This window comes from Streptomyces sp. NPDC058001 (assembly GCF_042886315.1).
Classification (GTDB): domain Bacteria; phylum Actinomycetota; class Actinomycetes; order Streptomycetales; family Streptomycetaceae; genus Streptomyces.
This window is the reverse complement of record NZ_JBHVQT010000012.1, coordinates 57,672-151,007: the sequence shown is the minus strand read 5'-3', so window position 1 is coordinate 151,007 and position 93,336 is coordinate 57,672. Positions and strand designations below refer to the sequence as shown.

Here is a 93,336-nt window from a genome sequence, read left to right as displayed (position 1 = left end):
CCCCGCCCGCAAGGGTTTGCAGGCCGCCCGCAGGACACACCCACCCCGGCAGGGACAGCCGCCCGCAGGGCACATCTCCACTCCGCCGCAACGGCAAACAACCACCACGGCCGCAACCCAGCGGTCCCCAACCACCCCCGCCCGCAAGGGTTTGCAGGCCGCCCGCAGGACACACCCACCCCGGCAGGGACAGCCGCCCGCAGGGCACATCTCCACTCCGCCGCAACGGCGAGCAACCACCGCGGCGCAACCCGGCGGTGCCGAACCGCCTCCGCCCGGAGGAGCTTTCTCGCCGAGCCCCCGGAGGGTTTCGCGTCAGCCCAGGTCGTGCATCCAGCCGTGGGGATCCGGGGCCACCCCGGACTGAAGCTGGAGCAGCGCGGAGCGCAGCGTCATGGTCACGGCACCCGGCTCCCCGGTGCCCTGCACCCACTCCCCCGCCCGAGACTTCACCGTACCGACCGGCGTGATCACGGCCGCGGTCCCGCAGGCGAAGACCTCGGTGAGCGCGCCGCTCTCGGTGTCCCGCCGCCAGTCCTCCGTGGAGATCCGGCCCTCCTCGGCCGTGTACCCGAGGTCACGGGCGATCGTGAGGAGCGAGTCCCGGGTGATCCCGGGCAGCAGCGACCCGGTCAGTTCGGGCGTGACGATCCGGTCCCCGTACACGAAGTACAGGTTCATGCCGCCCATCTCCTCGACCCACCGGTGCTCCACGGCGTCGAGCCACACCACCTGGTCGCATCCCTCCGCCGCGGCCTCCTTCTGCGCGACGAGCGACGCCGCGTAGTTCCCGCCGGTCTTCGCCGCGCCCGTACCGCCCTTGACCGCGCGCACGTAGTCGTCGGACAGCCACACCGAGACGGGCCGGACACCGCCGGGGAAGTACGCGCCGGCGGGCGAGGCGATGACGAGGAACAGATACTCGTTGGCCGGCTTCACACCTAGGCCGACCTCGGTCGCGAACATGAACGGGCGCAGATACAAGGACTGTTCACCGTGCGCCGGCACCCACGCCTTGTCCTGGCGCACCAGCGCGTCGCACGCCTCGACGAAGGTCTCCACGGGCAGTTCCGGCATGGCCAGGCGCCGCGCGGACGCCTGGAAGCGCTCCGCGTTCGCCCGCGGCCGGAAGCTGGCGACGGAACCGTCGGGGCGGCGGTACGCCTTGAGGCCCTCGAAGATCGTCTGCGCGTAGTGGAGGGTCATGTTCGCCGGGTCGATGGAGAGCGGCGCGTACGGAACGAGCTGGGCTTCGTGCCAGCCGAGCCCCTCGGTCCACTTGATCGTCACCATGTGGTCGGTGAAGTGGCGCCCGAACCCCGGGTTACGCAGGATCGCCTCGCGCTCCTGCGCGGACAGCGGATGGGCCGAGGGCTTCAGCTCGATCGTGGGCGTCGTCATGAGTGGTTGTCCTTAAACCGTAGGTGGTGAGGGCCGCGCTCACGCGCGTCCCGGCTCCGTCCCGAACCGTCCGGTAGTAGGACGTCCGAGCTTCCCTCCGGACCGCGGCCCACGTCCGATTATCGCCCGTGGGTCACCGTGTCCGGAACAGCGGGGAGTGCGGTCCGGGGGTGCCCACCGGAATCGGCGGGGCGCCCCCTCGGGGTCGATGGTGGCATCCGGGGACCGCATACGAGAAGCCGCCGGGGCCCTGGGGGATCCGGCGGCTTCTGGGGTCCGGGAGCGTCACCCCGGGGTTTCCGGGGCGGGCCCGGGACGTCTGTCGCCGGATCAGCCGGCTACGCGTGCGGCGAGCGCGTCACCGATCACGTCGGTGCTGCGCAGGGTGCCGTCGCGCTCGGCGAGGTCGGCCGACACGGCGTCCTCGATACGGACGGCCTCGGACTCGTGGCCGAGGTGCCGCAGCATGAGCGCGACCGAGAGGATCGTGGCGGTCGGGTCGGCCTTGCCCTGGCCCGCGATGTCGGGCGCGGACCCGTGGACCGGCTCGAACATCGACGGGAACGCGCCCGTCGGGTTGATGTTGCCGGACGCGGCCAGGCCGATGCCACCGGTCACGGCGGCGGCGAGGTCGGTCAGGATGTCGCCGAAGAGGTTGTCGGTGACGATGACGTCGAAGCGCTCGGGCTGGGTGACGAAGAAGATCGTCGCGGCGTCGACGTGCAGATAGTCCGTGGTGACGCCGGGGTACTCGGCGGCGACCTTGTCGAAGGTGTTCTTCCAGAGGTGACCGGCGTAGACGAGCACGTTGTTCTTGTGGACCAGCGTCAGCTTCTTGCGGGGCCGGGCCTCGGCGCGCGCGAAGGCGTCCCGGACGACGCGCTCGACGCCGTACGCGGTGTTGACGCTGACCTCGGTGGCGATCTCGGCGGGCGTTCCGGTGCGCAGCGAGCCGCCGTTGCCGGTGTAGGGGCCCTCGGTGCCCTCGCGGACGACGACGAAGTCGATCTCGGGGCGGCCGGCGAGCGGGGTCGCGGTGTTCGGGAACAGCTTCGACGGGCGCAGGTTGATGAAGTGGTCGAAGGCGAACCGCAGTTTGAGGAGCAGGCCGCGCTCCAGGACGCCGGACGGCACGGACGGGTCACCGATCGCGCCGAGCAGGATGGCGTCGTGCCGCTTGAGCGACTCCAGCTCCGCCTCCGGGAGGGTCTCCCCCGTGCGGTGCCAGCGCTGTGCGCCGAGGTCGTACTCCTTGGTCTCCAGCTTCACATCCTGCGGGAGTACGGCGCTGAGGACCTTGAGCCCCTGGGCGACGACCTCCTGGCCGATACCGTCACCGGGAACCACTGCGAGATTGATGCTGCGAGACATGCCCGGCACCCTACTCCGCGTCCCATGGGATGACATACGGAGTCCACCATGCGGACCAGCCGGGCGCGTCGGCCATTCCGTTGTTCTCCGTTCACCCGAACGTATGGCTCCCGTTCGAAGTTACTGGGAATTTCTAGGGTCATGGACACTCCCGACCTCGGCATCCCGAAGCCGCTCGCCGACCGCATGAGCATGGCGGAGCAGCACGAGTATCTGCGGGCCAAGCTGGCGCGTCCCCGTACCCGGACCTCCCGGCGGACCGCGCTCACCGGTGGTCTGGTGGCGGCGGGCGTGGTGGCCGGCAACGGGCTGCTGATCGGCTCGGGCACGGCGAGCGCCGGGCAGAGCGCCACCGCGCCGGCGCCGGGGACATCGCCGGCGACCAGGGCGGTGGACGGCTCGATGGTCGCGCCGTTCGGCCGCCATCTCGCGTTCGGGGCCGACCCGAGGACGCAGATGCGGGTGTCGTGGCAGGTGCCGTTCGCGGTGAAGCGCCCGTTCCTGCGGGTGGGCCTCAAGCCGTGGGAGCTGAGCCGCAAGGTGGACGCCGAGGTACGGGCGCTGCACACACCGTCCCTGACGAAGAAGCTCCCGGCGGTCGAGCAGCTCTATCTGCATGTGGCGCTGGACGGTCTGCGGCCGGGGACGACGTACTACTACGGCGTCGGGCACGACGGCTTCGACCCGGCGTCGGCGGAGCGGCTCGGCACGCTCGGGTCGTTCCGTACGGCTCCGGCGGCCCCGGAGACCTTTGTGTTCACGGCCTTCGGCGACCAGGGCGTCAGCTATGACGCGCTCGCCGGTGACCAGGTGATCCTGGGCCAGAACCCGGCGTTCCATCTGCACGCGGGCGACATCTGCTACGCGGACACCACCGGGCACGGCAAGGAGTCGGACACCTATGACGCGCGGGTGTGGGACCAGTTCCTCGCGCAGACGGAGTCGGTCGCGAAGTCGGTGCCGTGGATGGTGACGACCGGCAATCACGACATGGAGGCGTGGTACTCACCGAACGGCTACGGCGGCCAGTCGGCCCGCTGGTCCCTGCCCGAGAACGGCCCGGACCCGGCGAACGCCCCGGGGATCTACTCGTTCGTGTACGGCAATGTCGGCGTGGTGGCGCTCGACGCGAACGACGTGTCGTACGAGATCCCCGCGAACAAGGGCTACACGAACGGGCGACAGACGGACTGGCTGGACCGGCGGCTCGGGAAGCTGCGGGCGTCGGCGGCGGTGGACTTCGTCGTGGTGTTCTTCCACCACTGCGTGTACTCGACATCGACGCACGCGTCGGACGGCGGGATGCGCGACGCGTGGCTGCCGCTGTTCACGAAGCACCAGGTCGACCTGGTGATCAACGGCCACAACCATGTGTACGAGCGCACGGACGCCGTCAAGAACGGTGCGGTCGGCAGGCCCGTGCCGATCGGCGGGTCGACGGATCCGACGCGCGACGGCATCGTCTACGTCACGGCGGGCGGCGCCGGCAAGGACCTGTACGGCTTCGGGCCCGGCGTGAAGGACAGCTACGAGGGGAACGTCCACGACCACGACCACATCGTGAGCTTCCACTGGACGAAGGCACGGCAGCCGGACCCGGACGTGGTCGAGTGGTCGCGGGTGCGGTACACCGGCTTCTCGTTCCTCGCGGTGGAGGCGGTGGCAGGGCCGGGAGCGAGGCTCAAGGTCTCCGCGCTCGCCCAGAACGGCGAGCGCGTCGACCACTTCGAGATCAGGCGCGGGTCGTGACGCGCCCGCTGTGACGCAGGTCGGCGGCTGCGCGGCTCAGTGGCCGGTCGCGCCGCCGTTGTCCCGGCGGTCGAGGGCACGCTGGAGCGCCGCGGCGGCGGCCTTGCGCTCGGACTCACTCGAACGGGAGTGGTGACGGACTCGGCGGACGGTCGTCTCGGCCATGATGATCGACTCCTTGGCATCCGGGAGTGCGGTGAGGGGGTGTGCGAGACGCCGGAAGGGCGGGGGAACACGGGCCGCAGGGGTCACCTGCCTAGGGCTCCGGCTCGCCACCGCATTCGCTTGATCAAGCGATACGTTCGGCTCCTACAAAGCTAAGCGAGGAGAGCGCATCTGTCTCTACAGTTAGTCGGACTTCCTACTATCTGAGACGGACTTCGCGTCGTCCCAGCTCAGGACGGGTGCCCGAATCAGCTCGGCGGTATCGGCCGGAGGCCGGGGGCGGCGTCGGCCGGGGGCCGGGAAGATGGGTCCGGGACCGATGGAAGCCACCGACCTTCAGGAGTGGGCAGATGCCGCACGAACGAGCGGGACAGCCGGCCCGGCCCGGCGATCTCATCGATGTCGCCCGGCTGGTGACCGCGTACTACGCGCTACGCCCCGACCCGGGCGAGCCCGGCCAGCGCGTCGCGTTCGGGACGTCCGGACACCGCGGGTCGTCTCTCGCCACCGCGTTCAACGAGGACCACATCGCCGCGACCAGTCAGGCGATCTGCGAGTACCGGGCGGGACACGGCACCACCGGGCCGCTCTTCCTCGGCGCCGACACGCACGCGCTGTCGGAGCCCGCCCGGGTGACGGCCGTGGAGGTGTTCGCGGCCAACGACGTGACCGTGCTCATCGACTCCGCCGACGGCTACACCCCCACCCCGGCCGTCTCGCACGCCGTCGTCACGCACAACCGCGGGCGCTCCTCGGGCCTCGCCGACGGTGTGGTGGTCACGCCGTCCCACAATCCGCCCGCAGACGGCGGTTTCAAGTACAACCCGCCCAGCGGCGGCCCGGCCGGCTCGGAGGCGACCGGGTGGATCCAGGACCGGGCCAACGAGATCATCGCGAACGCCCTCAAGGACGTACGGAGGCTCCCCTACACCCGCGCCCTGGCCGCGCCGACCACCGGACGGTACGACTTCCTCGACGGCTATGTGACGGACCTCCCGGCCGTGCTCGACCTGGACGCGGTGCGCGCCGCCGGGGTGCGGATCGGCGCGGATCCGCTGGGCGGCGCGTCGGTCGCGTACTGGGGCCGCATCGCCGAGCAGCACCGGCTCGATCTGACGGTGGTCAATCCACTGGCCGACCCCACCTGGCGGTTCATGACGCTGGACTGGGACGGCAAGATCCGGATGGACTGCTCGTCGCCGTACGCCATGGCCTCACTGATCGACCGGCGCGACGAGTACCAGATCGCCACCGGCAACGACGCCGACGCCGACCGGCACGGCATCGTCACGCCGGACGCCGGGCTGATGAATCCCAACCACTATCTCGCCGCCGCCATCGCGTATCTCTACGCCCACCGCGAGCGCTGGCCGGCCGGGGCGGGGGTGGGCAAGACGCTGGTGTCGTCCGGGATGATCGACCGCGTCACCGCCGACCTGGGCCGTGAGCTGGTCGAAGTGCCCGTGGGCTTCAAGTGGTTCGTGGACGGGCTCGCCGACGGGACGCTCGGGTTCGGCGGCGAGGAGTCGGCCGGTGCGTCCTTCCTGCGGCGTGACGGATCGGTGTGGACCACCGACAAGGACGGCATCATCATGGCGCTGCTCGCCTCCGAGATCCTGGCGGTCACCGGGAAGACGCCGTCCGAGCATTACGCGGCGCTCACCGCCCGTTTCGGGGCGCCCGCCTATGCCCGTATCGACGCGCCCGCGACGCCGGCGGAGAAGTCGGTCCTGGCGCGGCTCTCGCCCGAGCAGATCACCGCCGCCACCCTCGCGGGTGAGCCGGTCACCTCGGTACTCACCGAGGCACCCGGCAACGGCGCGTCCATCGGCGGCATCAAGGTGACCACCGAGAACGCCTGGTTCGCGGCCCGCCCCTCGGGCACCGAGGACGTCTACAAGATCTACGCCGAGTCCTTCCTGGGCACCGACCATCTCGGCCGCGTCCAGGAAGAGGCGAAGGGGGTCGTCGCCACGGCGCTCGACGGCTAGGCATACCGGCGCATTCATGCCTGTACATGTCATGAACAGACATGACATGTACAGGCATGGCAGCTATTTGCGTGACATATATGTAATTGTGTGATTACTCCGCGTGGCGAGGGAAGCCATGAACACCGGTACACCGATTCGCGTGACCATTCACCGACCGGTCTGACGCCGACCTTCGCGCATCCCAGACCGGGCGAAGGGAGTAACGCAGATGATTACTGTGCGACGCCTGGCCGCTGCCGCCGTGCTGGCGGCCCTGGCCTGCATATCCGAGCCCTCCACGTCCACGGCGGCCCCGGCCACCGATGACGCGCCCTTCCTGCGGGCGATTCATCAGGGGAACATGGCCGAGATCGCCGCGGGGCTGAACGCGGGCAAGTCCGCCACGGCGGCTTGCGTGAGGAAAGTCGGCGCCACGCTGGTCACCGACCACCGGAAGCTGGACGCCGATGTCGTGGCGCTGGCGCGCAAACTCCACGTCACCCTGCCGGCTTCGGTCTCCCCGGCACAGGAGAAGGCGACGACCCGCGTCCAGGCCAAGGCGGGCAAGCGCGGGTACAACACCGCCTGGCTGGCCAACGAGGCCACCGGACACATCGAGACCCTGGCGCTGATCGACCGCGAGCTGAAGTCGGGCGGCAACAGCCAGGTCAAGGCAGCCGCCCAGGCGGCCCGCCCCGTGGTGGCGCATCACCTGGAACTGATCCGCGCCTGCCAGGGCAGGCGCTCTTGATCCTCGCGGGAACCAGCCGCTGACCCGGCGCCGGTATCGGCCGCGCCGACCGGCTGGGCAGGCACCGTCGGCGGCGGTCGCGGATGAACCCGGCCCGACCGCCGCCGACCACCCCGCCCCCTTCACAGAACCCCCTCGCCCAAAGCCCCCTCGCGCAAAGCCCCCTCGCAGACGCCCCTCACAAACCCCCCTCACAGACCCCCGGTTCGTTGCCCGTGAGGTCAGCGGGGTGCGCGGTGAGCGGGACGGCACCCGCACCCCGTACTCATGAGTAATTTGAGTACGCGCACCGATTTCACGCCGTCCGCGCGACGGCAGAGTCGTCCCCATGAACGGCCTCTACGCTCTCAAGCCCTGGTACGCGGACCGGTTGTCCGGTGCGCGGGCCGCGCTCGCCCGTCACGGTGTGTCGCCCGACACGCTGACCGTGGCGGGCGTGGGGTGCGCCGTGGGCGCCGCCGCGGCCCTCGCGTGGCTGCCCGCGCCGCTCGCCGCGCTGCCCGTGTGCGTGCTGCTCGCGGCACGGCTCGCCTTCGCCAATCTGGACGGCGCCCTGGCCCGGGACACCGGACGCACCACGCGCCGCGGCTCCGTCCTCAACGAACTCGGCGACCGCGCCGCCGACTTGGTGGTCCTCGCGGGCTTCCTGCCGCTGGCCCCGCTGTGGCTGGTGCTGCTGGCCGCGCTCGGCGCGACGCTGCCCTCGTGGGTCTCGCTCGCGGGCGCGGCGGCGGGCGCGCCGCGCCGTAACGGCGGCCCGGTCGGCAAGACGGAACGCTGCCTGCTGGTCGTGGTCGCGGCGGTGTCCGGCTGGGCGGTACCGGTGCTGTGGATCGTCGCGGTGGGGTCCCTGCTCACGGCGGTCGTACGGCTGCGGTGGCTGTGGCGGGTACTGGGCGACGACCCGGAGGCGGCGGCCCGGAGCGCCGGGGTGGCCCAGGAGGTCGACGTGGTGCACGCGCGCGTGGCCGACGGGGACGTCACCGACGGCGCCGTCCACGCGCGCGTGCGGGGCACCGGGCCGGAAGGGCGGGGCGGCCGATGAATGGGGGCGGCGGGTTCCTGGTGGGTGAGGTCGCGGCGGGCCGGGCGGTGACCGTGGTCGCCGGGGTGCTCGGCGCGGGCGGCATCGCGGTCGCCGCGCTGCCGTCCGGGGTACGGATGCGGGCCGAACTGCGCCGCCGCTGGCGGACCTGGGCACTGGCCGCGCCGCTGTTCCTCGGCGCCCTCTTCCTGGGCCACGCGGGCGCGTTCGCGCTGGCGGCCGGGCTCGGCGCGGTCGCGGCCGGCGAGTACGCGCGCATGGTGGCACTCCCCCGGCCCGAGCGTGCCGTCCTGTACGGCGCCGCGGTGGCCGTACCGGCTGTCGCGTGGGCGGCGCCCGGTGCGCTCGGACTCCCCTTCCTGGGCGCCCTGTTCCTGCTCGGCGCGCTGGCCGCGCTGATGTCGGGCGACGCCGAACAGGGCCTCACGCGCGCGTCCCGCACGGTATTCGGACTCGTCTGGATCCCGGTGTCCCTGAGCGGTCTCGTGCTGCTCGGCGACACGGCGCTCGCCATGGGGATCGCGGTGGCGTTCGGCGACGTGGGCGCCTGGTGCGGCGGTACCGCCCTCGGCCGTAAGGGACCGCTGGCGAGGCCGCTGTCGCCGCTGTCACCGAACAAGACCTGGGCGGGCGTCCTGGGCGCGGCCCTCGCGACGGCCGGCGCGCTCGCCGCCGTCGGATCGTTCACGCCTTTGCTGGGGGCGACGGTCCTCGTCGGCTGTGTGGTGGGCGACCTCCTGGAGTCCATGGTCAAGCGCGAGGCGGGCGTCAAGGACGCCGGTACCTGGCTCCCCGGCTTCGGCGGCCTCCTGGACCGCGTCGACTCCCTGCTGATCGCACTCCTGCTGACGATGGTGGTGACGCTGTGAGAACCGTGCGAGCGACATCGGGCGCTGGACAGCGGAGGCGACGGTCGGGGCGTGCGCACCCCGCGCGTGGGTCACGTTCGGCCCGGCGGACGCCCCACGCCCGTGCCACCCGTACACCCTTCGCGCGGAGTGTCGTCCCGGTGATGTACCCGTGTGTGGCCTCCAGGCCCGGGACGCATCGGGTGATGCGGGCCGCGTACCGCGAGCAGCGGGACGCCCGGCGGGCCGTCCGCGCGGAGGAACGGGACGCGCGGATCGCGCGGCGGCAGGGGGCGGCCGGGAACGGCCCGGGACGGCGTGGCGGTGGGCCCTGGCTGCGGCGGGCGCTGTGGTGGTGCCTGCTCACCCTCACCGGAGGGGTCTCACGGCGCGGGCAACTGCCGCCCGGCGGCTGCGTGGTGGTCGCCAACCACTCCTCGCACGCCGACACGGCCGCCCTCCTCGCGGCGCTCGACGCCCGGCACGCCCCGACCATCGGGGCCGCCGCCGACTACTGGTTCGCCTCGCCCTGGCGGCGCCGGATCTGCCGGCGCCTGGCGGCCGGCTTCCCGGTACGCCGCAGCGGCGGCGGTACGGAGGACCTGCTCGCCCGTGCCGCGGAGCTGCGGGCCGGACGGGCGGTGGTCCTCTTCCCTGAGGGCACCCGCGCGCGGGACGGCGAACTGGGCACCTTCCACCGGGGCGCCCACCTGCTCGCGGCACACGCGCGCGTGCCGATCGTCCCGGTCGGTATCGCGGGCACCGATCGACTGCTGCCGAAGCACGGCCGGCTGCGCCCCTCGCTGGTGCGCGTCCGCATCGGTGCGGCGCTGCCCTGCACGGCAACCCCCGAGGAGGCGCGCGCCGCCGTGGCCGCGCTCCACGCGCGGACCGTCGCCGAACCCCTGCGTGACTCGGCCGTACGCAAGCGGGTGGCGGCCGTGATCGCGTCACGCTGGGGTCTGCCGCTGGCCTTCGCATGGGCGTGCGCGGAGGCGCTGAGCTGGCCGCTCATGCCGGAACTCCTGCTGGCCGTCGCGTGCGTGGCGGTGCCGAGGCAGGCGCTGCGACTATCCCTGACGGCCCTCGCGGGCAGCCTCGCCGGCGGCCTCCTCGCGCTGCACCTGGCCGCGTCGGGCGTCGACCTGCCCGCACCGCTCACCACGGACCGTATGCGCGCGGAGGTACGCCAGGAACTCGCCGTCGAGTCCGCGTCGGCCGTCCGCCACCAACCGTGGAACGGGATCCCCTTCAAGGTGTACGCGAAGGAGGCGGGCCGCGCCGAAGTGCCCGCGTCGGACTGGCTGGCGCGGTCGGCGGCGTCCCGCGGGTCCCGCACTCTGACGGTCGGCCTCGCGTTCGGCGCGTTCGGCTTCCTGCTGCACCGGCTCCGCCGCCACTACGGGCGCTATCTGCTGCTGTTGGCCACCGGGTTCACGGCGGGCCTGTCACTGATCGTCGCGGGCTGGGCCTGACCGGGCCGACAGGGACACCGCGCGCAGGTAGGTCCCTGCGGACCGCTCGATCCGCAGCCCATGGGTTCCGTGCGGCTCCAACGCCCTTAGCACCTCGTCCTGTTCATGTCCGAAGAGGTCGACACCCAGCCACTCCACCGGGACCGCCGCCGGGTCGAGCGGGTCGTCGACGGTCCGGGCCAACCGCACCTGGTCGAGACCGCCCCGGCTCGGCTCTTCGCCGTGCGCGCCGCCCCACGCCGTGATCTCGATGCCCTGGAGATCGGCCCACAGGCCCCACGGCGCCCGGCACACCCACATCTCGCGCACATCGGCGACCGTGGACACCGCCCAGCGGGCCTCGCGCTCCGCCATGCCGAAGCGGAGGGCGCCCGCGCCGAACGGGAGCAAGAGCCCTGTGCCGGGCAGCAGTTCGAAGCCGGAAGCCGTCACCCGACAAGGCTGGGCCGAGATCAAGCGGCTCGGGCTGCCGGATCGGCACTCTCGCCGATGTCAGTGGCGCCCGGCACACTCGATGACATGACTCGGACCGCGCACTGGACCCCGACCCACGGCGAGCCGTACCGCCCGGTGCCGTACCGCCCGGAGCGTACGCCGGAGGCCGAATCCCTGGCGCGCGCCGCCGAGTTGCGTACGCGGATGGGGCTGCGCAGGACGGTGCGGCAGTTCGCGCCCGACCCGGTGCCGCTGGACGTGGTGCGGGACGCCATCGCCTGCGCGGCGACAGCACCGTCCGGCGCGCATCAGCAGCCCTGGACGTTCGTGCTGGTCCAGGACCCGGAGATCCGGCGCGCGATCCGCGAGGCCGCCGAGCACGAGGAGCGCGTCTCCTACGACGGGCGGCTCGGCGACGAGTGGCTGGAGGCGCTGCGTCCGCTCGGCACGGACGAGATCAAGCCGCATCTCACGGACGCGCCCGCGCTGATCGTCGTCTTCCAGCAGCGGTACTGGCTGGGCGAGGACGGCACGAAGCACAAGCATTACTACGTGGACGAGTCGGTCGGCATAGCCGTCGGCATGCTGCTCACGGCCCTGCATCTGTCGGGCCTCGCGGCGCTGGTGCACACCCCGAGCCCGATGCGTTTCCTGCGGGAGGTGCTGGGCCGCCCGGAGAACGAGAAGGCATTCGCCGTCGTCCCGGTCGGCCACCCGGCGGCCGACTGCCAGGTCCCCGACCTCGTACGCAAGTCCCTGGACCAGGTACTCGTGGAGATCTGAACCAGGGTCATGGAAAGCCATGTCCATGGCCAGGGTCATGGAAACCGCCCCCGCGCTCGGCTGGGGGGCCGAGGGCGGGGGCGGTGTCTGAGGGAGGGCGTCAAGCCCATGTGGGGTTCGGGCGTCAGCCCATGTGCGGGTACGGGTAGTCGGTCGGCGGCACCAGGGTCTCCTTGATGGCCCGGGTCAGCGTCCACCGCATGAGGTTCTGCGGGGCGCCCGCCTTGTCGTTGGTGCCGGAGGCCCGGCCGCCGCCGAAGGGCTGCTGACCGACGACGGCACCGGTCGACTTGTCGTTGATGTAGAAGTTCCCGGCCGCGTAGCGGAGCTTGGCCATGGTGTGCGCGGTGGCGGCCCGCTCACCGGAGATGACGGCGCCGGTGAGCGCGTAGTCCGACACGGACTCCATCTGGTCCAGCATCTCGTCGTACCGCTCGTCCTCGTAGACGTACACCGCGAGGAACGGACCGAAGTACTCCGTGGTGAAGACCTCGTTGGCGGGGTCGGAGCACTCGACCACGGTCGGGCGGACGAAGTAGCCGACCGAGTCGTCGTAGCTGCCGCCGGCGACGATCGTGCAGGTGTCGTCGGCCTCGGCCCGGTCGATGGCGGCCTTGTTCTTGGCGAAGGCACGCTCGTCGATGACGGCGCCGATGAAGTGCGACAGGTCGGTGACATTGCCCATGGTGAGCCCGTCGACCTCGGCCGCGAACTCCTCCTTGAAGCCGGAGTTCCAGATCGAGGCGGGGACGTACGCGCGCGAGGTGGCCGAGCACTTCTGGCCCTGGTACTCGAACGCGCCGCGCGTGAGGGCGGTCTTGAGGACCGCGCGATCGGCGCTCGGATGCGCGACGACGAAGTCCTTGCCGCCGGTCTCGCCGACCATCCGGGGGTAGGTCCGGTACTTCTCGATGTTCTCGCCGACCGTCTTCCACAGGTACTGGAAGGTCTTCGTCGAGCCGGTGAAGTGGATGCCCGCGAGGTCACGGTGGGCGAGGGCGACCTCGGAGACCGCGATGCCGTCGCCGGTCACCAGGTTGATGACGCCCTTGGGCAGGCCCGCCTCCTCCAGGAGCCGCATCAGCAGCACGGCGGCGTGGGTCTGCGTCGGGGACGGCTTCCACACCACGACATTGCCCATCAGGGCGGGCGCGGTCGGCAGGTTGCCCGCGATGGCGGTGAAGTTGAAGGGCGTGATCGCGTAGACGAAGCCTTCGAGCGGGCGGTGGTCGAGGCGGTTCCAGACGCCCGGCGAGTTGGCCGGGGGCTGCTCGGCCAGCAGGTCGCGGGCGTACTTGACGTTGAAGCGCCAGAAGTCGACCAGTTCGCAGGGGCAGTCGATCTCGGCCTGCTGGGCGGTCTTGGACTGGCCGAGCATGGTCGAGGCGGCCAGCGTCTCGCGCCAGGGTCCTGCGAGCAGGTCGGCGGCGCGCAGGATGATCGCGGCGCGGTCGTCGAAGGACATCGCGCGCCACGCGGGGGCGGCGGCGAGCGCGGCGTCGATCGCGTCCTGGGCGTCCTGCCCGGTCGCGTTGCGGTAGGTGCCGAGGACCGACCGGTGGTCGTGCGGCTGGACGACCTGGAAGGCGTCACCGCCACCCATCCGCCGCTCGCCGCCGATGGTCATCGGCAGGTCGACGGGGTTCTCCGCCAGTTCCTTGAGCTTGGTCTCCAGACGGGCACGCTCCGGGGAGCCGGGGGCGTAGCCGTGCACCGGCTCGTTGACCGGCGCGGGGACCTGGGTCACAGCGTCCATTGGTTCCGTGTCTCCTTAGAGGGTTCGGGAGGGGTCGGGGAGCGCTCAGCCCTTGGTGATGAGGGAGCGGGCGAAGAAGAGGAGGTTGGCCGGCTTCTCCGCGAGACGGCGCATGAAGTAGCCGTACCAGTCGGTCCCGTACGCGGTGTAGACGCGCATCCGGTGGCCTTGGGCGGCGAGCCGCAGGTGCTCCTCGCCGCGGATCCCGTACAGCATCTGGAACTCGTACTCGTCCAGTTTGCGCCCCGCGCGGTGGGCGAGTTCCTGGGCGATGGAGATGAGGCGCGGGTCGTGGGACCCGATCATCGGGTACCCGTCCCCCCGCATGAGGATGCGCAGCACCCGCACATACGCCTTGTCGATCTCGGCCTTGTCCTGGTAGGCGACGGACGCGGGCTCCTTGTAGGCGCCCTTCACGATCCGGACCCGGCTGCCCGCGTCGGCGAGGCGGCGGGCGTCGGCCTCGGTGCGGAACAGATATGCCTGGATGACGCAGCCGGTCTGCGGGAAGTCGCGCCGCAGCTCCTCGTGGATGGCGAACATCGAGTCGAGCGTGGTGTGGTCCTCGGCGTCCAGAGTGACCGTGGTGCCGATCGCGGCGGCGGCCTCCACGACGGGGCGGACATTGGCGAGCGCGCGTTCGTGGCCGCCGATGGAAGCCAGAGGTGCGAGCCCGGAGGGCTCTCGGTTGAGGGCGGTGGTGGGAGACGGGAGGGACTGCCCGAACAGCGACAGCTTCACGGACATCTCGGCGCGGGTGCCGAGGTCGAGGGCGCCCAGGTGCTCGATCAGCTCCAGGTAGGCGTCCCGGGCGGCGGTCGCCTGCTCCGGTGCGGTGATGTCCTCGCCGACCACGTCGAGGGTGACCTCAAGACCGCGGGCGGCGGCTTCCTGGACGATCGGGACGACCTGCTCGACCGTCTCACCGGCGATGAAGCGGTCGACGACCTGCTTGGTGCCCGGTGCCGCCGACACAAAACGGCGCATCCGGTCGCTGCGCGACGCGGCGAGGATCACGGGACCCAGCACGGGGCACCTCCACGGAGAGTACGGACACACCGTCGGCCCGAGGCGTTCAGCACATCCGTGAACGGTTCGGGTACGGCAAGGAGAACCACCGTGAAACCTAAGGATCGCTCCGATCCTCGGCCATCGACAGCTGTCACGCATCCGTGGCCCCGATCTCAGACAGATGTCTGAAGAAGACGCGCGAGTGGCGGAGAATGGACCCTGTGAAGGGCGACTACCAGGAACTGGTCGACGAGATCTCCGCGCTGCTCGGCGCCCCCGCGACGCTGGAGAACCGCGACTTCGGGCTGATCGCGTTCGGGGCGCACGACAGCGACGACGACTCCGCGATGGACCCGGTCAGGACCCGTTCGATCCTGACGCGCCGGTCGACGGCGGCGGTGCGGTCCTGGTTCGAGGGGTTCGGCATCGCCCGCGCCACGGGCCCGGTGCGGATCCCTCGGACGCCGGAGGCGGGGGTGTACCGGGGCAGGATCTGCCTTCCGGTACGCCATCGGGGTGTCGTACTCGGCTATGTGTGGCTGCTGGACGACGAGCCGGGGCGGACGGACGAGCAGCTGACGGCCGCGATGGAGGTGACCGCGCGGATCGGGGCGCTGCTCGCGGACGAGGCGCAGGCCGGCGCGGATCTGACGCGGGAGTTCCGGGCGGTGCTCACGGCGGAGCGGGGCTGGCAGCAGGACATGGCGCTCGCCGCGCTGCGTACGGCGCTCGGTCCGCGCGGGGACGGTCTGCACGTGGTGGTGTGCGTGGCGCCGTGGCCGTCGGCCGACCCGGACGACGCCCCGTCCGCCCGTACGCTGCCGGGCGCGGCGGCCCTGTGCACGATGCCGTGGGGCGCGGCCGGGCAGAGCCTCGCGGTGCTGGTGCGGCTGCGCTCGGCGGACGTGCGGGCTCCGGCGTTGACGGTGGCGTCGCGGCTGCGTGAGTCGGCGCGGGCGAAGGGCGGCGCCGCGGCGGCGGGGGGCGCGGCGGCGGGCCTAGCGGCGGCGGGCGTCGCGGCCGGGATCGCGTCGCCCCGGCGGGAGCTGGGCGAGCTGGGCACGGCGTGGCAGGAGGCGTCGGCGGCGGCGCGCGCGGCGCTCGCGGAGCCCCGGTTCGCGCCGGTCGCCCAGTGGTCGGCGATCGGCCCGTACCGGCTGCTCGCGACACTGCCGCAGGATGCGGCCCAGGACACGGCGGTACGGGAGTTGCTGACCCCCGCGCACCGGGAGCTGGCGCGGACGGCCGAGGTGTTCCTCGACTGCGCGGGCCAGGCCGGCCGCACGGCCGCCGAGCTGGGCATCCACCGCCAGACCCTCTACTACCGGCTGTCCCGGGTGGAGCAGCTCACGGGCCTGGACCTGGACGACGGCGAGGACCGGCTGCTGCTGCACATGTCGCTGAAGGCGGCGCGCCTGTAGGGGGCGGTACGGGGGCGGGGGCTTCCCATGGTTCGGCGTGTGCACCGGCACCGGGCGGCCGACGCTTCGTTAGGGACGGTGGCGGTCCCGCCGCGCGGTACGAAGGGGAGGTACGCAATGTCAGGGAACGAGGTGCCGTTCGCCGACTCGCCCGAGCTGTCCGCGTCCTACGAGGTGTGCGCGGCGGAGATCAGGGAGTTCCTGCCGCCGATGTGGCGAGCGACCGAGGTGCTGCCCACCGCGATCCGTCCCCATGTCCTGGCCGTGAACAGCTTCACCGTACGCAGCGACCGGATCGCCGACGAGGGCGGAACGCCGCAGGTCCGCGAGGAGCAGTTCGCCCGATGGCGTGAGGACACGCTGGCGGAGCTGCGTACCGGGCGCAGCCAGCATCCGCTGCGGCGGGCGTTCCTGGACACGGTGCGTCGATGGGAGATCGACCCTGCGCTGATCGAAGAATTCCTCGACACGATGGGGGCCGATTGCGCGGCGCCTCCCGCCTTCGAGACGTTCGCGGAGCAGCGGCGCTATCTGCGGGGCATCGCGGGGACCACCATCGAGATGGCTGTGTCGGTGCTCGACATGAGCGGACCGGAGGCGAAGGCGACGGCCTCGGTCCTGGGCGAGGTGTGCCAGTTGGTGGACATCTTCGAGGATCTGCCGACCGACCTCGCGGCCGGTCGCTGCTATCTGCCACGCGCCGACCTGCGGCAGTTGGATCTTGAGGTGGCCGATCTCCGGCGCGGTGAACGGCTCGACGCACTGGACGAGTTGGTGGACATCCAGCTCGGGCGGTGGCGTGACCTGCTGGAGCAGGCGATGCCGGTGGCCGGGATGGTGAACCCCGAGTGCCGGACCTTCCTCCACACGATGCTGCTGGGCGCCTGGATGCAGTACGACGAGGCCACGCTCCGGAAGTCCCGGGTCTTCGCCGACGGCATGGAACCGCTGACGTCGACCGGTGCCGCCCGGCGCCGCCCCGCCTGGCCGGTGGCGGGTGGGGTACCGGGCCATGTCGGGGTCATCATGGACGGCAACCGGCGGTGGGCCGCACGGCGGACCCTGCCGGTCTCGCGGGGCCATCAGGCGGGCGGGCTGGCCGCGATGCGCCTGGTCAACGCCTCGCTGCGGCTGGGGGTCCGACACCTGAGCATCTACGCGTTCTCCACGGAGAACTGGGACCGGTCCCAGGAAGAACTGGCCGCGCTGTTCGAGACCATGGCCGACGGGATCGCCCGGGGCACCGAGTGGCTGCACGAACTGGGCGTGCGGGTGCGCTGGTGTGGTCGGCGCGACCGGGTCGATCCGTCGCTGGCCTCGGTTCTGACGCTGGTGGAGAGCCTGACCTCGCACAACGACGTGCTGTCGCTGACCCTGTGTGTCGACTACGGCGGGCGGGACGAACTCACCGACGCGGCCCGCGCGTTGGCCGCCGAGGTGGCCGCGGGGACGATCCAGCCGGAGGAGATCGGCCCCGCGGACCTGGCCCGGCACCTGTACACGCCCGGCCTTCCCGACATCGATCTGCTGATCCGCACCTCCGGTGAGCAGCGCATCAGCAATTTCCTGCCCTGGCATCTCGCCTATGCCGAGCTGGTCTTCGACCCGACTCCCTGGCCGGACTTCGGCCTGGCACAGTTTCGGGAGGCGATCACCGCGTATGCCGGGCGTCGGCGGACCTTCGGGGGCGGCCTACCCGGTCCTGCCCGACCGGTGGAGCCGGCACCGACTCCTTGAGCCGGAGCCGACTCCATGGGCCGGGGCCGACTCCGTGAGCCGGGGACAATACTGCGAGCCGAGGCGACTCCGTGAGCCGGGGCCGGCTTCGGCCTTACGGCTTCGGCGGTGTGTACACGCCCTCCGCGGTGACGTACGCGAGCACCGTGTCGGCGGCGAACGCGGACGCGCCGAGCGTGGCGGTGTACACCGCCAGCGCCTCGGGCGTGGGGTGCAGCGGCACCTTGTCGATCCGGACCTTCAGCGGCTGGCCCACCGCGACACTGCCGGTGGTCAGCAGGCCCTCGGACAGCGCGCAGCGGAACACCGAGCGGTGTCCGAGGTCGACACCGTTGAGCACGCACTGCCCCGACGCCAAACCGTCCTTGAGGACACTCTGCAAGTTGACGACCTGGGCGTTTCCCCGGGGCGTACGGACCGTGATCCCGCCGTCGAGTACACCGTCGCCCTCGGCCTTCGCCGGGTTCGTCAGCGAGGGGTCGCCCTTGCCCGACCGCACGGGGAACCGCACCGCCGCACCGGCGGCGTCCTTGACCAGCTCGGCCGGAGCCACCGCCTCGACCACGGCTTCCCACCGGTCCAGCTCCGCCTGTACCCGCGAGGTCCACCGGACCTCGACCCAGGCATCGGAAATCGTGCCCCACTTCCCGTCCGCGGCAGCGGACGCCGTCCCCGTGAACTGGGCCAGCAAAGGCGCGGTCAACGCCGCGCCCAGAACCGTTCGGCGATTCGAATTCATGGGATGCCCACCATCCTTCCTGGGGGCCGCCGGCGCGCGACCCGAGGGGAATCATCGGGCCGCCGGGATTCCCCGTACGCGGAACCGGCCCCGGTGACACTCGGAAGGAGGATGACCGCGTCAACAGGTGTACTTCGGGAGATGCCACATCGCCGTGTCACCGCATCGCCGCATCAACCGTCACGGGGTCCGGGTGACGGCGACGGCAGCCTTGAGGTCGGCCCAGAATTCCGGGCGGACGCTGATCCGGTGGCCGAGGCGGTAGACGGTCGTACGGGTGTGCCCGCGGACACGCAGATGTACTTCGGCGGGGCCCGGATGGGCCAGGAGGATGTCCTTGAGCTGCCCGATCGACCGAGGGGTGACCTGTGCTTCCCGCATGTCGAGACGGACCGGCGCACCTTCGCGCGCACCGCTCACATCGGGGACCTGCATTTCCATGGCGAGGAGCCGTGGCACGTCCTCACGCTTGTCGAGCCGCCCCTTCACGAACACCACGGCGTCCTCGACGAGTTGCGTCGACACCAGCTGATGCGTCGCCGGGAAGAACATGCACTCGATCGAACCCGCCAGATCCTCCACCGTCGCGATCGCCCACGCATTGCCCTGCTTGGTCATCTTCCGCTGAAGCCCCGAAATGATCCCCCCGATCGTCACCACCGAACCATCCGAGTAATCACCCCCGGTCAACTGCCCGATCCCCGCGTCCGCCTTGTCCGACAGCACATACTCCAGACCGAACAGCGGATGGTCCGACACATACAGACCGAGCATCTCCCGCTCCTGCGCGAGCAGATACGTCTTCTCCCACTCGTCGTCCGAGAACTCGACATCAAGCCCGAACCCCGGCTCACTGTCGGCAACATCCAAGCCGGAAAAAAGGCCGGCGGATCAAGCAACAGAAAGGGTGAGCCAATAACCAATGGTTGTCGAAAAGGGATCGGGTGATAGCGTCCCCGGATGAACCTGGAGTCCGTGCGCGCGTTTGTCGCCGTGGCCGAGGAGGGGCAGTTCCGGCATGCGGCCGGGCGCCTCGGAGTGAGCCAGCAGGCGGTGTCGAAGCGGATCGCGGCGCTCGAATCCGCCCTGGGCGTCCCGCTGTTCACGCGTCTGCCCACGGGCGCGGCCCTGACGGCGGACGGCCGGACCTTCCTGCCGCACGCCCGCGCCGTACTGGTCGCGGTCCGGCAGGCCGTCGAGTCCGTACAGAGCGAGACACGACCGCTCCGGGTGCACGTCCTGGGCAACGGTCTGGCACCGGCGGCCCTGATGAAGGACTTCCACCGGGAGAATCCGGGCGTGCCGTTGGAAATCATGATGCTGGCCGGGGTGGACGCGGCGGTACGGGCGTTGCTCGACGGGGAGATCGACGCGGGGTACGTGTATCTGCGGGAGCCGGTACGGGACATCGACCCGCGCCTGGACGGAACCCTCGCCTATCTGGAGAACTTCGAAATCATCACGGGCGACCGGCACCCACTGGCCGACGCGAAATCCGTCACGCTCACCGAACTGTCGGCCTATACGGCATGGGTACCGGGAATTGTCGAGGGAAGTGAATGGGGCGATTTCTACCGCGAGTTGGCGGAGGACTTCGGGCTCGCCATCGATTCGACGGGCCCCGATTTCGGTATGGAATCCCTGCTGGACTCGATCAGCGCATCGCGTTCACTGGTGACGTTCTACGGTGACCTGACCAGCGTCGCCTGGCTCGGGCAGCACCGGTCCCTGAAACGCGTCCCGCTCACCGCCCCGACACCCGCGTACCCCTGGTCCCTGATCTGGCACGCGAACAACCACCACCCGGGCCTGCGCGAACTGATCAGGCACACCCACGAGCACGCCCCACCCCCGCCCGGAACGACCCTGTGGCTACCACGCCCGGCGCGCCCCAAAGCCCCGTAACCCTGCAACCCTGCAACCCTGCAACCCGTAACAACCGACGGACCTACCCCTTTTCCCGTGCCGTCGGGCGCGGCGCCGGCGGATGCTGGGCCGCCGCATCGGCCACCCTCCGCAACCCCTCCGTCAGGCGTCCGGGCGAGGTCGCCGATGCCGGGTCGAAGAGCCATTGGACCACGAGGCCGTTGAGGATCGTCTGATAGAAGCGGCCCTCCGTGTCGATGGTCTCGGCGTCGAGTTCGGATTCGGGGCGGCCGTTGAACACCGGGAGAAGCCCTTTGCGGCCCTCGCTCTGCGCGCCGACGACCACCTCCCGCACCCCCGGCATCCGATCACTGAGCAGGACGAACTCCAGGTTCAGCGCCCAGATGCCCCGGGACTCCGGGAACGTCCCGAGCACCTGCTCCCACACCTCCTGGAACCGCTCGAAGGACCCCGCAGGCGCCACGCTCGCACCATCGACCAGGAACTGCTGACTGAAGGCGTCCCCGACGTCCTCGATCAGGGCGAGGAACGCCTGGGCCACCAGCGCGTCCTTCGAGCCGTAGTGGTAGCCGATGGAGGCCAGATTCGTGCCGGACTCCTTGACGATGTCTCGCGCCGTCGTCCGCATGAATCCCTTCTCCAGCAGGCAGCGCTTCGCGCCCTCCAGCAGATCCTCACGATGTCCCATGCGGGAACCCTACAGAACAATCCATACAGACGTCTCAGACGAACGTCTCACACGCTCGTCCTACACATCCGTCCTATACGATCGTCCTAGACAAGTGTTTAAGACGTCTGTACGGTCCTATGCCATGACCCCATCCCGTACTCCGGAACCACACCCCTCCGGCACCGGCAACTCCCGTGCCGGGCGCAGGGAATGGACCGCTCTGGTGGTCCTGATGCTGCCGCTGATGCTCGTCTCCATGGACGTCTCGGTCCTGTACTTCGCGGTCCCGGCGATCAGCGCGGACCTGGCGCCCAGCGGCACCCAACAGCTCTGGATCTTCGACATCTACGCGTTCGTCCTGGCAGGGCTCCTGATGACCATGGGCTCCCTCGGCGACCGCATCGGCCGCCGCAGACTCCTGCTGATCGGCGCGGTCGCGTTCGGCGCCGCCTCCGTCTGCGCCGCGTACGCCAACAGCGCCGAGATGCTGATCGCGGCCCGCGCGGTCCTCGGCATCGGCGGCGCGACGCTGATGCCCTCGACCATGGCGCTGGTCCGGAACATGTTCTGGGACGCGGGTCAGCGCGCGAAGGCCATCGGCATCTGGTCCGCGGTGATGACGGGCGGTGTCGCGCTCGGCTCGGTGCTGAGCGGTGTCCTCGTCGAACACTTCTGGTGGGGCTCGGTCTTCCTGGTCAACCTGCCCGCGATGGTCCTGCTGCTCGTCCTGACACCGCTGCTGATCCCGGAGTTCAAGAACCCGGAGCCGGGCCGCTTCGATCTGCTGAGCGTGCCGTTGTCGATGGCCGCCGTGCTGCCCGTCGTCTACGGCCTCAAGGAGATCTCCTCGGAGGGCTTCCGTGTCCCCTACCTGGTGTCCCTCGTCGTCGGACTCGGCTTCGCCGCCCTGTTCCTGCACCGCCAGCGGACCATCGCGTCCCCGCTGATCCCGATGGCCCTGTTCCGCGGCCGTGGCTTCGGCCCCGCCGTCTCACTCAACCTGATCGCGGCGTTCGCGATGCTGGGCTCGGCGTATTTCACCACCCAGTACCTCCAGTCGGTGCTGGGCAAGAGCGCGATGGAGGCGGCGCTCTGGGCGCTGCTCCCGTCGGTCCTGATCGGCCCCGCCGCTCCCGTGGCAACGGTTCTGGTGCAGCGGGGCGTAGCTCGTTCGCGGGTCGTCGCGGGCGGTTTCGTCCTCGCGGCCGGGGGCTACGGCCTGCTCACGGCGGCCGGTACGGAGTCGATGTGGCTGGTACTCGCCGGTGCCGGGGTCCTGGCGGCCGGGATCATCACCGTGATGTCCCAGATGACGGACCTGGCCCTGGGCGCCGCTCCCCCGCACCGGGCGGGCGCGGCGGCCTCCCTCCTGGAGACCGGCCAGGAGTTCGGAGGCGCCCTGGGGATGGCGGTACTCGGCTCCATCGGCACGGCGGTCTACCGCCACGAGGTCACCGACAAGGCACCCCCGGGCCTCCCCGCCGAGGCACACGAAACCCTGGCGGGAGCCCTGGCAGTCGCCCGCCACCTCCCCGCCCATACAGCGGAGACCCTGACAACAACGGCCCGCACGGCGTTCACGGACGGCATGAACACAGCATCACTGGCAGCAGCCCTGATACTCCTACTGACAGCAGCTCTGGCCCACAGAACAAAACAAACACCGAACGGGCTGGAGCTATCCAACCCGCCGGTGTCTGAGGACGGGCCCGAAATATCCAGCCCGTCCGGCGTTTGAGGACGAGCCCGAAGGGCGATACCGGGGCTCCGGGGCGCAGCCCCGCGTCGGCGCCCCAAGTTCGCTCAGGTCAGATCCACCGCGCGAGCAGACGTCGCCCCAATTTCCTCGGCCACTTCAGAAAGCACGGCTTGCGGCACCGTGTCATCCACCGTGAGAACCGCCAAAGCCTCGCCGCCGGCAACCGCACGGGACACCTGCATCCCCGCGATGTTGATCCCCGCCTCACCGAGGACCCGGCCGACCGCGCCGACGACACCGGGACGGTCCCCGTACCGCAGGACGACCATGTGGTCGGCGAGCGCGAGGTCGATGTCGTGGTCGCCGATCGCGACGATCTTCTGGTGGTGCTTGGGACCGGCCAGCGTGCCGGAGACGGCGATCTCCTCGCCGCCCGAGAGGGTGCCGCGGACGGTGACGACGTTGCGGTGGTCGGGCGACTCGCTGGACGTGGTCAGCCGGACCTCGACGCCCCGCTCCTGCGCGAACAGCGGAGCGTTGACGTACGACACGGTCTCGTCCACGACGTCCTCGAACACGCCCTTGAGCGCGCTCAGTTCGAGCACCTTGACGTCGTGCTGGGTGATCTCGCCGTACACCTCGACGTCGAGGCGGACCGCGACCTCACCCGCGAGGGCGGTGAAGATCCGGCCGAGGCGCTCGGCGAGGGGCAGTCCGGGCTTGACGTCCTGGGCAATGACCCCGCCCTGGACATTGACCGCGTCCGGGACCAGCTCACCGGCGAGCGCGAGCCGTACGGAACGGGCGACCGCGACGCCCGCCTTCTCCTGCGCCTCGTCGGTGGAGGCGCCGAGGTGCGGGGTACACACGACCTGGTCGAACTGGAACAGCGGGGAGTCCGTGCAGGGCTCCTTCGCGTACACGTCGAGACCGGCGCCGGCGACGCGGCCCTCCTTGAGCGCCGAGTACAGCGCCTCCTCATCCACGATGCCACCGCGCGCGGCGTTCACGATCCGCACCGACGGCTTGACCTTGTGCAGCGCCTCGTCACCGATGAGGCCGAGGGTCTCGGGGGTCTTCGGGAGGTGCACGGTGATGAAGTCGGAGACTTCGAGCAGCTCGTCCAGGGAGAGGACCTTCACGCCCATCTGCGCGGCTCGCGCGGGCTGTACATACGGGTCGTAGGCGACGACCTTCATGCCGAACGCGGACATCCGCTGGGCGACCAGGGCGCCGATTCGGCCGAGGCCGACGACACCGAGGGTCTTCTCGGCCAGCTCGACACCGGTGTACTTGGAGCGCTTCCACTCGGAGTTCTTCAGCGCGGAGTTCGCCTGGGGGATGTTGCGCGCGGTGGCGAGGAGCAGACCGCAGGCCAGCTCGGCGGCGGTGACGATGTTCGAGGTGGGGGCGTTGACGACCATCACGCCGGCCTTGGTGGCGGAGGAGACGTCGACATTGTCGAGTCCGACACCCGCGCGGGCGACGACCTTCAGCTTCCGGGCGGCGGCGATCGCCTCGGCGTCGACCTTCGTGGCCGAACGGATCAGGATCGCGTCGACGTCGACGATGGCGGGCAGCAGCTCGGCCCGGTCGGCGCCGTTGCAGTGGCGGATCTCGAAGTCCGGGCCCAGGGCGTCGACGGTCGCGGGCGACAGCTCTTCAGCGATGAGTACGACGGGTTTACCGGCAGCAGTGCTCACGTGAGTCCTCACAAGTCCCATTGCGGACGGCCGTCCCGACGGCCGCATGCGGTGGAGGGGTGCTAGCCGCGTGGAAGACGCACGACACTGTGGGCCTGACGCGTATGTGCTCAGCAGTCTAGTAGCGGATCGGGCCACGTTCTCCGCCTGCGCGGAAGGATCACCCGTCCGTGGCTGGACAGGGTGGCCAAGACGGCCACCTGCCGTTCAAGACGTGAGGGCCGCCCCCGGTGGGAGCGGCCCTCAGTCATGTCATTCCTGGTCGTCGACCCAGCTCATCAGCTTGCGGAGCTTCTTGCCCGTGGTCTCCAGGAGGTGGTCCTCGTCGGCCTTCTTGTACTCGTTGTACTTCGGCAGACCCGCCTCGTACTCCTTCATCCAGTTGTTGGCGAAGGTGCCGTCCTGGATCTCTCCGAGGACCTTCTTCATCTCGGCCTTGGTGGTGTCCGTGATGATGCGGGGGCCGGTGACGTAGTCGCCCCACTCGGCGGTCTCGGAGATCGACCAGCGCATCTTCTCCAGGCCGCCCTCGTACATGAGGTCCACGATCAGCTTCAGCTCGTGGAGGCACTCGAAGTACGCGATCTCGGGCTGGTAGCCCGCCTCGACCAGGGTCTCGAAACCGGCCTTGACCAGCGCGGACGCACCACCGCAGAGAACGGCCTGCTCACCGAACAGGTCGGTCTCGGTCTCCTCGGTGAAGGTCGTCTTGATGACGCCGGCGCGGGTGCCGCCGATGCCCTTCGCGTACGAGAGGGCCAGCGCGAAGGCGTTGCCGGACGCGTCCTGCTCGACGGCCACGATGCACGGGACGCCGCGGCCTTCCTCGTACTGGCGGCGCACGAGGTGGCCTGGACCCTTCGGCGCGACCATGCACACGTCGACGTTGGCCGGGGGCTTGATGAAGCCGAAGCGGATGTTGAAGCCGTGGCCGAAGAACAGCGCGTCGCCGTCCTTCAGGTTGTCCTTGATGGACTCCTCGTAGACCTTCCCCTGGATGGGGTCCGGGACGAGGATCATGATGACGTCGGCCTCGGCGGCGGCCTCGGCCGGGGTCACCACGCGCAGGCCCTGCTCCTCGGCCTTGGCCTTGGACTTGGAGCCCTCGTGCAGACCGACCCGGACGTCGACGCCGGAGTCACGCAGCGACAGCGCGTGGGCGTGGCCCTGGCTTCCGTAGCCGATGACCGCGACCTTGCGGCCCTGGATGATGGACAGGTCGGCGTCGTCGTCGTAGAACAGCTCGGCCACTTGGATCTCTCCTAGGTTTGTTGCGTTTCCCGCCGTGTTGCTGATGCGTCCCACCGTACGGCGGACGGGGAAAGGGACGTTACGGAGTCTCGTAATGCGGGCGCGCGGGATGACGGTGCGCGCCCCCTGGTTCCCCCGCGCGCGGCAGCCCGCGCGCGGGGAGGGCGATCAGGCGCTGCGGTCGAGTGCCCGCAGGCTGCGGTCCGTGATGGAGCGGGCGCCGCGGCCGATGGCGATGGTGCCGGACTGCACCAGTTCCTTGATGCCGAAGGGTTCCAGCATCTTGAACATCGCCTCCAGCTTGTCGCTGGATCCGGTGGCCTCGATCGTGACGGCCTCGGGCGAGACGTCGACGGTCTTGGCGCGGAACAGCTGGACGATCTCGACGATCTGGGAGCGCGTCTCGTTGTCGGCGCGGACCTTCACCAGAACGAGTTCACGCTGAACGGCGGAACCCTGCTCCAGTTCGACGATCTTCAGGACGTTGACGAGCTTGTTGAGCTGCTTCGTGACCTGTTCGAGCGGCAGGTCCTCGACATTCACGACGATGGTGATGCGCGAGATGTCGGGGTGCTCGGTGACGCCGACCGCGAGCGAGTCGATGTTGAACCCGCGGCGGGAGAACAGTGCGGCGATCCGGGCGAGGATACCGGGCGTGTTCTCGACCAGGACGGAGAGCGTGTGCTTGGAAGACATGTCTCGGTGGCTCTCTTTCGCGCTCAGTCGTCTTCGTTGTCGCCGAAGTCGGGGCGGACGTCCCGGGCGGCCAGGATGGTGTCGTTGGAGGTGCCGGCGGCGACCATCGGCCAGACCATGGCGTCCTCGTGGACGATGAAGTCGACGACGACGGGCCGGTCGTTGATGGCGTTGGCCTCGGCGATGACCTTGTCCAGGTCGTCCGGTGACTCGCAGCGCAGCGCGACGCAGCCCATGGCCTCGGCGAGCTTCACGAAGTCGGGGACGCGGGTTCCGGCGCTCGGCTGCTTGCCGGGGCCCTCGGCGGAGCCGATGGCGGCACCCGTCTCGGTGACGCCCTGGTGCAGCACGGTGTTGGAGTAGCGCTGGTTGTAGAACAGGGTCTGCCACTGGCGGACCATTCCGAGGGCGCCGTTGTTGATGATGGCGACCTTGATCGGGATGTTGTTCAGCGCGCAGGTGGCCAGTTCCTGGTTGGTCATCTGGAAGCAGCCGTCGCCGTCGACCGCCCAGACCGTGCGGTCGGGCATGCCCGCCTTCGCGCCCATCGCGGCCGGCACGGCGTAGCCCATGGTTCCGGCGCCGCCCGAGTTGAGCCAGGTCGCGGGCTGCTCGTACTGGATGAAGTGCGCGGCCCACATCTGGTGCTGGCCGACGCCCGCGGCGAAGATCGTGCCCTCGGGTGCCAGTTGGCCGATGCGCTCGATGACGTTCTGCGGGGACAGGCTGCCGTCGGCGGGCTGGTCGTAGCCGAGCGGGTAGGTGTCGCGCCAGCGGTTGAGGTCCTTCCACCAGGCGGTGTAGTCGCCCCGGTGGCCCTCGCTGTGCTCGCGCTGCACGGCCTGGACGAGGTCGGCGATGACCTCGCGCGCGTCGCCGACGATCGGGACGTCGGCGGTGCGGTTCTTGCCGATCTCGGCGGGGTCGATGTCGGCGTGGACGATCTTCGCGTACGGCGCGAAGCTGTCCAGGTTGCCGGTGACGCGGTCGTCGAAGCGGGCGCCGAGGGCGACGATCAGGTCGGCCTTCTGCAGCGCGGTGACGGCGGTGACCGCACCGTGCATGCCGGGCATTCCCACGTGCAGCGGGTGGCTGTCGGGGAAGGAGCCGAGCGCCATCAGGGTGGTGGTGACGGGCGCTCCGGTGAGTTCGGCGAGGACCCTCAGCTCGGCGGTGGCGCGGGCCTTCATGACGCCGCCGCCGACGTACAGGACGGGCCGTTCGGCCTGGGTGATCAGCCGGGCGGCCTCGCGGATCTGCTTGGCGTGCGGCTTGGTCACCGGGCGGTAGCCGGGCAGGTTCTGGGTGGGCGGCCAGCTGAAGGTGGTGCGCGCCTGGAGGGCGTCCTTGGCGATGTCGACGAGGACGGGTCCCGGGCGGCCCGTGGAGGCGATGTGGAACGCCTCGGCGATGGTCCGCGGGATGTCCTCGGCCTTGGTCACCAGGAAGTTGTGCTTGGTGATCGGCATGGTGATGCCGACGATGTCGGCCTCCTGGAAGGCGTCCGTGCCGATCGCCTTGGAGGCCACCTGGCCGGTGATCGCGACGAGCGGCACGGAGTCCATGTGCGCGTCGGCGATCGGTGTGACGAGGTTGGTGGCGCCGGGGCCCGAGGTCGCCATGCAGACGCCGACCTTGCCGGTGGCCTGCGCGTAGCCGGTGGCGGCGTGGCCGGCGCCCTGCTCGTGGCGGACCAGGACATGGCGGACGCGCTGGGAGTCCATCATCGGGTCGTACGCGGGCAGGATCGCACCGCCGGGGATGCCGAATACCGTGTCGGCCCCGACTTCCTCAAGGGAGCGGATGAGGGACTGCGCGCCCGTGACGTGCTCGACGGGGGCGGACTGTCCTCCGGTACGGGGCCGCGGCTGCGGGTGGTGGGCCCCGGATGCCTGCTCGGTCATCGGCATTCTCTTCTCGATGCTGAGGGTTTTTGCGAGGGTTGTGCGGGTAACTGCGGGTGTTTGTGCAACAAAAAACCCCTCGTGCCGTGAGGCAAGCGAGGGGAGCGCGTCGGTGCGGTTGCCGGGGTTTCGAGTGACCCGGCGTCAGCCGACGCGCTGTCCAAGTACGAGAATTCGGGTGCGCATGGATCTGACCCTCCCCCCGGCACGCGATGCCTGTCAAGTGGGTGGGACGGGAGTCTCATTATGTGAACGCAGTGGCAGGCTTCCGGTGTAGGCCGCCGGACCCCCTCCGACCAGCACGGACTCGACGGGGCCATGGGGTACGGGGAAGTGTCCCGAGGTCAGCGCGCGGCGCAGCCGGTACTCGTCGAGCGGTCCGGAGAAGGCCATGCCCTGGCCGTGGGTGCATCCCATCGCGCGCAGGGCGACGACCTGCTCGGGCAGGTCCACGCCGTCGGCGACGGAGTGCAGTCCGAGATCGGTGGCGATCCGCAGCAGCCCACTGGTGATCTTGTGCAGCCGGGCGGACTCCACGACGCCCTCGACCAGGCCGCGGTCCAGTTTCAGTACGTCGACGGGGAGCAGCCGCAGCGCGGTGATCGCCGCGTGGCCGCCGCCGAAGCCGTCGAGGCCGATCCGTACGCCGAGTCTGCGCAGGGCCGTGAGACGGCGCTCCAGCTCGTCCAGGGACCCTCCGTGGACGGTGTCGGTCAGCTCGATCGTCAGGGCGCCCGAGGGGAGGCCGTGGCGGGTGAGGAGCGCCTCGACGGAGCCGAGGGGCAGGGACCGGTCCAGGAGGCGCTGGGCGGTGATCCGGACGACGACGGGCGCGGAGTGGCCGGAGCGGGTGCGGTCGGCGGCCTGGGCGACGGCCTCCTCGATCATCCAGCGGCCCAGTTCGGCCGTGCGGTCGCTGTCGGCGGACACGCGCAGGAACTCGGCGGGCGTGAAGAGGATGCCCTGGCCCGAACGCCAGCGGGGCTGGGCGGCGACCGACGTGATCCGGCCACTGGCCAGGGAGACGACGGGCTGGTGCAGCAGGGCGAACTCGCCGTCGCGCATCGCGGTGCGCACGCGTCCCGCCAGCTCCGCCCTGCGCACCACGTCGGCCTGCATCTGGGGCGCGTACAACTCGACGCGGCCCTTGCCCGCCGCCTTGGCGCGGTACATCGCGAGGTCGGCGTTGCGCAGCAGTTCGCCCGCGCCGACGCCGTGGTCGGCGAAGGCGACGCCGATGGAGGCGGCGACCCGGACATCGTTGCCCTCGATGAGGTACGGCTGCGAGAGGGTGAGGCGGAGTCGGTCGGCGAGGTCCATGATGTGCTGCTCGCGCGCGGTGCGGTCGCGGGTGCCGTCGCCGACGATGAGCGCGGCGAACTCGTCGCCGCCGAGCCTGGCCGCCGTGTCGCCCTGCCGTACGGCGTCCTGGAGGCGACGGGCGGCCTGGATGAGCAGTTCGTCGCCCGCCTGGTGGCCGATCGAGTCGTTGACGGCCTTGAAGCCGTCGAGGTCGATGAACAGGACGGCGGTGCCCCGGTCGCCCGCTCTGCGCCCACCGAGCGCCTGGCCGACCCGGCGCGTGAACAGGGCGCGGTTGGGCAGGTCGGTGAGGGGGTCGTGTTCGGCGTTGTGCTGCAACTGGGCCTGAAGGCGGACGCGTTCGGTGACGTCGCGGCTGTTGAGGATGAGGCCGCCGTGGTGCCGGTTGACCGTCGACTCGACATTCAGCCACTGGCCGTCGCCCGAGCGGAAGCGGCACTCGATGCGCATCGTCGGCTCCTCGACCTGGCTGGCGGCGCGGAATCTGCGCACTTCGTGGAGCACCCGTTTGAGGTCCTCGGGGTGGATCAGCGCGGCGAGTTCGGAGCCGACGAGGTCGTCCGCGTCCCGGCCGTAGACACCGGCGGCGGCGGGGCTGACGTAGCGCAGGACGCCGCTCGGGGCGGCGATCATGATGACATCGCTGGAGCCCTGGACCAGGGAGCGGAAGTGGTTCTCCTTCTGGGCCAGTTCCTGGGTGAGCGTGACGTTGTCGATCAGCATGATGCCCTGGCGCACCACAAGAGCGAGCACGACGGTGCACGCGGTGAACAGGACGACACGGTCGACGCTGCGGCCGTTGAGGACGTTGTAGATGATCCCCAGGGTGCAGACGGCGGCGGCGAGGTACGGGGTCAGCGCGGCGAGGGAACCGGCGATGGGCCGGGACACATAGCGGTTCTGCGCGTGCGGGTGCGGGGAGCCGGGGAGTCTGCCGTGGGCGACGGAGGTGTCGGTGGATGGAGTGGCGGAGGTGTCGGCGGAATCCGCTGCCGGTGCCGGGGGCGGCTGGGGGTGAGGAGGACGGCCGGGTGCCCGACGGGGTGTCTGGTGGTGCCCCGGGCCGGTGGTGTCGCGGGGCGTGGGGCTCCCGGGACGGAGCGCCCAGCGGGTCTGTCCCGGGATGTGTGCCCCGCGCGCGTGCTGGTCGTCCTGGCGGCCCCGGGCGCTCGCCCAGGGCGCGTACGCGAGGAGCAGCGATCCGGCGAACCAGCCCGCGTCGAGGAGCTGTCCCGAACGGTAACTGGTGTGCAGCAGCGGCGAGGTGAACAGGGCGTCGCACATGACGGTGAGTGCGAGGGCGCCGATCGCCGTGTTGACGGCGGAGCGGTTCATGGAGGTGCGTCTGAAGTGGAGCGCCAGCACCATGCTCACCAGGGCGATGTCGAGCAGTGGATACGCGAGCGACAGCGCGGCATGGGCGACGCTCTGGCCCTGGAAGCGGGCCGTGTGCGCGAGGGCGAGGCTCCAGGAGAGCGTCACCAGGGAGCCGCCGATCAGCCAGGCGTCGAGCGCGAGGCAGATCCAGCCGGCCTTGGTCACGGGCCGTTTGGCGAGGACGAGTAGGCCGACGACGGCGGGCGGCGCGAAGCAGAGGAAGAACAGGTCGGCCGGGCTCGGGCTGGGCACCGGGCGCTGGAGCACCACCTCGTACCACCCCCAGACGCCGTTGCCCAGGGCCGCCATCGCGGAGGAGAGGGCGAACAGCAGCCACGCGGGCCGGAAGCGGCTGCGCCGGGTGCGGGCATAGAGCAGACAGGAGACGGCGGCGGTCGCGGCGGCGGCGCTCAGGCCGAAGTCGCCCATGATGAGCGCGACCCGGCTGGAGCCCCAGCCGAGGGTGGCGCCCGTCGCGTATCCGGCGCACACCAGGGCGACCAGGACCTGCGAGAGCAGGCCCGTCCCGGCGTCGGCCGAGGGCCGACGGGTGAGGACGGCCCCGGGGGCACTCACCGGTCCGCCCCGGTCCGTACGCCGCCGGGGTCCCGGCGTCCGCCCGGTCCCGTCTGGCGTGGGTGGGCGTGCCTCCCGCGGGTCCCGTGGGCCGCGTGCCTGCGTCTGGGCGCGGGGGTGCGGCAGGGTCGCCGTCGGCATACCTGCCGCGTCGCATCGTTCGTCCATAGGCCGTGCATCGCCCGTCGCCCCCCTCGCAGTCCGGTGTCTCGTCCCTGGCGCCGAACGACGCACGGCGCAGCCCCTGTTGGGGACGATACACCAGTATCGTCACTCAGGGACATAGTCCCTCTACTCTCCGTGACGACCAGCGGTGATGCCGACACACGGCGCATTCGGGGGAACACGCCGGGCGCCCGGTGGGTCAGGGGCCGCTCGTGGCGACCACGTTCTCCAGGGGTTCCCCGGCCGCATATCGCGTGAGCTGCGCGACGAGGAGGCGGTTGGCGCGCGGCGGGAACGCGGTGGACGCGCCGCCGACATGGGGGCTGATGAGTACTCCCGGAGCGTGCCACAACGGGTGCCCCTCGGGCAGGGGTTCCGGGTCGGTGACGTCCAGGGCGGCGGTGAGGCGTCCGGTCTCCAGTTCGGCGAGGAGCGCCTTGGTGTCGACGACGGCCCCGCGCGCGATGTTCACGAGCAGCGCCCCGTCCTTCATCCGGGTCAGGAAGTCGCCGTTCACCAGGCCGCGGGTGGCGTCGCTGAGCGGTGTCGCGATGACGACGACATCGGCGTCGGGCAACAGGGCAGGTAGATCTGTGAGGGGGTGCACGGGCCCACGCGCGCTGGTACGGGCGGAGCGCGCGACACGGCTCACACCCCCGACCTCGAAGGGCAGCAGCCGGTCCTCGATGGCGGCGCCGATGGACCCGTACCCCACGATCAGGACGGAGCGGTCGGCGAGCGCGGTGTGCGGTCCGAACTCCCAACTGCCGCGCTCCTGGGCCCGCACGAAGCCGGGTACGCCGCGCAGTGCGGCGAGGATCAGGGTCAGCGCCAGTTCGGCGGTACTGGTCTCGTGCACCCCGCGCGCGTTGCAGAGCCGTACGCCCGGCCGGAGGGTCGGCAGCGCGGGCAGTATGTCGTCGACGCCGGCGGTGAGGGTCTGAATGACGTCGAGAGCGGTCATCAGGGACAGCGGCCGAGTCCGCAGTTCGTAGGGCTTCATGTACGGGACCACGTAGACGGCGCAGTCCGCCGGATCGGCCGGGTACTCCTGCGTACCGTCGTCGCCACCGTTCCAGAACAGGTACCGCGGACCGTCGGGAAGGCCGTCGATCTCTTCCCGGGGAATGGGGAGCCACACGTCAGCAGTCATGGTCACGAGGCTATGCGAAGGCCCCGCGCACCCAGAGGTTGGTCGGGAGGGGAGCGCTCGGCGGTCGGCGGGGAGCGGCTGGGTGGGTGACCGGTTCGGGTGTCGGCGGATTGCTTCGGGACCGGGTGGCCGTGATCGGGAACCTGAGGGGCGGCAGCGGTGTAAGACAAGTAGAACCCGCTGCGTCGAAGGGACCTGATCGTGCAACGTCCAGCTGTGACGGCCGTACTGACCGCCGCCGCCCTCCTGTTCGCGGCCGGATGCTCGTCGGGAGGTGACGGACCGGGCGGCGGGGGAAGTTCCGCCCCGGGCACATCGAAGCCGGGGTCGGCCGACCCGACCGGCTCGGCTTCGGGCTCCGAGACCCCGCCCCCGGCGAAGGGCTCGGTGGACGTCGTGCGGACGGTCGCCGAGGGCCTCAACTCCCCCTGGGGACTGGCTCCGCTGCCAGGCGGCGACCTCCTGGTGTCCTCGCGCGACACCGGCACGATCACGCGGATCGCCGACAAGACCGGCAAGAAGACGGAGGTGGGCAAGGTGCCCGGCGTCGCGGCGGCCGGCGAGGGCGGCCTCCTGGGCCTGGCACTCTCCCCGTCCTTCGCGTCGGACCACATGGTCTACGCCTACTTCACGACGGAGTCGGACAACCGCATCGCCCGGATGCTGTACGACGAGAAGAAGCCGACCGGTCAGCAACTGGGCGCGCCGAACACCGTGTTGAGGGGCATCCCGAAGGGCTCCATCCACAACGGCGGCCGGATCGCCTTCGGCCCGGACAAGATGCTGTACGCGGGGACGGGTGAGACGGGTGACACCGGCCTGGCGCAGGACAAGGAGTCCCTCGGCGGCAAGATCCTGCGGATGACACCGGACGGCGCGCCGGCCCCGGGCAACCCCTTCGGCAAGACGTCGTACGTGTACTCGTACGGCCACCGGAATGTGGAGGGCATCGCCTGGGACGACGAAAAGCGGATGTGGGCCTCGGAGTTCGGCCAGGACACCTGGGACGAGCTGAACCAGATCGTGCCGGGCGACAACTACGGCTGGCCGAAGTTCGAGGGCACGGCGAACAAACCCGGGTACCACGACCCGGTCGCCGAATGGCACCCCGCCGAGGCATCACCGGCCGGGATCGCCTATGCCGAGGGTTCGATCTGGATGGCGGCACTCCGTGGCCAGCGTCTGTGGCGCATCCCGGTCCGCGGCGTCGACGGCAAACCGAAGCCGGAAGCCTTCCTCGACGCCAAGTACGGCCGCCTCCGCACGGTCGTGTCGGAGGGCGGCGACAAGATGTGGCTGACGACGAGCAACACGGACGGCCGTGGGACCCCGAAGCCGGGGGACGACCGGGTGTTGGAGATCCGGGTTTCCTAGGAAGTCGGGGGGTCTTCCTGGGGCGCCCCGGGGGTTGGGTTCGCGGACTCCGGGGCGGGGGTGTCGGGAGGCTGTTGGGCTCGGGGGCGGACTACCACCTTCCCTGAGGAAAGGTCTATCGGGCCGCGGCCCGGGTCGCCGTCGTTGAGGTCGACTCGGGTGAGTTCGAGGCGTTTGCGCTCCTCGTCCGTATGCCTGCGGCCCGGCGCGAAGAGCTGCTCGATCATGTTGAACACGGTGCCTCCCTGGGCCGGTTCTCTCCCCCAGCGTAAGCGTCCGGCGTCAGGAGTCGAGGAGTTCGGCGGAGCGTGATCAATTGGCCACGGTGTGCGACCGGTTCGGGAGGAAGAGGCCGAGACGATGGGCCAGGGCCGCCGCCTCGCCCCGGCCGGAGACCTTGAGCTTGCCCAGGATGTTCGAGACATGGACGCTCGCCGTCTTGGGCGAGATGAACAGTTCCTCCGCGATCTGGCGGTTGCTGCGCCCGGCCGCGACCAGCCGCAGTACGTCCCGCTCCCGGCTGGTGAGTCCCAGCGCCTCGGCCGGGTCGGCGGGGCCCTCCGGCCGGGCGCCGGTGAGGGAGAGGCGGGCGCGCTGGGCCAGCAGGGCGACCGCGTCGGCGAGGGGCCGGGCGCCCAGATGTTCGGCCACGGCACCCGCCTGACGCAGGAGTTCGGCCACCTGGTCACGGTCGACCTCACCACCCGTACCCGTACCACCCGTGCCACCCGTGGCGCCCGAGGTGAGGAGGGACTCGGCGAGGCGGTGGCGTACGCGGGCGAGGTCGTAGGGCCGCTCCAGCGGGCCGAAGGCGGTGACGACCTCCAGCCAGTCGTCGGGGGTGTCCCGGGTCTCGGCGCGCAGGAGTTCGGCGCGGACCCACCGCTCGTAGGCATGCCAGACCGGTACGGCGGTGGCGAGGGACTTGGCGGCGGTGCGGATGCGGTGCACGGCGTCGGCGCGGCCGGGTCCGGCGACGGGCAGCCCGCGGGCGTCGGCCTCGGCGGTGGCGGCGGCCCGAAGCAGTGGCCAGGCGTACCGCTGGGTGCCCGGCGGGAAGCCGGAGGCCATGGCGGCGTCCAGTTCGACGCGGCCGTCGAGGATGCGGCCCTCGGCGGCGGCGACCCCGACGGCGATCCGGGCGAGCGGGAAGGACTGCTGGGGCATCGAATCGTGCGTGCCGTACTGCTGGCGGGCCTCGGCGAGGTGGCGGGCGGCCTCGGCGGTCTCTCCCCGTTCCAGCGCGAGGCGCGCGAAGCTGGTGGCGGCCATCGCCCAGGGTTTGGCGCTCTGCCCGGCGCGCGCGGTCTGCTCCGCCGATGCGACGGACTCGTCCCAGCGGCCGAGGGTGTAGAGGGATTCGGCGCGATTGCCCCAGATCCATGCCTCGGTGTCCAGCAGGCGGAAGTGCCGGGAGAGTTCGACTCCTTCGTCCAGGAGGACGACGGCTTCGCGGGAGCGGCCGATCCCCTCCAGGACGGACGGCAAGTTCACATGCGTGCGGCTGACCCCGGTGGGCAGGCCGATTTCGGCGATGCGGTCCTTCACCGCGTACATCTCGGCGAGGCCCGTCTCGACGTCGCCCGCCTCGACCATGAGGCCGCCGAGGGTGAGCCGGGCGTGCATCTCGATGTCGCGGGCGCCGACCATCCGTGCGTACTCCACGGCCCGTTCGGCGGCGGCCAGGCTTTCGGGGCCCGGTTCGCGCAGCATCGACCAGGCCGCGACGGCGGCCAGGACCTCGGCGTGCACCTCCGACGGCGGGAGCCCACGGACGAGTTCCTGGGCGGTGGCCAGTTCCTGCCAGCCGTCGCCGCGCGCCAGGCCCTGCACCAGACGGGACCGATGCACCCAGAACCAGGCGGCGCGCAGCGGGTCGGGGTCCTCGTCGAGCAGCCGCAGCGCCCGCTTGATGATCTTCAGGGCGCGGTCGCGCTCGCCGCAGAGGCGGCCGGCGACGGCGGCTTCGGCGAGCAGGTCGAGATAGCGCAGCGGGGTGGTCTCGGGGTCGCAGCCGCAGGGCGGGAACTCCTCGGCGTAGTCCACGGGGCGCAGTGCGGCGCGGACTTCGGCGGGCGCGGCGTCCCACAGCTCCATCGCGCGCTCCAGGAGGCGCAGTTGTTCGGCGTAGGCATGCCGGCGGCGGGCCACCACGGAGGCGTCGAGTACGGCGGGGAGGGCCTTGGCCGCGTCATGCGCCCGGTACCAGTAGCTGGCGAGGCGGGTGGCGCGCTGGTCGGCCGCGACCTGGGACGGGTCGGCCTCCAGGGCCTCGGCATAGCGGCGGTTGAGCCGGGACCGCTCGCCGGGCAGCAGGTCGTCGCTGACGGCCTCGCGGACCAGGGAGTGCCGGAAGCGGTAACCGTCGCCCTCGGGGGTCGCGAGCAGGATGTTGGCGCCGACGGCGGAGCGCAGCGCCTCGATGAGGTCGTCCTCGGTGAGCCGGGCGACGGCGGCGAGCAGGGCGTACTCGACGGTGGAGCCGCCCTCGGCGGCGATGCGTACGACGCGCTGGGCGTGTTCGGGCAGCCGTTCCACCCGCACGAGGAGCAGGTCGCGCAGCGAGTCGGACAGGATCGGGCAGCAGCCTTCCTCGCTGGCGACGGCCAGTTCCTCGACGAAGAAGGCATTGCCGTCGGAGCGCTCGAAGATCTCGTCGACCAGGCTCGGCACGGGCTCGGTGGCGAGGATGCCCGCCATCTGGCGGCCCACCTCGTCCCGGCAGAAGCGGCTCAGCTCGATCCGGCGCACCGTGCGCAGCCGGTCCAGCTCGGCGAGGAGGGGGCGCAGGGGGTGGCGGCGGTGGATGTCGTCCGCCCGGTACGTCGCGACGACGACGAGTCGGCCGCTGCGCAGGGTCCGGAAGAGATACGAGAGGAGGTGGCGCGTGGAGGCGTCGGCCCAGTGCAGGTCTTCGAGCGCGACGACCACCGTGCGGTCGGCGGCGATGCGCTCCAGGAGGCGGGCGGTCAGCTCGAAGAGGCGGGCCATGTCCTCCTCGTCGTGGCGTCCGCGCGGGGCCTCGCCCAGTTCGGGCAGCAGCCGGGCGAGTTCCTCCTCCTGTCCGGCGGCGGCAGCGGCGACCTCGTCCGGCAGTTGGCGGCGCAGGGCGCGCAGTGCGGTCGAGAAGGGGGCGAACGGCAGTCCTTCGGCGCCGATCTCGACACAGCCGCCGATGGCGACGACGCCGCTCTCACGGCAGACGGTGGTCGCGAACTCCTCGATGAGACGGCTCTTACCGACCCCGGCCTCACCGCCGAGCAGCAACGCCTGAGGCTCGCCCGCGGCGGCGCGGGCGAGCGCGTCTTTCAGTACGCCGAGTTCGTCGGCTCGGCCGACGAACACCGGGCTCACGGACCTGGTCTCCACACCGCCGAGCATCGCACAGGGGTCTGACAGTCCGGCATCGGTTATCGGGCCGGCCACGTGCGACGAACGCACTACGACCGAGGTCCCGGCGGCCGAGGCGCCGATGTGCGGCACCCCGGCCGTTCCGTTGAGACCACTGAAGCCGCTGAGGCCGCTGGAGCCGTTGAGGCCGTTCAAACCGCTGAGGCCGTTCAAGCCCTTCGCCCCGCCGACCCCGCCCGCTCCACCCGTCCCGCTCACGGCGTCACGCCGCGCGCGTGAAGCGGTCGGTGTCCGAGGTCCCCGTACCGGACCCGGTCCCCGTACCCCACCCGGTGTCCGAACCCGTGCCGGTCCCCTTGCTCACCCGCCCCTCGGACGCGTCGCGTGCCGAGCGGCGGGCGGTGCGGCGGGCCTCACGGGCCTCGCGGACGAGGCGGCGGTAGGCGGCGTCACGGAGAAGCTGGGCGGAGCGCATCTCGTGCATCTCGTACTCGAACATTTCGATCCCCCTGATCGACGGTTCCGGCATCGCTCTGTGCGATGCCTCTACCTTCGTCTCCCAGGGGGTCGCGCCACATCGGGCGGCTGCCGCATCTTCCGCGCGCGGGGGGCCTTACCCGCGCGCGTGGGGGTGCCTCAAGGGACTTACCCGTGCCGTACGCGGGGCCTCAGTGCGGTGCGTACGGACCGCCGGCCTCAGGACCGCCTAAGGAGCGGACGGCAGCCCGAGCAGGATGTCGGAGTACTTGGCGACGGCGAGCAGCAGCCCGATGACGCCGAGGGCGACGCCCGCCCAGGCCACGGACTTGATCCAGGGCGCCTGCGCCGGGCCGGGGGTCCCGAAGGCGGGCCTGACCAGGACGGCCGCGCCGACGACGAGGGCGACCACCGCGAAGATGCCGCCGACGACGGCCGCGGCGGCCCAGGAGTCGCCGTACACCTGCTGGATCTGTGTGGCAACGCTCGCGCTCTGCGTGGTGTTGAGCTGGCCGACGAGCGACTCGCGCGCGGAGGCCACGGTGCCGAGCCAGCCGCCGCTCAGCGAGACGACGCCGAGCGCGGCGGAGACGACGGCCGCGGCGCCCTGACCGACACCGGAGCCGGTCTTGGGCGCGGCGTCAGCGGTCCCCACGGCGTCCTCGTGCCCGTCATCGTCGGAGTCGTCGAAGTCATCGGAGTCGTCGGCGGCGTCAGCGGCCTCGGACACATCGGCCGACTTCACGGCCTCCACCGTCTCGGAAGCCTTGCCGGCCCCGGTCCCGGCCCCTGCGTCCGCCGCCTCGCCGTCGCCCTTCGTCGTGGCGATCGGGTCGGCTGTCTCGTCTGTTGTGGTTGCCATGCCCCGCACCGTACGGACGGAGTCTGAGAACTTTCTGAGAGACCCCGGGGCTGACGAGACTCCCGGGACCGGGAGACCCCCGCCGGCCCGCGACCGTTCAGATGCGCGCCGCCCGCCACTCCGGCGCGAGCACGGACCATATCTCCATGTCATGCCGCGTCCCCCGGTAGGGATAGCTCTCGCGCAGGACGCCGTCGCGGGTCATGCCGAGCCGCTGGGCGACCCGGATGCTGGGGGTGTTCGCGGAGGACGCGACCCATTCGACGCGGTGCATCCCGCGCGTGTCGACGGCCCAGTCGATGAGGACGCGCGCGCCGCGCGTGACCAGGCCGCGCCCGGCCGCCGCGGGCTCCAGCCAGCAGCCGACCTCGCAGTTGCCGCTGTCCGCCTCGAAGATGCGGAAGAGCAGTCCGCCGACGAGTCTCCCGTCCAGCCACAGGCCGTGCAGGCTGCCGCTGTCGGCGGCGCGCTTGTCGGCGTACGCCTGGAGCAGACCGCGCGCGGATGCGACGTCCGCGACGTTCGCGCCGAAGGCGATGTGCCGGCCGACGAACTCGCGTCCCCGGTCGAGGTGGGCGAGGAACTCCGCGGCGTGCCACGGCTCCAGGGGCCGCAGTTCGGCGGCGTCGTCACCCAGGGATATCGCGTACATCCCGCTCCTTCACCAGCACGGTCCGCGCGTCCGGCGGAATGTCCACGCGCGCGTCGCCGTCGTCGGCGCGTCGCCCCGGAATGGTCGCACGGTGTCGGGACTCGGGCGGCTCGATGCTGATGCGCGGCAGAATCCGGTCGAGGCGGCGCGGGAGCCACCAGTTGGCGCCGCCGAGCAGGTGCATGAGGGCGGGCACCAGGAGCGTACGCAGGACAAAGGCGTCCAGGGCGACGGCGGTGGCGAGCGCGATGCCGAACATGGCGATGACGCGGTCCCCGCTGAGTACGAAGGCGAGGAAGACGGAGATCATGATGACCGCCGCGGAGTTGATCACGCGGCCGGTCTCGGCGAGGCCGACGCGGACCGCGCGGCGGTTGTCGCGGGTCTCCAGCCACTCCTCGTACATCCGGCTGACCAGGAAGACCTGGTAGTCCATGGAGAGGCCGAACAGGACCGAGACCATGATGACGGGCAGGAAGGGTTCGATGGGGCCTGCGCGGCCGAGACCGAGCAGATCGCTGCCCCAGCCCCACTGGAAGATCGCGACGACGACTCCGAAGGCGGAGGCGACGGCGGCGACGTTCATCACGGCCGCCTTCAGGGGGATCCCGATGGAGCGGAAGGCGAGCAGCAGCAGGACGCTGCCGAGGCCGATGACGACGCCGACGAAGAGGGGCAGTTTGCCGATGATGATCGCGGCGAAGTCGTCGTAACTCGCGGTGACCCCGCCGGTCTTCACATCGAGCGAGGTTCCGGTCTGCGCGCGCGGGAGGACGTCGGAGCGCAGCCGGTCCACGAGGTCACTGGTCCGCTCGGACTGGGGCGCGGAGCGCGGTACGACGGTGAGGTACGCGGTGTCTCCGGCGCCGTTGTAGGTGACCGGCGAGACGGCGGCGACGCCTTGCGTAGTGCGCAGGGTCGCGTCAAGGCCGTCCAGGGCGAGCCGGTCCTCTGCGCCACCCACTCGGGTGACGAGGGTGAGGGGGCCGTTGACGCCGGGGCCGAACCCGTCGGCGAGCAGGTCGTACGCCTGCCGTGTGGTGGACGCCTTCGGGTTGTTGCCCTGGTCGGATGTGCCGAGGTGGAGGGAGAAGGTGGGGAGCGCGAGGACGGCGAGTACGGCGACGGCGAGGGCGCCGAGGAGCCGGGGGTGGCGTTCGACGAAGGTGGACCAGCGGGCGGTGAGGCCGGAGGTCACCTCGGGTTCGGGGCCGTGGTCGGCGAGCCGGCGGCATTCGCGGCGGCTGAGGGCGCGGGGGCCGATCCAGGAGAGCAGGGCGGGCAGCAGGGTCACGGAGGCCGCGACGGTGAGAAGCACGGTGAGCGAGGCGGCGATGGCGACCCCGTTGAGGAAGCTCAGGCGCAGGATCAGCATGCCGAGCAGGGCGATGCATACGGTGGCGCCGGCGAAGACGACGGCCCGCCCGGTGGTGGCCACCGCGCGGATGGCGGCGTCCTCGACGGACAGGCCGCGTTTCAGCCCGCGCCGGTGTCGGGTGACGATGAACAGGGCGTAGTCGATACCGACACCGAGGCCGATGAGCAGGCCGAGCATGGGGGCGAAGTCGGCGACGGTCATGGCGTGGCCGAGCAGGACGATGGCCGCGTAGGCGGTGCCGACGCTGACCAGGGCGGTGGCTATGGGCAGCAGGGACGCGGCGAGCGAGCCGAAGGCGACGAAGAGGACGACGGCCGCGACGGCGACCCCGACGACCTCGGCGAGATGGCCGCCGCGTGGTTCGGTGAGGGCGATGGCGTTGCCGCCGAGTTCAACGCGCAGATCGTCACCGGCGGCGGTCCGCGCGGTGTCGACGACGGCCTGGGCGTCGTGCGCGGGGAGGTCGCCGGGCCCCCGGTCGAAGGTGACGACGGCGTAGGCGGTGTGTCCGTCCCGGCTGATCTGTCCGGCGCCCTGGCCGGTGTAGGGGCTGTTCACGGCGGCGACGGCGGGCAGTTCGGCGACCCGGTCGAGGGTGCGGCTCATGGTCTGCTCGACGTCGGCGGCGCGTACGGAGCCGCGTTCCGTGTGCCAGACGACGGTGGCACTGTCGCCGCCCAGGCCGGGGAAGCCGTCGCCCAGAAGCTGCGTCGCGTGGCCCGATTCGGTGCCGGGGACCTCGTAGTCGTTGGAGTACGCGGAGCCCGCGACGGCGGCGGCGGCCGAGGTGGTGCCGAGGGCGAGGAGCCAGAGGAGGACGGCGACGAGGCGGTGTCGGACGCACCACCGTGCGAGTGCTGCCACCGATGTGCTCCCTGGGCGGTGCGTGGATCTTCATCGGGAACAGTAGGTACCGACCGGTTCAGCCAATAAAGAAAGCCGATATGGCCGGTACAGCCGATACAGCCCGCGAGATCCGGATGACGTGTTTACATCCCTGATCATCCGGAACAGCCCGCGAAGAAAGCATGAACAGTGCACCGTCACTCTTGCAGTCTTTAGAGATCCTTTGCCTCTTTCGTGGTCATCCTCACAACGGGTCAGCCGGAGACGCTCGGGCGGCCGTCCTCGATATGGCCCATGAGCCTGCGGCGGAAGGCACCGTCGCCGTCGCCGTCCACGGTCACCTGGATGTCGTACCAGCCGTGTTCCCGGCCGGTCATCCAGGCGATGGTCCGCTCGTCGCCGGGCCGCACCCGGACGGTGCGGGTGCGGGGGCGTACGGCGCTGTCCTCGACGTACGCGAGGGGGACGACGGTGAAGACGAGGTCGCGGCGGCCGTGGTTCGCGAGCGTGACACGCAGGTCACGGTGGGCGACCTTCGAGGTCACGGCGGCGGCGGAGCCGATGCGGCCGGTGAACTCGCGCCGGAACCCGTTCGGCCCGGTCACCGTGAAGTCGTACGCGCCGTCGCGCACCGGCACGTCCCACCGGCCGGTGCCGCGGACGTCCTGGTGGAGCGGGACGGAGTGCTCACCCGCGTACGGGTAGAGCGCGAAGTGGGCGCTGGAGCGTCCCGTGTTCACCAGGCGCACGGAGACCGTGGAGCCGTCCACGCGCGCGTGGGCGTCGGGCTGGTACGGCAGCGGGCGGGCGGGGCGGGTGCCGGGCTCCTGCTCGGGGCGGGTCTGCCGGGCGGGCGGGCGCGGGCTCCAGCGGCCGGTGAAGGGCGGCACCGCGCCGGGCCGCTCGACCTCGGGCTGCCGCTGGGCGCGGCCGAAGTCGAAGGCGCCGGTGAGGTCGCCGGTGACCTGGCGGCGCCAGGCGCCGATGTTGGGTTCGTGGACGCCGGTCCACTTCTCCAGGAGGCGGATCACGGAGGTGTGGTCGAAGACCTCGGAGCAGACATGGCCGCCGACGGTCCACGGCGAGACGACGAGCATCGGGACGCGCACGCCGAGGCCGGTGGGCAGGTCCTGCCAGCGTTCCTCGGTGACCTCGGGTGCGGGGACGGGCGGCGGGACATGGTCGAAGAAGCCGTCGTTCTCGTCGTAGTTGATGAGGACGACGGTGTGCCGCCACACATCGGGCTGCGAGGCGAGCGCGTCGAGGATCTTGTACACGATGGTCGCGCTGTGGACCGGCGAGGACACGGACGGGTGCTCGGAGTCGATCGCGGACGGCACGAGGTAGGTGACGTCGGCGAGCTTCCCGGCGGCGACATCGCGCGCGAAGGAGTCGGCCAGCTCTCCGGTCGGCACCCGCCGCAGCCCGCGCTCGAACAGGGACCGCTCGGCCCGGGTCAGCGTACGGACCCCGTCCTCAAGCGTGGCGAGCAGCCGGGTGCGCTCCGCTTCGTCGCTGGTGTCCCGCACGCGCGCGTAGAAGGCTTCCATGTACGTGTACGGGGTCTTCGCGAGCACCTTGCGGGCGATGGCCTTGAAGGTGGTGAAGAACTCGATCTGGTTGTCGGTGAAGTTCTCCCACTCGGTGTACGTGCGCCAGCTGACGCCCGCCTTCTCCAGGCGCTCGGCGTAGGTGCTCCAGCCGTAGCCGGGGTGGCTGCCCTCGTCGTACGCGTCGTTGCCCACGGCACGGTCGCCGTTCGCCTCGTGGCCCGTCTTTCCGCTCCACAGGTGGTTGCGGTTGGGGCTGGTGGAGGTGTGGATCGAGGAGTGGTAGGCGTCGCAGACGGTGAAGGTGTCGGCGAGTTCGTAGTGCAGCGGCAGGTCTTCGCGCGTGTAGTACGCCATCGTCGCCGCGGTCTTGGCGGTGATCCAGCCGTCGTTCCAGCCGTCGTGCCAGGCGGTGCCGCCGCCGCGCCAGGAGTGGTCGAGGGCGCCGATGTACTGGAGGTCCTTGTGCTGGGCCTCGGCGGCCTGGCGCACCGGGAAGGGCAGCACGGTCCCGGTACCGCCCGGCTGTTCGAAGACAGACGTACCGCCGGGGAGCCGGACGGCGTTGCGGTCCGAGAAGCCGCGGACACCGCGCAGGGAGCCGAAGTAGTGGTCGAAGGACCGGTTCTCCTGCATGAGGATCACGACATGCCGTACGGCGTCGAGACCGCCGCGCGGCGGCTCCTGCGCGAGTGCCTGCTGGAGCGAGGGCGGCAGGAAGGACCCGACGGCCGCGGCACCGACGGCGCCTCCGCCGATGGCCATGAGCCTCCGGCGCGACACGTCTCCCCCGGATATGTGCTGTTCCCTCGCTGCGTACGGCGCGTCTGCCACGTCCGGCCTCCAGTCGTGTCCGTAAGGCTGCCTGTAAAAGCTGCCCGTGAAGCTGTCCCCAATGCCCAAAGGTCTCCTGACGGTCCATTGGGCGGTCAGGGCCGGACGCTAACGGCCGAAGGTGGCGGAGGGAAGTACGGCGACGAGCGCGGAACGGAACGACAGCGACTCCCTTACCGGTACTACGGCAACCGTCCCCGAACCGGAACACCGGCCGCGCCCCACCGGAACAGCCCCCGGCTCACAGCACCTGAAGTCCCGCCCACAGAGCCACCGTCGCCACCGCGAGGGTCGCCGGCACCGTCAGCAGCCCGAGCCGGGTGAACCGCCCCAGCTCCGCGTCCGTGCCGTGCTCATGGAGGATGCGGCGCCACAGCAGGGTCGCGAGGGAGCCGACGTACGTCAGGTTCGGGCCGATGTTGACGCCGATCAGCGCGGCGAGGACCGGTCCCGGACCCGCGGGCGCCACGGCGGGCAACAGGGCGAGTACCGCGGGCAGGTTGTTGATGAGATTGGCGAGGACGGCCGCGAGGCCGGCGATCGCGAGGAGTTCCACGAGCGAGGTTCCGCCCGGCAGGACCCGCTCGATACCGGCGCCGAGCCCGTTGTCCACGACCGCCTTGACGACCACGCCGAGCGCGAGGACGAAGAGGCAGAACAGCGGGTTCGCCGAGGTCACCACACCTTTGACCGTGGTACGGCGCTGCCCGAGCGCCCGTACCGCGAGGACGAGCGTCCCGGCGAGCGCCGCCCACACCGGTTCGGCTCCGGCGAAGGAGGTCACGCCGAACCCGGCGAGCGTCAGCGCGAGCACGACGAGCGTGAACACCGGGACTTCCGGCCGCTCCCGTGGCTCGGGCGGATGTGTGGGGGCAGCGAGATCGGCGGCGAAGAAGCGGCGGAAGACGGCGTACTCGACGGCGATGGCGGCCAGCCACGGCAGCGTCATCAGCGCCGCGAACCGCGTGAACGTCAGCCCGCTCGCCGTGAACGCGAGCAGGTTCGTCAGATTCGACACCGGCAGCAGGAGCGAGGCGGTGTTCGCCAGATGGGCGCTCGCGTAGACGTGCGGCCGGGGCCGGGCGCCGACCCGGGCGGCCGTCGCGAAGACCACCGGGGTGAGCAGGACGACCGTGGCGTCCAGGCTGAGGACGGCCGTGATCACGGCGGCCACCGCGAACACGCCGCCGAGCAGCCGCCCGGGGCGCGCCCCGCAGACCCGGGCCACCAGGTCGCCCGCCGCCGTGAACAGCCCCTCGTCGGCGCAGAGTTGCGCGAGGACCAGGACCACCGCGAGGAACGCGACGACTGGCAGCAGCGTATGGATCTGCGCCCAGGCGGCGGCCGGTGACACCGCGCCGAGCACGACGACGAGGGCCGCGGCGGGCACGGCCGCCGCGGCCTCCGGCCACTGCCGGGGGCGTACGACGGCGAACGCGAGCACCACGAGCAGCAGCGCGAGGGAGAGGATCTCTGCCGGGACAGTGTTCAGGACGGTCACTTCCGTACGACGGACAGGGGCGCGACGACGGACAGGCGCGCGCGGGGACGCCGCAGGCCGATGTCATACGAAGGACGGTGGCATGCGAAGGGCGGTGCACCCTGATCAGGTGCACCGCCCCCTTGCCGCCCAGGGTGTCAGCCCTCGACGCCGAGCTGCTTGAGGATCAGCTCCTTGACGCGTGCCGCGTCGGCCTGGCCACGGGTCGCCTTCATGACCGCGCCGACCAGCGCGCCGACCGCCTGGACCTTGCCGCCGCGGATCTTGTCGGCGATCCCGGGGTTCCCGGCGATGGCCTCGTCCACGGCGGTCGTCAGGGCGCCCTCGTCCGAGACGACCTTGAGGCCGCGCTTGTCGACGACCTCGTCGGGCGTGCCCTCACCGGCGAGTACGCCCTCGATCACCTGGCGGGCGAGCTTGTCGTTGAGGTCCCCCTCGGCCACCAGGGCGGCGACCCGGGCGACCTGCTCCGGTGTGATCGGCAGCTCGTCCATGGCGCGGCCCGACTCGTTGGCGTGCCGGGCCAGTTCGCCCATCCACCACTTGCGCGCCGACGCGGAGTCCGCGCCCACGTCGATGGTGGCGACGATCAGGTCGACCGCGCCCGCGTTGAGCATGGACTGCATGTCGTGCTCGGACACGCCCCAGTCCTCACGCAGCCGGTTACGGCGTACGCGCGGCAGCTCGGGCAGGGTGGCCCGCAGCTCCTCGACCCACTCGCGCGGCGGGGCCACCGGGACGAGGTCGGGCTCGGGGAAGTAGCGGTAGTCCTCCGCCTCCTCCTTGATCCGGCCGGAGGTGGTGGACCCGGTGTCCTCGTGGAAGTGCCGGGTCTCCTGCACGATGGTGCCGCCGCTGTTCAGGACGGCGGCGTGCCGCTGGATCTCGAAGCGGGCGGCGCGCTCGACGGACCGCAGCGAGTTGACGTTCTTGGTCTCGCTGCGGGTGCCGAACTTCTCCCGGCCGTACGGGCGCAGCGACAGGTTCACGTCGCAGCGCATCTGGCCCATCTCCATCCGGGCCTCGGAGACACCGAGCGCCCGGATGAGGGCGCGCAGTTCGGCGACGTACGCCTTGGCGACCTCGGGGGCGCGCTCACCCGCGCCGGTGATCGGCTTGGTGACGATCTCGATGAGGGGGATGCCCGCGCGGTTGTAGTCGAGAAGGGAGTACGTCGCGCCGTGGATACGGCCCGTGGCGCCGCCGACGTGCGTCGACTTGCCGGTGTCCTCCTCCATGTGGGCGCGCTCGATGTCCACGCGGAAGATCTCGCCGTCCTCCAGCTGGACGTCCAGATAGCCGTTGAAGGCGATCGGCTCGTCGTACTGGGAGGTCTGGAAGTTCTTCGGCATGTCCGGATAGAAGTAGTTCTTCCGGGCGAAGCGGCACCACTCGGCGATCTCGCAGTTGAGCGCGAGGCCGATCTTGACGGCGGATTCGACGCCGATCGCGTTGACGACCGGGAGGGAGCCGGGCATGCCGAGGCAGGTCGGGCAGGTCTGCGCGTTGGGCGGGGCGCCGAGTTCGGTCGAGCAGCCGCAGAACATCTTGGTCCTGGTGCCGAGTTCGACGTGGACCTCAAGGCCCATGACGGGGTCGTACGACGCCAGCGCGTCCTCGTACGGCACCAAGTCGATCGTGGTGGTCACGGTGAAAACTTCCCTCTCAGCCCAGCAGGACGTCGTCGTCGCCCAGGCGCCTCAGCTCGCGGTAGAGGATCGCGAGGCCGGTGACGATGGCGGCGGCGGACACCGCCGCGTCGAGCAGCCGGAGCGTGTCGTGCTCGGAGCGGGCCTTCTTGGCCTGCTTGGCGACACTGACGGCGCCGAACGCGGTCGTGGCGATGGACAGGTACGTGCCGGACTTGGACTTCTTGAAGCCCTTGGCCTTGGACAGTGCGCTCATAGCGACGGTGCCTCCTCAAGGAGCGGGTGACCCCAGCGTTCCACGAACGCCGCCTCGACGGCGGCACCGACCTTGTACAGGCGGTCGTCCTTCATCGCCGGGGCGACGATCTGGAGTCCGACCGGCAGGTTGTCCTCCGGCGCGAGGCCGCAGGGCAGGGACATGGCGGCGTTGCCCGCGAGGTTGGCCGGGATGGTGCACAGGTCCGCGAGGTACATCGCCATCGGGTCGTCGGCGCGCTCGCCGATCGGGAAGGCGGTGGTGGGTGTCGTCGGCGACACGATCACGTCGACCTGCTCGAAGGCCCGGTCGAAGTCCCGGGTGATCAAGGTTCGCACCTTCTGCGCGGAGCCGTAATAGGCGTCGTAGTACCCGGAGCTGAGGGCGTAGGTGCCGAGCATGACGCGGCGCTTGACCTCGTCGCCGAATCCGGCCTCGCGGGTGAGCGCGGTGACGTCCTCGGCGGAGCGCGTTCCGTCGTCGCCGACGCGCAGGCCGTACCGCATCGCGTCGAAGCGGGCGAGGTTGCTCGAACACTCGGACGGGGCGATGAGGTAGTACGCGGACAGGGCCAGGTCGAAGGACGGGCAGTCCAGCTCGACGATCTCGGCGCCCAGTTCCTTGAGGAGCGAGACGGACTCGTCGAACCGCTGCACGACGCCGGCCTGATAGCCCTCGCCCCGGAACTGCTTGACGACGCCCACCCGCATACCGTCCACGGAACCGTTGCGCGCGGCCTCCACGACCGGCGGTACCGGGGCGTCGATCGAGGTCGAGTCGAGGGGGTCGTGCCCGGCGATGACCTCGTGGAGCAGCGCGGCGTCGAGCACCGTGCGGGCGCAGGGGCCGCCCTGGTCAAGGGAGCTGGAGAAGGCGACCATGCCGTAGCGCGAGACGCCGCCGTACGTCGGCTTCACGCCGACCGTGCCGGTGACGGCGGCGGGCTGGCGGATGGAACCGCCGGTGTCGGTGCCGATGGCCAGCGGCGCCTGGTACGAGGCCAGCGCGGCGGACGAGCCACCGCCGGAGCCGCCCGGGACACGGGTCAGGTCCCAGGGGTTGCCGGTGGGTCCGTACGCGCTGTTCTCGGTGCTGGACCCCATGGCGAACTCGTCCATGTTGGTCTTGCCGAGCACCACGACGTCGGCGGCCTTGAGCCGCTTGGTGACGGTGGCGTCATAGGGCGGAATCCACCCTTCGAGGATCTTGGACCCTACGGTGGTGGGAATCCCCTCGGTCGTAAAAATATCCTTGAGCGCGAGAGGCACACCGGCGAGCGGACCAAGGGTCTCTCCTCGCTCACGCTTCGCGTCCACGGCACGGGCCTGGGCAAGGGCGCCCTCGCGGTCGACGTGCAGAAAGGCGTGCACCTTCTCGTCGACGGCCTCGATCCGCGCGAGGTGCGCCTCGGTGACCTGGACGGCGGTGAGTTCGCCTGCGGCGATCTTCGCGGCGATCTCGGCGGCGCCGAGCCGGATGATGCTGTTGCTGTCGGTCATGGCGTGATCAGTCCTCCCCCAGGATCTGCGGCACCTTGAAACGCTGCTGCTCCTGGGCCGGGGCGCCGGAGAGCGCCTGCTCGGGGGTGAGCGAGGGTCGGACCTCGTCCGCGCGCATGACATTCGTCAGCGGGAGCGGGTGGGAGGTCGGCGGTACGTCTTGGTCGGCGACCTCGGATACGCGGGCGACCGCGCCGATGATGTCGTCGAGCTGGCCGGCGAAGTGGTCTAGCTCTTCGTCCTTCAGCTCCAGACGCGCCAGCCGGGCGAGGTGGGCGACCTCCTCGCGCGTGATGCCAGGCATGCGGCGATCCTCAGGGTGAGTGTACGGATTTTGGCCCAATCCTATGGGCCACGAGGGACACGGTCGAAACGCGTTCCCTCCGGGGGCCGGCGAGAACTACGAACCGGGGCCTAGCGAGAACTACGAACACTCCCCACCCACCCGCCCTTGGGGGGGACCGCTGGCGCGGGGCTACCGGGAGCGGAGGGACGGTGACGGCGGGCGGCGAGAGGGTCCGCAGGTGGGGGTGGGTCCGTGGGCGGGGGTCGGGGCTGCGGGCGCGGCAGACACGAGCAGGTGGGGCCGATGGTCTCGGGTGCGGCGGGCGGGGGAGACATCGGCGGAAGAGCGACCGACGACGAAGGCTGAACGGGGACACCCGCAGGTGGACCGAGGCAGGACGGCTCCGACGCCGGGGACGCGGCACCGGAAGGTCTGCACGTGGGAGGCAGCGGGCCGTGGCGGGTGCGCGGCACGGCCGCCGAAGAGGGGGGCGCGCAAGGGGGAGCGGACCGATACGGGCAGACCGTGGCGGGGCAGCTGTCTACGCCGGGGGCGCGACACCGAGGGGCCCGCAGGCGGGAGCGAACGGTTACGGGTGGGTTGTGGGCGGGGCACGAGGTGACCTGCACGTGGGAGCGGACCGTCATCGGCAGGCGCTGCTGATGGTGAAGGCGGGGCATCCGGCGGTTGGCCGCCGACGGTGAGGACGGGGCACCGGAAGACCCGCACGTGGAGACGGACTGTCACGGGTGGCTGCGGGTGGGAGAACGAAACCCGCCACGGCGGGGCAGCCGCCGACGGCGAGGACGGGGCACGGGGAGGCCCGCACCGTGGAGACGGACCGTCACGGGTGGCTGCGGGTGGGTACACGATCCGGCCGCAGGCCGGGCTAGGGGTCCAGGTCGGACGCCGCCGCAGGCAGGGCCGCCGGTGAAGACCTCCGCCCCCCACCCCCCCGCGCCATCAACCACGCCGTAGCCTCCGGCACAGGCATCGCCGCCGCCACCAACCACCCCTGCACCGCATCACACCCGAGATCCCGCAACCGCTCCCACGTCTCGTCGTCCTCGACCCCCTCCGCCACGACGAGCAACCCCAGCGAATGCGCCAGATCGACGGTGCACCGCACGATCTCCGCGTCCTCGGTGTCCACCGCGAGCCGCGCCACGAACGACCGGTCGATCTTCAGCTCACTGACCGGCAGCCGCCGCAGATGCACGAGCGACGAATACCCCGTACCGAAGTCGTCGAGGGACATCTTCACGCCGTGCCCGGTCAGCGCGGCCAGCGTGTCGGCGGCCCGCTGCGGGTCCTCAAGGAGCACATGCTCCGTTATCTCCAACTGGAGCGCCCCCGGCGGGACCCCGTGCCGGGCCAGCCGCGCGGCGACGGACCCCGCGAACCCGGGCGTGTGCACATCGCGCGGCGACACATTGACGGCGACCGGCACGAACAGCCCCTGGGCCCGCCAGCGCGCGACCTGGCCGAGCGCGGACTCCAGTACGTACTCGGTGAGATGCGGCATCAGCCCGGACGACTCGGCGATGGCGATGAACTCGTCCGGCGGCACGCTCCCCCGCTCGGGGTGCACCCACCGCACCAGGGCCTCAAGTCCGGCCACCTGCCCGTCGAAACGGACCTTCGGCTGGTAGTGCAGTTGGACGTCCCCGGCGTCGAGCGCGCGCCGCAGATCGCCGAGCAGACCGAGCCGGTCGGGTGTGTTCGAGTCCCGCTTCGACTCGTAGACCTCCACCCCCGTACGGTCCCTTTTCGCCTGGTACATGGCGACGTCCGCGCGCCGCAGCAGCCCTTCCGCGTCGAGCGCGTGGTCGGGGAAGACGGAGACGCCGGCGCTGGCCTCCAGGACGAGGGTGAGCCCGTCGAGGTCGAGCGGGGAGCCGAGCGCGGCGACGACGGCGCGGGCGACGCGGGTCGCCGATGTGGTGGAGTCGGCGACGGGCAGCAGGACGGCGAACTCGTCGCCGCCGAGCCGCGCGGCCTCCGCTCCGCGCGGCAGGGCGACCCGGAGCCGGTCGGCGATCTGGAGCAGCAGCCGGTCACCGGCGAGGTGTCCGAGGGTGTCGTTCACGGAGCGGAAGCGGTCCAGGTCGATGAGCATCAGCGCGGACCGGGCGCCGATGCGTTCGGCGTCGTCGAGCGCGGCCCAGGTGCGTTCGAGGAGCCACTGCCGGTTGGGCAGTCCGGTGAGCGGGTCGCGGAGTTGTTCCTCGGCGCGGGCGCGAGCCATCCACAGGGTGTAGTCGAGGGCGATCAGCGGCACCGCGAACAGCGGCAGCAGGACCGGCATCGCCATGGCGACGACGCAGATCAGCGGGGCGATGGCGAGCAGCGCGACGGCGACGAGGCTCTGCCGGACGAGCGCGGTCCGCGCGGCGGTGGGCAGTCCGGCGCTGCGGGACGCCTGGACGTACCAGAGGAGCAGTCGGGTGACCGCGAGATAGGTGGCCGCGACGAGGACGACCTCGGGTACGGCGTACAGGTCCCAGGTGTCGGGGTGCCAGGGGGTCTCGACGGTGGGGACCTTGCCGCAGATCGCGAGGACGAGGGCGCCCGCCCCTGTGCCGAGGATGTCGACGGCACCGTGCAGGAGGCCCTGTCGCCAGCGGTGGCGGCGGGCGGCTCCGACGAGGACGACGACGGTGAGGCTGACCATGCCGGCGGGCATCCAGCCGTAGAGGAGCAGCACGGCGAGGGTGAGGGCGGAGCCGGAGCCCGTACCGCCCCACCAGCGGTTGCTGCCGAGTGCCACCAGGTGGCCGACGACGAGGCCGGCGAGGACGGCCAGGGACCAGCCCGCGCTGCCGGACGGGAACAGCGCGCGGTCCTCACCGACGGCGCGGTACGCGCCGGCGCCGAGGACGAACGCGGCCAGGGCGACGACGACCACGGCGAGCGTCGGCCAGATCCCGCGGGCACCATGCGGTATGCCGTCGTCCGGATGCCCCGGCCCGTAGGAGCCGGTCGGAGGCGCCGCGTAGGCCCCGGCGGCATACGCGCCCGACGGATACGCGCCGGACGGGTAGGCGCCGGACGGGTGGACGCCCGGACGGTGCGCGTCGGTGCGGCGGCCGTCCGGTCCCGAGCCGCCGCCGCGGCCGGGCGGGGCGGTGGGGTCCGGACGGGTGGCGGTCCGGCGTGCGGTGAGCCAGGCGACCGGTGTGCGTCGCCTGCGCAGCCGTGCGTCCGGGGCGGCGCTCTCGCTCGAATCCATTCCCGTCCCTCTCACAGCCGGCGGTGCCCGCGCGACGCGGTCCGACGGTCGGCCGACCGGCCGATCTCCGTCGGGCGCGTCTGGAAACCCGCCACGCGGCGAGGCACGGCAGGCGCACTTCTCAACAGTAGGCCGCGGAAGGCTTCCAGGGGCAGCGGTCGGCGACGGTTGCCCGAATGCGACCAGCCACCCGTATGCATCTGGTATGCGCCGATCGGGTGACGTTCAACCGCTACTCGTCCGTCACTTCTTCCCCGTCAGCGGCCTGTTCTCCGGTCGGAAGGGCCACGGCGGCGGCTGCTTCGGGCCCTTGTTCGAGGAGAACGGCGAAACCGTCCTCGTTCAGAACCGGCACCTTGAGCTGCATCGCCTTGTCGTACTTGGACCCCGGGTTGTCACCGACGACCACGAATGCCGTCTTCTTCGAGACCGATCCGGTCACTTTGGCGCCGCGGCTCTGGAGGGCTTCCTTGGCGCCGTCGCGGGTGTGGCGCTCCAGGGTGCCCGTGACGACGACGGTGAGCCCTTCGAGGGGGCGGGGGCCGCGGTCCTCACCCGCGCCCTCGTCCTCGGTCCGGACGCCTGCGGCCTTCCACTTGCGCAGGATCTCCTGGTGCCAGTCCTCGGTGAACCACTGCTTGAGGGATGCGGCGATGATGGGTCCGACGCCGTCGGTGGCGGCCAGTTCCTCCTCGCTGGCCTGCTCGATGCGGTCGATCGAGCCGAACTCGCGGGCGAGGGCCTCGGCGGCGACCGGGCCGACATGGCGGACGGAGAGGCCGGTGAGCACGCGCGCGAGGGGGCGCTGCCGGGCGGCGGCGATGCTCTCCAGCATCGCGACGGCGTTCTTCTTCGGCTCACCCTCCTGGTTGGCGAAGACCGTGACGACCTTCTCCTCACCGGTCTCCGGGTCGCGCTTGGGCAGGCCGCTGTCCATGTCGAGCACATACGCCTTGATGGGCAGCAGTTGCTCCATGGTCAGGTCGAACAGGTCGCCCTCGTCCTTCAACGGCGGCTCGGCGGGCTCCAGCGGCTTGGTGAGGGCGGCGGCCGACACATACCCGAAGTGGTCGATGTCGAGGCACTTGCGGCCCGCGAGATAGAACAGGCGCTCACGCAACTGGGCGGGGCAGGAGCGGGCGTTGGGGCACCGGAGGTCGATGTCGCCCTCCTTCATCGGCCGTAGCGCGGTGCCGCACTCGGGGCATTCGACGGGCATCACGAACTCCCGCTCGCTGCCGTCCCGCAGGTCGACCACCGGGCCGAGGATCTCGGGGATCACCTCACCGGCCTTGCGGATGACGACGGTGTCCCCGATGAGGACGCCTTTGGCCTTGACCACGTCCTGGTTGTGCAGGGTCGCGAACTCGACCTCGGACCCGGCGACGACGACGGGCTGCACCTGCGCGTACGGCGTGACGCGGCCGGTGCGGCCGACGCCGACGCGGATGTTCACGAGCTTGGTGTTGACCTCTTCCGGCGCGTACTTCCAGGCGATGGCCCAGCGCGGCGCGCGTGAGGTGGAGCCGAGGCGGCCCTGGAGGGGGATCTCGTCGAGTTTGACGACGACGCCGTCGATCTCGTGCTCCACGGAGTGGCGGTTGTCGCCGTAGTACGCGATGAACTCCCTTACTCCCTCGATGGAGTTCACGACCCTGTTGTGCCGGGCGGTCGGCAGGCCCCACTCGTGGAGCAGGTCGTACGCCTGCGAGAGGCGGTCGATGTCGAAGCCCTCGCGCGCGCCGATGCCGTGCACGACCATGTGCAGCGGCAGGGTCGCGGTGACCCTGGGGTCCTTCTGGCGCAGCGAACCCGACGCGGAGTTACGGGGGTTGGCGTAGGGCTTCTCGCCCGCTTCGACGCGGCGGGCGTTCAGCTCCTGGAACGCCTCCATCGGGAAGTAGACCTCGCCGCGGATCTCCACGAGGCGCGGGACGCGGTCGCCCTGGAGGCGGTGCGGGATCTCGGCGATGGTGCGGACGTTGGGTGTGATGTCCTCGCCGGTGCGGCCGTCGCCGCGAGTGGCGGCGCGGGTGAGACGGCCGTCCTCATAGGTGAGGTTGACCGCGAGGCCGTCGACCTTCAGTTCGCACAGGAAGTGGTAGTCCGTGGTGCCGACGTCCTTCGCGATGCGCTCGGCCCAGGTGGTCAGGCCCGCGTCGTCGAAGGCGTTGTCGAGGGAGAGCATCTTCTCGCGGTGCTCCACCGACGCCAGGTCGGTCTCATAGGCCCCGGAGACCTTCTGGGTCGGCGAGTCCGGCGTACGCAGCTGCGGATACTCCTCCTCTAGGGCCTCCAGGGTGCGCATGAGCTGGTCGAACTCGGCGTCGCTGACGACCGGTTGATCCCTCACGTAGTACCGGAAGCGGTGCTCTTCGATCTGTTCGGCGAGCTGCGCGTGCTTCTCCCGTGCCTGCGCGGGCACCGATGCGGGCTGTGCGTGCTGGTCGCCGGCCACTTCTTGTCCTCCCGTTACGTTACTCAGGGTTGTCCGCGAGGGATCTCGCCGCCCGGACGCAATGGGCGAGTGCCCGCCGCGCGTACTCCGGCGATGCCCCCGCGAGACCGCAGGCCGGAGTGAGCACGACGGTGTCGCCGAGCAGCCCCGGTCGCAGCCCCAACCTGCGCCACAGCGTCCTGACACCACTGACGCTACCTGCCGGGTCTGACAACGGGCCGTCCGTGCCGGGCACGACACCGGCGAACAGCTTGGTGCCGCTTTCCACGGCCTCCCCGATCGCGTCGTCGTCACGCTCGGTGAGCAGCGAGAAGTCGAAGGAGACCGCGGCGGCCCCGGCCCGGCGCAGCAGCGCGAACGGCACATCGGGGGCGCAGGAGTGGAAGACGACGGGTCCGTCGTGGGCGCCGCTGACGTCCCGCAGGATGCCTTCGACGATCTGCCGGTCGACGGCGCGGTGGGTGCGGTAGCCGCTCGCGCTCCGTACCTGTCCGCGCAGGACGGCGACGAGTGAGGGCTCGTCGAGCTGGAGCGCGACCTGGGCGCCCGGCACCCTGCGGTGTACCTCGGCGAGGTGTCCGCGCAGGCCCTCGGTGAGGGAGCCGGCGAGGTCGCGGCAGGCCCCGGGGTCGGACAGGACCGATTCGCCGTTGCGCAGTTCCAGGGCCGCGGCGAGGGTCCACGGTCCGACGGCCTGCACCTTGAGGGGTCCTGTCCAGCCCTGGGTGAACTCCTCCAGGGCGTCGAGGTCCTCGCCGAGCCAGGAGACGGCCCGCCGGGTGTCGCGGCCCGGCCGGTCGCCGAGCCGCCAGCCGCTGGGCTCCACGCGCGCGTACATCTCGACGAGCATCCCGGCGGTGCGTCCGATCATGTCGGCGCCGGGGCCGCGCGCGGGCAGTTCCGCGAGGTACGGGACGCCCTGTCCGGAGTCGAGGCTGCCGACGACGGTCCTGGCCGCCTCGCGCGCGTCGCCGCCGGGCATGGACCCGATGCCGGTGGCGGGTCCCCAGGGGAATGCCGCGGTCCCGGTCATCAGCGGCCCGGCCGTACGGTCAGATCGGTGACCTCCGCGTCGCGGGGCAGGTCGAGCGCGGTCAGGACGGTCGTGGCGACCGACTCCGGGTCCATCCAGCGGTCCGGGTCGTAGGACTTGCCCTCCTGCTGGTGGACCTTGGCCTGCATGGCGCTCGCGGTGCGCCCCGGGTAGACGGAGGTGACCCGGACGCCGTTGCCGTGCTCCTCGTCGCGCAGCGCGTCCGCGAGGGCCTTCAGACCGTGCTTGGAGGCGGCGTACGCGGACCAGTCGGCGTGCGCGCGCAGGCCCGCACCGGAGTTGACGAAGACCACATGGCCCTGGGCGACGCGGAGTTGGGGCAGGAAGTGCCGGGTCAGTTCGGCGGGCGCGAGGAGGTTGACGTTGAGCTGGTGGCGCCAGGTCTTGGGGGTGAGGTCGCCGACGGCACCGAGGTCGACGACGCCCGCGATGTGCAGGAGGGAGTCGACCCGGTCGGGCAGGGCCTGGTGCGAGAACGCCCAGGAGAGCCGGTCCGGGTCGGCCAGGTCACCGACGAGGGTGCGGGCCCCCGGCAGGGCGGCGGCCAGGTCCTTGGCGCGGCCCGCGTCGCGCGCGAGGAGCACGAGGTCGTCCCCGCGCGCGTGCAGACGGCGGGCGACGGCCGCGCCGATGCCGGAGCCGGCCCCGGAGATCACATGTGTTGCCATGGGCGCCATGCTCGCACCACCGGGACCGACACCGACAACCGGTGGCCCCCGGAGGTGCCCAGGCCGGGCCCCGTCAGGCGGTGCCGAAGGACTCCTCCAGGTACGCGAGTGCCCCGACCGGCTCATCGGCGAAGAACACCAGGTCGGTGAGCGGCAGCGGCAGGAACCCCTCGTCGTCCATCCGCCGGAACTGCTCCTTGAGCCCGTCGTAGAACCCGGCCGAGTTGAGCAGCACCACCGGCTTGGTGTGCTTGCCGTGCTTGCGCAGTTCCAGGATCTCGGTGGCCTCGTCCAGGGTGCCGGTCCCACCGACCATGATCACGACGCCGTCCGCCTTCTCCAGGAGCAGGGCCTTGCGCTCGGCGAGGTCCCGGGCGACGACTATCTCGTCCGCGCCCACGCGCGCGGAGTCCTGGAGGAAGTCCACGGAGACCCCGACGAGCCGGCCGCCCGCCTTCTGCACACCGTCCGCGAGGACCTTCATCAGGCCCACGTCGGAGCCGCCCCAGACCAGGGTGTGCCCGCCTTTGCCGAGGAGTTCGGCGAACTCGCGGGTGGGCCGTGTGTAGCGCTCGGGGAGGTCGGCGGCGGAGAGGAAGACGCAGATATTCATGCCGACCACCGTACGGGGGAAGAACCGGGCCCCGGCAGGCGCTGTTCCAGGTATGAGCGAAGGACACACGATCACCATCGAACAGGGCACGGATCTCGTACGCGTGGTGCACGACGGACAGGTCGTCGCCGAGAGCCGCCGCCCGCTGCTGCTGCGCGAGACGGGCTGTCCCGTCCGCTACTACCTCCCGCCGGATGACGTCCGCACGGACCTCCTGACGGCGTCGGAGACCCACACCTACTGCCCGTTCAAGGGAACCGCCTCCTACTGGTCCCTGCCGGACGCCCCCGACCTGGTGTGGGCGTATCCGGAGCCCAAGGACGGGGTGGCCGAGATCAAGGACCACCTGTGCTTCTACGAGCCGGAGGTGGTCAGGAGCTGACGGATCCCCCGAGAGGTCAGGCCATCGCCTTCGCGCGCGTGGTCGTCGCGATCGTCGCCGAGCCGACGACGCGGGTGCCGTCGTAGAGCACGATCGCCTGGCCGGGCGCCACGCCCCGTACCGGCTCGGTGAAGCGGACCTGGAGCGTGCCGTCGACCAGTTCGGCCGTCACCTCGGTCTCGCCGCCGTGCGCCCGCAACTGCGCGGTGTACGTACCGGACGCGGCCGGCGCCGTACCGCACCAGCGGGGGCGTACGGCGGTGAGGGCGCTGACGTCCAGGGACGCGGCGGGGCCGACCGTGACGGTGTTGTCGACGGGCGAGATGTCCAGGACGTAGCGCGCCTTGCCGTCGGGTGCCGGGGTGCCGATGCGCAGGCCCTTGCGCTGGCCGATGGTGTAGCCGTACGCCCCGTCGTGGGTGCCGAGCCTGGTGCCGGACTCGTCGACGATGTCGCCCTCGTGCGTGCCGAGGCGCCGGGCGAGGAAGCCCTGCGTGTCGCCGTCGGCGATGAAGCAGATGTCGTGGCTGTCGGGCTTCTTGGCGACGGCGAGGCCACGGCGTTCGGCCTCCGCGCGGATCTCGTCCTTGGTGGTGACGGTGTCACCGAGCGGGAACAGGGCGTGCGCGAGCTGGCGCTCGTCGAGGACGCCGAGGACATACGACTGGTCCTTGGCCATGTCCGACGCGCGGTGCAGTTCGCGCGCACCGTCCTCGTGGGTCACCACGCGCGCGTAGTGCCCGGTGCAGACCGCGTCGAAGCCGAGGGCGAGCGCCTTGTCGAGGAGCGCGGCGAACTTGATCTTCTCGTTGCACCGCAGACACGGGTTCGGGGTGCGCCCCGCCTCGTACTCCGCGACGAAGTCCTCCACGACGTCCTCGCGGAACCGCTCGGCGAGGTCCCACACATAGAATGGGATGCCGATGACGTCGGCGGCGCGGCGGGCGTCGCGGGAGTCCTCGATGGTGCAGCAGCCGCGGGCACCGGTGCGGAAGGACTGCGGATTCGCGGACAGGGCGAGATGGACTCCGGTCACATCGTGCCCGGCCTCGGCGGCGCGGGCGGCGGCGACGGCGGAGTCCACGCCGCCCGACATGGCGGCGAGGACACGGAGGGGACGCTGCGGGGTCTCAGTCATAACCCCTCCAGAGTACGGGTCGCCGGGAACCGATTTCCGCGAGTATCCGTTGAAGATCACATGCGGGAACAGCGGAGGGGCCGGCCGGCGAAGGACGCGAGCCCGAACATGGGGCGACGGACGCTGCTCATCGGCGGTGCGGTGGCCGCCGTGGGCGTCGGAGTCGCGGCGCGCGACGAGCTGGGGCGCCTGTGGTGGCGTACACCCGGCGTCGACAAGCCGCGCGTGGACGGTGCGGTGGACTTCCGCGGCGCGGCCTGGGTGGCGGCGTCGGGGGCGAACTGGCGGCGGGCGGACCGCCCGGACGACTACCGGATAGACCGGGTGATCATCCATGTCACGCAGGGCAGCTTCAGCAGCGCGGTGCGGGTGTTCCAGGACCCGGGGCACGGTGCGGCGGCGCACTATGTGGTCCGCAAGGACGGGCATGTGACGCAGATGATCCGCGAGTTGGACGTGGCGTTCCACGCGGGCAACCGCGCGTACAACGAGCGCAGTGTCGGCATCGAGCACGAGGGCTTCGTGGACCGCCCTTCGTCGTTCACGACGGCGATGTACCGGGCGTCGGCCCGGCTCACGGCGGGGATATGCAAGCGGTACGGGATTCCGGTGGACCGCGAGCACATCATCGGCCATGTGGAGGTCCCGGGCACGGACCACACGGACCCGGGGCCGCACTGGGACTGGGACCGGTATCTGCCGATGGTCCGTAAGGAACGGGAGGCTGCCGACAAGGTACCGGCCACCAAGGCCCCTCAGTCGACGGCTGCGCTCCGCTTGTAGACCTGGCGTGCGGGCCGCCCGTGGCTGGTCGCGCAGTTCCCCGCACCCCTGAAGGGGCGCTACCCCGCCGGCTGTGGCTGGGCGCGCCCGCGCGGCGGAGCCGCACATGTCACAGCCCCGCGCCCCTTACGGGGCACTACCCCGCCCGCTGTCGCCGGGCGCGCCCGCGCGGCGGAGCCGCACATGTCACAGCCCCGTGCTCCTGAAGGGGCGCTGCCCCGCTGGTACTTGCCGGTCAGGTGAGGCCCGCTGTTCGTGCCCGTTCCACCGCTGGGCCGATCGCCTTTGCGACGGCTTCGATGTCGGACCGGGTCGTGGTGTGGCCCAGGGAGAAGCGGAGGGTGCCTCGGGCCAGGTCGGGGTCGGTGCCGGTGGCGAGCAGGACGTGGCTGGGCTGGGCGACCCCGGCGGTGCAGGCGGAGCCGGTGGAGCACTCGATGCCCTGGGCGTCCAGCAGGAGCAGCAGGGAGTCGCCCTCGCAGCCGGGGAAGGCGAAGTGCGCGTTGGCGGGCAGCCGGTGGGCCGGGTCACCGCCGAGGACCGCGTCGGGCACGGCGGCCCGGACGGCCTCGACGAGTTCGTCGCGCAGCGCGCCGATCTCGCGGGCGAACCGCTCGCGCCGCTCGGCGGCGATCCGTCCGGCGACGGCGAAGGAGGCGATGGCGGGCACATCGAGGGTCCCGGAGCGCACATGCCGCTCCTGGCCGCCCCCGTGCAGGACGGGTACGGGGCTGTACTCGCGGCCGAGCAGCAGGGCGCCGATGCCGTAGGGGCCGCCGATCTTGTGTCCGGACACGGTCATCGCGGCGAGCCCGGAGGCTTCGAAGTCGACGGGGAGCTGACCGAACGCCTGGACGGCGTCGGCGTGCAGCGGAACGCCGAACTCGGCGGCGACCTCGGCGAGTTCACGGACCGGCATGACCGTGCCGATCTCGTTGTTCGCCCACATCACGGTGGCCAGCGCGACATCGTCGGGGTCGCGCGCGATGGCCTCGCGGAGGGTGTCGGCGTGGACGCGTCCGTGGGCGTCGACGGGCAGGTACTCGACGGTGGCGCCCTCGTGTTCGCCGAGCCAGTCGACGGCGTCGAGGACGGCGTGGTGCTCGACGGGGCTGGCGAGGACGCGCGTACGGGACGGGTCGGCGTCGCGGCGGGCCCAGTACAGGCCCTTCACGGCGAGGTTGTCGGCCTCGGTGCCGCCGGAGGTGAGGACGACCTCGCTGGGGCGGGCGCCGAGGGCCCCCGCGAGGGTCTCGCGGGCCTCCTCGACGGTGCGCCGGGCCCGGCGTCCCGCGGCGTGCAGTGAGGACGCGTTGCCGGTGACGGTCAGCTGGGCGGTCATCGCCTCGACCGCCTCCGGAAGCATCGGAGTGGTCGCGGCGTGGTCGAGGTAGGCCATGGTGGGCACGATTCTACGAGCCCGGTCCCGGGGGAATCTCCGGGGCGGTGTGTTCACGCCAGGACCCGCGTCGGGACCCACGTCAGGAGCCGCGTCAGGACCCGCGCCGAGCCCCACTCCGAGCCGCAGCCGAGCCCGCGCCTGAGCGCACCCCGGGGAGCCCTCTCGCTCAGCCCGCCAGGCTCCACGACACGGTGCCGTTGACCGATATCAGGACCACCAGGACGACCAGGTCGGCCACGCCGAGGCCGAGTCCGAGCAGGGCGCGTCCCCGGCGCGAGGTGCCGCGCCACAGGGCTACGGCCGCGAGCACGATCGCGACGGGCCCGAGGAAGATGTTGAGGACGAGCAGACCGAGCAGACCGAGGACGAACGACGCGACGGCCATCCCGTCGGCGTCCCGCCCTCGGCTCCGGCCAGGGGCTTCAACGGTGAGATGCATCATTCGACTCCGTTCAGGACGAGTACCGGTGGCGTCGGCGGCCGTACCGCTCGCGTACGGCGAAGACCGTCAGCCAGACGCCGATGACGGCGGCTCCGGCGAAGGTGACCGGAAGCGGTGCGTGGGCGACGGTGCCCAGGACGACGCCGAACAGCAAAAGGGCCGCGACGAGGAACAGCATGGGAGACCTCCCGTGGAGGGTGCCGGGACCGTGGACGGTGCGGGAACGCGGTGAACCATTTGCGTGCACAACTGTTCACTGACTGATGAGTCTACCGCTCCAGCGGCTTTCAAAACTGGGAGAACAGTTGTTAACTGCATGGCATGAGTCACACCCCCGGCATCCGGCAGGCGCAGAAGCGCAAGACCCGACAGGCACTGCTGGACGCGGCGTTGGACCTGCTGGCCGAGCAGAGCCTGAGCAGCCTGGGCCTGCGCGAGGTCACCCGCGCCGTGGGCATCACACCGACCGCGTTCTACCGGCACTTCCGCTCCACCGCCGATCTCGGAGTGGCCCTGGTCGAGGAGGCGTTGGGCAGTCTGCACACCACGATCACGGGTGCGCTGGCCACCACCGGGGACGGCGACAGCGAGGAACGCATCGCCCGTACCGTCGATCTGATCGCCCGTCATGTGCGGTCGTATCCCGCGCACGTCCGCTTCATCGCCCGGGAGCGGCACGGCGGGGTCCAGCAGGTGCGGGACGCGATCAGCGGCCAACTCGCCCTGTTCGCCCAGGAGGTGAGCGGGGAACTCGGGCGGCATCGCGAGTCCGTGGGCTGGAGTGACGAGGATCTGCTGATGCTGGCGGGGCTCTACGTCGACCACATGGTGATGACGGCGTCCGCGTTCCTGGACGCGGAACCCGGCACCGAGGAGAACGTCGCCCGTGTCGCCCGCCGCCAGATGCGCCTGGTCACCCTGGGCCGCCGCCACTGGCTGGACTGACCGGCGAACGGAACCGAAGCGACCGGAACCGAAGCGACCGGCCCTGCCGTCAGGACTCCCCCTACGGCTCCCCGTACACCGCCACCACCGCCCCCGCCGACCGCGCCACCTCCTCCCGTACCTCCGGCGGCGAAACCACCTCCACGTTCTCGGCGAACGCCAACAGGGACCGCGCCTCGGGCACCACCCCGTACGCGAGCCGGACGGTGACCCACTCCCCCGTGCCGTCGTCGCCGTCGGGGAGTTCGCGGACGGCGGCGCCGGTGATCCGCAGGAACAGGTCGAGCCGGCTGCGGTGGACGCGGACCGTGACGTCGATGTCGCGCGGCTGGTCCTCGACCCGGCGCTTCAGCACCTCCCAGACATCGGCGAGCGCGACCCCGGGCCGCCGCACCACGGGCGCGTCGGTGAGCGTCGCGGAGCGGATCCGGTCCGCGCGGAACAGCCGGGGCGCCCCGCCGAGGTCGGCGACCAGGTACCAGACCCCGGCCTTGGAGACGAGTCCGTACGGGTCGACGGTATGCGTCCTGGCCTCCCGGACGCCGCTGCTGCGGTAGCGCAGCCGCAGCCGTCGGTCGGCGAAGACGGCGTCCTGGAGGACGTCGAGATCGACGGCCCGCTGCGGTCCTGTCAGCCAGCGGGACTCGTCGACGAGGATGCGGCTGCCCGTCAACTCGGCGGCGGGGCGGTTCGGGCAGGGCGGCCATGACCTTGCGCAGCGCCGACGCGAGCGCCGCGTCGAGCCCGAGCGCCGCGTGGGCGCCCTGCGCGGCCAGTACGAACAGGGCGCGCGACTCGTCGGCGGTCAGCCCGGTGACATCGGTACGGAACCCGCGGAGCAGCTCGATGCCGCCGTGCCGCCCGCGCTCGGCGTAGACCGGGACGCCCGCGGTCGACAGGGCCTCGATGTCGCGGTAGATGGTGCGTACGGACACATCGAGCCGTTGCGCGAGGTCCCGGGCGGGGACCCGGCCCCGGGTCTGCAACAGCAGCAGGATCGACAACAGCCGGTCGGACTTCACGCCCCCAGTGTGACCTTCACGCCCTCAGTGCGACCTTCAGGCGCCCGGCCGGGCCGTAAGGCCCGCGGTGGGATCTCACGCCCCCAGGTTGACCCGGGCGAGTTGCCGGGACTGGGCGACGAGCCGGTCCGCGCTGTCCCAGACCTCGGCGTCCTCCTCCAGGAAGCCGCCCGCGAGATTGCGGGTGGTGACGGAGACGCGGAGCGGTCCGGGGGCGGGCCGGCAGCGGATGTGCGCGGTCAGTTCGACGGTCGGCACCCAGCCCTTGATGCCCAGTTCGAAGGCGGTCGGCGGCAGCGCGTCCACGGCCAGCAGCAGCGACAGCGGGTCGGCGTCCCGCCCGTCCGCGAGCCCGAACCAGGACCGCATCTCGCCCTTCCCGGACGGCGATCCGAGCGCCCAGCCGAGCGTCGCCGGGTCGAGCGCCAGCATCAGCCGCTCGGTGAGCGAGGAACCGCCGGGCACCGAGGCGGCGTCCGGCGCGTCCTGCGGCCCGAAGCACTGGTCGCGCGGCGGGATGGCGGGCGGTTCCGCCGAGGTGCGGACGTCGCCGGGGAGGGCGTCGAGGTCGCCGTAGGAGGCAAGGACGCGCAGCCGCTCGACCTCGCGGCCCTCGTCGTCGCGCTGGACGAGGGCCGCCTGACCGGTGGAGAGCGTACGGCCGGTGCGCACGACCTCGGTACGGATCTCGGCGGGGCCCGGCCGGGACGCCGTGAGGTAGTGCGCGGAGATGGTGAACGGATGGGGGTGCGGCAGCGCGTGCGCGAGGGCGCGGCCGATGACCGCGAGCAGATAGCCACCGTTGACGGCGTTGATGATCGTCCAGCCGGCGGACAGTTCGGCGTCGTAGACCCCGGGGAGTCGCGGGGTGACCACGGTGTCCCGGTCGAACTCGCTGTCGCCGATCGTCGCCTGTGCCGTCTGTGCCGCCTGTACGGATGCTTCTGCCATACCGGTACGCTACAACAGAACCGTACTAAGCGGTAGCTTTTACGTTTCGTCCGGCTCGACGGCCGATGAACGCCGGTTCCAGGCCCGGGGCGCCCGCCAGTGGTAGCGCATCGCGAGGAGCCGCAGCGCGAAGGCGATCACCACGGCCGCACCGCTGGTGACCGCGTTCAGGGCGTCCTGGCTGATGCACAGCACGACCAACGCGGCACCGACCATCGCGGGTACCGCGTAAAGATCGCGGTCCCAGCGCACCAGCGACGGCACCTCATTGGCGATGATGTCGCGCAGCACACCGCCGCCGACGGCCGTGACGAGTCCGAGCGCCGCCGAGTAGGTCAGGCCGAGCCCGTAGTCGTACGCCTTGATCGTGCCGGTGACGCAGAACAGGCCGAGGCCCGCCGCGTCGAAGATGTTCACGCCGGACTGGATGCGCTCGACCTGCGGATGCAGGAAGAAGACGAGGAGCGCGGCGAGCAGCGGGGTGAGGAAGTACCCGAGGTCGGTGAAGGCGGCGGGCGGCACGGCGCCGATGATCAGGTCCCGCAGTACACCGCCGCCGAGCGCGGTGACCTCGGCGAGTACGGCGATGCCGAAGACGTCGAAGTTCTTCCGGACGGCGAGCAGCGCACCGGAGATGGCGAAGACGAAGATCCCGACGAGGTCCAGGCCGTGCTGGACGGAGGGGGTGAAGAGTTCGTGCTGCACGACGCCATTTACGCATGGCGGTGCGACCGGCCCCTCGCCGGCCGTCAGGTCACCGGGCCAAGCCCCGCAGGGGGTACCCGCCACGACGGCGAAGCACCAAACGGCGAGGGTCCGGCGGAATCGGCGACGGCGTCAGCCACCGCACAGCCCCACCGGACCCGAACACCTGCACCCGGACCGTGCCTAGCCTCCGGAGGACCCCGTACCGGGCGCCGGGTCTGCCGCCGCCGGCGTCCCGGTGTTCTCCGGGTGGTGGCACGCCACCTTCTGCCCCGGCTTCAGTTCGATCAGCGGCGGCTCCTGCGTGGTGCAGACCTCCGTCGCCTTCCAGCACCGCGTGTGGAAGCGGCAGCCGGCCGGCGGCGAGATCGGCGAGGGCACATCGCCCTTGAGCAGGATCCGCTCGCTCTTCGCGTTACGCCGCTTCGGGTCCGGGATCGGCACGGCCGACATCAGCGCCTTGGTGTACGGGTGCATCGGCGCCGAGTAGAGCGACTTGCGGTCGGCCAGCTCCACGATCTTGCCGAGGTACATCACGGCGATCCGGTCCGAGACATGCCGGACGACGGACAGGTCGTGCGCGATGATCACGTACGTCAGGCCCAGCTCGCTCTGGAGGTCGTCCAGGAGGTTGACGACCTGCGCCTGGATGGAGACGTCCAGGGCCGACACCGGCTCGTCCGCGACGACCAGCTTCGGGTTGAGCGCGAGCGCGCGGGCGATGCCGATGCGCTGGCGCTGACCGCCGGAGAACTCGTGCGGGTAGCGGTTGTAGTGCTCGGGGTTGAGGCCGACGACCTCAAGGAGCCGCTGGACCTCCTTCTTCACGCCGCCGTCGGGCGTGACGCCCTGAAGCTTGAACGGCGCCCCGACGATCGTGCCGATCGTGTGCCGCGGGTTCAGCGACGAGTACGGGTCCTGGAAGATCATCTGCACATCGCGGCGCATCGGACGCATCGCGCCGACGCCGAGGTGCGTGATGTCCCGGCCCTCGAACTCGACGGTACCGGCGGTCGGTTCGAGCAGCCGCGTGATCAGCCGGCCCATGGTCGACTTGCCGCAGCCGGACTCGCCGACGACGCCCAGGGTCTCCCCGGACCGCACCTCGAAGTCGAGGCCGTCGACCGCCTTGACCGCCCCGACCTGGCGCTGGAGCAGGCCCTTGCGGATGGGGAAGTGCTTCCGGAGCCCGGTCACCTTGAGCAGGATCTCGCCCGGCGCCGTCTCACCGACAGGCCCCGCCGTGGCGGCCTTGGTCACCGCGGTGGCGTTGGCGCCGCCCTCGGCGGGCCGCGGCGCGGGGACGTCCGTACCTGTGTCGTCGCTCGTCACGGGTTTGTCCTCGCTCACAGCTTGGGCGCAATCTCTTCGGTCCAGATACGCTCCCGCTGCTCCCGGTCCATGTGGCAGGCGGCCCAGTGGCCGCTGCCGACCTGGGCCAACTCCGGGCGGACGGTGCGGGTGACGTTGTCCTTGGGCACATCGGCGTACGGGCAGCGGGGGTTGAAGGCGCAGCCGGACGGGATGTTGATCAGCGACGGCGGCGAGCCCTTGACCGGGATGAGACGCTCGGTCTCCTCACGGTCCAGACGCGGCATCGAACCGAGCAGACCCCAGGTGTAGGGGTGCCGGGGCTCGTAGAACACCTTCTCGGCGGGGCCGCGTTCGACGCATCGGCCGCCGTACATCACGAGGATGTCGTCGGCCAGTTCGGCGACGACGCCCAGGTCGTGCGTGATGACGATGACCGCGGAGCCGAACTCCTTCTGGAGGTCGCGGATCAGGTCGAGGATCTGCGCCTGGACGGTCACGTCGAGGGCGGTCGTCGGCTCGTCCGCGATGAGGAGTTCGGGGTTGTTGACGAGCGCCATCGCGATCATCGCGCGCTGGCGCATACCGCCGGAGAACTCATGCGGGTAGCTGTCGACGCGCTTGTCCGGCTGGGGGATGCCCACCCGGTCGAGCATCTCGACGGCACGCCGGCGCGCGGTCTTCTTGTCCACGTCGTTGTGGACGCGGTATGCCTCCACGATCTGCTTGCCGATCGTGTAGTACGGGTGCAGCGAGGACAGCGGGTCCTGGAAGATCATCGCCATGTCGCGGCCACGCAGCTTGCGTACGTGGTCGGGGTCGGCCGACAGGAGTTCCTTGCCGTCGAGCCAGATCTCTCCGGAGAGCTGCGCCTTGCGCTTGCCGTACTGCCCGGCGGTGTGCAGGCCCATGATGCCGAGCGAGGTGACGGACTTGCCGGAGCCGGACTCGCCGACGATGCCGAGGGTCTTGCCCTTCTCCAGCTGGAAGCTGACACCGTCGACGGACTTGACCAGGCCGTCGTCGGTGGGGAAGTGCACCCGCAGGTCGCGTACTTCGAGGAAGGCGGTGGGGGCGGGCGAGTCCGTCACGGGCTCGCCGACGGCCGCCCCGCTCTTGCTGAGGTCGGTCATGCGAGCCTCACTCGGGGGTCGATCACGGCGTACAGGATGTCCACGACGAGGTTCGCGACGATCACCGCCAGTGAGGTGATGAGGGTGACGCCGAGGATCACCGGCAGGTCGCGTTCGTCGATCGCCTTGAGCACGGCCTGTCCGAGGCCCGGCAGGCTGAACGCGGTCTCGGTGAGGATCGCGCCGCCGATCAGGGCGCCGAGGTCCATCCCGAGCATCGTGAGGATCGGTGTCATCGTCGAGCGCATCGCGTGCTTGCCGATGACGGTCGGCTCACTGAGGCCCTTGGCACGGGCGGTGCGGATGTAGTCCTCGCCCATGACTTCGAGCATGGTGGCCCGGGTGATACGGGCGTACATCGCGGCATACAGGAACGACAGGGTCACCCAGGGCAGCAACAGGCCCTGGAACCACGGGCCGAGGCCGTCCTCCAGGGGTGAGTACTGCCCGTTGATCCAGCCGAGGCCGTAGTCGAATATCGCCAGCGAGAGCAGCGCGGTGAAGTAGATGGGCAGCGAGACACCGGAGAGGGCGACCACCATCGCCGAACGGTCCCACAGGGTGCCGCGCTTGAGTGCGGAGAGCACACCCGCGGCGACACCGAACAGCAGCCACAGCACGGCGGCACCGATCGCGAGCGACAGGGTGACCGGCAGACGGTCGGTGATGACCGGCCAGATGGCCTGCTCGCTGCGGAAGGAGTAGCCGAAGCACGGCGCGGAGCAGTTCGTGACGTCGCCGCCCGAGGAGTACGTGCGGCCCGCGAAGATGCCCTTGAAGAACTCGAAGACCTGGACGTAGATCGGGTCGCCGAGCTGGAGCTTCTGCCGGACGGCCTCGACGGCCGCGGCGTCGGACTGCTTGCCCACGTACATCGTGGCCGGGTCTACACCCGCCCACTTGGGGATGAGGAAGAAGATGCAGAAGACCACCACGATGATGACCACCAGCATCACTGCGACGGCCATGAGCCGCCTGATGAGGTATGCGAGCACTGCTCTCGGCCCGGCGGGGCCCGCGGGCCACTGGAGGTCATCCAGTGGCCCGCGGTCACACCACCCCGGCCTTCACCTGCCTTTCGTACCGTTCGGCGGGTGCGCCGGTGGTGATTACTTCGAGACGCCCAGGCTGGTGAAGTCGTACTGACCGCTGTACGCGTCCGTGGTGTAGACGTTCGTCAGCCGGTTGGAGCGCCAGTTGATGAACTTCTCGAACACGAAGGGCAGGTAGTAAGCGCCCTCCATGACCTGGTGGTTCAGCTCCGTGGCGATCGCGACCTTCTTGGCGGGGTCCAGCTCCGTCGCGAACTTGTCGAAGTTCGAGTCGATCGCCTTGTCCTTGATCATCGCGAAGTTGTTGTTACCGCTGTCGAGGATGTACTTGCTGTCCCACAGCGGCTGGCCGTAGCCCTGGGCCGACGGGAAGTCGGGGCCCCAACCCATGATGATGATGCCGTAGTTCTTCTTCTTGACGACCGTCGGGTTACCGATGATGCCCGAGGTCTGCGAGCCGTCGTACTTGTCGATGTCGGCGGTGATGCCGATCTTCTTCAGCGACGCCTGGAGCGACTCGGCGGTGGCGACCTCGACCGGCTTGTTGTTGCGGACCGCGATGGTGGTCTTGAAGCCGTCAGGCTGACCGCACGCCTTCAGGGCGTCCTTGGCCTTGGCCTCGTCCGGGGCACCGTCGTTCTGCGTGAAGCCGTACGGGTCGTACTTCTGACCCTCGGAGCCGGGGACCGCCGGGGGCAGCATGTTGGTGCCGATGTCGCCACCGGCCAGCGGGCCACCGCGCGCCGTCTGGAGCGACTTGTGGTCGGCCCCGTAGAGGACGGCCTTACGGCACTCGATCTTGTCGAACGGCTTCACGATCTGCGGGAAGACCGCGTACCGGATGAAGCCGGAGACCGGGTTGTCGAGGTTGCCCTTGTGCTCCTTCAGGGCCTTGATACGGCCCTGCGGGGACAGACCGGTCTGGTTGATGTCCAGGTCGTAGTCACCGGCGAGCAGACGGTTGTCCATGTCGTCGGCGTTGCTGAACAGGTTGAGCGTGATCTTGTCCGGCAGGGCCTTGCGGACCGGGTCCGACTCCTGCTTCCACTCGGTGTTGCGGACCAGCACGAGGGCCTTGTTCGGCGTGTACGACTCGAACTTGTACGGGCCGGAGGAGAAGGGCCGCAGACCGTACTTGGACTTGGTGTCCTTGTCCTGGCGGATCGGGGACGCCGAGGTCAGCGCGAGCATGTCCTCGAAGTCACTGTTCGCCACCGGCAGCTTGAAGACGATGGTCTTCTCGTCCGGGGTCTCGATCGCCTTGAGACCGAGCTTGTCCTTGGCCTTGTCCTTGTACGGACCCGGGTACTCGCCCTTGGGGTCGAGGACGTCCTTCAGGTAGACCGGACCGCCGGAGAGCACGTCCTGCGCCCACACGCGCTCGATGCCGTACTTGACGTCCTGGGAGGTGATCGGCTTGCCGTCCTCCCACGTGACCCCGTCCCGCAGGGTGTACGTGTAGGTCTTGCCGTCGGCCGAGACCTTTGCCTTGCTGGTGGCGAGGTCCGGGGTCAGCTCGGTGCCCTTGCTGCCCGGCTCGGTCTGGCCGGTGACGAGCTGACGGCTGTAGTAGCGCATGAAGTTCCACGCGAAGCCGTAGTAGCCACGCGTGGTGTCCCACGAGTCGGCGTCCTGGGCGCCCGCGAACTTCAGCGTGCCGCCCTTCTTGGTCGAGGCGTTGGCGACCTTGTTGTTCGCCGCGTCGAAGCCGGCGGCCTTGCTGTCGCCGCCCTTCTTCTCGTTGCCGCTGTCACCGCCGCCGCACGCTGCCGTGGACAGCAGCGCCGCGACCACGGCAGCAGCTGCCACGGCCTGCTTGCGCCGTCCTCTGACGCTATGGGTAGTCACGATCTCGGATCCTCCGTGTGATGTGCGGCCCGCCGTCATGGCGGGCCGTGGGATACGGCAGTTCAGCGCGAGCCCTTCGGGTCGAGCGCGTCACGCACGCCGTCGCCGAAGAGGTTGAAGGAGAGCACGGTGATGAAGATGGCCACGCCGGGAATCACCATGTAGGTGGGGTCGGCGTCGTAGTAGCTCACCGCCGAGGAGAGCATGTCTCCCCAGGACGAGGTGGGCGGCTTGACGCCGACGCCCAGGAAGCTGAGCGCGGCCTCGGTGAGGATGTTCGTGGGGATCATCATCGTGGTGTAGACGATGATCGGCGCGACGAGGTTGGGCAGCAGTTCCTTGAACAGGATGTAGAACCGCCCGGCCCCGAGACTGCGGGCCGCCTCCACGTACTCGCGCTCACGTAGCGAGAGCGTCTGACCGCGTACGACACGGCCGACATAGGGCCAGCCGAAGAACCCGATCACCAGGATCATCACGAAGATACGGACGCCGGTGCCGGTGAGGCCCAGCATCTCGTTGGGCATGACGGACACCAGGGCGATGATGAACAGCAGCTGCGGGAAGGACAGCAGCAGGTCCATGATCCGGCTGATGGTCGCGTCGAGCCAGCCGCCGAAGTAGCCCGCGAGGATTCCGAGGACGGTGCCGATGACGATGGCGACGAGGGCCGACGCGAAGCCGACCAGGAGCGAGACCCGGGCGCCGTAGACGATGCGGGCGAACACATCGCGTCCGTTGACCGGTTCGACGCCGAAGAGATGGTCGCCGCTGATGCCGCCGAACGAACCGATGGGCGTGGAGAAGAGCGGGTCGATCAGGTCCTCGTGGTACTCGTCGGGCGACTGGCCGACGAGGCTCGTGATCAGGGGCGCGAACACCGCCACGAGCACGAGAAGGAGGACGACGGCGCCGCCGGCGAGGGCGAGCTTGTCCCGCTTCAGCCGGTCCCAGGCGATGCGGCCGAGGGAGCGGCCCTGCACCGACTTCCCCGCGACCGCGGCGACCTCCTCGGCCGGAGTCGGGGCCGCTTCCGCGGTCGGCTCGTGCAATGGTGCCGTCATCGTGGCAGGGACCCCTCTTCTTCAACCGGCGGTGGCCGGCCCGCACTTGCCGCTGTGGCGGCGGATCAGTCCGTCGTACACAGGGGCGAAACCCACCCCCTGGAGCGGGAGTCTTCATCGCGGCCGTGATCTGTTACCAGACTTGACGGTGAATGGATGCGTAACCGTGATGCTCTCTGGGGGGTTCCGTTATCCAGACGGCGGGTAACGGATAGCGGACGCGGGTCAGTTGGGGCGGAAGAGGTCACGCGCGTAGATCTACGTCGCTTTCACCATCAGATGTCACCAGAACGGACATTCGGGCCAGGCCCGTGTCCACCAGGTGACACACCCTCGATCACCGGCGCTTGGCCGGTTTTCGAGCCTCGCTGGATCCAGCCGGAGCCGGCCGGATCTAGAAGGAACCCTGCTGCGGCGGATATCCGTAGCCCGCGGTGGGGGCCGGGGGCATCGCGCCGCCGTGAGACTCACGGTCGTAGAAGGGCCGCGCGGTGGCCCGCAGCCACATCGCCACCGGGTCGTACTCGTCGGACAGGGCCACCGTGGAGACGGGCAGCCCGTCGGGTACGGCCCCGATCGACTGCTGCATCATCGCCCGCACGGCGTCCACGGCGGGCGGGCTGGTGTCGTACACATCGAGCCCGATGGCGAGATAGGGGGCCCCGAGCGACGGCTGCACCCAGGCGCGGCGCAGGGCGCGCACGGCGGGTGTGCGGTGCGCGTTCTGCGTGAGCAGGGCGTAGAACTGCGGGATCTCGATGGTGGGCTCGGCAAGCCGCAGCGGCCCCGCGGGCTGGCGGTCCAGACCGGTGGCGATCCGGCGCAGGTCGAGCCAGGGGATGCCGACACCCCCGCCGGGCGCGTGCGGATTGAGCCAGAGGCCGTAGTGGTCCGGGTAGAGGGTGCGTGCGAGGTCGACGCCGGAGATGACTTCGTACGAACGGTTCCAGCCGCTCGCCGAGAGTTCCTGCGCGGAGGTCACACAGGGCGCGTAACCGAGGCCCTCGACCTCCATGTTGCCGTACTGGGCGTCCGGGGATCCGGCCTGGCCGTGCCAGAGGAGCATCCAGACCTGACCCGACGTGGGGTCCGAAAGGGCACGCAGCAACGCCTCGTACGCGTCGTAGCGCCCGGGGGTCACCTGGCGCAGCATGTGCTCGACCTGCCCGGCCGCAGCCGTGCCCGACGCACTCACCCTTGATCGCCCCTTCGTGACACTTTCGACGAAACCCACCGAAATCCCCCGGGTCACGTGCCGCTGCCGCGGCACTTCGACCAGGCCATGAAACCAGCTTATGCGGCGATCCCGGCGGCGACTTGACGCACCGGCCGCCGCGTCGTACCGCACGCGCCGGACCCGGAGGCGCTCGGGGCCGGTTCGGTGCCGCGCGTGGGCCGGTCAGTGCCCTCCCGTGACCCGGAGTCAGTGCCCTCCCGTGGCCCGGGGGTCAGTGCCGCCCGTGGCCCCGGCTCAGTGCTGCCCCTGGGCGTAGAACGGCCGGACCCTCTCGCGCATCCAGTCGACCACCGGGTCCTGGGCCGCGTCGAGCAGAACCAGGTTCACCGGCCAGCCCGCCGGCGCCCGGCCGAGCGCCCGGCCGAGGGCGTCCAGGGGCAGTTCGCCGACCTGCTCGTCCCACCGGTTCAACTCGACGCCGACGAACAGCACCGGGTCGCCGCCCTCGACACTGGCCAGACAGCGGCGGGCGCTCACCACCACACCGGTCGCGGCGAACTCGGCGGCGGCGGCGGCCAGGAAGTCCACCGGGTCGTGCTGCCAGTCCGGCTCGAAGAGGCGCACCCGGCCACCGCTCGCGGGACCGTCGAGCGGACTGCGCCCCGCGCGGCACAGTTCGGCGACGGCGGGCGGCGGGAGCGGGACACCCACGGCTCCGTCGGGGTTGACCACGATGCCGAGCTGCGGCGGGAGTCCGCGCGCGAACTCGACGGCGGGCGCGACGGTGCACCCCATCCGGTCGCCGACGACCTGGCGGAACTGCTGCTCGGAGCTGAAGACCGGGACATACGCCTGCCCGTCGATCTCCAGCGTGGGCAGGTCGAGCGTGGGTCCCCCGGGTCCGCCGCCGGCCGGCAACGGCACCCAGAGGTGGCTGCGGCCGAGTACTTCGATGATCCGGCCGCCCGCCGAGGGCGCCGTCGCACCGAGTGCGGCGGCGAGCACCTCCTCCAGCTCGTTGCCGGGCCATCCGCCGTAGGGCACGGCGTGGGCCGTCTGTGCCGGTATCTCCATCGTCAACCACCTGCTCCGGACCGCTGTTTCTGCGGCTCGCACCCTAACGCGTACCGGGAGGAACGCCGCGTCGGCGGTCGTGGTCAGCGGTCGAAGCGGATCGCGCGCAGTACGTCCGCCGCCGTCCGGTCCAGGAGCAGCGCGGAGCGGCACCCCGGCGGCAGGTCGCCCCGCTCGGCGGCCCGCACCAGCTGCCCCACGGTCCTGCGGTGCCGCCGGAACGCGTACCGCGACACTCCCCTGCCGCGCTCCCGCTGGCCGTCCAGGGCCGTGTCCGGCGGGACGTCGAGCAGCAGCAGATGCAGGGTGGCCCCACGCCTGCGGGCGTCGCGGGCGAGCCAGCGCCGGACCCACCGCTGCGTACCGCAGTCGTGGACGACGACGCTCTCGCCGGTGCGCAGCGCGCGGCGCAGGCCCGCGAAGTGGGCGAGGCGGACCAGCGGGCGGTACACGGCGTACGGCACGAAGCGCGGCACCCGGGACGCCCAGCGGTCGCGGGTGTCCTGCGAGTCGATCCGGTGCCCGCTGACCGTGCGCCGCATCAGCGTGGACTTGCCGCTGCCGGGCAGTCCCGAGACGACGACCAGGTCGCCGGGGGTGAAGCGGAGCCGGTGCGGGCTGCGGCCCGCGCGCTCGCGCAGATCACGCACGACGGCGGTCCGCCCGTCGGCGAAGGTCTCCACCGTCGGGGCGCCGGGCTGCTTGGGCAGCGCGACACCCGTCACCGTCGCGTACACCCTGGTCCTGTTCACCGTGAGCGTCCTCCCCCTGGGGTCCACGTGAGCCTTCCCCGTCGAGTGTAAAGAGAAGGTAATGCGGGGTGAACCGCGATTGCGTCCTGGTCCTGCCACAAGGCGGTTACAGGCCACCGCCCTGCCGTGTCGCCGGGATGCGTGCAATGATGACCCCGCCAACTCCAAACAGGCCGCTTGAATCCACGCGGGAGAGCCCTCGGCCACGACCGGGGCGCCGAAGGAGCAAGTCCCTCCCTTGAATCTCTCAGGCCCAGATACCGCGTGGGCGAGGCACATCTGAAAAGCGGGCCGCCGTGCTTGACGCGTGCGGCTCCACCCAAGGTGCAAGCCGGATCCGCCGAGCGGTGGACTCCCGGCGAACCTCTCAGGTTCCGATGACAGATGGGGAGGATCGCCCTCGCCCGTCATGCCCTGGGAGCACCCCCTCATGAGCAATGCCCCGAGCACTGCCCCCCGTCAGACCGCGCTCGACGCCCTGCACCGGTCGCTCGGCGCGACCATGACCGACTTCGCGGGCTGGGACATGCCGCTGCGGTACGGGAGCGAGCGCGACGAGCACCAGGCGGTACGCACCCGCGCCGGACTCTTCGACCTGTCGCACATGGGTGAGATCACCGTCACAGGTCCGCAGGCCGTGAACGTCCTGAACTTTGCCCTGGTCGGCAACATCGGCACGGTCGGCGTCGGCCGCGCCCGCTACACCATGATCTGCCAGGAGGACGGCGGCATCCTCGACGACCTGATCGTGTACCGCCTCGCCGACACCGAGTACATGGTCGTCGCGAACGCGGGCAACGCGCAGACCGTCCTGGACGCGATCACCGAGCGGGCCGCCGGGTTCGACGCCGAGGTCCGCGACGACCGGGACGCGTACGCGCTGCTCGCGGTCCAGGGCCCCGAGTCCCCCGGCATCCTGAAGTCCCTGACCGACGCGGACCTCGATGGCCTGAAGTACTACGCCGGGCTGCCCGGCACGGTCGCCGGGGTACCCGCCCTGATCGCGCGCACCGGGTACACGGGCGAGGACGGCTTCGAGCTGTTCGTGGCCCCCGCCGACGCCGAGAAGCTGTGGCGGGCACTGACCGACGCCGGTCAGGACGCCGGTCTGGTGCCGTGCGGACTGTCCTGCCGGGACACCCTGCGCCTGGAGGCGGGCATGCCGCTGTACGGGCATGAGCTGACGACCTCGCTCACGCCCTTCGACGCCGGGCTCGGCCGGGTCGTGAAGTTCGAGAAGGACGGCGACTTCGTGGGGCGCGAGGCCCTGTCCGCCGCGGCCGAGCGGGCGGCGACGGATCCGCCGCGCAAGCTGGTCGGGCTGATCGCCGAGGGCCGCCGGGTGCCCCGCGCCGGGTTCCCAGTGGTCGCGGCGGGCGAGGCCGTCGGCCAGGTCACCTCGGGCGCGCCGTCGCCGACGCTCGGCCGGCCGATCGCCATGGCGTACGTGGACGCCGCGCACGCCGCGCCGGGCACGACCGGTGTGGGCGTCGACATCCGCGGTACGCATGAGCCGTACGAGGTCGTGGCGCTGCCGTTCTACCAGCGCCGGAAGTGACCTCCCGCGCTCCGGTCCGTACCCGCCCTCCCTTCCCGACCCTCCCTTCCTTCAGCACTCATCCGCGTACAGGAGAATTCACGTCATGAGCAACCCCCAGCAGCTGCGCTACAGCAAGGAGCACGAGTGGCTGTCGGCCGCCGATGACGGCGTGTCGACGGTCGGGATCACGGAGCACGCGGCCAACGCGCTCGGTGACGTCGTGTACGTACAGCTCCCGGAGGTCGGTGACACGGTGACGGCGGGCGAGACCTGCGGTGAGCTGGAGTCGACCAAGTCGGTGAGCGATCTGTACTCCCCCGTGACCGGTGAGGTCGTCGCCGCCAACCAGGACGTGGTGGAGGACCCCTCGCTGGTGAACTCCGCCCCGTTCGAGGGCGGTTGGCTGTTCAAGGTGCGCGTCTCCGATGAGCCGGGCGACCTGCTCTCGGCGGACGAGTACACCGACTTCGCCGGCTGACCCCGACCCGTAGGGATCTTCTGATGTCACTTCTGAACCAGTCTCTCCACGAACTCGACCCGGATGTCGCCGCCGCCGTCGACGCCGAGCTGCACCGTCAGCAGTCCACCCTTGAGATGATCGCGTCGGAGAACTTCGCTCCGGTCGCGGTGATGGAGGCCCAGGGCTCCGTCCTCACCAACAAGTACGCCGAGGGCTACCCGGGCCGCCGCTACTACGGCGGCTGTGAGCACGTCGACGTGGTCGAGCAGATCGCCATCGACCGGGTGAAGGCGCTGTTCGGCGCCGAGCACGCCAATGTGCAGCCCCACTCGGGTGCCCAGGCCAACGCGGCGGCGATGTTCGCGCTGCTCAAGCCCGGTGACACGATCATGGGTCTGAACCTCGCGCACGGCGGGCACCTGACCCACGGCATGAAGATCAACTTCTCCGGCAAGCTGTACAACGTGGTCGCGTACCACGTGGACGAGACCACCGGTCAGGTCGACATGGCAGAGGTCGAGAAGCTCGCCAAGGAGGCCAGGCCGAAGCTGATCGTGGCGGGCTGGTCCGCGTATCCGCGGCAGCTCGACTTCGCGGCCTTCCGCCGGATCGCGGACGAGGTCGGCGCGTATCTGATGGTCGACATGGCGCACTTCGCGGGCCTGGTGGCCGCGGGGCTGCACCCGAACCCGGTGCCGCACGCCCATGTCGTGACCACCACCACGCACAAGACCCTCGGCGGTCCGCGCGGCGGGGTCATCCTGTCCACGCAGGAGCTGGCCAAGAAGATCAACTCGGCGGTCTTCCCTGGCCAGCAGGGTGGTCCCCTGGAGCATGTGATCGCCGCGAAGGCGGTCTCCTTCAAGGTCGCGGCGACCGAGGACTTCAAGGAGCGCCAGCGGCGCACCCTGGAGGGCGCGCACATCCTCGCCGAGCGGCTCGTCCAGGACGACGCCCGCGCGGTCGGCGTGAACGTGCTGTCCGGCGGCACCGATGTGCATCTGGTCCTGGTGGACCTGCGCGAGTCGGAGCTGGACGGTCAGCAGGCCGAGGACCGGCTCCACGAGGTCGGCATCACGGTCAACCGCAACGCCGTCCCGAACGACCCACGGCCCCCGATGGTCACCTCGGGCCTGCGGATCGGCACCCCGGCACTGGCCACCCGCGGTTTCACCACCGAGGACTTCCGTGAGGTCGCCGACATCATCGCCGAGGCGCTGAAGCCGTCGTACGACACGGACGCCCTCCGGGCGCGGGTGACCGCGCTCGCCACGAAGCACCCGCTGTACCCGGGGCTGTAGACCCCGGACCCGCACGACGCGAGCGGGGCACTACGCACACTGACGAGGAACGTGGTGCCCCGCCCCACCCCGATACGGCATCGGCATCCGCATCGGCATCCGTACGACATCGGCACGACCCGGCAGACGACGGCGTCTACCAACCCCAGCTAGGAGTTCCCCCGTGGCCATCTCGGTCTTCGACCTGTTCTCGATCGGCATCGGCCCGTCCAGCTCCCATACGGTCGGCCCGATGCGCGCGGCCCGGATGTTCGCGCGCCGCCTGAAGAACGACGGCCTGCTCGCCCACACCACGTCGGTACGCGCCGAGTTGTACGGCTCCCTCGGCGCGACCGGCCATGGGCACGGCACCCCCAAGGCGGTGCTGCTCGGCCTGGAGGGCGAGTCGCCGCGCACGGTCGACGTGGAGCACGCCGACGAACGCGTCGAGCAGATCCGGACGACCGGACGGCTCAGCCTCCTCGGGGCGCACGAGATCGCCTTCTCCTACGACGACGACCTGGTCCTGCACCGCCGCGAGACGCTCCCGTACCACGCCAACGGCATGACGATCTTCGCGTACGACGCTGCCGGCGGGCTGGTCCTGGAGAAGACGTACTACTCGGTGGGCGGCGGCTTCGTCGTGGACGAGGAAGCGGTCGGCGCGGACCGGATCAAGCTGGACGACACGGTGCTGAAGTACCCGTTCCGCACGGGTGACGAGCTGCTGCGGCTGTCGAAGGACACCGGTCTGTCGATCTCCTCGCTGATGCTGGAGAACGAGAAGGCGTGGCGTAGCGAGGAGGAGATCCACGAGGGCCTGCTGGAGATCTGGCAGGCCATGCAGAGCTGTGTCGCGCGCGGGATGGCCCGTGAGGGCATCCTGCCGGGCGGCCTCAAGGTCCGCCGCCGCGCCGCCACGACCGCCCGCCAACTGCGCGCCGACGGCGACCCGGCGGCGCACGCGATGGAGTGGATCACGCTCTACGCGATGGCCGTGAACGAGGAGAACGCGGCGGGCGGCCGGGTGGTGACCGCGCCGACGAACGGCGCCGCCGGCATCATCCCCGCGGTGCTGCACTACTTCATGAACTTCGTGGCCGGCGGCACCGCCCGGGAGAAGGAGGAGGGCGTGGTCCGCTTCCTCCTCGCGGCGGGCGCGATCGGCATGCTCTTCAAGGAGAACGCGTCGATCTCCGGCGCCGAGGTCGGCTGCCAGGGCGAGGTCGGCTCGGCCTGCTCGATGGCGGCTGGCGCGCTCGCGGAGGTCATGGGCGGCAGCCCCGAACAGGTCGAGAACGCCGCCGAGATCGGCATGGAGCACAATCTGGGCCTGACCTGCGACCCGGTCGGCGGTCTCGTCCAGATCCCCTGCATCGAGCGCAACGGCATGGCCGCCGTGAAAGCCGTCACGGCGGCAAAGATGGCCATGCGCGGCGACGGCACCCACAAGGTGTCCCTCGACAAGGTCATCAAAACAATGAAGGAAACGGGCGCGGACATGAGCGTCAAGTACAAGGAGACGGCTCGGGGCGGGCTTGCGGTGAACATCATCGAGTGCTGACGGCGTAGGCCCTGACCAGCCGACCAGCCGACTCGCGGACTAGCGGACTAGCGGACTAGCCGACTAGCGGACGGAGATGAGGCCGCCGTCCACCGGGATGAGTTGGCCGGTGATGAAGTGCGACGCGTCGCTCGCCAGGAAGACCATGACCGGTGCCAGATCCTTGGCGGGGTCCCCGAACTTGCCGCCGAGCGGGATCTGTTCGGCGGTCGCCTGGTCGTGGGCCGCCAGCTCTTCCGGCGAGAGTGCCTTGCGGAACTGCTCGTACATAGGGGTGACCACATACGGCAGGACCGCGTTGACGCGGACCCCGGACGGGCCCCACTCCCGTGCGACGGACCGGGTCCAGGTGTGCACGGCGGCCTTGGTTGAACCGTAGACGGCATTGTGCAGTTCCGCCGTCAGGCCGGACTCGGAGCCGAAGTTGATGATCGCTCCGGCGCCCGCCTCCCGCATCACCGCGTAGGCCGCGGAGTTGGTGTGCACGGTGCCGTAGACATTGACCTTGAAAAGGGTCTCCAGGAAGTCCTGCGTGACGTCGTCGGCAGCGGCGTGGCGCTGGATGCCCGCGACATGAACGAGGACATCGAGCCCGCCCATACGGGAGGCCGCCTCGGTGAAGACCGCGTTCACCTGGTCTCGGTCGCTGACGTCGGCCCGGGAGAACGTCACCGATCCGGGTCCCGCCGCCGACGCCGCTTCCGCCACTTCGCGGCCCAGGTCCTCGTTCACGTCGACCGAGCTGACCACGGCGCCCTCGGCCGCGTAGGCCCGCACGACGGCCTCGCCGATGCCTTGGGCTCCGCCGGTGACGATGACCCGCTTGTCCTTGAGTTGCATGGGTGTCTCCGATCGATTCGCTGGTGCGGGGTGCTCCGCTGGAAGGCCGGTGGGGAAATCCGCGGGCCGGCGGTGGCTGGGCGCGCGGTTCCCCGCGCCCCTCGCGGGGACGCGGTACCGCACCGGATTTCCCCGACCCCGTTCAGGAGTCCTTGTGTTTGGCCGCCGCCGAGAATTCGGGATCGACGTCCGTGATCCCCATGGCCGTGAACGCCTGGCCGACCACCGCTCCCATGTCGCGGTTGGACACCGCGGTGATGCCGCCGTCGACCGCGATGTTCTGGCCCGTGATGAACTCCGAGCGGTCACTGGCGAAGAACAGCGCCATGCCGGCCAGGTCCCGGGGCAGACCCGCGCGGCCGATCGGGTGCAGCCGCCCGAGCGGTTCCGCCAGTGCGTCGACGAACGCCCCGTACTGCGACGGGTCCAGACCGGTGCCCTTGGCCATGATCGGGGTGAGGATCAGGCCGGGCATGATCACGTTGGAGCGGATCCGGTACGGCGACAGTTCGTACGCCGCGGTGCGGGCCAGCTGGATCACCCCGGCCTTGGCGGAGTCGTACGAGGCCGAGGACAGTCCGGCCTGGATGCCCGCGATGCTGGACATGGACACGATGCTGCCGCCGGTGCCCTGTGCCTTCATCCGGCGCGCCGCGTACTTGTGGCCCAATGCCACGGACCGCAGCAGAAGATCGACGGTACGGGTGAACCCCGCGGCGTCCAGGTCGAGGAGTCCGCTCTGATCACCGAGCGCCCCGGCGTTGTTCACCATGACGTCCAGCGCGCCGTACTCGCTCACCGCGCGTGCGACGAGCACCTCCATATCGGCCTCGACCGTGACGTCCGTGTGCTGGAAGACGACGTCGGGCCCGAACGTCTTCTGGAGCGCGTGCCCGGCGTCGTCGTCGATGTCCCCGACGACGACCCTGGCCCCCTCCTCCACGAAGACCTCGACGATGCCACGACCGATGCCGCTGACACCCCCTGTGACGACGGCTACCTTGTCGGCGAGTTCGTTTGCCATGTCCGTATACCTCATTGCTTTCCATGAAGAGCAGGCGCTTTCCAGCGGCGCCTGAGGGGCTGGTTGTACGGTTCGGAACCGGTCGCGCGGGTCAGGGCCGGTCGTGCGGGACGGCGGGTACGCCGAGGTGGGGTGGTGCGGCGGCGGCGATGTCGAGCGCGTGCAGCACGGCCGTACGCCCGCAGCCGAGCCGGACGGCGTTGGCGAGGTGCAGCCGCAGGCCCGGCAGATAGCGATGGGCGGGAGTGGCGTCACTGGCCATCGAGATCAGCTCCTTGACCCGGCCGCGCAGCGCGCCCGTACGCCAAGGGACCGCGCAGTAGTCGAAGAACGCCTGATACGACTCGGGAGAGAGCCGCAACAGCGCGTCGAGGAACCCGGGGACTTCGCGCTCGAAGTCCCGCCAGTACGGGTCGTCGCCCTGCCTCGTCCCCCGCAGTGTCGCCCGGTCCGCGTCCAGCGGAACGTCGAGGCTGGTGTCGCCTCGTTCGCGCAGCACCGCGGCGAGCCGTCCGGACCCCTCCATCAGGGTGTGCACGCCGAGGCCGGAGACGACGACCAGGGTCTCGTGCACCTGCGCCGCCGTGGCACCGGCGTCCAGCGCCTGCCGGATCTCCCGTTCGATACGGGGGCCGCCCAGGGAGCAGACCGACGCGTTGACGGCGAGTCCGATCAGCGCGGACGTCGGGGCGTCGAGGTCGTCGCCGTCGGCGACGCCCTCCAGCAGGGCGAGTGCTTCCGCGCGGACGTCGTCCACCGTGACCACGGGGTCGGGGGCCGTCCCGTCGGAGACACAGGTGCCGATGCCGGCAGTCGTGGGTGAGGAGGTCGGGTCGGTCATCGGACGGTCGGCTCCTCTGAGCTGTGGACAGGGCTGTGGGCTGGGCTGTGGGCTCTGTCTTCGGCGGAGCCGTCCGTGAGCATCGCGCGCAACGCCCGCTTGTTGATCTTCGTCGCGGACATCGGCCAGGCACCGGCTTCGATGAACCGCACGGCGCGCGGGATCTTGTAGCGGGCGATCTTCCCCCGGCAGAACCCGATGAGTTCGGCTTCGCCGAGCGTGCGTCCGGCCTTGACCTCGACGAAGGCGACGGGCACTTCGTCCAGGCGCGGATCATGGGCGCCGACCACTTCGACACAGGCGACGGCGGGATGGCGGGCGAGGAACGACTCGATCTCGATCGCGGCCACGTTCTCGCCGCCGACCTTGAGCATGTCCTTGAGCCGACCGTGGAAGGCGACCTGACCCTCCGGCGTCCAGCGGTAGAGGTCACCGGTGTGCAGCCAGCCGTCGGCGTCGAGGCTCTCCGCGGTCTTCTCCGGATCCTTGTAGTAGCCCTCCATGACGCAGTAGCCGCGGACGAGGATCTCCCCTATGACGCCGGGGCCGACGTCCTCGCCGGTCTCGATGTCGGTGATCCTCACCTCGACTCCGGGGCACGGCACGCCCTGGGCGGTGGCGCGCACCTCGACCGGATCCGTGCGCCCGCTCATCGCGTAGATACCGACCGTCTCGGTCATCCCGCAGGCGGCGACCAGTTCGCACTTGGGCAGGGCGTCCTGCACGCGTTCCAGCAGCACGCTGGGGCCGATGAGGAACATGGAACGGAGTGAGGCGAGCCGGTCCGGATCGAAGGAGGGGTGGTCGAGAAGCGGCTGGGTGAGGGCGGGGAACCAGGGGAAGGCGACCGTGGCCCGCTCCTGGGCCAGCAGGGAGAGAGCCCTGCCCGGCTCGAAATGGGCGTCGGTCACGAAGGTGCCGCCGCTGCCGATCGAGCCGAGAAAGGGGGCGAGCGTGGCGATGTGGAACAGCGGTCCGGGCGACCAGGTGACGTCGTGCTCACCGGTGCCGAGCCGGAACCGGGCGCGCTCCACCGGCCCACGCGTCATCGCCTCGTGCGAGAGCATGCACCCCTTCGGGTCGGCCGTCGTGCCCGAGGTGTAGAGGATCGTCGCGACATCCCGGACCCGGACCCGCCGGCGCAGCTCGTCCACGGCTCCGGGATCGACCTGCGAGGCCAGCTCGTCGAACCGGTCACGGCCGAGGAAGCCCGGCGCCGCGCCGCTGAGCAGGACCGCGGCCCGTAGCGCACCCGCCTCGGGCAGGGAGAGCCGCGTCGGGTCGGCCGCCGCACCGAGACCGGGCAACCCGGTGTGCAGGACCTCCGCGAAGTCGACGTACTGGTGCGGCCCGGATGTCGTGAGGACGGCCACCAGGTCGCCGTTGGCGATGATGTAGCCCAGCTCCTGCGCCCGGTGGCGGGCGTTGAGCGGAACCACCACGCCGCCGATCATGCTGATACCGAAGAACGCCTCGACATACTCGACGCTGTTCGTCGCCAGCAGTCCGACGTGGTCACCGGGTGCCACGCCGAGCGCGATCAGGCTCCGCGCCACCTGGCGTGCCCGCTCGTGAAGTTCGCTGTAGGTGTAGCGCGCTTCGGGGAAGACCAGCGCGTCACGTTCGGGGTGCTCGTGGGCCGAACGCACCAGCAGATCGCCGATGCTCGATACCTCGGCCCATTGCCCGTATTCCCTCATGCCGTCCCTCCGTCACCACCGGTCGCGGTCAATCCGGGTGCACATTCCACACAGGTACGCTCAATACTTCTTGAATCTCCGCCGAACTGAATTCCCGTCGGGTTCGACTGGTAGACTCTGCCGCATGGCAACTCGTGCAAATCGTCCTCCGGAAGCCACGGGGAGCGGTCTCAGTCGGCGCAGGCAAAGCGCACAGGTGGAGGGCGGTGCCGCCTATTGGGCGAAGCGCAACGAATTGCTCCAGATTGCCGCCGACGTGTTCAAGGAAAAGGGTTTCGAGGCGGCGACTCTCAACGATATCGCCACCCGGTTCGGTACGGATCGTGCGGCCATCTACTACTATTTCGCGAACAAGCAGGAACTCTTCCAGGAGGTCTTCCAGGCCACCGCCAAGCGGGTCCTGGAAGACAATCTCGCCGAGGCCACGCGGATCTCCAAGCTGGATAGCGACGCCCATCAGAAACTCCGCCTCCTCATCGAATTGCAGATCCAGTCGTATGTGGCGAACTATCCCTATGTCTTCGTCTACATTCAGGAGGACATGGGGAAGGTCGCCTTTCAGAATACGCCTTGGGCCAAAGAGATGGTGCGCAAGACCCGTCGTTTCGAAGGGATCGTCACGGATGTCATCACCAGCGGAATCCGGGACGGTGTATTCCGGGACGATCTTTCGGTCCCGCTGGTCATGAAGGCATTGTTCGGAATGGTGAACTGGACCCACCGGTGGTTCAAACCGGGTGACCGCAAGTTCACCGCCGAGCAGACCATCGACACCTTCTCGGCGATTCTCTTCGACGGCTTGCAACGCCCCTCCGCATAGGAGCGGCACGCGGCCAGGCGCCGCGCCGCCCGAGGGCCCTAGCGTGGAAGGTCGGCCGGCGCGGGCTCCTGGCCCGGCCAGCGCGAGCGGAGTTCGCTGGTCAGCGAGGTCGCCACGTCGTCCCATGGGCCGACATGGACGGTGGCCATCTCGCGTCGCTTGATCTTCCAGCCCTCGGCGGTCCGCACATAGTCGTCGAGGTAGCGAACGGCGCCGTAGACCGTGGTGCCACCACGGGCCAGCTCCAGATGGGCGCCGATGACACCGCTCGCGTGGTCGTCGTCGCCGAAGGTGAGCAGGGTGAAGTTCTGTGTGTGCACCGTGACGCCCATGTTCTTACGGTCGCCCCGGATGAAGTCCACGATCGCCGCACGGCTCGAACCACCAGAGAACCCGCCGCCGATGACGAACTCGGCGTCCTCGGCGAAGGCCGCGCCGAGTGTGTCCATGTCGTCGTCGTCCGCGGCGACGAAGTAGCGGATGACGAGGTCCTCCAGCTCGGCACGGTCTTCGAGCCGGCGGATTCGCGCTTCCAGATCTGACATTGCAACACCCTTTCTCCGCGTCAGCGAGGAGCTGGCGGTGTCTTCATAGGGGCACATGCGGGCAACGCTCAGGGGGTACGGGCGGGGGCTCAGCGCCCCTGCCACTGGGGCGGGCGCTTCTCGGCGAACGCGGCACGTCCTTCGAGGCGGTCCTTGCTGGACGCGTACGCCTCGATGGGCTCGTAGCGGGTGGCGAGGGCGACGTCGAGTGGCCAGCCCAGACGTGAGAGCGCGGCGTCCTTCGCGGCCTGGACCGCCAGCGGTGAACCGGCGGCGACCTTCCGCGCCCAACGCTCCGCCGCCGCGGAGAGGTCGGCGTACGGGACGACCTCGTTGACCAGACCGTACAGCTCGGCCTTGGCAGCGGGAAGGCGCTCTCCGGTGAGGATCATGGCCAGCGCGACATGGTGGGGGAGCTGGCGGATGGCGCGATGCATGATGCCCGCCTCGCCGATGATGCCGACCTTGGTCTCGGGGATGCCGAACTGGGTGGTGTCCGCCGCGACGACGATGTCCGCGCACATCGCGAGTTCACAGCCGCCGCCGATCACATACCCCTGTACCGCGGCGATGAGCGGTTTGCGCAGGGTCAGCAGCGGGCCGCCGACCCCGGTAAGGCCACCGCCGAGCGCCATCCGGCGGTCCGGGTTCTCGGTACCGCCGGACACGTCCCCGCCCGCGCAGAACGCCTTCTCGCCGGTCGCGGACAGGATCGCGACCCGGATGTCGGGGTCGTCGTTGATGTCGTTCCAGGCGGCGAACAGCGCGTCGTCCATCGCCGGGGTGATGGCGTTGAGCGACTTGGGGCGGTTGAGCGTCACACGGGCGACAGGGCCGTCCTTGGTGAACTCGACTTCGGAACTCACGGCGTGTCTCCTTCCTCGCGCTCCGGGCGAGGCTCGGGTTCCTCACGGCCTGGGCGAGGTTCGGGTGGTCGGTTGAAGGCGGCGATGGCTTCCTTGAGGCCGACATCGCCGATCCAGGAGCGGATCTCGGCGACCGACGGGGACAGATGCAGGAGCGCGTCCATCTCCGGGACGCCGGCGGCGGCCGTCCGTACGCCCATGGCGTCCATCGCGCGATTGACGGACAGCTTCTTGATCCGCAGTACGTCCGACGGGATACGGGCGATCCGGGCGGCCGTCTCCTCGACCCTGTCGACGAGTTCGGCCGCGGGCACGGCGTGGTTGGCCCACCCCCACCGCACCGCCGTGGCCCCGTCGATCGCGTTGGCCGGGATGAACGCCAGCTCCTTGGCGCGCTTGGGGCCGACGAGCGGGGCCCACAGCGGGGCGATGTAGCCGCCGCCCAGCGGGAGCGCCGGTTCCCCGATGCGGGCGTCATCGGCGACGAACGTGAGGTCGGCGAACACACACATCTGGGTCGCCCCCGCGATGCAGTAGCCGTGCACGGCGGCGATCACGGGCTTGGGGTGGTCCCAGATCGCCAGACAGCGGTTGACATTGCGGGCCAGGCGTTCCCGGTCGGCCACCGGGTCCGGCGCGGTGACCTGTCTGCCCACCTGGTCGATGTCGTATCCGGCGCTGAATCCCTTGCCCGCACCGCGGATCCCGAGCACCGGCCCACCGGTGTGCGCGAGGCGCGCCAGGGCGTCGGAGAACTCGTCGAGCATCGCGTGGGACAGGGCGTTGGCCTTGTCCGGCCGGTTCAGCACGATCCAGGTGATCGGTCCCCGGTGCTCGATCCGGATGTCCCGGTACTCCGGCAGCGCCGCTCCGGCCCGCCGGTCCTGGTCCGCCGGGACGGCGGTCATGACGCGGCGCGGCCGATCGGGATCTGCTTCTTCACATGGAAGTCGACCACGCCGGACGCGCGCAGCTCGCGCCGGGCGAAGCGCCAGCCGTCGTCGGTGCGGACCAGTTCGTCGTGGTACTGCCCGAAGAAGTGTCCGTCCGGGCGGTCCTTCACATACCGGTGCCACGCGTAGAGCACCGACCGCACCGTGGCCGTGGCCAGGTCCGGGCCGAAGTCGACCACGATGTTGGACACATGATGGCTGGTGGCGGCGAAGAAGCTGCCGATGCCGCCCAGGGTCTCCCGGTAGGCCGCGCGGCCCTCGGCCCCGAAGTCCGGACCGTACGCCACGTAGCAGTCCTCGGTGAACAGTGCGGCGATCTCCTCGGGGTGGTTCATGTCGAGGTGGTGGGCGTAGTCGAACAGCAGGCGGTGGATCCGCCCGGTCTCCACCAGCTCGGCGACGTGGACATCGGTGGGTGTCTCTACGGTCGTCACGGCGTCCCTCCGCATGGATGGCGAGGTGTTCCGGCGAGTCCCTGAGCCTGTCGAGCCGCCGATCCGATCGGCTGTGCTCCGGCCCCTGGCCGCCACCTCCTCGTTGCTCTGGCGGCGAAGCTATCTACGCCGACGTAAACAGTCAATGCCTCCGCACTCTCGATTTGCAGAGCTGTGAGCTGCACAGATGATCCAGAGTCGCGCTCCGACGAAACCGTTGACAGTTTACGTTGGTGTAGATAGCTTCCCGATGCAGCCCCCAGAGCGCATGCGTCGCCGCACGGTGGAAGAGGGTGCGTACCGCCCCTTCCGGACCGCAGCGGCCAAGAGCACGAGCGCTATGTCGAAGGAGAGGGCACATGGTTGATCTCGAACCCGTCACCGCGGACGCGGGGCGGCTGCGGCAGGTCTACGGATGCTTCCCCAGCGGTGTGACGGCGGTCTGTGCGCTGGAAGGTGACGAACCGGTCGGCATCGCCGCCAGCTCGTTCACCTCGGTGTCGATGGAACCCGGGCTGGTGTCGGTCTGCGTACAGAACTCCTCGACGACCTGGCCCCGGCTGCGCGGCAGGCGCCGCCTCGGGATCAGCGTGCTGGCCGAGGAGCAGGACCGGGCCTGCCGGCAGCTCGCGCTGAAGACCGGCGACCGCTTCGCCGGCGTCGACTGGAGCGCCAGCGGCGACGGCGCGGTGTTCGTCCACGGGGCGGTCGCCTGGCTGGACTGCTCCATTCACAGCGAGGTCGCGGCCGGCGACCACGCGATCGTCCTGCTGGCCGTGCACGCCCTGCGGGCGGAGCCGGAGCGGGCACCGCTCGTCTTCCACGCCAGCCGCTTCCGGCAGCTCGCCGCCGTCTGAGCGGACCGGAACCCGCCAGGAGCACCGTCGGCGCCCCCGGCACCAGGTGCTCGACCCCCCGCTCCGCCGCAGGCCCCGCTCCCGCCCCTCCGGCCAGGTCGCCCGAGCGCCGCGTCCGGGGGCCCCGACACGAACAAGGAGACGACCTCGGTGAAGTTCCATCTCATGCAGACAGGCGTGATCGGCCGACGCCATGAACTCGAACAGGGCATGGCAGGCCAGCGTCCCGACCTCTACCAGCGCTACCTGGAGGAGGTGAAGGGCTATGTCCGGCTCGCCGACGAACTCGGGTACGCCAGCTACTGCTCGCCCGAACACCACCTCCAGATCGAGGGTTTCGAGATCACCAACCACCCAGGGATGTGGGCGCTGTTCGTCGGCGCGCACGCCCGGCGGATGAGCGCGGGGATCCTCGGCTACGTCCTGCCCACCCACAACCCGGTCCGGGTCGCCGAGGAGATCGCCACCCTCGACCACATGCTGCGAGGCCGGCTGATCGTCGGCTTCACCCGCGGCTACCACGCCCGCTGGGTCGACTCCTACGCGGCCGTCCGCGGGGTCGGCGCCACCAACGTCGCGCACGCCAAGGCCAAGAACGAGCAGGACGCGATCAACCGCGAGATCTTCGAAGAGTCGGTCCAGATCGTGAAGAAGGCATGGCAGAACCCGGTGTTCAGCCACAAGGGCAAGTACTGGGAGTTCCCGCCGGAAGGCGGCTCGGCCGGACACCCCGGCTACGCCGAGTTCGGCAAGGGCATGGACGAGAACGGCATCGTCCGCCAGATCGGCATCGCACCGCGACCGTTCCAGAATCCGCATCCGAAGGTGTACGGCGCCTTCGCCTACAGCATGCGCACCGTCGACATGTGGGCCCGCGAGGGCGGCAAGCAGATCGTCTTCGCCACCGACCTCGACTTCTGCGAGGCCCTGTGGAAGCGGTACGGCGAGTCCGCGAAGAAGGCCGGACGCGACGTGCCGCGCGAGGACATCGGCGCCTGGGGCGGGTTCCTGATCCTCACCGACGACAAGGACGAGGCCGAGCGACTACGGGCCGAGCACCGCTGGTTCTGGGACAAGTGGTTCATCCCGCACGGCCAGCAGTTCCCGAACGTGCTCATCGGCAGCGCCGACGACATCTCACGCCAGATCGAACAGGCCCACGACCGCCTCGGATTCAACGAGTGCTTCCTCATGTTCGGCCAGGGACACCTCGAACCCGGGCGGAACAACGAGGAGTTGACGCGCTTCGCCGAGGAGGTCGCGCCGCGGTTCGCCACCAAGGACAGCGACGGCACCCTCGTCTGACACCCAGGCCGTCACCCCTCCTGCATGTCTCATTTTCGAGTTCAAAGGAGAACACGACTGTGAAGAGCGGCATCTTCCACGTTCCGTACATGCGCCCCGAGCGCACACCCCGCGAGGTGTTCGACTACTCCGTACTGATCGCCCGCGAGGCCGATCAGGCGGGCTTCACCGACTTCATGATCGGCGAGCACGCCACTCAGGGGTGGGAGAGCGTCCCCAACCCCGAGATCATCATCGGCGCCTGCGCCCGGGAGACCGAGCGCCTGCGGTTCGCGCCCATGGCCCATCTCCTCGGGCTGCACCAGCCCGGGTCGCTGGCCATTCAGGTCGGCTGGCTGTCGCAGGTCCTGGAGGGCCGGTACTTCCTCGGCGTCGGACCCGGCGCCTACCCCCGGGACGCGATCCTCCGCGGCCAGCCCGCCGACCTGTCCGAGGCCCGGCCCCGGCGCGACGAGGCGCTGGAGATCATGCGCAGGATCTGGGAGCGCGAGCCCTTCCACTACGAGGGCACGTTCTTCAACGGCGGGTTCCCCGAGGAGAAGCCGGCGTCGGAGGACGGCGCCGAGTTCCACGTCATGCCCGACTTCTCGCCGTGGAACGGTGCGGAGAACCTCGAAATCGCGATGACCGCCCTCTCGCACAACTCATCCTCGATGCGCTACGCGGGCGAGCGGGGCTTCTCGCCCATCTCGTTCTTCGGCGGTCTCGACGTGGCGCGCTCGCACTGGGACACCTACGCGGCGGGCGCCGCGTCCCGCGGGCTGACGAGCGATCGTCAGCGATTCCGTATCTGCCGCGACATCGTCGTGGCCGACACGGACGCCGAAGCCAAGAAGATCGCGCTCAACGGCGGTCTGGGCCACTGCTGGCAGAAGTACCTGGTGCCCGTCTACAAGACGTTCAACATCCTCAACGGCTATGTCGCCGACTCGGGCACGGGCCTCGACCCGTCCGACATCGACATGGACTTCATCGCCGAGCACGTCTGGATCTGCGGCTCCCCGGAGACCGTGATCGCCAAGATCGAGAAGATGCATGAGGACACGGGCGGGTTCGGCGAGATCGTCATGAACACCCATGACTACGTCGAGGACCCCAAGCCCTGGATCGAGTCGATGCACCGGATCGCCAAGGAGGTCGTGCCCCACGTCCGCGCCACCGTCACCGCGGGCTGAGGGCGGGTTCGGCGGACGGGCCGTCCGTCCGCCGAACCGCCCCTTTCTGAGGGAGCACCAGATGACAGACGATCTCGTCCACTACACATGCCTGGCAGGTGTCGCCCGGATCGTGCTGGCCAGGCCGGCGGTGGCGAACGCCGTGGACCTGCCGACGGCGCGGGCCCTCGGCGCGGCCGTCGGCCGGGCGGCGGCCGATCCGGACGCCCGAGCGGTACTCGTCAGCGGCGAGGGCCGGCGGTTCTGCGCCGGCGGAGACGTGGCGGCGATGGCCTCGGCCCCGGACCGGGCGGCGTATCTCGAAGAGCTGGCCACCACCCTCGACGGCGCGCTGCGGTGCCTCGCCGGCCTGGACAAGCCGGTCGTCGCCGCCGTCCAGGGAGCCGTGGCAGGAGCCGGGATCGCCCTGATGCTGAGCTGCGACCTGGTCGTGGCGGCGGCTTCGACGAAGTTCCTCCTGGCCTACGCCTCGGTCGGCCTGACACCCGACTGCGGTGTCTCCTACCTTCTGCCCCGCGCGATCGGCCAACAACGCGCGCTGGAACTGGCCCTGACGGACCGTAGGCTCACCGCGGGCGAGGCCCGCACCTGGGGCCTGGTGACCGAGGTCGTGGATGAAGACCTGTGCGGGGAGCGAGCGCTCCAGCTCGGCGAACAACTCGCCGCAGGGCCCGCGTTCGCACTCGGACAGGCCAAGCGCCTCCTGCGTTCCTCCTGGCAGACCTCGCGGGAGCGGACCGGCCGGGAAGAGGCCCACGTGATCGCCAGGGCGGTCACGGAACCGGCTGCCAGGGCGGCCGTCGACCGCTTCACCTCATGAGCCGCGCCCGCTGCGCCGGGCTGCCCACCACCCCGAGAAAGGGTTGTGATGACCGCGGAACCGATCGTCGTCGTGGACGGCGCCAGGACTCCCATCGGGAGTTTCGGCGGTGTGTTCAAGGACGTCCCGGCCCACGAACTGGGCGCCGTCGCCGCGCGGGCGGCGCTTTCGCGCTCGGGTGTGGCATCGGAAGACGTGGACGAGGTCGTCATGGGCTGCATCGGCCAGGTCGGACCGGACGCCTACAACGGCCGGCGGGTCGCGCTGGCGGCCGGTCTGCCGGACCGCACTCCGGCGTACACCGTCAACCGGCTCTGCGGCAGCGGCCTCCAGGCGATCTGGTCGGCGGCGATGCAGATGCGCTGGGGCGGAGTGGACATCGCGCTGGCGGGCGGTGACGAGAACATGACCCGCATGCCGTTCTACGACTTCGGCGCCCGCTCCGGCTACCGGCTCGGCGACCGAACCCTCCAGGACGGCACCGTGCTGATGCTCACCGACCCCTTCCACGGCATCCACATGGGTCTGACCGCGGAGAACGTCGCCGCGAAGTACGGCATCTCGCGCCGGGAACAGGACGAGTTCGCGGCCGAGTCCCAGCGGCGGGCCGCGACCGGGGCGGCGCGGGCTGCTTTCGCCGAGGAGATCACACCGGTCGAGGTGGGCGGTCGCACCCCGCGCACCGTCGAGGCCGACGAGCACCCCAGGCCCGACAGCACGGTGGAGAAGCTGTCCACGCTGCGCCCGGCATTCCGGGCGGACGGCACGGTGACCGCGGGAAACGCCTCCGGGATCAACGACGGCGGCGCGGCGCTGGTACTGGCCAGGGAGTCGGTGGCGGCCGAACGCGGGCTGTCCCCGCTGGTGTCGCTGGAGGCCGTCGCCACCGCGGCGATGGAACCGGAACTGATGGGGTACGCCCCGGTACCCGCCGTGCGGAAGCTGTTCGAGATGACCGGCACCTCCGCGTCCGACATCGACACCGTCGAGCTGAACGAGGCGTTCGCGGCACAGGCCGTCGCGGTGATCCGTGACACCGGTCTGGACCCGGAGAGGGTCAACCCCTACGGGGGCGCCATCGCGCTGGGACACCCGGTCGGGGCGACCGGCGCGATCCTGGCCCTGCGGGTGGCCAAGGACCTGGCCCGGCGCGACCTGGAGCTGGGTGTCGTCACGATGTGCATCGGCGGAGGCCAGGCCCTGGCCGCGCTCCTACGCCGGATCTGACGAACCCGGCACGCGCCACTACGGTGGACGGATGCCATCGATCAAGCAGTTCCAAGTCACCTTCGACTGTGCGGAACCTGAGCGCGTCGCTCGTTTCTGGTGCGAGGTGTTGGGATACGTCGTACCGCCCCCGCCGAAGGGGTTCGCCACTTGGGACGATTTCGATCGCTCGCAGGCACCTGAGGATCAGGGTTCATGGTTCGCATGCGTTGATCCCTCAGGTGTGGGCCCGCGACTGTACTTCCAGCGCGTCCCCGAAGGGAAGGTCGTCAAGAACCGGGTGCACCTTGACGTGCGGGT

At 70.6% G+C, this 93,336-nt stretch carries 79 protein-coding genes, 2 pseudogenes and 1 riboswitch (1 of these 82 cut by a window edge); of the genes and pseudogenes, 26 read left to right on the top strand and 55 right to left on the bottom strand.

Annotated features, from left to right (window positions below; all coding sequences use genetic code 11):
• Positions 1–315: 315 nt before the first annotated feature.
• Positions 316–1,401, bottom strand: coding sequence for a branched-chain amino acid aminotransferase (locus ACFVT5_RS29155; RefSeq protein ID WP_389894126.1), 1,086 nt, complete (start codon positions 1,399–1,401; stop codon positions 316–318).
• A gap of 330 nt (positions 1,402–1,731) precedes the next feature.
• Entirely contained in the window at positions 1,732–2,772 is a 1,041-nt protein-coding gene (locus ACFVT5_RS29150; RefSeq protein WP_389894124.1) for a 3-isopropylmalate dehydrogenase, read from the bottom strand.
• 141 nt (positions 2,773–2,913) lie between these two features.
• On the opposite strand from ACFVT5_RS29150, the gene ACFVT5_RS29145 reads away from it, so the two are divergent.
• The gene (locus ACFVT5_RS29145; protein ID WP_389894122.1) at positions 2,914–4,521 is read left to right on the top strand and encodes a purple acid phosphatase family protein; all 1,608 of its coding nucleotides are present in this window, start codon (positions 2,914–2,916) and stop codon (positions 4,519–4,521) included.
• A 36-nt stretch (positions 4,522–4,557) separates the two neighbouring features.
• On the opposite strand, the gene ACFVT5_RS29140 is transcribed toward ACFVT5_RS29145, so the two are convergent.
• Entirely contained in the window at positions 4,558–4,686 is a 129-nt protein-coding gene (locus ACFVT5_RS29140) for a hypothetical protein (protein ID WP_389894120.1), read from the bottom strand.
• A gap of 350 nt (positions 4,687–5,036) precedes the next feature.
• Here ACFVT5_RS29140 and pgm point away from each other — a divergent pair, with 350 nt between their 5' ends.
• From pgm to ACFVT5_RS29115, 5 genes are all read left to right on the top strand, one after another.
• The gene (gene pgm / locus ACFVT5_RS29135; protein WP_389894118.1) at positions 5,037–6,677 is read left to right on the top strand and encodes a phosphoglucomutase (alpha-D-glucose-1,6-bisphosphate-dependent); all 1,641 of its coding nucleotides are present in this window, start codon (positions 5,037–5,039) and stop codon (positions 6,675–6,677) included.
• 211 nt (positions 6,678–6,888) lie between these two features.
• Complete coding sequence (locus tag ACFVT5_RS29130) at positions 6,889–7,410, top strand: DUF4142 domain-containing protein (RefSeq protein ID WP_389894116.1); 522 nt, start codon at positions 6,889–6,891, stop codon at positions 7,408–7,410.
• A 328-nt stretch (positions 7,411–7,738) separates the two neighbouring features.
• On the top strand, positions 7,739–8,455 hold the full coding sequence (locus ACFVT5_RS29125) for a CDP-alcohol phosphatidyltransferase family protein (RefSeq protein WP_389894114.1): 717 nt from the start codon (positions 7,739–7,741) through the stop codon (positions 8,453–8,455).
• Entirely contained in the window at positions 8,452–9,324 is an 873-nt protein-coding gene (locus ACFVT5_RS29120) for a phosphatidate cytidylyltransferase (protein ID WP_389894112.1), read from the top strand. The genes ACFVT5_RS29125 and ACFVT5_RS29120 overlap by 4 nt, the downstream gene beginning before the upstream one ends.
• A gap of 185 nt (positions 9,325–9,509) precedes the next feature.
• Positions 9,510–10,778, top strand: coding sequence for a lysophospholipid acyltransferase family protein (locus ACFVT5_RS29115; protein ID WP_389894110.1), 1,269 nt, complete (start codon positions 9,510–9,512; stop codon positions 10,776–10,778).
• Here the strand turns inward: ACFVT5_RS29115 and ACFVT5_RS29110 are convergent.
• The gene (locus tag ACFVT5_RS29110; protein WP_389894108.1) at positions 10,752–11,210 is read right to left on the bottom strand and encodes a hypothetical protein; all 459 of its coding nucleotides are present in this window, start codon (positions 11,208–11,210) and stop codon (positions 10,752–10,754) included. The genes ACFVT5_RS29115 and ACFVT5_RS29110 overlap by 27 nt on opposite strands.
• 87 nt (positions 11,211–11,297) lie before the next feature.
• On the opposite strand from ACFVT5_RS29110, the gene ACFVT5_RS29105 reads away from it, so the two are divergent.
• The gene (locus tag ACFVT5_RS29105) at positions 11,298–11,996 is read left to right on the top strand and encodes a nitroreductase family protein (protein WP_389894106.1); all 699 of its coding nucleotides are present in this window, start codon (positions 11,298–11,300) and stop codon (positions 11,994–11,996) included.
• A 124-nt stretch (positions 11,997–12,120) separates the two neighbouring features.
• On the opposite strand, the gene pruA is transcribed toward ACFVT5_RS29105, so the two are convergent.
• Together pruA and ACFVT5_RS29095 are read right to left on the bottom strand one after the other, a co-directional pair.
• Positions 12,121–13,752: an L-glutamate gamma-semialdehyde dehydrogenase gene (pruA, locus tag ACFVT5_RS29100; RefSeq protein WP_389894104.1), complete on the bottom strand. Its 1,632-nt coding sequence runs from the start codon at positions 13,750–13,752 to the stop codon at positions 12,121–12,123.
• 45 nt (positions 13,753–13,797) lie between these two features.
• On the bottom strand, positions 13,798–14,781 hold the full coding sequence (locus ACFVT5_RS29095; RefSeq protein WP_389894103.1) for a proline dehydrogenase family protein: 984 nt from the start codon (positions 14,779–14,781) through the stop codon (positions 13,798–13,800).
• A 194-nt stretch (positions 14,782–14,975) separates the two neighbouring features.
• Between ACFVT5_RS29095 and ACFVT5_RS29090 the strand changes: the two genes are divergently transcribed.
• Together ACFVT5_RS29090 and uppS are read left to right on the top strand one after the other, a co-directional pair.
• Positions 14,976–16,184, top strand: coding sequence for a PucR family transcriptional regulator (locus tag ACFVT5_RS29090; RefSeq protein ID WP_389894101.1), 1,209 nt, complete (start codon positions 14,976–14,978; stop codon positions 16,182–16,184).
• 117 nt (positions 16,185–16,301) lie between these two features.
• Positions 16,302–17,921: a polyprenyl diphosphate synthase gene (gene uppS / locus ACFVT5_RS29085; RefSeq protein ID WP_389894099.1), complete on the top strand. Its 1,620-nt coding sequence runs from the start codon at positions 16,302–16,304 to the stop codon at positions 17,919–17,921.
• A gap of 94 nt (positions 17,922–18,015) precedes the next feature.
• Here uppS and ACFVT5_RS29080 read toward each other — a convergent pair whose 3' ends face one another.
• Both ACFVT5_RS29080 and ACFVT5_RS29075 read right to left on the bottom strand, forming a co-directional pair.
• Positions 18,016–18,660 (bottom strand): hypothetical protein, encoded by a 645-nt coding sequence (locus ACFVT5_RS29080; RefSeq protein ID WP_389894097.1) that lies wholly within the window; start codon positions 18,658–18,660, stop codon positions 18,016–18,018.
• A 180-nt stretch (positions 18,661–18,840) separates the two neighbouring features.
• A pseudogene (locus tag ACFVT5_RS29075) lies at positions 18,841–19,542 on the bottom strand (OB-fold nucleic acid binding domain-containing protein); the annotation flags it as partial.
• Positions 19,543–19,620: 78 nt separating this feature from the next.
• Here ACFVT5_RS29075 and ACFVT5_RS29070 point away from each other — a divergent pair.
• Entirely contained in the window at positions 19,621–20,565 is a 945-nt protein-coding gene (locus ACFVT5_RS29070) for a LysR family transcriptional regulator (RefSeq protein ID WP_389894096.1), read from the top strand.
• 43 nt (positions 20,566–20,608) lie between these two features.
• Here ACFVT5_RS29070 and ACFVT5_RS29065 read toward each other — a convergent pair whose 3' ends face one another.
• Positions 20,609–21,235, bottom strand: coding sequence for a TetR/AcrR family transcriptional regulator (locus tag ACFVT5_RS29065; RefSeq protein ID WP_389894094.1), 627 nt, complete (start codon positions 21,233–21,235; stop codon positions 20,609–20,611).
• 124 nt (positions 21,236–21,359) lie between these two features.
• Between ACFVT5_RS29065 and ACFVT5_RS29060 the strand changes: the two genes are divergently transcribed.
• Positions 21,360–22,955: an MFS transporter gene (locus tag ACFVT5_RS29060; RefSeq protein ID WP_389894093.1), complete on the top strand. Its 1,596-nt coding sequence runs from the start codon at positions 21,360–21,362 to the stop codon at positions 22,953–22,955.
• Between the two features lie 65 nt (positions 22,956–23,020).
• Here ACFVT5_RS29060 and serA read toward each other — a convergent pair whose 3' ends face one another.
• The 6 genes from serA to ACFVT5_RS29030 form a co-directional block, all read right to left on the bottom strand.
• Positions 23,021–24,640, bottom strand: a complete 1,620-nt coding sequence (gene serA, locus ACFVT5_RS29055; RefSeq protein WP_389894091.1) for a phosphoglycerate dehydrogenase — start codon at positions 24,638–24,640, stop codon at positions 23,021–23,023.
• A gap of 231 nt (positions 24,641–24,871) precedes the next feature.
• On the bottom strand, positions 24,872–25,870 hold the full coding sequence (gene ilvC, locus ACFVT5_RS29050) for a ketol-acid reductoisomerase (RefSeq protein ID WP_389894089.1): 999 nt from the start codon (positions 25,868–25,870) through the stop codon (positions 24,872–24,874).
• 168 nt (positions 25,871–26,038) lie between these two features.
• Positions 26,039–26,566, bottom strand: coding sequence for an acetolactate synthase small subunit (gene ilvN / locus ACFVT5_RS29045; RefSeq protein ID WP_389894087.1), 528 nt, complete (start codon positions 26,564–26,566; stop codon positions 26,039–26,041).
• A 23-nt stretch (positions 26,567–26,589) separates the two neighbouring features.
• Complete coding sequence (locus ACFVT5_RS29040; RefSeq protein ID WP_389894085.1) at positions 26,590–28,476, bottom strand: acetolactate synthase large subunit; 1,887 nt, start codon at positions 28,474–28,476, stop codon at positions 26,590–26,592.
• 213 nt (positions 28,477–28,689) lie between these two features.
• Positions 28,690–31,887 carry a putative bifunctional diguanylate cyclase/phosphodiesterase gene (locus ACFVT5_RS29035; protein ID WP_389894083.1) on the bottom strand — a complete coding sequence of 1,066 codons (3,198 nt, stop codon included), beginning with the start codon at positions 31,885–31,887 and terminating at the stop codon, positions 28,690–28,692.
• A gap of 223 nt (positions 31,888–32,110) precedes the next feature.
• The gene (locus tag ACFVT5_RS29030) at positions 32,111–33,064 is read right to left on the bottom strand and encodes a 2-hydroxyacid dehydrogenase (RefSeq protein WP_389894081.1); all 954 of its coding nucleotides are present in this window, start codon (positions 33,062–33,064) and stop codon (positions 32,111–32,113) included.
• A 195-nt stretch (positions 33,065–33,259) separates the two neighbouring features.
• On the opposite strand from ACFVT5_RS29030, the gene ACFVT5_RS29025 reads away from it, so the two are divergent.
• A complete protein-coding gene (locus ACFVT5_RS29025) occupies positions 33,260–34,438 on the top strand; it encodes a PQQ-dependent sugar dehydrogenase (RefSeq protein WP_389894452.1) in 1,179 nt (392 codons plus the stop codon).
• Here ACFVT5_RS29025 and ACFVT5_RS29020 read toward each other — a convergent pair.
• From ACFVT5_RS29020 to ACFVT5_RS28940, 17 genes are all read right to left on the bottom strand, one after another.
• Entirely contained in the window at positions 34,435–34,665 is a 231-nt protein-coding gene (locus tag ACFVT5_RS29020) for a DUF6191 domain-containing protein (RefSeq protein WP_389894450.1), read from the bottom strand. The two genes, ACFVT5_RS29025 and ACFVT5_RS29020, sit on opposite strands and share 4 nt — an antisense overlap.
• An 85-nt stretch (positions 34,666–34,750) precedes the next feature.
• Positions 34,751–37,819: an AAA family ATPase gene (locus ACFVT5_RS29015; RefSeq protein WP_389894448.1), complete on the bottom strand. Its 3,069-nt coding sequence runs from the start codon at positions 37,817–37,819 to the stop codon at positions 34,751–34,753.
• Between the two features lie 232 nt (positions 37,820–38,051).
• Positions 38,052–38,288, bottom strand: coding sequence for a hypothetical protein (locus ACFVT5_RS29010; protein WP_389894079.1), 237 nt, complete (start codon positions 38,286–38,288; stop codon positions 38,052–38,054).
• Between the two features lie 207 nt (positions 38,289–38,495).
• On the bottom strand, positions 38,496–39,128 hold the full coding sequence (locus ACFVT5_RS29005; RefSeq protein ID WP_389894077.1) for a hypothetical protein: 633 nt from the start codon (positions 39,126–39,128) through the stop codon (positions 38,496–38,498).
• Positions 39,129–39,225: 97 nt separating this feature from the next.
• A complete protein-coding gene (locus tag ACFVT5_RS29000) occupies positions 39,226–39,780 on the bottom strand; it encodes a GNAT family N-acetyltransferase (RefSeq protein ID WP_389894075.1) in 555 nt (184 codons plus the stop codon).
• Positions 39,758–42,022: an MMPL family transporter gene (locus ACFVT5_RS28995; protein WP_389894073.1), complete on the bottom strand. Its 2,265-nt coding sequence runs from the start codon at positions 42,020–42,022 to the stop codon at positions 39,758–39,760. Before ACFVT5_RS28995 ends, ACFVT5_RS29000 begins: the two co-directional genes overlap by 23 nt.
• A 236-nt stretch (positions 42,023–42,258) precedes the next feature.
• Entirely contained in the window at positions 42,259–44,337 is a 2,079-nt protein-coding gene (locus ACFVT5_RS28990; RefSeq protein ID WP_389894446.1) for a phosphocholine-specific phospholipase C, read from the bottom strand.
• Positions 44,338–44,629: 292 nt separating this feature from the next.
• Positions 44,630–45,880: an SLC13 family permease gene (locus ACFVT5_RS28985; RefSeq protein ID WP_389894444.1), complete on the bottom strand. Its 1,251-nt coding sequence runs from the start codon at positions 45,878–45,880 to the stop codon at positions 44,630–44,632.
• A gap of 146 nt (positions 45,881–46,026) precedes the next feature.
• On the bottom strand, positions 46,027–47,538 hold the full coding sequence (gatB, locus tag ACFVT5_RS28980; RefSeq protein ID WP_389894071.1) for an Asp-tRNA(Asn)/Glu-tRNA(Gln) amidotransferase subunit GatB: 1,512 nt from the start codon (positions 47,536–47,538) through the stop codon (positions 46,027–46,029).
• Between the two features lie 16 nt (positions 47,539–47,554).
• The gene (locus ACFVT5_RS28975) at positions 47,555–47,794 is read right to left on the bottom strand and encodes a hypothetical protein (RefSeq protein ID WP_389894070.1); all 240 of its coding nucleotides are present in this window, start codon (positions 47,792–47,794) and stop codon (positions 47,555–47,557) included.
• The gene (gene gatA / locus ACFVT5_RS28970; RefSeq protein ID WP_389894068.1) at positions 47,791–49,293 is read right to left on the bottom strand and encodes an Asp-tRNA(Asn)/Glu-tRNA(Gln) amidotransferase subunit GatA; all 1,503 of its coding nucleotides are present in this window, start codon (positions 49,291–49,293) and stop codon (positions 47,791–47,793) included. The genes ACFVT5_RS28975 and gatA overlap by 4 nt, the downstream gene beginning before the upstream one ends.
• A gap of 7 nt (positions 49,294–49,300) precedes the next feature.
• Positions 49,301–49,597 (bottom strand): Asp-tRNA(Asn)/Glu-tRNA(Gln) amidotransferase subunit GatC, encoded by a 297-nt coding sequence (gene gatC / locus ACFVT5_RS28965; RefSeq protein WP_016642027.1) that lies wholly within the window; start codon positions 49,595–49,597, stop codon positions 49,301–49,303.
• A gap of 871 nt (positions 49,598–50,468) precedes the next feature.
• Positions 50,469–52,811: a putative bifunctional diguanylate cyclase/phosphodiesterase gene (locus ACFVT5_RS28960; RefSeq protein WP_389894066.1), complete on the bottom strand. Its 2,343-nt coding sequence runs from the start codon at positions 52,809–52,811 to the stop codon at positions 50,469–50,471.
• 232 nt (positions 52,812–53,043) lie between these two features.
• Complete coding sequence (ligA, locus tag ACFVT5_RS28955) at positions 53,044–55,269, bottom strand: NAD-dependent DNA ligase LigA (protein WP_389894064.1); 2,226 nt, start codon at positions 55,267–55,269, stop codon at positions 53,044–53,046.
• A 19-nt stretch (positions 55,270–55,288) separates the two neighbouring features.
• Positions 55,289–56,302, bottom strand: a complete 1,014-nt coding sequence (locus tag ACFVT5_RS28950; protein WP_389894062.1) for a methionine synthase — start codon at positions 56,300–56,302, stop codon at positions 55,289–55,291.
• Positions 56,302–57,000, bottom strand: coding sequence for an SDR family oxidoreductase (locus tag ACFVT5_RS28945; RefSeq protein ID WP_389894060.1), 699 nt, complete (start codon positions 56,998–57,000; stop codon positions 56,302–56,304). Before ACFVT5_RS28945 ends, ACFVT5_RS28950 begins: the two co-directional genes overlap by 1 nt.
• 64 nt (positions 57,001–57,064) lie before the next feature.
• Positions 57,065–57,604: a TIGR00730 family Rossman fold protein gene (locus ACFVT5_RS28940; protein ID WP_389894058.1), complete on the bottom strand. Its 540-nt coding sequence runs from the start codon at positions 57,602–57,604 to the stop codon at positions 57,065–57,067.
• A gap of 52 nt (positions 57,605–57,656) precedes the next feature.
• Here ACFVT5_RS28940 and ACFVT5_RS28935 point away from each other — a divergent pair, with 52 nt between their 5' ends.
• The gene (locus tag ACFVT5_RS28935; protein ID WP_389894056.1) at positions 57,657–57,986 is read left to right on the top strand and encodes a DUF427 domain-containing protein; all 330 of its coding nucleotides are present in this window, start codon (positions 57,657–57,659) and stop codon (positions 57,984–57,986) included.
• A 16-nt stretch (positions 57,987–58,002) separates the two neighbouring features.
• Here the strand turns inward: ACFVT5_RS28935 and mnmA are convergent, their stop codons facing one another.
• Positions 58,003–59,124 (bottom strand): tRNA 2-thiouridine(34) synthase MnmA, encoded by a 1,122-nt coding sequence (mnmA, locus tag ACFVT5_RS28930; RefSeq protein ID WP_389894054.1) that lies wholly within the window; start codon positions 59,122–59,124, stop codon positions 58,003–58,005.
• Between the two features lie 108 nt (positions 59,125–59,232).
• Between mnmA and ACFVT5_RS28925 the strand changes: the two genes are divergently transcribed.
• Complete coding sequence (locus ACFVT5_RS28925; protein ID WP_389894052.1) at positions 59,233–59,907, top strand: N-acetylmuramoyl-L-alanine amidase; 675 nt, start codon at positions 59,233–59,235, stop codon at positions 59,905–59,907.
• Between the two features lie 235 nt (positions 59,908–60,142).
• Here ACFVT5_RS28925 and ACFVT5_RS28920 read toward each other — a convergent pair whose 3' ends face one another.
• The 3 genes from ACFVT5_RS28920 to ACFVT5_RS28910 form a co-directional block, all read right to left on the bottom strand.
• The gene (locus tag ACFVT5_RS28920; RefSeq protein WP_389894050.1) at positions 60,143–61,306 is read right to left on the bottom strand and encodes a cysteine desulfurase family protein; all 1,164 of its coding nucleotides are present in this window, start codon (positions 61,304–61,306) and stop codon (positions 60,143–60,145) included.
• A 169-nt stretch (positions 61,307–61,475) separates the two neighbouring features.
• A complete protein-coding gene (locus tag ACFVT5_RS28915) occupies positions 61,476–61,748 on the bottom strand; it encodes a DUF4190 domain-containing protein (protein WP_389894048.1) in 273 nt (90 codons plus the stop codon).
• Between the two features lie 13 nt (positions 61,749–61,761).
• Positions 61,762–61,929: a hypothetical protein gene (locus ACFVT5_RS28910; RefSeq protein ID WP_389894046.1), complete on the bottom strand. Its 168-nt coding sequence runs from the start codon at positions 61,927–61,929 to the stop codon at positions 61,762–61,764.
• Between the two features lie 143 nt (positions 61,930–62,072).
• Between ACFVT5_RS28910 and ACFVT5_RS28905 the strand changes: the two genes are divergently transcribed.
• Positions 62,073–62,696, top strand: coding sequence for a TetR family transcriptional regulator (locus ACFVT5_RS28905; protein WP_389894044.1), 624 nt, complete (start codon positions 62,073–62,075; stop codon positions 62,694–62,696).
• A gap of 61 nt (positions 62,697–62,757) precedes the next feature.
• On the opposite strand, the pseudogene ACFVT5_RS28900 reads toward ACFVT5_RS28905, so the two are convergent.
• From ACFVT5_RS28900 to ACFVT5_RS28850, 11 genes and pseudogenes are all read right to left on the bottom strand, one after another.
• Positions 62,758–63,718: pseudogene (locus tag ACFVT5_RS28900) on the bottom strand (helix-turn-helix transcriptional regulator).
• Between the two features lie 75 nt (positions 63,719–63,793).
• Positions 63,794–64,669: a thioesterase family protein gene (locus ACFVT5_RS28895; RefSeq protein ID WP_389894042.1), complete on the bottom strand. Its 876-nt coding sequence runs from the start codon at positions 64,667–64,669 to the stop codon at positions 63,794–63,796.
• Between the two features lie 39 nt (positions 64,670–64,708).
• On the bottom strand, positions 64,709–65,374 hold the full coding sequence (locus ACFVT5_RS28890) for a trimeric intracellular cation channel family protein (RefSeq protein ID WP_389894040.1): 666 nt from the start codon (positions 65,372–65,374) through the stop codon (positions 64,709–64,711).
• 183 nt (positions 65,375–65,557) lie between these two features.
• The gene (locus ACFVT5_RS28885) at positions 65,558–66,634 is read right to left on the bottom strand and encodes an ABC transporter ATP-binding protein (RefSeq protein ID WP_389894442.1); all 1,077 of its coding nucleotides are present in this window, start codon (positions 66,632–66,634) and stop codon (positions 65,558–65,560) included.
• An 86-nt stretch (positions 66,635–66,720) separates the two neighbouring features.
• The gene (locus ACFVT5_RS28880) at positions 66,721–67,818 is read right to left on the bottom strand and encodes an ABC transporter ATP-binding protein (RefSeq protein WP_389894038.1); all 1,098 of its coding nucleotides are present in this window, start codon (positions 67,816–67,818) and stop codon (positions 66,721–66,723) included.
• Complete coding sequence (locus tag ACFVT5_RS28875; protein WP_389894036.1) at positions 67,815–68,813, bottom strand: ABC transporter permease; 999 nt, start codon at positions 68,811–68,813, stop codon at positions 67,815–67,817. Before ACFVT5_RS28875 ends, ACFVT5_RS28880 begins: the two co-directional genes overlap by 4 nt.
• Positions 68,814–68,927: 114 nt before the next feature.
• A complete protein-coding gene (locus ACFVT5_RS28870) occupies positions 68,928–70,757 on the bottom strand; it encodes an ABC transporter substrate-binding protein (RefSeq protein ID WP_389894034.1) in 1,830 nt (609 codons plus the stop codon).
• Positions 70,758–70,780: 23 nt separating this feature from the next.
• Positions 70,781–71,782 carry an ABC transporter permease gene (locus ACFVT5_RS28865; protein ID WP_389894032.1) on the bottom strand — a complete coding sequence of 334 codons (1,002 nt, stop codon included), beginning with the start codon at positions 71,780–71,782 and terminating at the stop codon, positions 70,781–70,783.
• A 394-nt stretch (positions 71,783–72,176) separates the two neighbouring features.
• Positions 72,177–72,977 carry an enhanced serine sensitivity protein SseB C-terminal domain-containing protein gene (locus tag ACFVT5_RS28860; RefSeq protein ID WP_389894031.1) on the bottom strand — a complete coding sequence of 267 codons (801 nt, stop codon included), beginning with the start codon at positions 72,975–72,977 and terminating at the stop codon, positions 72,177–72,179.
• Positions 72,978–73,253: 276 nt separating this feature from the next.
• Positions 73,254–74,033, bottom strand: a complete 780-nt coding sequence (locus ACFVT5_RS28855; protein ID WP_389894029.1) for an enhanced serine sensitivity protein SseB — start codon at positions 74,031–74,033, stop codon at positions 73,254–73,256.
• Positions 74,034–74,116: 83 nt separating this feature from the next.
• On the bottom strand, positions 74,117–74,785 hold the full coding sequence (locus tag ACFVT5_RS28850) for an AAA family ATPase (protein WP_389894027.1): 669 nt from the start codon (positions 74,783–74,785) through the stop codon (positions 74,117–74,119).
• 178 nt (positions 74,786–74,963) lie between these two features.
• Positions 74,964–75,058, top strand: a riboswitch (glycine riboswitch).
• 157 nt (positions 75,059–75,215) lie between these two features.
• Here ACFVT5_RS28850 and gcvT point away from each other — a divergent pair.
• From gcvT to ACFVT5_RS28830, 4 genes are all read left to right on the top strand, one after another.
• A complete protein-coding gene (gene gcvT / locus ACFVT5_RS28845) occupies positions 75,216–76,343 on the top strand; it encodes a glycine cleavage system aminomethyltransferase GcvT (RefSeq protein ID WP_389894025.1) in 1,128 nt (375 codons plus the stop codon).
• Between the two features lie 85 nt (positions 76,344–76,428).
• Entirely contained in the window at positions 76,429–76,803 is a 375-nt protein-coding gene (gene gcvH / locus ACFVT5_RS28840) for a glycine cleavage system protein GcvH (protein ID WP_389894023.1), read from the top strand.
• A gap of 23 nt (positions 76,804–76,826) precedes the next feature.
• Positions 76,827–78,086 (top strand): serine hydroxymethyltransferase, encoded by a 1,260-nt coding sequence (gene glyA / locus ACFVT5_RS28835; RefSeq protein ID WP_389894021.1) that lies wholly within the window; start codon positions 76,827–76,829, stop codon positions 78,084–78,086.
• 163 nt (positions 78,087–78,249) lie between these two features.
• Positions 78,250–79,629, top strand: a complete 1,380-nt coding sequence (locus tag ACFVT5_RS28830; protein WP_389894019.1) for an L-serine ammonia-lyase — start codon at positions 78,250–78,252, stop codon at positions 79,627–79,629.
• A 63-nt stretch (positions 79,630–79,692) separates the two neighbouring features.
• On the opposite strand, the gene ACFVT5_RS28825 is transcribed toward ACFVT5_RS28830, so the two are convergent.
• The 4 genes from ACFVT5_RS28825 to ACFVT5_RS28810 form a co-directional block, all read right to left on the bottom strand.
• Positions 79,693–80,469 carry an SDR family NAD(P)-dependent oxidoreductase gene (locus ACFVT5_RS28825; protein ID WP_389894017.1) on the bottom strand — a complete coding sequence of 259 codons (777 nt, stop codon included), beginning with the start codon at positions 80,467–80,469 and terminating at the stop codon, positions 79,693–79,695.
• Between the two features lie 142 nt (positions 80,470–80,611).
• Positions 80,612–81,493, bottom strand: a complete 882-nt coding sequence (locus ACFVT5_RS28820; protein WP_389894015.1) for an SDR family NAD(P)-dependent oxidoreductase — start codon at positions 81,491–81,493, stop codon at positions 80,612–80,614.
• A gap of 91 nt (positions 81,494–81,584) precedes the next feature.
• Positions 81,585–82,334 (bottom strand): hypothetical protein, encoded by a 750-nt coding sequence (locus tag ACFVT5_RS28815; protein ID WP_389894013.1) that lies wholly within the window; start codon positions 82,332–82,334, stop codon positions 81,585–81,587.
• Positions 82,331–84,034 (bottom strand): class I adenylate-forming enzyme family protein, encoded by a 1,704-nt coding sequence (locus ACFVT5_RS28810; RefSeq protein WP_389894011.1) that lies wholly within the window; start codon positions 84,032–84,034, stop codon positions 82,331–82,333. The genes ACFVT5_RS28815 and ACFVT5_RS28810 overlap by 4 nt, the downstream gene beginning before the upstream one ends.
• A 124-nt stretch (positions 84,035–84,158) precedes the next feature.
• Here ACFVT5_RS28810 and ACFVT5_RS28805 point away from each other — a divergent pair, with 124 nt between their 5' ends.
• Complete coding sequence (locus ACFVT5_RS28805) at positions 84,159–84,854, top strand: TetR/AcrR family transcriptional regulator (protein ID WP_389894009.1); 696 nt, start codon at positions 84,159–84,161, stop codon at positions 84,852–84,854.
• A gap of 38 nt (positions 84,855–84,892) precedes the next feature.
• Here ACFVT5_RS28805 and ACFVT5_RS28800 read toward each other — a convergent pair whose 3' ends face one another.
• The 4 genes from ACFVT5_RS28800 to ACFVT5_RS28785 all read right to left on the bottom strand — a co-directional run bounded on the left by ACFVT5_RS28800 (position 84,893) and on the right by ACFVT5_RS28785 (position 87,652).
• A complete protein-coding gene (locus ACFVT5_RS28800) occupies positions 84,893–85,399 on the bottom strand; it encodes a nuclear transport factor 2 family protein (RefSeq protein WP_389894007.1) in 507 nt (168 codons plus the stop codon).
• 89 nt (positions 85,400–85,488) lie between these two features.
• Positions 85,489–86,265: an enoyl-CoA hydratase-related protein gene (locus ACFVT5_RS28795; RefSeq protein WP_389894005.1), complete on the bottom strand. Its 777-nt coding sequence runs from the start codon at positions 86,263–86,265 to the stop codon at positions 85,489–85,491.
• A complete protein-coding gene (locus ACFVT5_RS28790; protein WP_389894003.1) occupies positions 86,262–87,173 on the bottom strand; it encodes an enoyl-CoA hydratase-related protein in 912 nt (303 codons plus the stop codon). Before ACFVT5_RS28790 ends, ACFVT5_RS28795 begins: the two co-directional genes overlap by 4 nt.
• Positions 87,170–87,652, bottom strand: a complete 483-nt coding sequence (locus ACFVT5_RS28785) for a nuclear transport factor 2 family protein (RefSeq protein WP_389894001.1) — start codon at positions 87,650–87,652, stop codon at positions 87,170–87,172. The genes ACFVT5_RS28790 and ACFVT5_RS28785 overlap by 4 nt, the downstream gene beginning before the upstream one ends.
• 359 nt (positions 87,653–88,011) lie before the next feature.
• Between ACFVT5_RS28785 and ACFVT5_RS28780 the strand changes: the two genes are divergently transcribed.
• The 6 genes from ACFVT5_RS28780 to ACFVT5_RS28755 all read left to right on the top strand — a co-directional run.
• On the top strand, positions 88,012–88,509 hold the full coding sequence (locus ACFVT5_RS28780; RefSeq protein WP_389893999.1) for a flavin reductase family protein: 498 nt from the start codon (positions 88,012–88,014) through the stop codon (positions 88,507–88,509).
• 150 nt (positions 88,510–88,659) lie between these two features.
• Positions 88,660–89,814, top strand: coding sequence for an LLM class flavin-dependent oxidoreductase (locus ACFVT5_RS28775; protein ID WP_389893997.1), 1,155 nt, complete (start codon positions 88,660–88,662; stop codon positions 89,812–89,814).
• 59 nt (positions 89,815–89,873) lie between these two features.
• On the top strand, positions 89,874–90,989 hold the full coding sequence (locus ACFVT5_RS28770; protein ID WP_389893995.1) for an LLM class flavin-dependent oxidoreductase: 1,116 nt from the start codon (positions 89,874–89,876) through the stop codon (positions 90,987–90,989).
• A 61-nt stretch (positions 90,990–91,050) separates the two neighbouring features.
• Positions 91,051–91,809, top strand: a complete 759-nt coding sequence (locus ACFVT5_RS28765) for an enoyl-CoA hydratase/isomerase family protein (protein WP_389893993.1) — start codon at positions 91,051–91,053, stop codon at positions 91,807–91,809.
• 48 nt (positions 91,810–91,857) lie between these two features.
• Positions 91,858–93,036, top strand: coding sequence for a thiolase family protein (locus tag ACFVT5_RS28760; protein ID WP_389893991.1), 1,179 nt, complete (start codon positions 91,858–91,860; stop codon positions 93,034–93,036).
• A gap of 31 nt (positions 93,037–93,067) precedes the next feature.
• Positions 93,068–93,336: the 5' portion of a VOC family protein gene (locus tag ACFVT5_RS28755; protein ID WP_389893989.1), read on the top strand. The gene runs 160 nt beyond the window's last position; the window shows 269 of its 429 coding nt (coding positions 1–269); it begins with the start codon at positions 93,068–93,070; the stop codon falls past the right edge of the window.

Excerpts from the sequence above, each read along its gene's own strand:
- gatA (WP_389894068.1), bottom strand. The coding sequence starts at position 49,293 with ATGACCGACAGCAACAGCATCATCCGGCTCGGCGCCGCCGAGATCGCC.
- gatC (WP_016642027.1), bottom strand. The coding sequence starts at position 49,597 with ATGCCTGGCATCACGCGCGAGGAGGTCGCCCACCTCGCCCGGCTGGCG.
- ACFVT5_RS29145 (WP_389894122.1), top strand. The coding sequence starts at position 2,914 with ATGGACACTCCCGACCTCGGCATCCCGAAGCCGCTCGCCGACCGCATG.
- ACFVT5_RS29080 (WP_389894097.1), bottom strand. The coding sequence starts at position 18,660 with ATGAATTCGAATCGCCGAACGGTTCTGGGCGCGGCGTTGACCGCGCCT.
- ACFVT5_RS29065 (WP_389894094.1), bottom strand. The coding sequence starts at position 21,235 with ATGGGACATCGTGAGGATCTGCTGGAGGGCGCGAAGCGCTGCCTGCTG.
- gcvH (WP_389894023.1), top strand. The coding sequence starts at position 76,429 with ATGAGCAACCCCCAGCAGCTGCGCTACAGCAAGGAGCACGAGTGGCTG.
- ACFVT5_RS28810 (WP_389894011.1), bottom strand. The coding sequence starts at position 84,034 with ATGAGGGAATACGGGCAATGGGCCGAGGTATCGAGCATCGGCGATCTG.
- ACFVT5_RS29140 (WP_389894120.1), bottom strand. The coding sequence starts at position 4,686 with ATGGCCGAGACGACCGTCCGCCGAGTCCGTCACCACTCCCGTTCGAGT.
- pgm (WP_389894118.1), top strand. The coding sequence starts at position 5,037 with ATGCCGCACGAACGAGCGGGACAGCCGGCCCGGCCCGGCGATCTCATC.
- serA (WP_389894091.1), bottom strand. The coding sequence starts at position 24,640 with ATGGGACTTGTGAGGACTCACGTGAGCACTGCTGCCGGTAAACCCGTC.
- ACFVT5_RS29155 (WP_389894126.1), bottom strand. The coding sequence starts at position 1,401 with ATGACGACGCCCACGATCGAGCTGAAGCCCTCGGCCCATCCGCTGTCC.
- ACFVT5_RS28940 (WP_389894058.1), bottom strand. The coding sequence starts at position 57,604 with ATGAATATCTGCGTCTTCCTCTCCGCCGCCGACCTCCCCGAGCGCTAC.
- ACFVT5_RS29130 (WP_389894116.1), top strand. The coding sequence starts at position 6,889 with ATGATTACTGTGCGACGCCTGGCCGCTGCCGCCGTGCTGGCGGCCCTG.
- ilvN (WP_389894087.1), bottom strand. The coding sequence starts at position 26,566 with ATGTCTTCCAAGCACACGCTCTCCGTCCTGGTCGAGAACACGCCCGGT.
- ACFVT5_RS29040 (WP_389894085.1), bottom strand. The coding sequence starts at position 28,476 with ATGCCGATGACCGAGCAGGCATCCGGGGCCCACCACCCGCAGCCGCGG.
- ACFVT5_RS29090 (WP_389894101.1), top strand. The coding sequence starts at position 14,976 with ATGGACCCTGTGAAGGGCGACTACCAGGAACTGGTCGACGAGATCTCC.
- ACFVT5_RS28925 (WP_389894052.1), top strand. The coding sequence starts at position 59,233 with ATGGGGCGACGGACGCTGCTCATCGGCGGTGCGGTGGCCGCCGTGGGC.
- ACFVT5_RS29005 (WP_389894077.1), bottom strand. The coding sequence starts at position 39,128 with ATGGCAACCACAACAGACGAGACAGCCGACCCGATCGCCACGACGAAG.
- ACFVT5_RS29020 (WP_389894450.1), bottom strand. The coding sequence starts at position 34,665 with ATGATCGAGCAGCTCTTCGCGCCGGGCCGCAGGCATACGGACGAGGAG.
- ACFVT5_RS29105 (WP_389894106.1), top strand. The coding sequence starts at position 11,298 with ATGACTCGGACCGCGCACTGGACCCCGACCCACGGCGAGCCGTACCGC.
- ACFVT5_RS28935 (WP_389894056.1), top strand. The coding sequence starts at position 57,657 with ATGAGCGAAGGACACACGATCACCATCGAACAGGGCACGGATCTCGTA.
- uppS (WP_389894099.1), top strand. The coding sequence starts at position 16,302 with ATGTCAGGGAACGAGGTGCCGTTCGCCGACTCGCCCGAGCTGTCCGCG.
- ACFVT5_RS28950 (WP_389894062.1), bottom strand. The coding sequence starts at position 56,302 with ATGACCGGGACCGCGGCATTCCCCTGGGGACCCGCCACCGGCATCGGG.
- ACFVT5_RS29015 (WP_389894448.1), bottom strand. The coding sequence starts at position 37,819 with ATGCTCGGCGGTGTGGAGACCAGGTCCGTGAGCCCGGTGTTCGTCGGC.
- ACFVT5_RS29035 (WP_389894083.1), bottom strand. The coding sequence starts at position 31,887 with ATGCCGACGGCGACCCTGCCGCACCCCCGCGCCCAGACGCAGGCACGC.
- ACFVT5_RS29120 (WP_389894112.1), top strand. The coding sequence starts at position 8,452 with ATGAATGGGGGCGGCGGGTTCCTGGTGGGTGAGGTCGCGGCGGGCCGG.
- ACFVT5_RS29125 (WP_389894114.1), top strand. The coding sequence starts at position 7,739 with ATGAACGGCCTCTACGCTCTCAAGCCCTGGTACGCGGACCGGTTGTCC.
- ACFVT5_RS28765 (WP_389893993.1), top strand. The coding sequence starts at position 91,051 with ATGACAGACGATCTCGTCCACTACACATGCCTGGCAGGTGTCGCCCGG.
- ACFVT5_RS29115 (WP_389894110.1), top strand. The coding sequence starts at position 9,510 with ATGCGGGCCGCGTACCGCGAGCAGCGGGACGCCCGGCGGGCCGTCCGC.
- ACFVT5_RS28870 (WP_389894034.1), bottom strand. The coding sequence starts at position 70,757 with ATGACGGCGGGCCGCACATCACACGGAGGATCCGAGATCGTGACTACC.
- ACFVT5_RS28825 (WP_389894017.1), bottom strand. The coding sequence starts at position 80,469 with ATGCAACTCAAGGACAAGCGGGTCATCGTCACCGGCGGAGCCCAAGGC.
- ACFVT5_RS28880 (WP_389894038.1), bottom strand. The coding sequence starts at position 67,818 with ATGACCGACCTCAGCAAGAGCGGGGCGGCCGTCGGCGAGCCCGTGACG.
- ACFVT5_RS29000 (WP_389894075.1), bottom strand. The coding sequence starts at position 39,780 with ATGTACGCGATATCCCTGGGTGACGACGCCGCCGAACTGCGGCCCCTG.
- glyA (WP_389894021.1), top strand. The coding sequence starts at position 76,827 with ATGTCACTTCTGAACCAGTCTCTCCACGAACTCGACCCGGATGTCGCC.
- ACFVT5_RS29010 (WP_389894079.1), bottom strand. The coding sequence starts at position 38,288 with ATGTTCGAGTACGAGATGCACGAGATGCGCTCCGCCCAGCTTCTCCGT.
- ACFVT5_RS28975 (WP_389894070.1), bottom strand. The coding sequence starts at position 47,794 with ATGAGCGCACTGTCCAAGGCCAAGGGCTTCAAGAAGTCCAAGTCCGGC.
- ACFVT5_RS28800 (WP_389894007.1), bottom strand. The coding sequence starts at position 85,399 with ATGTCAGATCTGGAAGCGCGAATCCGCCGGCTCGAAGACCGTGCCGAG.
- ACFVT5_RS28920 (WP_389894050.1), bottom strand. The coding sequence starts at position 61,306 with ATGGCCTACCTCGACCACGCCGCGACCACTCCGATGCTTCCGGAGGCG.
- ACFVT5_RS28895 (WP_389894042.1), bottom strand. The coding sequence starts at position 64,669 with ATGGCAGAAGCATCCGTACAGGCGGCACAGACGGCACAGGCGACGATC.
- gcvT (WP_389894025.1), top strand. The coding sequence starts at position 75,216 with ATGAGCAATGCCCCGAGCACTGCCCCCCGTCAGACCGCGCTCGACGCC.
- ACFVT5_RS28865 (WP_389894032.1), bottom strand. The coding sequence starts at position 71,782 with ATGACGGCACCATTGCACGAGCCGACCGCGGAAGCGGCCCCGACTCCG.
- ACFVT5_RS29150 (WP_389894124.1), bottom strand. The coding sequence starts at position 2,772 with ATGTCTCGCAGCATCAATCTCGCAGTGGTTCCCGGTGACGGTATCGGC.
- pruA (WP_389894104.1), bottom strand. The coding sequence starts at position 13,752 with ATGGACGCTGTGACCCAGGTCCCCGCGCCGGTCAACGAGCCGGTGCAC.
- ACFVT5_RS28905 (WP_389894044.1), top strand. The coding sequence starts at position 62,073 with ATGAGTCACACCCCCGGCATCCGGCAGGCGCAGAAGCGCAAGACCCGA.
- ACFVT5_RS29030 (WP_389894081.1), bottom strand. The coding sequence starts at position 33,064 with ATGACTGCTGACGTGTGGCTCCCCATTCCCCGGGAAGAGATCGACGGC.
- ACFVT5_RS28760 (WP_389893991.1), top strand. The coding sequence starts at position 91,858 with ATGACCGCGGAACCGATCGTCGTCGTGGACGGCGCCAGGACTCCCATC.
- ACFVT5_RS28805 (WP_389894009.1), top strand. The coding sequence starts at position 84,159 with ATGGCAACTCGTGCAAATCGTCCTCCGGAAGCCACGGGGAGCGGTCTC.
- ACFVT5_RS29070 (WP_389894096.1), top strand. The coding sequence starts at position 19,621 with ATGAACCTGGAGTCCGTGCGCGCGTTTGTCGCCGTGGCCGAGGAGGGG.
- ACFVT5_RS28960 (WP_389894066.1), bottom strand. The coding sequence starts at position 52,811 with ATGGATTCGAGCGAGAGCGCCGCCCCGGACGCACGGCTGCGCAGGCGA.
- ACFVT5_RS28790 (WP_389894003.1), bottom strand. The coding sequence starts at position 87,173 with ATGACCGCCGTCCCGGCGGACCAGGACCGGCGGGCCGGAGCGGCGCTG.
- ACFVT5_RS28945 (WP_389894060.1), bottom strand. The coding sequence starts at position 57,000 with ATGGCGCCCATGGCAACACATGTGATCTCCGGGGCCGGCTCCGGCATC.
- ACFVT5_RS28855 (WP_389894029.1), bottom strand. The coding sequence starts at position 74,033 with ATGGAGATACCGGCACAGACGGCCCACGCCGTGCCCTACGGCGGATGG.
- ACFVT5_RS28815 (WP_389894013.1), bottom strand. The coding sequence starts at position 82,334 with ATGACCGACCCGACCTCCTCACCCACGACTGCCGGCATCGGCACCTGT.
- ACFVT5_RS28910 (WP_389894046.1), bottom strand. The coding sequence starts at position 61,929 with ATGCTGTTCCTCGTCGCGGCCCTTTTGCTGTTCGGCGTCGTCCTGGGC.
- mnmA (WP_389894054.1), bottom strand. The coding sequence starts at position 59,124 with ATGACTGAGACCCCGCAGCGTCCCCTCCGTGTCCTCGCCGCCATGTCG.
- ACFVT5_RS28915 (WP_389894048.1), bottom strand. The coding sequence starts at position 61,748 with ATGCATCTCACCGTTGAAGCCCCTGGCCGGAGCCGAGGGCGGGACGCC.
- ACFVT5_RS28820 (WP_389894015.1), bottom strand. The coding sequence starts at position 81,493 with ATGGCAAACGAACTCGCCGACAAGGTAGCCGTCGTCACAGGGGGTGTC.
- ACFVT5_RS28780 (WP_389893999.1), top strand. The coding sequence starts at position 88,012 with ATGGTTGATCTCGAACCCGTCACCGCGGACGCGGGGCGGCTGCGGCAG.
- ACFVT5_RS29060 (WP_389894093.1), top strand. The coding sequence starts at position 21,360 with ATGACCCCATCCCGTACTCCGGAACCACACCCCTCCGGCACCGGCAAC.